Raw genomic sequence first — 115,343 nt, 5'->3', positions numbered from 1 at the left:
TGGGACCGCACCGGCTCGGTGCAGTCGGGGATGCCGGCGCTGGGCATCGACAACTGGGACGACCCGGTGCACCCGGTGTTCGCCGAGATCGCGCCACTGCCCGCCGGGATCGAACTGCTGACCAGCCTTTCGCTGGCAATCACGCGAAATCCCGAACGCGGCGGCTTCAGCTATGACCCGGCGGCCGACGCCGTGCGCCTGCACTGGTCGGCCTCGCAGGGGCGGCCGTCGGTCGAGGCGGCCAAGGCGCTCTTCGACCGGATCAACCGGGCCAACGGCACGGTCTACCGACACGACATGTTCGGCGACAGCCGGGCTTTCGAGGACCGGTTCACCTACCACCCGCTGGGCGGCTGCGTGCTGGGTGAGGCGACCGACGACTTCGGGCGGGTGCGGGGATACCGCAACCTCTACGTCACCGACGGCTCGCTGATCCCGGGATCGACCGGCGTGAACCCTTTCGTCACGATCACCGCGCTCGCCGAGCGCAACGTCGACCGGGTGCTGTCCGAGGACTTCTGAGCGCGGCGGGCGGGGCGGCACGAGATCCCCGCCCGCACGTTCCTACTCGCTGCGCAGCTTCTCGTAGTGGGCGAGGCATTCCTGGTAGTCGGGCAGCAGGCCGGACGCGGCGGCCTCGGCCAGGTTCGGGGCTTCGCGGTCCTTGGCGGACAGGATCGGCTCGCCGTCGAGGTCGCCCCACGGCAGGCCGAGGTCGGGGTCGAGCGGGTTGATGCCGTGCTCGGCGGACGGGTTGTACGGAGTCGAGCAGAAGTAGGCCACCGCCGTGTCGTCGGTGAGCGCCACGAACGCGTGGCCGAGACCTTCCGCCAGGTAGACGGCGCGGTACTCGGCGGAGTCCAGGCGCACGGCCTCCCAGCGGCCGAAGGTCGGGGACCCGACGCGGATGTCGATCACGAAGTCCAGCAGGGCGCCCTGCGCGCAGTAGATGTACTTCGCCTGGCCCGGTGGCACATCAGAGAAGTGCACACCGCGCACCACGTTGCGAGCCGAGACGCTGTGGTTGGTCTGGGCCACCCGCAGCGCGTGCCCGGTGGCCTCGACGAACGCGGCTTCCTGGTAGGGCGCGACGAACAGCCCGCGGTGGTCGGGGAAGGACCTCGGGCTGAACTCGAACGCGCCGGTGATCTCAAGTTGACGTGCCTGCACGGTCGAAAAGCCTATGGTCGGTGCTTCGGCGCGCGCGCAGGCGGGTTGGCGCGCGCACGACATGTCCGGGTGCAGGCCCGTGCCGGTGATCGCAGGTGAGGCTGGTCCACTCGGGTGACGGTGTCCCGCCGAGTTTTTCCGGCATTTCGGGCAACAGATCAAGAACTAGGCAAAAGATTTCTGTTTCCGTCAAGTTCTCTGGCGTGTTCTTGGAAAATCGCTGCGACAGGGCGAGAATTTTTCGGTATCACTAAAGGGCCGGTTCGGATGATCCCGACACCGCGCACGGGAATCGGTCCGGGTGCTCGCGGGTTGATCCGGCAAGGACGCCGGGGCATCTCGCGCGGGGCACCAGGCGCCACGCAGGCCCCGCAGCCCAATTGACAAAATGTTGAAGAGGCTGGTGGGGTGTGATCCCGATCGCTGACAGTGGCAGGGCCACCTGCCACACTGGCCCGACCGCAGCGTCCGCCGAGCCGCTGTCCGCACCAGGACGGCCGGAATCGGTAGTTCGAGACGCCCGCCCGCTCGGTACCGCCCGAGCCTGCCGGGTTCTTCGCCCGGGCGGCACTTCGCCGCCCATTCGCCAGGAACGGAGCCGGGACTCCGCGCCTCAGGCCATGGCAACAGGAGGGACGCCGTGACCACCGTGAACGACCGCACCGCGAGCAGCGGTACCGGGTCGGACCTGACCGACCAGGAGATCTTCCAGGCCCACGAGGGAGGCAAGCTCGGCGTCGGCGTCACCGCCCCGCTGACCAGCGCCCGCGACCTCTCGATCGCCTACACCCCCGGGGTGGCCAAGGTGAGCCGCGCCATCGCCGCCGACGCGTCGCTCGCCGACCGCTACACCTGGACCCAGCAACTGGTCGCGGTGGTCAGCGACGGCACCGCGGTGCTCGGCCTCGGCGACATCGGCCCCCGGGCCTCGCTGCCGGTCATGGAGGGCAAGTCCGCGCTGTTCAAGGAGTTCGGCGGGCTGAACTCGATCCCGCTGGTGCTCGACACCACCGACGTCGACGAGATCGTGGAGACCCTGGTCCGGCTGCGCCCGTCGTTCGGCGCGGTCAACCTGGAGGACGTCGCCGCGCCGCGCTGCTTCGAGCTGGAGCGGCGGCTGATCGAGGCGCTGGACTGCCCGGTCATGCACGACGACCAGCACGGCACCGCCGTGGTGACGCTCGCGGCGCTGACCAACGCCGCCAAGGTCGTCGGCCGCGAGCTCGGCTCGCTGCGGGTGGTCATCGCCGGTGCCGGCGCGGCCGGTGTGGCGTGCGCGAAGATCCTGCACACCGCCGGGGTCGGCGAGATCATCGTGACCGACTCGCGCGGGGTCATCCACGAGGGCCGCGACAACCTCACCCCGATCAAGCGGGAGCTGCTCGGCTACACCAACCCGCGCGGCGTGACCGGCGCGCTGGCCGACGCCATCAAGGGAGCCGACGTGCTGGTCGGGGTCTCCGGCGGCACGATCTCCGAGGAGGAGATCAGCACGATGGCCGAGGGCGCGATCGTGTTCGCGCTGTCCAACCCCGACCCCGAGATCCTGCCCGACGTGGCCGCCAGGCACGCCTCGGTCGTGGCCACCGGCCGCAGCGACTTCCCGAACCAGATCAACAACGTGCTGGCCTTCCCCGGCATCTTCCGGGGTGCGCTGGAGGCCGGCTCGCGGATGATCACCGACCGGATGAAGGTCGCGGCGGCGGAGGCGATCGCCGCGGTCGCCGCCGACGACCTCTCGGCCGACTACATCGTCCCGAGCCCGCTGGACCCGCGGGTCGCTCCCGAGGTCACCGCCGCGGTGGCGCGGGCGGCGCGGGAGGACGGCGTCGCTCCGAACTGACCGGTCGCTCGCGGAGGTCACCCGAGCTCCGCGTTGACCTGGATGGGCGATAGGCAGGGCCGAAGTGTTCACCCGAAGTGGTGAGACTTCGGCCCTGTCGCCTGCGTGACCGCGGTTGGAATCGGGTGACCTGGCAACCGTTTTTTCCTTTCGGCGTCATCATTGTGAGTGCGGTTAGTCACCCAATAGGGCACACCCGACCGCCGAAACGTGTCCGGAAGGTAGCCACACGTGAGTTGCGCTGCACCGTGGCATGGACCACTGGTCCATGCCGGTAAGGTCGGCTCCGGAGTTCGCTGTGGTTCCGGTCACTCGTTCGCGGCGTGCTGGCGCGAGCCGGTGGTGTGCCCGCGGAACGCGGCCGCTACGCAGGAGGGGTGCTGTTGACCGATCGGAGCGAAAGGATCCGACGTGCCTCCGGTGTGCTCGACGTCGACGGTGGACTCGAATGGGAGGCCGAGGCCCTGGTGATGCCCGTCGCCCCCGCGCTGCTCACCGATGCCGAGGGCGTCGTGGTGCGGGCGACCGGTCAGGCCGTGCGGCTGGCCGGCGAGACCACCCCGGCCGCGCTGATCGGCCGCAGGCTGACCGACCTGGTCGTCGGCGACGGCCCCGTCGCCAAGCTCAAGGGCCGCGACGGCGAGGTGTCGGTCCGCCCGGTGAGCTGGTCGCACGAGGAGGACGAACGGCTGCGCGTAACCGTGCTGGTCGACGTCTCGGATCTGGTGGCGGCCGATCCCGTCCCGCAGTCCGGTGCTCCGGCAGGCGACGAGCGCACCCGGCTGATCGACGCGCAGCGCATGGCCAAGGTCGGCAGCTGGATCTACTACCCAGGCACCGGTGAGTTCTACCGCAGCCCCGTGCTGGAGGAGCTGTTCGCCGCCTCCGGAGCCACCGACACCGGCAACCCCGCCGACCTGGTCGACGCCGTGCACCCGGAGGACCGGCAGAAGGCCAAGGACTTCGAGCGGCAGATCCGCCGGATCCCCGAGGGCAGCCTGATCGAGGTCGAGCTGCGCGACCGCGGCGGCAGCCGCGTCTACCTGTGCACCGCCCGCGCCGAGTACGGCACCGACGGCAGGCTGGAGCGGCTGCAGGGCACCGTCCAGGACGTCACCGAGCACCGCTACCTGGAGCGCAGGCTCCGCGACGAGCGCCGCAAGCTGCACGACGCGCAGCGCGTCGCCCGGCTGGGCACCTGGGAGTGGGATCCGGCAACCGACAACATCCGCCTCTCCGAGATGCTGCACGAGATCATCGGCAAGAGCTCGGAGACGGTGATCTCCTTCGAGTCCTACGTCGCCGCCGTCCACCCCGACGACCGGGTGTGGGTGCGCAACGCGTGGCGCCCGCTGGTCGAGGAGCACGACCCGATCGAGGTCGAGCACCGCTACCTGCGCGGGGACGGCGCGGTGCGCATCCTGCGCATGCACGGCACCGCCGTCCGCGACGCCGACGGCAGGACGCTGCTGGTCGGCACGGCGCAGGACGTCACCGAGCAGCGCACCGCGGTGACCCGCATGGAGCGGTCCAGCCAGCGCTTCACCGACCTGGTCGCGGTCACCCCGGTGGGCATCGGGCTGTTCGACCAGGCCGAGCGGCTGGTCGACGCCAACGACGCGCTGTGCGACCTGCTCGGCTACCGGCTCGACCAGCTGCGCGGCATGACCGCGCAGGACATGACCCACCCCGACGAAGACGGGATGCGGCTGCAGACCGCCTCGCACCAGGGCGGTCGCGGCAGCGGCCGCCGGAAGGTCCCGCAGCGGCTGCTGATCCGCTCCGACGGGGAGCCGGTGTACTGCGAGCTGCACGTCGCGCTGTCGGTGCAGGACGACGGGACCCGGTTCTGGCTGGTGGTGTTCCAGGACATCACCGAGCGCCGCCGCGCCGCGGAGGCGCTGCGCTACCAGGCCACCCACGACGACCTGACCGGGCTGCCGAACCGGGCAGCGGTCAAGGACCTGCTGGGCCACCTGCTCGGGCGCGCAGACTCCGCCGAGGGTGTCGCGGTGCTGTTCTGCGACATCGACAACTTCAAGCGGGTAAACGATTCGCTGGGCCACGACGCGGGCGACGAGCTGCTGGTCGCGCTGGCCAGGAGGCTGGAGGGCGGGCTGCCCGACGGCTGCACCGCTGCGCGGCTCTCCGGCGACGAGTTCGTGATCATCTGCCGCGACATCGCCACCGTCGGCGGGGTCGACCAGCTCGCCACGCGCGTGGCGGGACTGCTGCGCACCGCGGTGCCGGTGCACGGCCAGCTCATCCGGGTCTCGGCCTCCATCGGCGCCGCCGTGCCCAACGGCAGCGGCGCGGGCGGCGAGGACCTGCTGCGGTTCGCCGACGCGGCGATGTTCGAGGCCAAGCGGCGCGGTGCGGGCAAGGTGTCGCTGGCCAGTCCCGCGCTGATGGCCTCGGCGGACCGCCAGCTGCACCTGGAGGGCCAGCTGCGCGACGCGCTGAACAACGACGGGCTGACCCTGTACTACCAGCCGGTGGTGAGCTCGGACGGCTCGATCGTCACCGCCGAGGCGCTGGTGCGCTGGCCGCACCCCGACCGGGGACTGCTCAGCCCCGACGCGTTCCTGCCGGTCGCCGAGCAGGGCGACCTGCTGCGCGAGCTGGACCGCTGGGTCCTGCGCACCGCGTTGAAGGAGGCGGCGAGCTGGCCGAGCTCCAACGGCAGGCAGGTCGGCGTCGCGGTGAACCTGGCGGGCCTGGTCCCCGGCGGACCGGACTTCGTCGACACCGTGGCCGACGTGGTCGCCGATGTCGGCATCGACTGGCATCGGGTGATCCTGGAGCTGGTGGAGACCGCGCTGGTGGACCTGCCGTCGCGGACCCGGCACGCGATGGGCGAGCTGGTGCAGCGGGGCGTGCGATTCGCCGTCGACGACTTCGGAACCGGCTACTCCTCGCTGGCCCGCCTCAAGGACCTGCCCGCGCAGATCATCAAGGTCGACCGCCGCTTCGTCTCCGGCGTCGGCGGCGACGCGTCGGACTTCGCGGTCGCGCGGGCGGTCGTCGACATGGCGCGGGCGATGGGCAGGCAGTGCGTCGCCGAGGGCGTGGAGACCGCGACGCAGTTCCACGTGCTGTGCGGGGTCGGTGTCGACGCCTACCAGGGCTGGCTGTTCTCCCGGCCGATACCGGCGCGGGAGTTCCGCACCATCCTGTCGATGGGACCGCTGCACGTGCCGCGCAGCAGCTGAAACGTCAAAACTCCTCGCGTGAAGCCGCGACCGGGGCCACCGCGCGTCAGTCCACGACGCGCAGCAGGGTCCGCAACCGGTGGCGCGGCAGGTCGATCAGGCGCAGGTCCAGGTCGTCGGTCACCGGTGCGCGCTCGGCGACGAGCTCCCTGGCCTCCCGCTTCGTGAGGTCTTCGGAGACGCTGATCAGCGCCTCGCGCCAGGTGTTGCCGACCTTGCCGTGCGCGCGGCGCAGCAGGTAGCCGCGGGAGCTGGGCTCGTCCACCTCGGCGGCGACGACGATCGCGTGCTTGGGGTCGGGCGTGCTGCGGTGGAAGCGCAGCTCGTACTTCGGCGCGACGAGCTCGGTGAGCGCGCCCTGCGCGGCCTCGCTGGTGATGTCCGGGTGGTTGTTGTCGACCACCAGCCCCAGGCGTTCGGTGTTGCAGGCCATCAGCATCCGCAGCAGCCACGGACCGGGGTCGGCGCGCAGGTCGAACACCGGAGCGCTGACCTTGAGCTGCACCGGCCGGGTCCATCCCGGGTCGCGCAGCGTGCTGACCATGGCGCCGATCCGCTCGCCGATGGCGTGCAGGAACTCCTCCGGCGCCGAGGTCTCCCGCGCCTCCACCGACTGCGGGCCGTGGGTGTAGATGCCGACCGCCTGCCGCAGCGCGAGCTTGCGGGTGTGCGCGGTCGGCTGGCACACGTAGAGGTCGCTGGCGCTGCCGATGGCCTGCGCGCCGTGGTAGCGGTGGAAGTCCGGCAGGATCGCCTCGAAGACCATGCCCAGCCGCAGCAGCTCCTGCTGCACCTTGTGCCCGAGAGCGGGGCTGCGCGGGCTGAAGCCGTAGGCGATCAGGACCCGGCTCTGCGGCCCGGCGAGGCACTCCGCGGCGCGCGTGGCGAACAGGCCGATGCCTTCGGGCGTGTAAGGCGGGTCGGTGAAGACCAGGTCGGCTTCCAGCTGCGGAGGAAGCCCGAACCGCAGGTCGGTGTGCAGGGTGCGCACGGCGAAGCCGTGCTCGGCCGCGACCCGGTCGATGTGGGCGAGCACCCGCTCGTCGAGGTCGACGACGGTCACCGACGCCGACGGGCACACCAGACCCACCGCGAGCGAGGTCAGGTCGTGGTCGCCGACGAAAAGCACCCGGGCGCCGTCCAGGTCGTAGTGGTCGCGCATCCACTCGGCACGGCGCAGCACCGACTCGGCGGTAGCGGTCACGTGGTCGAGCGCGACGAGCGGAGCGGGACCCGACTCGATGAACTCGCGGACCTTCTCCAGCGCGCCCGGCGGTGTCGACGGGGGCTGCTCCAGCGCGTCGAGCGCGAAGCGCTCGCGGTAGCGCCGCGCCGCATCGGGCCGCAGCCGGTAGGTGCCCTCGCGGGACTCGACGTCGTCGCCTGCGGCGGAGATGACCTCCTCGACGCTGCGGCGGGGGACGGCGGTCAGCCGGATGAGGTCGTCGAGCGACCGGGGCGCGGCGGCGAGCAGGGCGAGGACCTCGCGAAGCGAGCGCGCGTGCATGCCGGTCTCGGCCAGCAGCGCCTGCATCGAGTCGGTGGGCGGCGAGTCGTGTTGGGCAGCGTTCATCGGAGGCTCAGCTTACGGCTTCGCCGGGGCGCACGCCGCCGCGCGGTGCCGCCTCCGCCGGTGTTCCGGCTGCCGGGAACGCGCTGGCAGGAGATGCCTTGTAGATCACACGTGAGTCTCGGTCGATCGCACGGTTGGGCTGATCGAGTTAGGGTCGGCCAGGACGTGACGCTCGGTGTCGCGGACGGTGCCCGGCGCCGGACGCGCTATCGGACCCGCGCAATCCGTCGGGACAAGCTCTGAGGGGGGCTCGGTTGATCGAGTTCCAGTCCGTGCGCAAGCAGTACGACAACGGCACCGTCGCCGTCCACGAACTCAGCCTGGTCGTGGAGACCGGCACCATCACGGTCTTCGTCGGGCCTTCGGGGTGCGGCAAGACCACGCTGATGCGGATGGTCAACCGGATGATCGACCCGTCGTCGGGCACCGTGCTCGTCGACGGCACCGACGTCCGCGAGTCCGACCCCGCGCGGTTGCGCCGCGGCATCGGCTACGTCATCCAGCAGGCCGGACTGTTCCCGCACCGCACCGTGCTCGACAACATCGCCACGGTCCCGATGCTGTTCGGCCAGCGCCGGCGCGAGGCCCGCAGCCGCGCGGGCGAGCTTCTGGAGCTGGTGGGCCTGCCTTCCGAGCTGGCCTACCGCTACCCGGCGCAGCTCTCCGGCGGTCAGCAGCAGCGGGTAGGGGTGGCCAGGGCGCTGGCGGCCGACCCGCCGGTGCTGCTGATGGACGAGCCGTTCAGCGCGGTCGACCCGGTGGTGCGCGAGGGGCTCCAGGACGAGCTGCTTCGGCTGCAGGCCGAGCTGGACAAGACGGTCCTGTTCGTCACCCACGACATCGACGAGGCCATCAAACTGGGAGAGAAGGTGGCGGTGCTGCGCCAGGGCGGCCACCTCGCCCAGTACGCCGAGCCCGACGACCTGCTCGCCGAACCCGCCGACGACTTCGTGACCTCCTTCGTCGGCCGCGACCGGGGCTACCGGCGGCTGTCCTTCGTGGACTCCGACGGCATCCGCACCGGTCAGGTCGACACCGTCCGGGTGGGCGAGACCGCGCAGCCGAGCGCCGAGTGGCAGCTCGCCCTCGACGCCGACGGCAGGCCGCGCGGCTGGCTCGAACCCGGCACCACCGTCTCCGGCCCGCTCGCCGAGGACCGGCTCGTCGCGGGCGGCTCCCTCTACACCGAGCACGCGCCCCTGCGCGGCGCGCTCGACGCCGCCCTGTCGGCGCCCTCCGGGCTCGGCGTGGTCGTCGACGCCGACGGCGGCTACGTCGGGGTGGTCACCGCCCGGCACGTGCTCGACCTCATCGAGCGCAGGCGGGACGCCACGGCATGATCGACGAGCTGATCCGTTTCTTCGCCAGTCCCAGCAACAGGGAACTGGTGGTCGGCCAGCTCGGGGAGCACATCTACCTCTCGCTGGTGCCGCTGGTCCTCGGCGTGCTGCTGGCACTGCCGCTGGGACGGCTCGCGCAGCGGGTGCGGTGGCTGCGCGGTCCTCTGCAGGGCACCGCGAACGCCTTCTACACGGTTCCGTCGCTGGCGCTGTTCGTGCTGATCCCGGGCATCGTGGGCACTCCGCTGCTGTCGCCGCTCAACGTCGTGATCGCGCTGAGCATCTACACCGCCGCTCTGCTCCTCGGCCCGGTGGCTGACGCGCTGGAGTCGGTGCCCGCGCACATCACCGCCGCGGCGACCGCGCTCGGCTACCGGCCGCGGCGGCTGTTCCTGTCGGTCGAGCTGCCGCTGTCGGTGCCGGTGCTCGCGGCGGCCGTGCGGGTGGCCTCGGTCAGCAACATCAGCCTGGTCAGCGTCGGCGCGCTCGTCGGCATCGGCGGGCTGGGGCGGCTGTTCACCGACGGGTTCCAGCGCGACTACCTGGTGGAGATCGTCGTGGGAATCGTGCTGACGCTGCTGCTGGCGCTGGTGGTCGACCTGCTGCTGGTGGCGCTGTGGCGGGTGCTGACGCCCTGGACGCGAGCGGAGCGGGCATGATCGGCGAACTCGTCGCGTGGCTGACGAACCCGGCCAACTGGACCGGGCAGGGCGGCATCCTCGTGCAGACGTTGCTGCACCTCTACTACTGCGTCGTCTCGGTCGCGGTCGCCGCGCTGGTCGGCGTGCCGCTGGGCGTCTACATCGGCCACACCGGGCGCGGCGCCGTGTTCGTCGTCGGCGCCAGCAACGCCATGCGCGCCCTGCCGACGCTGGGCGTGGTGACCCTGCTGGTGCTGTGCTTCGGGCTCGGTGAGGCGCCGGCGCTGGCGGGGCTGGTGATCCTGGCCGTCCCGGCGATCGTGTCCGGCACCTACGCCGGCATCACCAACGCCCCGCCCGACGCCGTCGACGCGGCCAGGGGCATGGGCATGACCTCGTGGCAGCGGCTGTGGCAGGTGGAGCTGCCAAACGCGCTGCCGCTGCTGTTCGGCGGGGTGCGCAGCGCGATGCTGCAGGTGGTGGCCACTGCGGCCGTCGCGGCCTACGTCGGGCTCGGCGGTCTGGGCCGCATCCTGCTGGACGGGCTCAAGATCAGCGACTACGCGCAGATGGCCGGGGCGGCGATCATGATCGCCCTGCTGGCCGTGCTGCTCGATCTCGTGCTGGCCGGAGTGTCCAGGCGCCTGATCCCGCGCGGACTGGTGCCGGCCACCCGAAATAGGAGGTAACGGACCATGAAGCGGTTGCTCGCCTTCGCCGCGGTGGCGGCATTGGCGCTCACCGGCTGCGCGTCGCAGGACCCGCTGGAGGCGAACAAGGCACAGGGCGGAACGGTCGTCGTCGGCTCCGCCGACTTCGCCGAGAGCGAGCTGCTGATGGAGATCTACGCCGAGGCGTTGCGCTCCACCGGCACCGACGTGCAGACGCGGCCTCGCATCGGAGCCCGCGAGTTCTACGTCAACGCGGTCAAGGGCGGCGAGCTGACGCTCGTGCCCGAGTACACCGGGAACCTGCTGGCGTACCTGGACAAGCAGGCTGGCAGCACCGAGTCCCAGGAGGTCTACAACCAGCTCAAGGGCAAGCTGCCGCCGGAGCTGGAACTGCTGGAGCAGTCGCCCGCCGAGGACTCCGACGTGCTGGCGGTGACCGCCGCGACGGCCGGGACCGGCGTGCGGTCGATGACCGACCTCGGGCCGCGCTGCGGGGAGTTCGTGCTCGGTGCTCCCGCGGAGTGGAAGTCGCGGTGGGAGGCCCGCATCGGCGAGGTCTACGGCTGCAAGTTCAAGGAGATCCGCAGCGTGGAGGCGGGCACCGTCACCGTCGGCGCGCTGACCGGCAACCAGGTGCAGGTGGCCAACCTGTTCACCACCTCGTCGCAGATCCAGCAGAACAACCTGGTCAAGCTCGACGACCCGGCGAACATGTTCCCGGCGCAGAACGTGGTGCCGCTGGTGCACAAGTCCACGCTCAAGCCCGAGCAGGTCGCGGTGCTGAACAAGGTCTCGGCGGCCCTGACCACCGAGAAGCTGACCGACCTCAACCGGCAGCTGGAGGTCGACAAGGCCAACCCCGCCGACGTGGCGAAGTCCTTCGTCGCCTCGGCCGGCATCTGAGGCCGCCGTCGACGACGACGCCCGTGGTCCCCTGGACCACGGGCGTCGCTGCTTTTCAGGAGGCGCTGTAGTCGGCGGTGCGTTCGGCGTCCCACTCGCCGCGGACCGCGACGGCGGCGTCGATGGCCGGCAAGTCGACCAGCTCGCGCCTCGCTACCCGTGGCCGCCGATGCGGGCCGTCAGTTCCCGTGCGGTGCGGCCCACCTGCTCGGCCACTTCCGGCCAGGTCTGCCCGCACTCGCCCGCGCCGTCGCAGAAGTGCCGGAAGGTCACGCTGATCGACGCCGTCGGCCGGCCGCCGTAGTCGAAGACCGGGCACGCCACCGACGCGAACCCCGCCGTGACGTAGCCGTCCTCCACCGCCCACCCGAGCCGCCGCTCGGCCGCCAGCACCCGCCGAAGCTCCGGGAGGTTGCGCGGCCCGCGGTCGGTGCGCAGCACGAAACCGGCGGCCGACGGGAACAGCGCCCGGACCTGCGCCGCGGGCAGGTGCGCCAGCATCGCGCGGCCGGACGCGGTGAGCTGCGCGGGCAGCCGCACCCCCACGTCGGTGACCAGCGTCTGCGGCTGCGACGGGCGCTCCTTGATCAGGTACAGCGACTCGCCGCCGTGCAGGACACCCAGGTGCGCGGTCCGCCCGACCTGGTCGACGAGCTTGCGCAGCAGCGGCCCGGCGAGGCGTTCCAGCGGGTCGTGGCGCAGGTAGGCCGAGCCCAGCTCGAAGGTGGCCACGCCGAGCCCGTAGCGCCGCTCCTCCGGCAGGTGCGTCACGAAGCCGGCCGCGACGAGCTCCGACAGCAGGTGGTAGGTCGTCGACCTGGGCAGCTCCAGCTCGCGGGCGATGACCCCGGCCGACACCGGTCCCGGCCGTCCCGCCAGCACGCCGAGGATGGCCAGCCCGCGCCGCAGCGCGGGCACGTCGCTGCTGCCGCCCACGCCCGCTTCCCTCCGTCTGGGATCTCAGACAGAGTCACTCTATCGAGCCGCCCGCGACGCCGCTAACCAGGTTGTATGGACTCATGCACGACAACGCGCACAGGATCGGCCCGGACTCGCTGACGCGCGAGCAGGTGGTCGAGGTCGCCCGTGGCCGAGCCCGGGTCGAGCTCACCCCGCTCGCCGAGCACGGCATCGCGACGACCCGCAAGCACATCGAGGCGCTCGCGGCGGACCCGCACCCGACCTACGGGGTCTCCACGGGTTTCGGCGCCCTCGCGGTCCGCCACATCCCGGGCGACCGCCGCGCCGCGTTGCAGCAGTCCTTCGTGCGATCGCACGCCGCGGGCGCCGGCCCCGAGGTCGAGGCCGAGGTGGTGCGCGCGCTGATGCTGCTGCGCCTGCGCACGGTGGCCACCGGGCGCACCGGCGTCCGCCTGGAGACCGCGCGGGCCCTGCTCGCGATGCTCAACGCGGGCATCGTGCCGGTGGTCCACGAGTTCGGCTCGCTCGGCTGCTCCGGAGACCTCGCGCCGCTGGCGTCGGTGGCGCTGGCGCTGACCGGGGAGGGCGAGGTCACCGACGCCGGGGGCGTACGCAGGCCGGCCGCCGAGGCGCTGGCCGATGCCGGGATCGAACCGGTCGTGCTGGCCGAGAAGGAAGGGCTGGCGCTGACCAACGGCACCGACGGCATGCTCGGCATGCTGGTGCTCGCCCAGCACGACCTCGCCGCGCTGCTCGACGTCGCCGACGTGACGGCGGCGATGAGCGTGGAGGCCCTGCTCGGCACCGACCGGGCCTTCGCCGCCGACCTGCAGCGGCTGCGCCCGCACCCCGGTCAGGCCCTGTCGGCCGCGCGGATGGCCGCGATGCTGGCGGACTCGCCGATCGTGGCCAGCCACCGCGGCCCGGACTGCAACCGGGTCCAGGACGCGTACTCGCTGCGCTGCGCACCGCAGGTGCACGGAGCGGCGCGGGACGCGGTCGGCTACTCCGAGACCGTCGCGGAGCGCGAGCTCGCCGCGGCCATCGACAACCCGGTCGTGCTCGACGACGGGCGCGTGGAGTCCAACGGCAACTTCCACGGCGCGCCGCTCGCGCACGCGCTGGACTTCCTGGCGATCCCGCTCACCGACGTCGCGAGCATGGCCGAGCGCCGCACCGACCGGATGCTCGACGTGGCGCGTTCGCACGGGTTGCCCGCGTTCCTGGCCGACGACCCCGGCGTGGACTCCGGCCACATGATCGCCCACTACACCCAGGCCGGTGTCGTCAGCGAGCTCAAGCGGCTGGCCGTCCCCGCGTCGGTCGACTCGATCCCGACCAGCGCGATGCAGGAGGACCACGTGTCGATGGGCTGGCACGCGGCCCGCAAGCTGCGCCGCGCCGTCGACGGTCTCACCACGGTCCTGGCCGTCGAGCTGCTGACCGCGGCGCGGGCGCTGGACCTGCGCGCTCCGCTGGAGCCCGCCCCGGCGACCGCGGCGGTCCGCGACCTGCTGCGCACCCGCGTCGGCGGGCCCGGGCCCGACCGCCACATCGCTCCCGAGATCGCCGCCACCGCGGAGCTGGTCCGCTCCGGCGCCGTGCGCGAGGCGGCCGCCAAGTACACCGCCGGTGCCCACTAGTGAGCCCGGCACCCGCCGCACGGGCGATGCCCGCAGAACCCAGGAGGTAGCAGTAATGAGCTCTGCTCGACCCGTGCGCGCACCGCGCGGGACCACGCTGACCGCGCGCAGCTGGAACACCGAGGCTCCGCTGCGGATGCTGCAGAACAACCTCGACCCCGAGGTGGCCGAGCGGCCCGACGACCTCGTCGTCTACGGCGGCACCGGCAAGGCCGCCCGCAACTGGGCCAGCTTCGACGCCATCGTCGGCGAGCTCACCACGCTGGCCGACGACGAGACGCTGCTGGTGCAGTCGGGCAAGCCCGTCGGCGTCCTGCGCACCCACGAGTGGGCGCCGCGGGTGCTGCTGGCCAACTCCAACCTGGTCGGCGACTGGGCGAACTGGCCGGAGTTCCGCCGCCTCGACGCGCTCGGCCTGATGATGTACGGGCAGATGACCGCGGGTTCGTGGATCTACATCGGTACCCAGGGCATCCTGCAGGGCACCTACGAGACCTTCGCCGCGGTCGCCGAGCGCCGCTTCGGCGGCACCCTCGCAGGCACGCTGACCGTCACCGCGGGACTGGGCGGGATGGGCGGTGCCCAGCCGCTCGCGGTGACCATGAACGAGGGCGTGGCGCTGGTCGTCGAGTGCGACCCCGAGCGCGCGCACCGGCGGGTCCGCCACGGCTACCTCGACGAGGTCGCCGACGGCATGGACCAGGCGATCGAGAAGGCCGAGGCCGCCAAGGCGCAGCGGCGCGCCTATTCAGTGGCGGTCATCGGCAACGCCGCCGAGGTGCTGCCGGAGCTGCTGCGCCGCGGGCTCCGGGCCGACATCGTCACCGACCAGACCTCCGCGCACGACCCGCTGTCCTACCTGCCGCTGGGCGTGGAGCTGGAGGACTGGGAGGACTACGCGAGCAAGAAGCCCGAGGAGTTCACCGACCGGGCCAGGGACTCGATGGCCAAGCACGTCGAGGCAATGGTCGGGTTCATGGACGCGGGCGCCGAGGTCTTCGACTACGGCAACTCGCTGCGCGGCGAGGCCCAGCTCGCCGGCTACGACCGTGCCTTCGACTACCCCGGCTTCGTCCCCGCCTACATCCGGCCGCTGTTCTGCGAGGGCAAGGGCCCGTTCCGGTGGGCGGCGCTGTCCGGCGATCCGGCCGACATCGCCGCGACCGACCGGGCGATCCTGGACCTGTTCGGCGACGACGACCACCTCACGCGCTGGATCCGGCTCGCGGGGGAGAAGGTCTCGTTCCAGGGCCTGCCGGCCCGCATCTGCTGGCTCGGATACGGCGAGCGCCACCTGGCCGGGCTGCGGTTCAACGAGATGGTCGCCTCCGGTGAGATCAAGGCGCCGCTGGTGCTCGGCCGCGACCACCTGGACTGCGGATCGGTGGCGTCCCCCTACCGCGAGACCGAGGGAATGGCCGACGGATCGGACGCGATCGCCGACTGGCCGCTGCTGAACGCGCTGGTCAACACGGCTTCCGGGGCCACGTGGGTGTCGCTGCACCACGGGGGCGGAGTCGGCATGGGGCGGTCGCTGCACGCCGGTCAGGTCACCGTCGCCGACGGCACCGCGCTGGCGGCGCAGAAGCTGGAGCGGGTGCTGACCAACGACCCTGGCATGGGCGTCATCCGGCACGTCGACGCCGGCTACGACCGCGCCCGCGAGGTGGCCACCGAGCGCGGCGTCCGGGTGCCCGGCCTGGCCTGACCTCCCGGGCGGTGCCTGGGCCCGGTTCGGTGCCGGAGCCCGGGCTGGCAGCCCGGTTCGGTGCCGGTGGCCGGTCCGGCCGGATCGCCATGGCCCCCGCCCGGAGCCACGATCACCCGATCGAGGGTGAATCACCGGCGGGGGTTCGCGCCTCTTTATTACGACACGTCTTCCGCGGACCGAGGAGCGCAAATGACCACGAGCGAGTTGCTGTCGGCAATCGACGGCGTGGGGGCCGACCGCAGGCGCGGCGGTTTCTCCCGCCACGCCTTCGACCCGGCCGAGATGGAGCTGCGCGAGTGGTTCGCGGAGCAGGCCGAGGCGAGGGACCTGCGGGTGACGACCGATCGCAACGCGAACCTGTGGGCTTGGTGGGGCGAGCCGGGCGACGACGCGGTGGTCACCGGCAGCCATCTCGACTCGGTCCCCGGTGGCGGCGCGTTCGACGGACCGCTCGGCGTGGTGAGTTCCCTCGCGGCGGTGGACTCGTTGCGCGCACGCGGGTTCGTCCCGCGCCGCCCGCTGGCGGTGGTCGTGTTCGCCGAGGAGGAGGGCGGCCGGTTCGGCGTGCCCTGCCTGGGCTCCCGGCTCCTGGCGGGCACGATCGACCCCGACAAGGCCCGCGGCCTGCGCGATCCCGACGGCGTCAGCTTCGCCGAGGCGATGGGGTCGGCGGGCATGCGCGCCGACCGCGTCGGCCGCGACGAGGAGGCGCTGCGCCGGATCGGGCAGTTCGTCGAGCTGCACGTGGAGCAGGGCAGGGGGCTGGTCGATCTGGAGCGGCCGGTCGCCGTCGCCTCGTCGATCCTGGCCCACGGCCGGTGGCGGTTCCGGTTCTCAGGGCAGGGCAACCACGCCGGGGCCACGCTCATCACCGACCGCCGCGACCCGATGCTGCCCGCGTCGCGGCTGGTGCTCGCCGCCCGCCGCGCGGCGGCCGCGGTGGAGGGAGCGCGGGCCACGGTCGGCAGGCTCGTCCCGAACCCGGGCGGCACCAACGTCATCCCTTCCACGGTGGACCTCTGGCTGGACGCCCGGTCGCCCACGGACGACGCCACGCGGTCCGTGGTCGACGAACTGGCCGAGCGGGCGCAGGAGTTCGCCGCCGAGGAGGGCTGCGAGGTCGTGGTGACCGAGGAGTCCTATGGCGACACGGTGCACTTCCAGCCCGCGCTGCGCGACGAGCTGAGCGGACTGCTGGAGGACGCGCCGCTGCTGCCGACCGGGGCGGGCCACGACGCCGGGATCCTTGCGGCCGAGGTGCCGACCGCGATGCTGTTCGTCCGCAATCCCACCGGGGTCAGCCACGCCCCGGAGGAACACGCGGAGTCCGCCGACTGCGAGGCCGGCGCGCAGGCGCTGGCCCGCGTCCTGGAACATCTGGCGAGGTGACGTGATGAGCGTGTCGACCGCGTACTGGTGCGAGTGGGCGTGGCTTCCCGGCGGTCCGGTGCCGGGGGTGCTCGTCGAGACCGAGGACGGCCGCATCACCTCGGTGTCCGAAGTGGACGGACCTGGTGATGCGCAACGGTTGGGCGGTTTGGTGCTGCCCGGCATGGCCAACGCGCACTCGCACGCCTTCCACCGGGCGCTGCGCGGACGCACCAGTGGGGGCAAGGGCACCTTCTGGACGTGGCGGGACCAGATGTACAAGGTCGCGGCCCGGCTCGACCCGGAGAGCTACCACCGGCTGGCGACGGCGGTCTTCGCCGAGATGGCGCTGTCCGGCATGACCTGCGTCGGGGAGTTCCACTACCTGCACCACGCGCCCGGCGGGCAGCGCTACTCCGACCCGAACGCGATGGGGGCGGCTCTCGCGCAGGCCGCCGCCGACGCCGGAATCCGGTTGACGCTGCTGGACACCTGCTACCTGGCGGGCGGGTTCGGCAAGCCCGTCGATGGGGTCCAGCTCCGCTACAGCGACGGCGACGTGTCGGGGTGGGCAGGCCGGGTCGACGAGTTCAAGCCGGGGGGCGACCACGTGCGCGCAGGCGCCGCGCTGCACTCGGTCCGCGCGGTCCCGGCCGAAGCGATCCCTGGCGTCGTGGAGTGGGCCGGTGGTGCCGGCGCCCCGCTGCACGTGCACCTGTCCGAACAGCGCGCGGAGAACGAGGCGTGCCTGGCCGCGCACGGCTGCACACCCACGCAACTGCTGGCATCGCACGGCGCGCTGGGGGAGTCCACCACCGCCGTGCACGCGACCCACCTGGCACCGGGCGACCTCCCGCTGCTGGGCGGTAGCGGCACCGGGGTTTGCCTGTGCCCCACGACGGAGGCCGACCTCGCCGACGGCATCGGTCCGGCGAGCGCGCTGGCCGTCGCGGGCAGCCCGCTGTCGGTCGGCAGCGACGGCCATTCGGTGATCGACCAGTTCGCCGAGGTGCAGTCGGTGGAGTCCTACACGCGGCTGAGCCAGGAGACACGGGGCAACTTCACGCCCGCGGACCTGGTGACGATGGCGACGGTCTCAGGTCATCGCGCCCTCGGCTGGAGCGACGCCGGTTGGATCGGCGCCGGAGCCCGCGCCGACTTCGTCGCTGTCGGGCTCGACAGCGCCCGGCTCGCGGGGGTGCCGCCGGAGGCCGTCGTGTCGGCGGCCAGTGCGGACGACGTGCGCGACGTCATCGTCGACGGCAGGCGGGTCGTGCGCGACGGCATCCACCAGTCGGTTCCGGATCTCGCCGAACGGATGCGGGCTTCGGTCGCCGCGCTGTTGTAGGGCCTGGCACCGCCGCGTGTCTGCCCCTGGGGCGCGGCGGGTGCCAGGGACCGCTGCCCACCTTCCAGCCACTGCCACGACCAGCGAGGATGACTCAGCGATGACAAGCACTGTTATCACCGGCATCGGCGAGCTCACGACCAACGACGACGAGCTGGGCAAACCCTCCGGCGCGGCCCTCGTCGTCGAGGACGGGCACATCGCGTGGATCGGGCCGTCGGACGCCGCGCCGGACGCCGACGAGCGGTACGACGCCGAGGGGCGGGCGGTGCTGCCCGGCTGGGTGGACAGCCACACCCACCTGGTCTTCGCGGGTGACCGCACGGCCGAGTTCGCCGCGCGCATGGACGGCAAGCCGTACGAGGCGGGCGGCATCGCGGTGACGGTCGAGGCCACCCGCGCCGCCACCGATGCCGAACTGGCCACGAACCTCCGGCGCCACATCGCCGAGGCCGCCGCCCAGGGCACCACCTTCGTCGAGACCAAGACCGGCTACGGGCTGACGGTCGCCGACGAACTGCGTGCCGCCATGGTCGCCGCCGCCGAGGCCGACGAGGTCACCTTCCTCGGCGCGCACCTCGTCCCGCCGGGGTCCGACGCCGACGAGTACGTGGACCTCGTCTGCGGCGAGATGCTCGACGCGGTGGCGCCGCACGTCGGCTGGTGCGACGTCTTCTGCGAGAAGGGCGCCTTCGACGCCGGCCAGTCCCGGCGGGTACTGACCGCGGCGGCCGATCGCGGCCTCGGCCTCCGCGTGCACGGCAACCAGCTCGGCACCGGTCCGGGAGTGGCGCTCGCAGTGGAGCTGGACGCCGCGAGCGTCGACCACTGCACCTATCTCTCTCAGTCCGACGTGGACGCACTCGCCGGGTCGAGCACCGTGGCCACGCTGCTGCCCGCGTGCGACCTGTCCACTCGCCAGCCGCTCCCCGACGCGCGGGCACTGCTCGACGCGGGTGCGACCGTCGCGCTGGCGTCGAACTGCAACCCCGGCTCGTCATACACCTCGTCGATGGGCTTCTGCGTGACCACGGCGGTTCTGCAGATGCGGATGACCGTCGACGAGGCGGTCCGCGCAGCGACCTGGGGCGGCGCGCGTGCCCTGCGCCGCGAATCGGGCGAGGGCGCCGTAGGCGTTCTGCGCCCGGGCGCACGAGCCGACGTCCAGGTCCTCGACGCCCCGAGCACCGCCTGGCTCGCCTACCGCCCCGGCGTCCCCCTCACCCACACGGTCTGGCGCAAGGGCGTGCGCGTCACCGGCCGTTGAGGCATCGCGGCCGGGCGGGCCACGGCTGAGATGGGGCGCAGGGGTGGAGTGGGGAGATCCGGGTAGGAGCGGACGGGATTCCAGGTAGCGGAGGACGAAATTCGGAGTAGGGGGACAGGGTTCCAGGTAGGGCGGACGAGATTCGGGGCAGGGGACGAGATTCGGATTGGGTGGGTCGGTGGGCGGCCCGTGATCGGCCGCACGGTGCTCAGGTGGTCGCCGATCGCGGTCCTGGGCGCCAGCGGAGAAGAGTCACGGGGCAACGCGGCATGCCGCCCTGCGGTACCTGACCTTCGGCCGGAGTGCACGGGCTTGCCCGGCCTGCCGCCTGACTCGACCCGGCTTCCGCTTCCAATCTGGTGCTAGCCCCCGGGAGGCGTGCGGGCCTGGCACGCGTCGGGCCGCGCGCCCGGCATCTTGTGGCCACCGGATCCAGCAGCGGCTCGACGCAGCGGTTAGTTCTGGTCCACGACGCAGCACCCCAGCGCTGATCCACGACGCACCAGGCCAGTGCTGGTCTGCAACGCAGCGGCGAGTGCTGATCCACGACGCAGCCTGCCAGCCGCGGCATGCTCCCTGTGCGTCTGGCCATCCTGCTCGTCTGGTCGTGCTCCCTGCGTGTCTGGCCATCCCCGTGTCTGGTCGTGCTCCCTGTGCGTCTGGCCGATCCGGGAGTCGAGATCATCGGGGTAGCGACACCTCTCCGATCGGGCCGTGAACGCGGGGGCCGCGTGCGGGAAAGAACGGGGTGTGTCGACGACAACTAGCCTCTCGGAACCCGAAGCGGGTGGAGCGATGGCACTCGACGAGGACCGCCCGTCCTTGACGACCGGCGATCCGGCGGCCACTTTCGGCCGGCTGTTCGACGAGTACGCCGCGCCGCTGCACCGCTACCTTGCCCGAAGAACCGACGAGTCGGTGGCCGACGACCTGGTCGCCGAGACATTCCTGGTGGCACTGCGCCATCGAGCGTCCTACGACCCGAAACGCGCCAACGTTCGGTCCTGGCTCTACGGCATCGCCACCAACCTGCTCCGCAAGCACATGCGCAAGGAACTGCGTGGGCTGCGGGCCACCGCGCGCATGGTGCACGCCAGCGAGGTGACCACGGCCAGCCACGAGTCCAGGGTCGCCGAAACAGTGGACGCGCACTCGAGCGTGAGCGATCTCGCCGCGGCGCTGGCCGAGCTGAGCCCCGCCGACCGGGACACCCTCCTGCTGACCGCCTGGGGCGGGCTCGACTCCACCGAAGTCGCCGATGTGCTGGGGATTCCGGTCGGCACGGTGCGGTCCCGAATCCACCGGGTGCGCAGGCAGCTGCGCAAGAACGCGCCCGGCGCGGCATCCCGAAAGACCACCGAGGACATCGACGAAGAGGCGAACCGCCATGCGTGACAACGACGGAAGCAACACCCGCACCATGTGGTCGGAGCGAGACCTCGACTCGGCCCTCGCCACCCTGCACAGTGACGTGGACACCGACCCCAACACTCTCGACAGGACCCGCGGCATGCTGATGCGGGCCGCCGAGAACCCGGGGGAAGCACCGAGCGTTCCCGACGCCGACGACGGCGTCATCCCGATCGCACGGCCGAAGCGCACGTGGCGTTCCTGGTTGACCGTCGCCGCTGCCGCCGCCGCGCTGGCCGTCGGTGTCACGGCGGTGCAGTCCGTTTCGTTCACCGGCGAGGCGCCGCGGATCTCCCAAGCGGTGGCAGGCACGCTGAGCGACGCCGCCCAGAAGGCCGACGCGATCCACTCCCAAGACCAGCGTCCGGGGCCCGGCCAGTTCCGCTACGTCTCCCACCACGGTTGGGAGATGGTGACCTTCCAAGGCGGCTACGGCACGTTCGGAGTGCTGGCCGAAAATGTCCGGGACCATTGGATTCCCGCCGACGAGAAGCAGGAGTGGCTGGAGCGGCGGGACACCACCGGCCGGGAGAAGTGGGTCAAGGGCACCAGGGAAGAGGCCGAAGCCGCGGGGATCGACGTCTACGCGAGCTGGTGGCCCGAGGGTGAGCACAAGGCACCCTGCGGGGACTTCTACCCCAGCCAGTCCGCTGATGGGGGCCCGCCGCCCTGCGCGGGTAAGCCGGGCTGGGGGAAACCGACCCAGGAGTGGATGGCCACGCTGCCCCGTGAGCCGGAGGCGCTCTACGCGACGCTGCGCAGCACCGCAGACAGCCCCTACGACGACCCGGTCATGGACAACTACCAGATGGTGTACAACGTCGGGGTCACGCTCCAGACCGGGCAGGTGCCCGCGGACCTGCGGGCGGCGCTCTACCGCACGCTGGCGATGATCCCGGGCGTCGAGATCACCGAGCAGGGCGTCAACCTCGACGGACGGCAAGGCGTCGCGATCGGCATCGCCGACAACGACCAGCGCTACGAGATGATCATCGACCCGGCCACCGGCGACTACATCGGTTACCGCAAGGTCGCCACCGAGCAGAACCCGGACTACGAAGCGGGAACCGTGCTCGCCGTCACCTCGGTCAAGACGGCCGTGGTCGACGCAATGGGTGCCTACCCGCACAACTGACGCGGACTCGTGGCCCGCACGCTCACGAAGCGTGCGGGCCACTTCTGCCTGCGCCGCAACGGCACACCCAGACCCGGGACGGGGCGGCGAGTTTCACCTCTCCCCGCTCCCATCGCTCGTCACTGGCTGACGTACTCGTCGTGGCGGCGCCACCAGACGCCGGTTTCGTTGCGCCCGAGTGGGGCCCGGTCGAGCCACTGGTACATGCCCCACAGGATGTCCAGGCCGCGCGAATAGGTGGAGTAGGTGTGGTAGACGACGCCGTCCTCCAGCGCGAACGCGCTCATGCCCGGCCTGTCGCGGTGGTAGGTGGCCGTGTCGGTGCCGCACATGGCCGCGAACTCGTCCTCAGCGTCCTCGCCGCCGCCTTCTTGACCTGAGCGCCACTCGAACACCGGCTCTCGCTGGTAGTTGTACTCGATGCCTCCCCCGCGTTGTTGTTCCTCGGTGAACCAGACGTTGAAGTCGCTGTTGAAGTCGCTGTGGAACGAGGACGCCCAGGGGAAGCTCCAGCCCATCCGGCGCTTGTACGCCCGGAGTTTCGCGAGCGGGGCCCGCGAAACCGCGGTGAGCCTGACGTCGTGGTTGGCCAGGTGGGTGACGAAGCCGTTGAAGCCGTCCGCGATCGCCGAGCAGGACGGGCACCCTGCCTCGTAGTCGGGACCGAACATGAAGTGGTAGACGAGCAACTGGGAGCAGCCGCGGAAGAGGTCGGTGAGGGACGCGGCGCCCTCGTCGGTGTCGAACCGGTACTCCTTCTCGATGCGGATCCACGGAAGTTCCCGCCGCCGTTGTGCCAGCTCGTCGCTGCGGCGCGTGAGTTCCTTCTCGGCATCGAGCAACTGCCTGCGGGCCGCGAGCCACTCGTCCCGCGTGCCGATCTTGTGGGTGCTCATTGTTCTCTCCTGCGGTTTCGTCGCAGCGGTTCGCGGTGATCGCGCTGTTGACGCAGCCGCGAGCCCGGTCGTCGCAGCGTGGCCGTCGTGCCTGGTGGTCGTCATGACTGCTCGCCGGAGTCGCCGCCGGAGCGTCCGGCGTTCAGCCGGGACCACTGGGCGGTGGGGCGTCCGCCGGTGCGGATCTGCTCGCCGTCGACTTCCCAGCGCTGCGGCCAGCCGGCGGGCGAGTTCTCCCAGGTCTCCTGCCTGCCGTAGGCGGTCCGGTCCAGCAGGCCGTACGTCTGGTCCATCACCTCGACGCCGCGGCCGGTGGTCCAGTAGGTCTCGAACACCCGGTCGCCTCGGCGCAGGTAGCACGCCAGCATGAACGGGCCGCGCCCCGCCATCAGCACGTCGATCGACTCCGCCGCGGAGTACCAGGGCACGTCCCAGCCCATGAAGTCGCGGTAGCGGACGCTCCCCTCGTACGGGCCCTGGCAGAACGTCGCGTAGGTGACGTCGCGGGAGTGGAGGTAGGACAGCTCCGGGACCTGCCCGTTGTAGAAGGTGCAGCCCTCGCACTGGGCTGCGGCGGGTTGGCCGGTGTGCCACATGTGGAAGTAGGCGATGAGCTGCCTGCGGCCCTCGAACGCGTCCAGCAACGTGACCGGACCGTTCGGGCCGATCAGTTCGGCGGTGGCGTCGACCTCCACCATCGGCAGCCGCCGCCGGGCCGCGGCGATCGCGTCGCCCTCGCGGGTGTGCGCCTTCTCCCGGACCCGCAGCGCGTCCAGTTCGGCCTGGTAGGCGGCCCGGTCGACGACCGCGGGCGCCGGTGTTGCCATGTCGGTGTGCACGAGAGTTCCCCTTGTCTCCGGTGGGCTGGACTTCGCCCTACCGACGACCGCGGCCGGCCCGTATCGACACGGCCGGAGGAAAATCTCAGAGGCCCTCTTTGGACTCACTTGCATAGCGGTTCCGGTGGCGGGGGTGGGCCAAGCGGCTGTGCCGCTTCAAAAACCAAAAACAGGCTCTCAGAGTTCTCCGAGCCGGCCCCTCAGGTAGCGGCGCTCCGGCTCGGTGGGTGCCAGCTCCAGGGCTTCCTCGTACGCCGACCTCGCCTCGGCCGCACGGCCGTCCCGGCGGAGCAGGTCCGCGCGTGTCGCGGGTAGCAGGTGGTACCCGTCGAGCAGGCCGGACGCCGTGAGCTCGTCGACCAGGGCCAGGCCGGCCGGGATGCCGTCGGTCATGGCGACCGCCACGGCGCGGTTGAGGTCCACGACCGGGGACGGAGCCAGCCGGGCCAGCTCGGCGTACAGGATCGCGATCTGCGGCCAGTCCGTCCCGGCCGCGTCGGGCGCGGTGGCGTGGCAGGCGGCGATCGCGGCCTGCACCTGGTAGGGCCCGACGCGCCGCATCGCCAGCGCCTGGTCGAGCACAGCCACACCCTCGTCGATCAGCGGCTGGTCCCACCGGGACCGGTCCTGGTCCTCCAGCGCGACGAGAACGCCGTCGTCGGTGCGCGTCGCCCGCCGGGCCTCGTGCAGCAACATCAGCGCGAGCAGGCCACGCGGCTCGGGTTCGCGCGGCATCAGCCGGACCAGGAGCCGGGCCAGGCGGATGGCCTCGGCCGTCAGAGCCCGGCGTGCGCTCCGCTCGGCGCACTCCTCGTCGTAACCCTCGTTGAAGATCAGGTAGAGCACCGCGAGCACGGCGGCCAGCCGTTGCGGGAGGTCCTCGACCGGCGGTACCCGGTATGGGATACCCGCCTCCTTGATCTTGCGCTTGGCGCGGACCAGGCGTTGCGCCATCGTGGGCTCGGTGGTCAGGAACGCCCGGGCGATCTCGGCGGTGCTCAGGCCGGCCAGCGTCCGGAGGGTGAGCGCGACCCGCGCCGGGAACGGCACCGCCGGATGACAGCAGGTGAAGATCAACCGCAGCTGTTCGTCCGGGATCTCCTGCACCACCGGCTCGTCCGGGACGCGGGCCAGCACGGTGAGCTCACGCAGCTTGGCCGCACCGGTGGTGTCCCGGCGCAGCCGGTCGGTCGCGCGGTTGCGGGCCGCCGTGGTGAGCCACGCGCCGGGACGGCGCGGGACGCCATCGCGCTGCCAGGACACCAGCGCGGCGGTGAACGCCTCCTGCGCGCATTCCTCGGCCAGGTCCCAGTCCCCCGTCAACCCGATCAGAGTCGCCACCACCTGGCCCCACTCGTCGCGGAACGCGGCCGCCACCGCCTCCCGCGCCCGATGGTCCGGTGCGGTCATTCCCAGACGGGGCGGACCTCGACGCCACCCCAGCGCGCGTAGGGATGGCCCGCGGCGATCTCGATCGCCTCGTCGAGGTCCGCGCACTCGATGATCACGAAGCCGCCGACGAAGTCCTTGGTCTCGGCGAACGGCCCGTCGGAGACCAGGGTCTCGCCGTCGCGGACCCGGACCGTGGTCGCGTCCACCACCGGACGCAACCGCGCGCCCACGAGCTTGGCGCCGCGCCGGTCCAGGTCCGCCGCCCAGGCCTGGTGCACCGGGTCCGCCGCCAGCTCCTCGTTGCTCGGCGAGACCGTCTCGTCATCACAGATGAGCAGCACGTACTTCACCCAGCCGATTCTGCCAAGGAACCTTCCCGGCGACCGAACATGAAGATGTTCTTCCGCATCCCGGCACCTCCGCCGGATGTCGCAGTGGGATGGCCTCGGGCGTATCGCCCTATCGGGTGAGAAAGCGGTGTTCCACCCGCCCTCTTATCAGCATGTGACAACGCGTCTTTGGCTTCTGGGCCGCGGTGGTCAGTCTGTGGGCAGTCCCAGCCGCCCGGCCGAAGGAGTCCGAGGTGAAGGCAGTACGAGTGCACGCATACGGCGAGCAGCCCAAGATCGAGTCGGTGCCGGACCCGGTGCCGAAGGGCCCGATGGACGTCCTCGTGGAAGTCGGGGCGGCGGGGGTCTGCCGCACCGACCTGCACATCATCGAAGGCCAGTGGGCCCAGAAGAGCGGCGTCGAGCTGCCGTACATCATCGGTCACGAGAACGCCGGCACGGTCCGCGAGGTCGGCCAGGCGGTCGGCAACGTCAAGCCCGGCGACAAGGTCATCCTGCACCCGCTGGTGACCTGCGGGCTGTGCCGGGCCTGCCGCTCCGGCGACGACGTGCACTGCGAGAACTCGCAGTTCCCGGGCATCAACACCGACGGCGGGATGGCCGAGCTGCTGCTGACCAACGCCCGGTCGGTGGTCCGGCTCGACGCCGGCCTCGAGCCCGTCGACGTCGCCGCCCTGGCCGACGCGGGGCTCACCGCCTACCACGCCGTCCGCAAGGCGGTTCCGCTGCTGTACCCCGGCACGCACGTGGTGCTCATCGGCGCCGGCGGACTCGGGCACATCGGCCTGCAGTCGCTCATCGCGCTGACCGCCGCCGAGATCACCGTCGTCGACCGTTCCGCCCAGGCGCTCGACCTGGCATCCGAGCTCGGCGCCCACCACACCGTCGAGGCCACCGGTGACCACGTCGAGGCGGTGCGCGACCTTACCGGCGGAAGGGGCGCGCACGTGGTGCTCGACTTCGTCGGCGAAGGCGGCACCGAGGCCGAAGGCGTGGCGATGACCAGGGACGCGGGGTCCTACTTCGTCATCGGCTACGGCGGCCGCGTCGACGTCCCCACCATCGACATCATCTCCCGCGAGATCAACGTGATCGGCAACCTCGTCGGCTCCTACAACGACCTCGACGAGCTGATGACGCTCACTGCGCAGGGCAAGGTCGCGCTGCGCACCCGAACCTACGCGCTCGACGACGCGCCGGCCGCGCTCGACGACCTCGACGCGGGTCGCATCCCGGGCGGCCGGGCCATTCTCGTGCCCTGACCCGGAAAGGCGGGACAACCCATGTACAGCAAGGACGGCGAGAACTACTTCATCGTCGACAGCCACATCCACTTCTGGGACGGCACGCCCGCGAACCAGGCCAACCGGTACGGCGAGGGGTTCCTGAACTGCTTCTACGACTACCACCGCAACCTCAGCCCGCAGAGCGAGGTGTGGTCGCTGGAGCACTTCCAGAAGCAGAGCGAGCAGGACCTCCTGCACGACCTGTTCGAGGCCGGATACGTCGACAAGGCGATCTTCCAGCCGACGTACCTGACCGACTTCTTCGTCAACGGCTTCAACACGACCGAGCAGGACGGCGCGCTCGCCGAGCGGCACCCGGACAAGTTCATCGTCAACGGCAGCTGGGACCCGCGCGACGGCGAGGCGGGGATGGCCGCGCTCGAACGCCTCGCCGAACGCTGGCAGCTCAAGGGGGTCAAGCTCTACACAGCGGAGTGGAAGGGCCGGTCCAAGGGCTGGAAGCTCACCGACGACTGGTCCTACCGGTACCTGGAGAAGTGCCAGGAGCTCGGCATCCGCAACATCCACATCCACAAGGGACCGACGATCTACCCGCTCAACCGAGACGCCTTCGACGTCGCCGACGTCGACGACGTGGCGACCGCGTTCCCGGACCTGCGCTTCGTCGTCGAACACGTCGGACTGCCGCGGCTGGAGGACTTCTGCTGGATCGCCACCCAGGAGCCCAACGTCTACGGCGGGCTGGCGGTGGCGATGCCGTTCATCCACTCCCGGCCGCGCTACTTCGCCCAGATCATCGGCGAGCTGCTGTACTGGCTGGACGAGAACCGGATCACCTTCGCCAGCGACTACGCGATCTGGACGCCGAAGTGGCTGGTCGAGAAGTTCGTCGACTTCCAGATCCCCGAGGACATGCAGGACGAGTACGGCGTGCTCACACCGGACGTGAAGCGCAAGATCCTCGGCCTCAACGCCGCCCGGCTCTACGACATCGAGGTGCCCGAGGGCATGGGCCTGCCCGCGCCGGACGTCCCGGCCTCGCGGACTCCGGTCGCCTCCGAGACCAACCGGGAGGCGATGACACCGTGAGCACGTCGACGAGCGGGGGAGCGGCGACCGCCGCCGTGGACGGGGACGGCGCGGAGAACCGAAGCGGTCGTCCGAATGCCCCTGCAAGCGGCACCGCAGGCGCGGCGGCGGGCCTTGAGGCCGCCGCGTGGCGGGCGCTGGGCGAGGTGCTGGACCCGGAGCTGGACCAGCCGGTCACCGACCTCGGTTTCGTCGCGGCCTGCGAGGTCGTGGACGGCGAGGTGCGGGTGGAGCTGCGGTTGCCGACGTACTTCTGCGCGCCGAACTTCGCCTACCTCATGGTCGCCGACGCCCGGGAGGCGCTGGCCGCCGTGGCTCCCGGACCGGTGCGGGTGCGGCTGCTCGACCACTTCGCATCCGAGGAGATCAACGCCGGTGTCGCCGTGGGCGACGGATTCGACGCGGCGTTCCCCGGCCTGGCCGCCGGAGAGCTCGACGACCTGCGGGCGACGTTCCTGCGCAAGGCGCACGCCGCCTACCAGCAGCAGATCGCGGCCCGCCTGCTCAAGGCCGGACGCACCCACGCCGAGCTGGTCCGGCTGCGCCTCGGCGAGCTGGCCGAGGACACCACCCGGCTGCGCAGGCGACGCAGGCAGCTCGGGCTGCCCTCGGACGACAGCGCCCCGCTGCTGGTCGACGACCAGGGCGGCCCGGTGGACGCCGAGTCGCTGCCGCTGCGGCTGCGCTTCGCGCGCACCACCCAGGTCAGCATCGAGGGGAACGCGGGCTGGTGCCGCGGACTGCTCGGCACCCGCTACGGGGACATACATTGAGAGGCGTGCAAGCCCCGCTGGACGGCGTCGCACGCCGCAACGGCAGCGCGGGCCCGCTGCAGTCGGTCGGGCGGGCCCTGCGCGTGCTGGAGGTGATCGCGAACTCGCCGGACGGGCTCACCGCCAAGCAGATCGCCGCCGAGCTCGACCTCGCCCTGCCCACCACCTACCACCTGCTGCACGCGCTGATCGACGCCGGGCACGTCGTGCACCTCAGCGACCAGCACGTCTACGGGCTCGGCTACATGGCCCGCTACCTCGGGCAGGCGCTGACCCGCCAGCTCGCGGTGCCGCCCGGAGTCGCAGGCGCCATCCGCGCGGTCCACCAGGACGCCGACGCCGCCGCGTACTACGCCGTCTACCGGGACACCGAGGTGGTGATCGCGCACGTCGAGGACTCCGACCGGAGGCCCCGCGCACAGCCGCTCGACGTCGGGTTCCACCAGGCAGCCCACGCCACCGCCTTCGGCAAGATCATGCTGTCGGCGATGGGGCCGCAACGGCTGGCCCGCTACCTCGACACCGCAGGGCTCGCCGTGCTGACCCCGGCCACCATCAGCGACCGCGGCGCGCTGGAGGACCAGCTCGCGCACGTCCGCCAGTCGCACCTGGCGCTGGAGATCGGCGAGTTCCAGCAGGGGATGTCGTGCATGGCGGTGCCGGTGCGCGAGCCGGCGGGCGGCGTCGTCGCCTCGGTCGCGATCTCGCTGCCCACCGACGAGTTCCTGTCCCGGCGCTGGGCGGTCGAGCGAGCGGTCCGGCAGGGCGCCACGCGCGTCACCCGCGCGCTGGCGGTGTTCCAGCGGACCGGCGATATCTGAGGAAGGTCGTCAGGCGGTTCGCGGTTCCAGCAACGGCGCGAAGGCTTCGCGGAGCTGGTGAGGCTGCCGGAAGTGCAACGCGGTCATGCCGACGTCCCGCGCGGCCTCCACGTTCGCGGCCGTGTCGTCGACGAAGAGGCAGCGCTCGACCGCCGCGCCGGCACGCGCCGCGGCCAGGCGGTAGATCCGCGGGTCGGGCTTGGCGCACCCCACCCGGGAGCTGTTGACGACGGCGTCCACCGCGTTGGTGAGTCCCAGCCGCTCCAGGTCGGCTTCGAGCCTGGTCGTCGCGTTGGTCACCAGGACGACGCACAGATGCGCACGGGCGCCGGCCAGCAACCCGGCCACCTCGGCGTCGACCTCCCCGGCGGGCCCGGACCACTCCGCGACGAGCGCGCGTGCCGCGTCGAGCGAGCCGCACGCGGCGGCCAGGCCGTCCGCGACGGCGGCCCGCCACGCCTCGTCGGTGCACGCGCCGGTGATCGCGGGGTGCAGGAGCTCCGGGGCGAAGGCGGTCGCGGCGATCGAGCCCGGCACGACCCCGTGGGCCAGCTCGAGGCGCTCTACGGCGCGCTGGTCCCAACGGCGCAACACACCGTCGAGATCGCAGAGGACGGAGTCGAACGGTCGCGGCGTCATGATCAGCAGCTTGCCACCCCGTGCGCCCACGGCCAGGCGGTTCAGCAACACCCGCGCAGGCAACAGGCCGCGAGCGCGCTCAGTCCTCGGGTTTCTGCTCCAGCACGGCGTCCAGGACGGTGCGAACCAGGGGGTGCTCCTCGCGACCGGACTGGACCGCGGCGAAGACCCGCCGGGTCGGCGGGCGGCCCGCGACCGGTCGCACGGTGCCCGGATGGTCGCCGATCGCGGTCCTGGGCACCAGCGCCACCCCGGTGCCCGCCGCGACGAGCGCGACGACGGCGTGGAAGTCGTCGGAGGTGTGCGTGATGCGCGGGACGAAGCCGGCGTTCTCGCAGAAGACCTGTGCGACCGCGCGGCACGGGTTGCCGGGCAGCGGCGCGATCCACTCCTCGTCGCGGAGGTCCTCGACGGCCACCGACGGCATCGACTCCAGCGGGTGCCGGGGCGGCAGCACGACGTCGAACGGTTCGGCGTAGAGCGGGTAGCGGGTCAGCCTGCGGTCGTCGGCCTGCAGCGTCGAGGTGTACTCCATCGAGATCGCCACGTCGATCTCCCCGGCCAGCAGCATCAGCAGGCTCTTGTGCGCCTCGGCGTCGCGCACCAGCACCGACACCCCCGGTGCCCGCGACCGCAGCTCCACGATCGCGGGCGCGACGACCTGCGTGATGGCCGAGGCGAACGAGGCGATCTCGACCTTGCCGACGGTGCCCGACGCGCAAGCCGCGAGGTTGGCCTCGGCCCGCTCCAGCTCCGCGAGCACCGCCTTGGCGTGCTCGACCAGCAGCTCTCCCGCCGCGGTCAGCCGGACCCGCCGCCCGTGCCGGGTCAGCAGCGGCTGCCCGACCTCGCTCTCCAGCGCGTTGAGCTGCTGCGAGACCGCCGACGGCGTCAGGTACAGCGCTTCGGCGGCCGCACGGACCGTGCCGTGGTCGGCCAAAGAGCGCAACACCTGCAGCCGCCTGGGGTCAATCACCCGCCGATGGTACCCAGCCGCCGAGGAGGCGGACGGTCGTCAGCGCTGTCCCTGAACCCGCGGCGGTGCCGGTGGGCCGAGCGGCTGCGCCGCTTCGAAGATCGAAGACGGGACCTCAGCCGCGCATCCGCTCGCGCGCCCGGACGAACGCCGTGACCGCCCGCTCGATGTCCTCGGCGCTGTGCGCCGCCGACATCTGGGTGCGGATCCGCGCCTTGCCCTTGGGCACCACCGGGTAGGAGAAGCCGATGACGTAGATGCCCTCCTCGAGCAGCAGGTCGGCCATCCGCGCCGCCTCGGCGGCGTCGCCGATCATCACCGGGATGATCGGGTGCTCGCCCGGCAGCAGGTCGAATCCCTCCTCGGCCATCCGCGACCGGAACAGCGCGCTGTTGTCGCTCAGCCGCTGCCGCAGCCGCGGGCTCGCCGAGACCAGGTCGAGCGCGGCCAGCGAGGCGGCCACGATCGACGGCGCGAGCGAGTTGGAGAACAGGTACGGCCGCGAGCGCTGGCGCAGCAGCTCGACGATCTCGCCGCGCGCCGACACGTAGCCGCCGCTCGCCCCGCCCAGCGCCTTGCCGAGGGTGCCGGTGACCACGTCGACCCGGTCGGTGACGCCGAACGCGTCCGGGGTGCCCGCCCCGGTCGGACCGGTGAAGCCCACGGCGTGCGAGTCGTCGACCATCACCATCGCCCGGTACCGGTCGGCGAGGTCGCAGATCTCGTCCAGCGGCGCGAGGTAGCCGTCCATCGAGAACACGCCGTCGGTGACGATCAGCCGGTGCCGGGCGTCGGCGGTGTCCTTGAGCTGCTGCTCCAGGTCGGCCATGTCACGGTTGCGGTAGCGGGCGCGGCGCGCCTTGCACAGCCGGACGCCGTCGATGATGCTCGCGTGGTTGAGCTCGTCGGAGATGACCGCGTCCTCCGGCCCGAGCAGCGTCTCGAACAGCCCGCCGTTGGCGTCGAAGCAGGAGCTGTAGAGGATGGTGTCCTCGGTGCCGAGGAACTCCGACAGCCGCTGTTCGAGCTCCTTGTGCGGGGCCTGCGTACCGCAGATGAACCGCACCGAGGCCATCCCGAAGCCCCAGCGCTCCAGCGCCTTCGACGCGGCGTCGACCAGCGCCGGGTGGTCGGCCAGCCCGAGGTAGTTGTTGGCGCAGAAGTTGAGCACCTCGGCGTCGCCGACGCCGACCCGCGCGCTCTGCGCGGAGTCCAGCACCCGCTCGTGCTTGTAGAGGCCCGCGGCGCGGATCTCCGCCAGCTCGGCCCGCACGTCCTGGCCAATGGTGTACATCTAGCGCACCGTCCAATCCAGAATGACCTTGCCGCAGCGCCCCGCGCGCGCGGTCTCGAACGCCTCGACGTGCCGCGTGCAGGGGAACCGGTGGGTGATGACCGGTGAGAGGTCCAGCCCGGACTGCAGCAGCACCGACATGGAGTACCAGGTTTCGAACATCTCCCGTCCGTAGATGCCCTTGACCGTCAGCATCTTGAGCACGACCGCGCTCCAGTCGATCCGGAAGTGCTCGGCGGGCAGCCCCAGCATCGCGATCCGGCCTCCGTGGGCCATGTTCTCGATCGTCTCCCGCAGCGCCGAAGGCTGCCCGGAGACCTCCATCGCGACGTCGAAGCCCTCGGACATGCCCAGCTTCGCCTGCGCGTCGGCGATGCCGGTCTCGGCGACGTTGACCGCGAGGTCCACGCCGACCCGGCGGGCCAGCTCGAGCCGGTGCTCGCTGACGTCGGTGATCACCACGTTGCGGGCTCCCGCGTGCCTGGCCACGCACGCTGCCATCAGTCCGATCGGGCCCGCGCCGGTGATCAGCACGTCCTCGCCGACGACCGGGAAGGTCAGCGCGGTGTGCACCGCGTTGCCGAACGGGTCGAAGATGGCCGCCACGTCGGGGTCGACGTGCTCCCGGTGGACCCACACGTTCTGCTCGGGCAGCACCGCGAACTCGGCGAAGGCGCCGTTGTGGTGCACGCCGAGCCCCCTGGTGTTGGCGCACAGGTGCCTGCGGCCCGCGCGGCAGTTCCGGCACGTCCCGCACACCAGGTGGCCCTCACCGCTGACGAAGTCGCCCACCTGGGCCTGGGTGACCGCAGAGCCGACCGCCACCACCTCGCCGGCGAACTCGTGGCCGATCACCAGCGGCGTCGGCACGGTCCGGGCGGCCCACTCGTCCCAGGAGTCGATGTGCAGGTCGGTCCCGCAGATGCCGGTGCGGAACACCTGGACCACGACGTCGTTGGCGCCGGGCGTCGGGTCGGGGAGCTCGGTCAGCTCCAGTCCGGGCGCGGGCGAGGTCTTCACCAGTGCGCGCACGTTGCCTCCAATGGTCTTGCGGCCGGCTGCTCCGACGGCCGTCACGGAGTTTGCTGCGCACGGCCGCAGCAGGTCCATCGCGACTTTCTGCACTGGCTGGTTAGCCGGACTGCACAGGACGCGCGGTGAGCGGCCGTCATCCGGCCGGTGTCGTCGATGCGGGTGGGCGGCGCCGGCGTTGGTGCGCATGGCGACGGACGCGTGGCCGCGAGGCGCGGACGGCCCGCGCCGAGGGCCGGGACGGGTGGAGTTCGACACCGGGACGGGCACGGCCGACAGGCGGGGCGACTCGGGCGCTACCGGGCCGTTCCGGCGCGGCGGGATTCGGACCCGGGCGCCTATCGAGCTGCTCCGGCACGGGCGTCCAAGCGCGTGGCGCTACCGGGCCGGGAGCCGGGCGCGACCGCCCGCCGGGGTGCCGGGCCGCGGGGCACCGGCGTCGGCGGACAGGAGCCGGATTGTCTTGCTGGGTAAGGGGGATGCGGCGCAACATCGGCGGGAGTCCTGTCCTACGCTGCACTCCGGCCTGCGGCAGCGCAGCAGGCGAACGAAACCGAGGAGGACCGGTGTACTTCACCGACCGTGGCATTGAGGAACTCGAAGAGCGTCGCGGTGATGATGCGGTGACCCTGGCGTGGGTCGCCGACCGGATGCGTGCCTTCGTCGACCTCAACCCCGAGTTCGAGGACGCCGCCGAGCGGCTGGCGACCTTCCTGGCCCGCGACGACGCCGACGACGACTGACCGGCAGCTGACGGGGCTGATGACGGCCGGCACGCCAAGCCCCGGCCCGTTCAGGTCACAGGCGCCGACCCGACCGGCTCGTGCCCATGCAGGCCCGCGCTGATCAGCCACCGTCCTCGTCGTGGCGGTCGGCGGCGCAGTCGTCGGGCGTCACCGCCTCGGCCCACAGGTGCAGGCGGTCGTTCTCGCGGGCGATGTCGACGTAGAGAGAGTCGCCCCGGCAGGCGACGTCGAGGTTCTGGTGCACGTCGTGCTCGATGTGGCCGTCGTCGCCGATGTGGCCGGTGCCGCCGCGCGGCCCGATGAGGCGGACGTGGCGGCGGTGGGCGTGCTCGCGCACCATCTCCGCGATCCAGTCGGTGACTTCCTCCGGTGTCAGCAGCACCGCCTGCGGGGCCTGCCGAAGCCGGTCGAGGCGCCTGCTGCCCGCCGACGTCGAGCTGCTGTCACGCGACTCGGAGTAGGCGTGCCAGTGCACGCCCTTGGCCCGCCACTCGTCGGGATCCTGCACGTCGCCTCCGTCCGCTGTGGAGCGGTGCCGACGTTCGCCGACGGCCGCCGCCGGAACGCGCCGGTGGGTGGGGCCGGCGCGTGGGCGCATCGCGACGCGCTCGCGCCGCGATGGGCCGGGAGGAACTGGCGAGCCGGCCTCGCGGCCGCCTCGAATGACCACCGTGCCGCTTCCTGATCACGACGACGTCCCCCATCCGATAACGGACGGGTTGTCGTGCCCGCGACCGCGAGCCGCGCCACGGCGAAACCGCCGCGCAAGCGGAAGGGCCGCCGGTCCCCGTGGGAACCGGCGGCCCTTCCAGCAGCGGTCAGCGATCAGGCGAAGGCGCCCTGCACGACCTCGGCCTGCTCGACCTCGTGCACCTTGGCCATACCGGTCGCCGGGGCGGCCATCGGCCGCCGCGACACGCGGCGCAGGCCCGCCAGGCGCTCCGGGAACAGCTCCGGCAGCGCCAGGCCCAGGAACGGCCAGGCACCCTGGTTCGCCGGCTCCTCCTGCACCCACCGGACGTCGGTGGCGTTGGAATAGCGCTCCAGCAGCCTGCCGAGCTTGCGGTGCGGCAGCGGGTAGAGCTGCTCCAGCCGGACCACCGCGGTGTCGTCGTGGCCCTGCTTGGCCTTCTCGGCGGCCAGCTCGTAGTAGAGCTTGCCGGTGCACAGCACCACGCGGCGCACCGAGGCCGGGTCCGGCTGCGTCGGGTCGTCGATCACCGAGGTGAACTTGCCCTCGGTGAAGTCCTCGACCGGGCTGGTGGCCGCCTTGAGCCGCAGCATCGACTTCGGGGTGAAGACGACCAGCGGCCGGTGGATGCCGTCCAGCGCGTGGCGGCGCAGCAGGTGGAAGTAGTTCGCGGGCGTCGACGGCATCGCCACGGTCATCGACCCCTCGGCGCACAGCTGCAGCCACCGCTCGATGCGGGCCGAGCTGTGGTCCGGGCCCTGGCCCTCGTGGCCGTGCGGCAGCAGCAGCACGACGTCGGAGCGCTGGCCCCACTTGGCCTCACCGGACGAGATGAACTCGTCGATGATCGACTGCGCGCCATTGAAGAAGTCGCCGAACTGCGCCTCCCACAGCACCAGGGCGTCGGGGTTGGCCACCGAGTAGCCGTACTCGAAGCCCATCGCCGCGAACTCCGACAGCGCCGAGTCGTAGACCAGGAACTTCGCCTGGTCCTCGCTCAGGTTCTGCAGCGGCGTGTGCTCGGCCCCGGTCTTGCGGTCGATGAGCACCGAGTGCCGCTGGCCGAACGTGCCGCGGCGGCTGTCCTGGCCGGTCAGGCGGACCGGGCGGCCCTCCATGGCCAGCGAGCCGAGCGCGAGCAGCTCGCCGAACGCCCAGTCGATGCCGCCCTCGGTGGCCATCTTCGCGCGGCGCTCCAGCACCGGCTTGACCCGCGAGTGCGGGGTGAAGCCCTCGGGCATGTTGACCTGCGCGTCGGCGATCCGCTTGAGCGTGCCGACCGGGATCGCGGTGGCCAGTCCCTGCGGGACCACCTGCTCGGACTCCACCGACGGGCTGGGCTCCGGCGGGTGCTTCTCCAGCTCGCGGACCTCGTTGAACACGTGCTCCAGCTGGCTGGCGTAGTCCTTGAGCGCCTTCTCCGCCTCGTCGACCGTGATGTCGCCGCGGCCGATGAGGGCCTCGGTGTAGGTCTTGCGGACGCTGCGCATCTTGTCGATCGCGTCGTACATCGACGGCTGCGTCATGGACGGGTCGTCGCCCTCGTTGTGGCCCCGGCGGCGGTAGCAGACCATGTCGATCACCACGTCCTTGCCGAACGCCTGGCGGTACTCCACGGCCAGCTTGGCGACCCAGACGCAGGCCTCGGGGTCGTCACCGTTGACGTGGAAGACCGGCGCGCCGATCATCTTCGCCACGTCGGTGGAGTACTTGCTCGAGCGCGAGTGCTCCGGGGCGGTGGTGTAGCCGACCTGGTTGTTGACGATCACGTGGACCGTGCCGCCGGTGCGGTAGCCGCGCAGCAGCGACAGGTTCAGCGTCTCGGCGACCACGCCCTGACCGGCGAACGCGGCGTCGCCGTGCAGCAGCACCGGCAGCACCGTGAAGCCCTCCTGGCCCTTGTCCAGGATGTCCTGCTTGGCGCGGACGATGCCCTCCAGCACCGGGTCCACGGCCTCCAGGTGCGAGGGGTTGGAGGTCAGCGACACCTTGGTCTCGCCGTCGCCGAACATCCGGAAGTACTTGCCCTCGGCGCCGAGGTGGTACTTCACGTCGCCGGAGCCGTGCGCCTGGCCCGGGTCGAGGTTGCCCTCGAACTCGCGGAAGATCTGCGAGATCGGCTTGCCGACGATGTTGGCCAGCACGTTGAGGCGGCCGCGGTGCGGCATGCCGATGACGACCTCGTCCAGCTCGGAGGCCGCGGCGGTGTCGAGCACCGCGTCCAGCAGCGGCACGACGGTCTCGGCGCCCTCCAGCGAGAAGCGCTTCTGGCCGACGTACTTGGTCTGCAGGAAGGTCTCGAACGCCTCGGCGGCGTTGAGCTTGGACAGGATGTACTTCTGCTCGGTCGAGTCCGGCTTGGTGTGCGGCTTCTCGACCCGGCCCTGCAGCCACTCGCGCTCGTCGGGCTCGAGGATGTGCATGTACTCGACGCCGACGGTGCGGCAGTACGAGTCGCGCAGCACGCCGAGCACGTCGCGCAGCTTCATCCGCTCCTTGCCGGCGAAGCCGCCGACGGCGAAGGTCCGGTCCAGGTCCCACAGGGTCAGGCTGTGGGAGAGGACGTCGAGGTCCTCGTGGCGGCGCTGGCGGTAGTTCAGCGGGTCGATGTCGGCCATCAGGTGGCCGCGGGTGCGGTAGGCGTCGATCAGCTCCAGCACCCGGGCGGTCTTGTCGACCGCGCCCTCGGGGATGTCGCGGGTCCAGCGGACCGGCTCGTAGGGGATCCGCAGCGACGTGAAGATGTCGTCGTAGAACCCGTTCTCGCCGAGCAGCAGCTGGTGCACGGTGCGCAGGAAGTCACCGGACTCCGCGCCCTGGATGACGCGGTGGTCGTAGGTGGAGGTCAGCGTCACGATCTTGCTGATCCCCATGTCGACCAGCGCCTGCTCGCTGGCGCCCTGGAACTCGGCGGGGTAGTCCATGGCGCCGACGCCGATGATCGCGCTCTGGCCCTTGGTCAGCCTCGGCACCGAGTGGTTGGTGCCGCTGGGGCCGGGGTTGGTCAGCGAGATGGTCGTGCCGGAGAAGTCGTCGGCGGTCAGCGCGCTGTTGCGGGCCTTGCGGATGATGTCCTCGTAGGCCTGCCAGAACTGCTGGAAGGTCATCTCCTCGCAGCCCTTGATGGAGGCGACCACCAGGCTGCGCGAGCCGTCCTTGGCCGGCATGTCGATCGCCAGGCCGAGGTTGACGTGCTCGGGGGTGACCACGGCGGGCTTGCCCTTGGCGTCCTCGCCGTAGTGGCGGTTCATGTCGGGGTGGCTTCTGAGCGCCCTGATCAGCGCGTAGCCGATCAGGTGCGTGAAGGAGACCTTCCCGCCCTTGTTCCGCTTGAGGTGGTTGTTGACGACGATGCGGTTGTCGAAGAGCAGCTTGGCCGGCACCGCGCGCACGCTGGTCGCGGTCGGCACGGTGAGCGACTGCTCCATGTTCTTGGCGATCGCGGCCGCGGCGCCGCGCAGCGGCTTGGCCTGCTCGCCCGCGGGGGCCTCCTTGACGGGAGCGGCCTTGGCGGCCTCCTGCGGGGAGGGCTTGGGCTCGGCGGGCTTGGGCTTGCTCGGTGCGGTGGCGGACGGGGGCGGGGTCTGCCCGTTGGTCTCGACCACGCGTGCCGCGGTGGCCGTCGCCTTCGGGGCCGCTGCAGAACCGGTCGCGGCTGCGGTGGTTTCAGTGGCCTGGCCCGGCTTGTAGTCGGCGAAGAATTCGTGCCACGCCGAGTCTACGGAGGTGGGATCGTGCAGGAACTGCTCGTACATTTCCTCGATCAACCACTCATTGGGGCCGAACTGTGACGCAGGGCTGCTGCTGGACACGGCTGGCGTTCGCCTCGATCCATCTGCTCGTGATTTACACACACTCGGGTACCAGGCTAGCGGTCCGTTTCGCGTGGTTGGCACACAGTGCGGTCGTTCTGCTAGCGAAGATGGTCACAGAATCGTTAAGGAAACGCCTCGTGGCGTCGAACACGCCCGCCCGGCTCCTGAGCACGATCACTGCCCTCGCGTACGATGCGCCGCCCCGGGCCTGCCGCCCGGCTGCCGCTGCCTGGCACTACTCCATACGAGTTGTCGTCCTGCTCCAGTATGACGTTTCTCCTCGGCCGGTTGTTCCTGGATCCCGGACCGATTCGTCCCGTTATCCGGACGGTTGGTGACTCTCCGGAGCCGCGCCTGCGTGTTCGGTGTCGGTGTCGCTCCACAGCCGCCGGTAGCGGCCGCCGAGCGCCAGCAGCTCCTCGTGGGTGCCCTCCTCGGTGATGCGGCCGCCGTCGACCACCAGGATCCGGTCGGCGCGGGCCGCGGTGGCCAGCCGGTGCGCCACGACGAACGTGGTCCGCTTGGCCGCCAGCTGGTCGCTGGCGGTCACCACCATCGACTCGGTCGCCGGGTCCAGGGCGGCGGTGGCCTCGTCGAGCAGCAGCAGGTCGGGGGAGACCAGTTCGGCGCGGGCGAGCGCGACGAGCTGGCGCTGCCCCGCCGACAGCCCCCGCCCGCGCTCGCCGACCTGCTGGCGGAACCCGTCGGGCAGCATCGCGATCCCGGGCAGCGCGCCGACCGAGCGCGCGGCGGCCTCGATCTCCTCCGGCTCGGCGCCGGGCCGCCCGTAGGCGATGTTGGCGGCGATGTCCCCGGTGAACAGGTGGCCCTCCTGCGGGACCACCGCCAGCCGGTGGTGGAAGCCGGTCAGGTCGTAGGAGCGCACGTCGACCCCGTCGACCAGCACCGCGCCCTCGGTGACGTCGTAGAACCGGGCGAGGAGCTTGACCAGCGTCGACTTGCCCGCTCCGGTGGCGCCGACCAGCGCGACGGTCTCGCCGGGGGCGACCCGCAGCGACACGTCGTGCAGCGCGGGCCGCTCGGTGCCGGGGTAGCGGAAGGTCACCGAGCGCAGCTCGACCTCGCCGGTCAGCCGCTCGGGCACCGCGGCGGGCTCTGCCGCCTGCGGCACCGACGTCGGCGTGCGCAGCAGGTCGCCGATGCGGCGCAGGCCGACCCGCGCCTGCTGGTAGCTGTCGAAGACGCCGGAGAGCTGCTGGACCGGGGAGAAGAACAGCCCCAGGTAGAGCAGGAACGCGACCAGCACGCCTGCCGAGAGGCCGCCCGCGGCGACCCGGGACGCGCCCACGCCCAGCACCATGGCCTGCGCGACCTCCGACAGCAGCGCGACGAACGGGAAGTAGGTCGCGATGTAGCGCTGGGCGCGCAGCCGCGAGCGCCGGTAGGCGTCGCTGCGGCGCGCGAAGACCTTCGCCGAGTGCCGCTCCCGGCGGTGGGCCTGGGCGACCCGCAGGCCGGAGACGTTCTCCTGCATGTCGGCGTTGACCGTGCTGACCCGCTCGCGGGCCTCGGCGTAGGCCACCGAGGAGACCCGCCGGAAGATCACCGTGGCCACCACCAGCACCGGCAGCACCGACAACGCCACCAGCGCCAGCGAGAAGTCGGTGACCAGCAGGGTGACGGCGATGCCGACGATGGTGAGCACGCTGACCACCGCGGTGGCCAGTCCGGTCTGCAGGAACGTCGACAGGGCGTCGACGTCGGTGGTCATCCGGGTCATGATCCGGCCGCCCAGCTCGCGCTCGTAGTAGTCGAGCCCGAGCCGTTGCAGGTGGGCGAAGCTGCGCAGCCGCAGCAGGTAGAGCAGGGTCTCGCCGGTCCGCGCGGTCACCACGGTCTGCACCTTCACGACCAGCCAGCCCGCCGCGACCACGGCCGCCGCCACCGCGGTCGCCGTCCACAGCGCCCCCAGGTCGCCTGCGACCACGCCGCCGTCGACGCCTTGGCGGACCAGCGTCGGCAGCGCGATCAGCGCCGCCGCGTCGGCGGCGACCAGCAGCACGGTCAGCAGCAGGCCCCAGCGGATCGGCCGGAACAACCGGGCCAGCCGGAACTCCGGGTCCGGCGCGGTCGGGTCCACGCCGGTCAGCCGGGGCCGGGCGGTGGCCGCGGGCAGCTTGCGCAGCCCTTCGACCAGCTCCGGGGTGGGTGGTGTGCCGCCGGGGGCGTCCGCGGCGAGCTCGTCGCGCTCGACCTGCGGCCACAGCTCCGGGGTGATGCCCTCGCCGCGGTCCGCGCGGTCGCAGCGGTTGTCGATCGAATCGCCGGGCCCGGCCAGCAGCGAGCGGAACAGCTCGCAGCGCTCCTCCAGCTCCTCCTGGGTGCCGATGTCGACGACCCGGCCCTCGTCGAGCACCGCGATCCGGTCGGCCAGCGCCAGCGTCGAGCGGCGGTGCGCGACCAGCAGCGTCGTGCGCTGGGCGGTCACCGAGCGCAGCGTGTCGTGGATGGCGGCCTCGGTGGTCGGGTCCACGGCTGAGGTCGCGTCGTCGAGCACCAGGACGCGCGGGTCCGACAGCAGCGCCCTGGCCAGCGCCACCCGCTGCCGCTGGCCGCCGGAAAGCGTCAGCCCGCGCTCGCCGACCAGCGTGTCGTAGCCGTCGGGCAGCGCGGTGATGAAGTCGTGCGCCTCGGCCGCCCGCGCGGCTGCGAGCACCGCCTCGTCGGACGCGTCGGGCATGCCGTAGGCGATGTTGCCGCGGATGGTGTCGGAGAACAGGAACGCCTCCTCGAAAACCACCCCCACCGCCGAGCGCAGCGAGTCCAGCCGCAGGTCGCGGATGTCCAGCGGCTCCTTGCCCACCTGGCCGATCCGCACCGCGCCCTCGTGCACGTCGTAGAAGCGTGGCAGCAGCATCGACACCGTCGACTTGCCCGAACCGGCCGGGCCGACCAGCGCGACCGTCTCGCCCGGCCGCACGCGCAGCGTCGCCTCGCGCAGCACCGGCTGGTTGCGGGTGTAGCCGAACGAGACGCCTTCGAGCTCCACCTCGAGCGGACCCTCCGGCAGAGCCACCGCGTCCGGCTTGTCCTGCACCTCCGGCTGCGAGTCGATCAGCTCGTTGATCCGTTCGGCGCCCGCACGCACGAGCTGCCCCTGGATGACCGTGCTCGCGATCATCCGCGCGGGCCCGGCCAGCATCGTCACGTACCCGGCGAAGGCCACGAAGGTGCCGATGCTCACCTGGCCCTGCATCACCATCCATCCGCCGAGGCCGAGCACCCCGACCTGCCCGGAGACCGGCAGCGCGGTCAGCGTCGCCTGCGGCAGGGAGGTCAGGCGGGCGCTGCGCAGCCGTTCGGCGAAAAGCTTGCGCGCGCCGCTCTCCAGCCGCGCCACCTCGCGGGCCTCCTGGCCGAAGCCCTTCACCACCCGGACGCCGGTGACGGACTCCTCGACGTGCTGGGCGATGTCGGCGGCGCGCTGCTGGGCCGACCACGTCGCCGGGTATAGCCGCTTCTTGCTGCGCGCCGACACCACCGCGATCAGCGGCGTGATGACCAGCGCCACCACCGTCAGCAGCGGCGACAGCCACAGCATCGCCGCGATCGCGAACAGCGCGAGCACCACGGTGCCCGCGGCGAGCGGGAACATCGACAGCAGCCCGTTGACCAGTTGCAGGTCGGTGATCGAGCGCGACACCACCTGGCCGGTGCGCAGCGCGTCCTGCTTGCCGCCGTCGAGCCGCTGCACGGACGCGAACACCGCGCGGCGCAGGTCGTGCTGCACGTCCAGGGCGAGGCGCCCCGCGCTGTAGCGGCGCACGAAGGCGGCGGCGAAGCGGAACAGCCCCAGCCCGAGCAGCCCCGCCACGACCCACCACAGCCGCGCCGTCGTGCCCGCGACCGCGTCGTCCACCGCGACCTTGGTCAGCAGCGGTACCAGCGCTTCCAGGCCGACGGCGGTGACCGACGCGGTGATGGCCAGCGTCGCCGAGACGGGGTGGCGCCAGCAGGCGGAGGCAAGCCGGCGGATCCAACCGCCGTTGGCGGATCGGGGGGAGTCGCTCACCACGCCAGGTTAGGTCGAACCACTGACGCCGCACCGGTTTCCGGTCCTGCGGAGTGACTGCGGGCACAGGGTTCAGTGCCCGTTTTCGGCTCACTTCGGGTAGCGGTTCCAAGCGGCTGCGCCGCTTGGAAGATCAAGACAGGGCCCTCAGGTTTGCGCCACGGTGTCCCGCGGCAGTCGTGCGACCAGGCACGCGCCGCTCTCGGAGTCTTCGGCTTCCAGCGTCCCGCCGTGGGCCGCGGCGATCTCGCGCGAGATCGGCAGTCCCAGCCCGCTGCCGCCGTCGTCGCGGCCTCGCGCGTCGTCGAGCCGCGTGAAGCGCTGGAACACCTTCTCGCGGTCGGCGGGCGGGATTCCCGGTCCGTCGTCGGCCACCTCCAGCACGGCCCACCGGCCCCGCGGCCGCACGGCCACGCGGACCGCGTCCACGGCGTGCCGCTCGGCGTTGTCGAGCAGATTGGTGAGCAGGCGGGTGAGCTGGGCGCGGTTGCCGCGCACCCGCACCGGCTCAGCGGTGTCCAGCACGACCGGCCCGGATCGCCTGCCGACCTCGGCGCGGACCAGGTCGGCCAGGTCGAGCAGGACAGACCGTGCGGGCGATCCGGCGTCCAGGCGTGCGAGCAGCAGGAGGTCGGAGGTCAATGCCTGCAAGCGGTCGAGATCGCCCAGCGCGTCGGCTGTCACCGAGGGCCAGTTCGCGCGTTCGGGGCGCCGCGCGGCCACCTCCAGCGGTGTTCGCACGGTCGCGAGGGGACTGCGCAGCTCGTGCGAGGCGTCGGCGATGAACTGCCGCTGCATCGCGACCGAGCGGTCGAGCCGGTCCAGCGTGCCGTTCATCGTGCGAGCCAGTTCAGCGACCTCGTCGCGGGTGTCGGGCACCGGCACCCTGCGGTGCAGGTCGTGCGTGGTGATCTCGGCGAACTCGCGGCGGATCGACTCCACCGGACGCAGCGCCCGGCCGGTGGCGAACCAGGTGATCACGGCGACCAGCAGCAGCAGCGCGGGCATCGCCAGCAGCAGTCCGCGCACCGCCGCGCCGGTGGCCTCGCGCACCGAGTCCAGGGTCGAGGAGGCGCTGACCACCCGGGGACCTTCCGGGGTGTCGACGGTCGTGCTCACCGTCCTGGCCGCGATGGGCACGCCTTCCGGCGGTGCGGCGGGCGTCCCGGCGGCGGATTCGGGAGGGATGGCCGGCACGGCCTCGGGTGCGGGAGGTGTGCCGGGCACCGCGGGCAACGCGACCTGCGCCGGTGTGGCGGCCAGCAGTTCGCCGTCGGGCGACTGCACCCGCAGCGTCGTCGCCTGCAACGGCTGCACCAGCACGCCCGGCCGGGCCTCCCGGAGCTGGGTGGCGACCTGGGTGACCTGCTGGTGCAGCACTCGTTCGGCCTCGTCGGTGAGGTGGCGCTGCAACTGGTCGACGAGCAGCAGCGAGGTCGCCAGCAGCGCCAGGGCGACCACCGCGGTGGCGGTGGCGGTCGCCCGCGCCCGGACCGACAGCCGCGACCACCGCCCCGGGCCGCGGGTGCGCCGCTCAGCCACGACCGCGCTCCGATGTCAGGCGGTAGCCCATGCCGCGCACGGTGCGGATGCTCCGCCGGTCGAAGGGGGCGTCGATCTTGCGTCGTAGCGCGCTGATGTGGACCTCGACCACGTTGGGGTCGCCCTCGTAGGCGAAGTCCCAGCAGCCCGCCAGGATCTCGCGCTTGGACACCACTTGGCCGTGCCTGCGGGCGAGCAGCTCGAGCACGGTGAACTCCTTGGCGGTCAGCGCGATCTCCTGGCCGCCGCGGCGGCAGATCCCGGTGGCCGGGTCGAGGTGGAGGTCGTCGACCCGCAGCGCGGCCGGACGCGGCTTGCCGCCTCGCCGCACCAGCGCGCGCAGCCGGGCCACCAGCACGACGAAGGAGAACGGCTTGCTCACGTAGTCGTCGGCGCCGACGTCGAGGGCGTCGGCCTCGTCGTACTCGCCGTCCTTGGCGGTCAGCATCAGAATCGGCGTCCAGACGCCGCGCTCCCGCAACCGGGAGCAGACCTGGTAGCCGTTGATCCCCGGCAGCAGGATGTCCAGCACGATCACGTCGTAGTCCCGGGCCGTGGCCTGCCGCAGACCCTCCGTGCCGTCGTGCACGGCGTCGACGACGAACCCCTCGGCGTCCAGCCCGGACCTGATCGCCGCCGCCAGGCGGACCTCGTCCTCGACCACCAGCACGCGCATGAGGCCGGAGTGTGCCAGGCGAACCTGAAGGAGCCTTCAGGTTCGTTCAGGGTCCCTTCAGGTCCCCGGCGGCAGGGTCGTGATCAGCCGGGGAATCGCCCCGGCGGCGAGAAAGGAAGCAGCATGCGAGTTCGCCGCATCGCCATCGTCGGGTGCGCCGTGGCCGCGCTGGGCCTCTCGGGAGGCGCCGCCGCGTTCGCCGAGGGGGAGCAGCTCCCGCTGATCCCGCTGGACCCCGGCAACGACCACGCGATCACTGTCCCGGCGCCGCCCGGCGTGCCCCACGTCCCGGGCCACCCCGTCGATCCCCCTGTTCCGGCGCTTCCCGGGGTGCCCGCGCTCCCGGGCCTCCCGGCGCTTCCCGTGGTGCCGGCGCTCCCGGCGCAGCCCGCGCAGCCGGGAGACCCGGCGGACGTCGTGGTGCCGCGCGACCCCGCCCAGCCGGGCGCTCCGGTCGAGCAGGCCCCGGTCGCCGACGACGTCGCGGTGCCCGCCCGCTGACGGCGGTGCGGCCCGCATCTGACGGCCTGGGCTGACGTCGGGGTACGTCCAGGCCGGCGTGGGGATGCGGAGGCCGGGGCCACCGAGGCGGCCCCGGCCTCCGTCCGCTCAGCCGGCGGTCACGTGATGTCCCGCCTGCGGCTGACCAGCCATCCGGCGACGCAGAACACCGCGGTGTAGCCGCAGAAGGTGAGCAGGCTGGCCCACCACGGGTGGTCGTAGGTGCCGCCGAAGATGAAGTGCAGCACCTGGAAGACCTCCTTCGGCGTCTCCGCCTCGTGCGGTCCGGCCGCCGCGGCGATGAAGATCGGCACCGCGAGGTTGCCGACGATGCCGTTGCCCGCCGCGCCCGGCAGGTAGGGCCCGATGTCGAAGGTGGCGCCGACCATCGCGGTGGAGACGATGAACTCGAAGACGAACTTGTAGACCAGCAGCGTGATGATGACGACCACCGGACTGGACACCAGCGCGCCGAACCCGACGCCGAGCAGCGTCCACAGGACCATCGCCAGCAGCCCGGCGCCGCCGACGGTGAACCAGTCCCCGGGGTCGCCGAAGCCGTCGAGGCCCGCCCCGACGAGCCCGCCCGCGCTGGAAAACAGCACGTTGACCAGACCGAAGAGCACCCCCATCGCGGCGTAGGTGACGAGCTTGGCGCCCAGCACCGCGCCGCGCGGGTTCGCCGTCAGGTAGGTGGTGGTGATGCTGCGGGTCCGATACTCCCCGGATACCGCCAGGCCGCCGAACAGCGCCGCGAACACGGTGCTGAAGTTGGTCGACATCGAGACGGTGAGCAGGCCCAGCGGCAGCGGGCCCCCGATCTCCTGCTCCAGCGAGGCGACGGTGCCGAACGCGGTGCCCAGCCAGCCCGCGCCGAAGCTCAGCACCGCGACCGGCAGCAGCAACGCCCACCACAGGTTCACGGAGAAGATCTTGCGCAGCTCCGCCCTGATCAGCGCGGCCATCAGCGACCACCCCCGAAGCCACCGTGGTGCTGGTGGCCGACGGCCGGTGGCGCCCAGTTCCCGGGCGGCGCCTGCGCCCCGGCGTACTGGCCGCTGGTGAGCTGGAAGAAGAGCTGCTCGAGATCGACCTGCTCGTCCTGCATGCCGTAGAGCGCGACGCCGGCCTCCAGCGCCAGGTCCGCGACCGCCCTGGAGTCGGCGCCGGTGATGGCGAGCCTGCCGTCCTGCAGGTACTCGGCAGACAGTCCGTGCTGTTCCAGCGCGGGCACCAGGGACGCCGGATCGGCGGCCTGCACCAGCACCCGGGAGCGCTGCGCCGCGCGCAGCTCGTCGAGGTGGCCGTTGTAGACGCACTGGCCGCGGCTGACGATCACGACGTGGTCGACGGTGTGCTCCATCTCCCGCAGCAGGTGGCTGGAGACCAGCACGGTGCGCCCGGTCGCGGCGAACGAGCGCAGGAAGCCGCGCAGCCACGCGATGCCCTCGGGGTCCAGGCCGTTGGACGGCTCGTCGAGAACCAGGATCTGAGGGTCTCCCAGCAGCGCGGTCGCCAGCGCCAGGCGCTGGCGCATGCCGAGCGAGAACCCGCCCGCACCGCGCCGGGCCGCGCTGGAGAGGCCGACCAGCTCCAACGCCTGGTCGGCCTGCCGGTCGGGCAGTCCCATCGCCGCCGCGTAGCAGCGCAGGTGGTCGCGGGCGCTGCGGCCGGGGTGGAAGCTCTGCGCCTCCAGCACGGCACCGACCACGGTGCCCGGGCGCGGGAGCCGGTGGAACGGCACCCCGTTGATCGTCGCGGTGCCGCTCGTGGGTGTGACCAGGCCGAGGATCATGCGCAGGGTGGTCGTCTTGCCGGACCCGTTCGGACCGAGGAACCCGGTCACCGCGCCCGGGTGCACGGTGAAGCCGAGGTCCTGGACCGCGTGGATCGGTCCGAAGCTCTTGCTGAGGTCCTGCGCGATGATCCGGCCACTGCCGTCGTGCACACGCTCCTCCATCGTCGCGGTTGGCGGTCGGCCGTCACCCATCCTGCCGCAGACAGGTGGGTGGGATGGGAGGAGTTGTGCGGAACACCGGCGATCCACCGCCCGTCCCGCGGTGCGGGGGGCCTACGTGGTGTGGGTGGTGGGCCAGCGGATCGGCCGCTCGCTGACCGAGGCCCGGTAGATCCTGGAGTGGTCGGTTTCCAGATGCCCGCCCGCCGGAGGGTGCCCCCGGAGCTCTCCGGCAGCGGCCTCGTCCAGCGCGAACTCCTCGGTGTCCCAGTCGCCCGGCCCTCGGCCGGAGTCGGAGGTGATCACGGTGGCGGAAACGGCCACCTCGCCCACCTCGCCCACCTCGGCCGGCTCGGCCGGCGGACGGCCGCGCAGCTTCCAGTGCAGCACGGCCGGGGCCAGGTCGGTCTGGTCGCCGAGCAGGCAGCGGTGCGCGGTCAGCCACACCGCGCACGGCCACTGCCTTCCGCGCAGCAGACCGGGGCAGGTCGGGCACCTGCCGTCGTGGTCGGGCCGGTGCGCCTTGAGCAGCGCCCGCAGGGCTTCCGAGAGCCGGTGCAGCTCGTTGCGCGCCACCGGCAGCAGCGCCGCCGGGTCGCCGTTGGCGGCTACCCGGTCCAGCGCGTCGAGCCGGTCCAGGACCGCGTGCCGGATTGCGATGTCCATCGCTGGTCTCCCACCGTCGTAATCCACGTTGGTGATGCCTCATCACCGGGCCGGACCAGTCGGCCCCACCTGATCGGTGGGAACCGACCCGCCGGACCCGCGGGATTTACTCCGAAGGGGGACATCGGCAGTCGGCGAGGACGCCTGCACGGGTGACGTGCGACCTTCATCCCATCGGGTGGTTATCGATTCCGGGTGAAATCGCCGGAATGACATTGCTCCAGTCGTCGGCAAACAGCCGATCGTGTCCTACACTGTGAGTGGCGGCCTGCTCCCGGTGACCCCCAGGCTGGTTGAGCGGGCCGCCCCAACATGCGTTGGTCTGCTCGGCCCCCGATCCACTCCGGCTCACGGCCCACCACGTGCCCGCATGCGGTCGTGTTCGGTCCTTTTCACCCGGGATTCGCCGGGTGTGCTGGCGAGAGGTTCCGGCGACCGGCGCGGTAGCGCTGAGTGATCGCCGTCGACGTTCTCCGGACGCGCGACCGCGCGTGGTTCCGGACGGGGCGCGGAACCACGCGCGGTCGGGGTCGGAATCGGCCCGGAGTCAGCTCAGGACGTCGTCCAGCGAGGCGGAGGACAGGCCGTGGGCCTCGGCGACCGGCTGGTTGACCAGCTTGCCGTCGTGGGTGTTGACGCCCAGCGCCAGCGCCTGGTCCGCGCGGCAGGCGTTCTGCCACCCGTTGTCGGCGATGCGCAGCGCGTACGGCAGCGTCACGTTGGTCAGCGCGTGCGTCGAGGTGTTCGGGACCGCGCCCGGCATGTTCGCCACGCAGTAGAAGACCGAGTCGTGCACGCGGTAGGTCGGGTCGTCGTGCGTCGTGGGACGCGAGTCGGCGAAGCAGCCGCCCTGGTCGATGGCGATGTCCACCAGCACGCTGCCCGGCTTCATCTCCGAGACCAGGTGGTTGGAGACCAGCTTCGGGGCCTTCGCACCCGGGATCAGCACCGCGCCGATCACCAGATCGGCGGCGCGGACGGCCTGCTCGACCGTGTAGCGGTTGGACGCCACGGTGCGGATCTGGCCGCGGAAGTCGCGGTCGATCTCGCGCAGCTTGTCGACGTTGGTGTCGAGCAGCTCCACGTCGGCACCCATGCCCAGCGCGACGCTGGCCGCGTTCAGGCCGGCGACACCGCCGCCGATCACCACGACGCGGGCCGGGTGCACACCCGGCACACCGCCCGGCAGGACGCCGCGGCCGCCGCTCGGGCGCATCAGCGCGTAGGCGCCCATCTGCGGCGCCAGCCGCCCGGCGACCTCGCTCATCGGCGCCAGCAGCGGCAGGCTGCCGTTGCCGCTCTGCACGGTCTCGTAGGCGATGCCGGTGACGCCGGAGGCGAGCATGGCCTCGGTCAGCTCCGAGGAAGCCGCCAGGTGCAGGTAGGTGAACAGCACCTGGTCGCGGCGCAGCCGCGGGTACTCCTCGGCGATGGGCTCCTTGACCTTGAGGACGAGCTGGCCCTCGGCCCACACCTCGTCGGCGGTCGGCAGGACCTTCGCGCCTGCGGCGAGGTAGTCCTCGTCGGGGATGGACGACCCGGCACCCGCCTGCGCCTCGACGAAGACCTCGTGGCCGCGGCTGGTGAATTCGTGCACGCCGGCCGGCGTGATCGCGACCCGGTACTCGTTGTTCTTGATCTCGCGCGGAACTGCGATCTTCACGGCGCAATCCTTTCTCGGTCTGTTGCGCATCACGATCCGCCGCCGTCGCCGGGCTCGCATCATTCCGCGCAGATGAGATTGCCCAGGTGGGTTTGTGCCGCGGGCACAACGGTGCTCCGCAGCGCCCTGCCGCCGATCACGGTTCGTGCGGGATGCGCGGTCCGTGCTCGCACCGCGAGTGCGCGGTGCTCCTTCGCCGATGGAGGGCGGGTTCGGGACGACGTCGCCCCGGTTTCACCCGTGCGGGTGGCTAGCGCTGGCGGGCCCACCGCGCGGCGAGGAGCTGCACGAGCAGGGCGGACCGGACGTCGGGGTCGTCGAGGTCGACGTCGACGAGCTGGGTGATCCGCTTCATCCGGTACCGGAAGGTGTTCGGGTGCACGCGCAGGTCGTGGCTGGCCGTGCGCGGGTCGCCGGGGTGGCGCAGCCAGGCGTGCAGCGTGTTCAGGTACTCGGTGCCCTGCGAGCGGTCGTGCTCCCGCAACAACGGCAGCGGCCCCAGCGAGCCGACCCCGGCGTCGGTGGCGGTGCCCGCCATCCGGTTGAGCACCAGCAGGTGCCAGAGGTCCTCGTACACCGCGAGCCGGTCGGGCACCTGCCCCGCGCGCAGCAGGGCGAGCAGCTCGTCGGCCTCCGACCGCGACCGGTGCAGGTCCGCGACGCCGACCGCCGTACCCACCGCCACCAGCGGTTTCGCCTGGCCTTCGGCCGCGGTCAGCGCGTCGCGCAGCACCGGCCAGCCGCCAGCCCCCGGCCGGTCGGGCACGAGCGCGTAGAGGACGTTGCCGACCTCGGTCACCAGCGGCCTGCGACCGACGCCGCGGGTGATCCACTCCCACATCGCCAGCCGGTGCCCCTCAGCCTCCTCGGCCGACGTGCTGACCTCGATCGCGGCCACCCGGTGCGGGTCGTGCGAGACCCCCAGCTCGCTCGCGGCGACCCGCCAGCGGTCGCCGCCCTCCAGCAGCTGGCGCACCTGGTCGGCCGAGCGCTGCCGCTCCGCGTCGGCGACGGCCCGCCAGCGCAGCAGTTGCAGCGCGACCAGCGGGGCGGTGTCGGCGAAGGCCGTCGAGCGCTCCACGGAGACCTCGCCGGGCACCACCGCCCACATCGACCCCAGCAGCTCGCCGCCCATCCGGATCGGCACCACCAGCCTGGGCAGCGTGCCGTCCTGCTGACCGGGCACGAAGATCGCCGAACTGCCCTTGCTGAGCTGCCGGAACGTGCCGCGCGCGCGGAACTTGGCGAGCACGTCGTCGGGCTGCTTGCGGCCCATGATCGTCGACACCCGGGCCGGGTCGGTCAGGTCCTGGCGCGCCGAGTACGCCAGCACCTGGGAGTGCGCGTCCTCGATGGTCACCGGGGCGTCGACCACGTCGGCCACGGCGTCGGCCAGCTTGAACAGGTCGCCCAGACCGGGGCTTCGGGTGTCGGTGTCCTCCACCGCCGTGCCCGCCAGCGCGGCCCGGATCAGCCACACCAGCTGCGCCCACGCCGTGCCCGGCCGCACCTCCACCAGCGCGAGCCCGGTGTCCTCCGCGGTGGTGAGGACGGCCGGGTCCCCGCAAAGAGGCGGCTTGAGCAGGACCGCGGCCGCACCCTGCGCGCCGCACTCGCGCGTCAGGCGCACGGCCGCGTCGCGGTCGCCCACGGCCACGCCGAGCACCAGGTCTCCTTCGGCGACCGTCAGCGGCTGGTCGGGTTCGGCGATCACGACGTCGCCGACGCAGTCGGTGGAACCGGGCAGGATCACGGTTCGCAACAGCGTCGGCCCGACCCGCTCGATCACCGCCCGGATGTCCAGCATCACCAGCCTCCTCGTTGGGGCCCCAGCGTCTTCCCAGCCTAAACACGCTCGCCGGCGGGTGGTCGGCCGCGCACGCGGGGCGCCCGGCCGTGGGGGAGCCATTGACAGCTCGGCAGCTCCGTTTATGGTTCGTGTCGGTACACCCACAACCGCATACCGGCCGCAGACCCCGGGCGGGAGAGCCCCTGCGCTGCCGCGCGAGCAGCAGAACAGGGCGCCGAAGGAGCAAGACTCCCCGCAAACTCTCAGGCACCCATGACCGTCCGGGCGAGGCGACTCTGGAAAGCGTGCGTTCCGACGCCGCACCCACGGTGCAAGCCGCGACGGCGCGGTGAAGCTCTCAGGTTCCGCAACAGAGGGGGAGGCACACCATCCCGGGCATCGCCATGCCCTCGACAGCGACGGAGCCTCCCGCATGTCCCTTCCCGCCAACCTGCGCTACACCCGCGAGCACGAGTGGATCGAGGACCGCGACGACGTGGTCCGCATCGGCATCACCCCCTACGCCGCCGAGGCGCTCGGCGACATCGTCTACGTGCAGCTTCCCGCGGTCGGCGAGCAGATCGAGGCCGGCCAGACGTGCGGTGAGCTGGAGTCGACCAAGTCGGTCAGCGACCTCTACGCGCCGGTCACCGGCGAGGTCGTGGCGATCAACGAGTCCGTGGTGGACGATCCTGCCCAGGTCAACGCCGAGCCGTTCGGCGCGGGCTGGCTGCTGGAGGTGCGCGCCACAGGCACCGGCGAGGTGCTCAGCGCCGAGCAGTACGCCGAACTGACCGGGGAGTAGCCGGACGACGGCGCTAGGAGGACGGATCAATGGCGATCAGCGTCTTCGACCTTTTCTCGGTGGGGATCGGACCGTCGAGCTCGCACACGGTGGGACCGATGCGTGCGGCGGCGATGTTCGTTGCGCGGTTGGCTGCCGCGGGACGGTTGTCCGAGGTGTGCCGGGTCAAGGCCGAGTTGTTCGGGTCGTTGGGTGCCACGGGGCATGGTCATGGCAGTCCGAAGGCGGTGCTGCTGGGGCTGGAGGGCCATGCGCCGGAGTCGGTGGACCCGGCGGCGGTGGCGCCGCGGGTGGCCGAGATCGGTGAGACGGGCCGGTTGCGGTTGGACGGGGCGCGCGAGATCGCGTTCTCGGTGGATCGTGATCTGGTGATGCATCGCCGCCGCTCGTTGCCGGTGCATCCGAACGGGATGCGGTTCACCGCGTGGGACGGCTCGGGTGCCGAGCTGGTGTCGTCGGTGTTCTATTCGGTCGGTGGCGGGTTCGTGGTGGACGACGAGGCCACGGGCGCGGACCGGATCAAGCCGGATGCCACCGAGGTCGCGTGGCCGTTCACCACGGGTGAGCGGTTGCTGGCGCGCACCGCGGAGTCGGGGCTGTCGATCAGCGGGGTCATGCTGGCCAACGAGCTGGCGTGGCGCGGTGAGGACGCGGTGCGCAAGGAGTTGCTGCACATCTGGGCCGTGATGGCCGAGTGCGTGGCCAACGGGTGCGCCAACACCGGTGAGCTGCCGGGTGGGTTGCGGGTGCGTCGCCGGGCGGCGGCGTTGGCGTCGAGCCTGACGGCGGCCGACGATCCGATGGAGTGGGTCACGCTGTTCGCACTGGCGGTCAACGAGGAGAACGCCGCGGGTGGCCGGGTGGTCACGGCGCCGACCAACGGCGCGGCGGGGATCGTGCCCGCGGTGCTGCACTACTACACGCGGTTCGTGCCGGGTGCCGATGAGGACGGTGTGGTGCGGTTCTTGCTGGCGGCGGGCGCGATCGGGGTGCTGTTCAAGGAGAACGCGTCGATTTCGGGCGCCGAGGTGGGCTGCCAGGGCGAGGTCGGGTCGGCGTGTTCGATGGCTGCGGCGGGCCTGGCCGAGGTGCTGGGCGGTACGCCCGCGCAGGTGGAGAACGCGGCGGAGATCGCGATGGAGCACAACCTGGGTCTGACGTGTGACCCGATCGGCGGGTTGGTGCAGATTCCGTGCATCGAGCGCAATGCGGTGGCGTCGGTGAAGGCGATCACGGCGGCGCGGATGGCGCTGCGGGGTGATGGTGCGCATTTCGTGTCGTTGGACAAGGTGATCAAGACGATGCGGGAGACCGGCCGGGACATGAAGGTCAAGTACAAGGAGACCGCCCGGGGCGGCCTGGCCGTCAACGTCATCGAATGCTGAGCGCGGTGTTCGTCTGACAGGGCTCCGGAGGTGCTGCACCTCCGGAGCCCTTGTCCACTGTGGACGACTCAGGTCGTGAGCACGTACACCAGGCCCGTGCAGCCGCCGAGGACGGCCAGCACCGCCACCGCCGCGGGCAGGATGCCGTCCGGCAGCGGGGCCTCCGCGCGCAGGCTGCGTTCGGTCCGGCGGTGCCGGCGCCAGGTGACCAGGGCGATGCCGGCGCAGAGCGGCAGCGTGAACACGGCGCACGCGGTGGCGGCGGCGAGGCTGTTGTGGGCGATGAGCCGCAGCAGCACAAGCAGCCCGACGGCGAACGACAGGATCGTGCGCAGCCAGGCCAGCGTCGTGCGCTCGTTCTGGAGGCCGGGGTCCCAGGGGCCGCGAGGTTCCTCCGGCCCTTCACCGGACATGGTGCTCGGCTCCCCGCGGCATCGTCAGATCCCCGTGGCGAAGAGCAGGACGCACGCCATGACGCCGATCGCGGTGAGCCCGAAGCCCAGCAGCGGGGCCAGTTTCGGCGCGGGGAGCGCGTCGCCCGCGCGCATCGCCCGCTCGGTCGCGACCCAGCGGCCGAAAGCCGTTGCGCTGCAAGCCACACCGCCGAGCAGGAGCAGCACGGCAAGCGCTGTCCTCAGTGGACCTCCCGCTTCGTGCGCCACCGCGTTGAGCGCCTCCACGCCGACGCCCGCGGCCATCAGCGCCAGCGAGGTCCGGATCCACGCCAGGAAGGTGCGTTCGTTGGCGAGGGTGAACCGGGGGTCGGGCTCGTCGCCCACCTCGTAGAGCCGCCGCGGCCAGCGGCGGCCGCCGGTGCCGTCTGCTGCCATGGGTCCACAGTAACGCGTCCGAATGCCGGGACGGCGGTGCTGACCAGCGCAATGCGCCGGGAGGGCATTCGGGCGAGTCGCGGAGGCCCGACGGGGTCGCGGAAAGCCCCCGCCCGGTGGCCGGCTCGTCGGATGCCGGCCCGGGCGGGGGCCTCTGGGCGCCGCCTGCGGTCCGCCCGGTGGAGCCGGGTCGGACGCGGGGCGTCCGGTCCGGTGGCCGGATGACCGGCCACCGGTGGTCCGGCGCTCGAAGGCCGCCGACTGACGGCCGGGCCGGCGGCGGACCGGGGATCTTTCACGCGTGGTTCGCGTAGCGGCGCGGGCTGGTCCCGCGCCGCGAGCGGCGGACGCCGCTCGCGGAACGCCGGGCTAGAACGAGAACACCTCGCCGGTGTGCGACTTGGCCACGCAGACGTTGGCGAACTCGCGCTCGAAGTTCACCGACTTGCCCCGCCAGGTGCCGGTCGCGCGGAGCGTGACCTTCTTGAGGTCCAGCGTGCACATCGCGGGCGCCGGCTCCTTGGTCAGCTCCTGGAAGTCACCGTTGACGCCGGTGAGGTTGTCGCAGGCGGCGGGTGCGTTCGGGTGCGTGCCGCCGGTCGGCTCGCAGGTGAGCACGGCGGAGCGGAACTGCGCGGTACCGGGCTGCCCGGTGACCGTGAGGTTGAGGCTGCTGGCGGCCACCACCGGCATCGTGGCGGCACCCGCCGCCACCGGGACGAGAGCGGCTGCGGTGGTCACCAGAGCCGCCGACGCGATGTGGCCGATCAGCCGGGTTGCGGTCATCTCGTGTTCCTCCTGTGGGTTGCGGAGAAGACTCGATCCCCTTTATCGCCGGAATTCCGCTGGATGCGGCAACAGCCGTCGGGTGTCCACCTGAACGAGGTTCACCCATCCCGGTTTTCATCACTCTGCGTCGGGATTCGTGGTCAAGAGTCGGGATCAGGCTTCGCCCGGAAGGGGCAGTGTGGAAAATTCGATGTGGACGACCGCGCCCGCACTCGACATCGTTGTGGGCGCAGCCGAGTGGCGGACGAGGCCGGGAGGGCCGGATGGCAGTCGAACCGAGGAGCGCCCCGTCGGGCGCCGAGGTGCGCAGGGCGGCGTTCGCCAGCGCGGTCGGCAACACGATCGAGCTGTACGACTTCCTCATCTACGGCACGGCCGCCGCCGTGGTGTTCAACAAGCTGTTCTTCGCGGCGAGCGATCCCTGGGTCGGCGTGCTGCTGGCGTTCGCGACCTTCGGCGCGGGGTTCCTGGCCCGCCCGCTGGGAGCCGCGGTCATCGGCCACTACGGCGACCGGCTCGGCCGCAAGCTGATGCTGGTGATCACGCTCAGCGTCACCGGGGTGTGCACCGCGGCGATCGGCCTGCTGCCGACCTACGAGCAGGTCGGTGTGTGGGCTCCGCTGGCGCTGGTGGTGCTGCGCGTGGTCCAGGGGTTCTTCCTCGGCGGCGAGCAGGGCGGCGCGGTGCTGATGGCCGTCGAGCACGCTCCGCCGAACCGGCACGGCTGGTACGGCGGCTGGACCTTCATCGGCTCCCCGACCGGGCTGTTCCTGGCGACCGGGGCGTTCTCGGCGGCCACCGCCATCTCCGGCGACCAGTTCCTCACCTGGGGCTGGCGGGTGCCGTTCCTGCTGAGCCTGGTGCTGGTCGGGGTCGGGCTGTACGTGCGGCTGCGGCTGGCGGAGTCGCCGGAGTTCGCCCGCATCCGCGAGCACGGGCAGCGCGCGCGGCTGCCGATCACCGACGCGTTCGCGACCTCCTGGCGCCAGATCCTGCTCTCGGCGGGGGTGAACCTCGGGTTCAACACCTTCATCTTCATCCTGGCGACCTTCCTGCTGTCCTACGGCATCGAGGCCCTGGGGGTGTCCAGGGAGCTGATGCTGACGGGCAGCCTCGCCGGTTCGGCCGCGCAGATCATCGGGATCCTGGTCTTCGCCCACCTCTCCGACGTCCTGGGCCGCACCAGGGTGATGCTGGGCGGCGGCATCTTCCTGGCCCTCTACGCGTTCCCGATGTTCTGGCTGCTCGACACCCGTTCACCCGCGCTGATCGTGCTGGCGATGGTGCTCGGCTACGCGGGTTCGGCGGCGGTTTTCGGCCCCATGGCGGCGTTCTGCGCGGAGCTGTTCGACACCAGGGTCCGGTACACGGGGGTGTCGCTGGGCTACCAGAGCGGTTCGGTGCTCGGCGGCGGCCTCTCGCCGTTCGTGGCCACCGCGCTGCTGGGCGCGGCGGGCGGTGCCTCGTGGCCGATCGCGGCGTACCTGGTGGTCGGCTCGCTGGTCACCGTGGTCTGCCTGGCGCTGACCGGTGATCCGCGGCGGTTCGCCCGCGAGTCCGGTTCCGCCGAGCGGAGCGCGGAACAGGGCGGCCGGCCTGGCTGAGCCGGGTCAGTCCGGGCGGGCCCGGTGGGTCACCACAAGGAAACCGTCCTCGTCGAGGCTGCCCGCGTCGCCGGTGCGCAGCCAGCCGTCGGCGTCGGTCACCGGCTTGATCACGCCGTCGGGCTGGAGGTGTCCGGGGCAGACGACCGGGCCCCGCACCAGGATTTCGCCGTCGTCGGCGATGCGCACCTCCACGCCGGGCATGCCTCGGCCCGCCGTGCCGGGCCGCGAGGCGCCCGCGTGGTTGGCGGTGGCGAAGCCGCTGGTCTCGGCGGTGCCCCAGCTCTGGCGGATGTCGACGCCCAGCGACGCGAACAGCTCCAGCACCCGGGCCTCCAGCGGGGCCGAGCCGCTGGAGGCCCAGACGACCTCGCCGAGGCCGAGGCGGGCGCGGAGCCGTCGCCGCGCCTGGGCGGTGGACATCCGGTGCGGCGCGACCGACTCCGCATCCGCCGCCAGTTCCTCCCACACCCGCGGGGCGCCGAAGAACGCCGCGGGCCGCAGTTCCGGCAGGGCGGCGGCGGCCCGCGCGGCGTCGGCGCACAGGTGAACGTGCGCGGCGCTGTGGATGGCCGAGTACATGCCGAGCATCCGGTCGGCGGCATCGGTCAGCGGCCGGTAGCAGATCGTGTTGGCATGCCTGGGAATTCCGGTGATGCGCTCCAGTGCCGCGGCGGCGTAGCCGATGTTGCGATGGGTCAGCACCACGCACTTGTCCTCGCGGGCGCGCTCGGTCGTGTAGAGGATCGTGGCGGGCCGGTCCGGGGTGAGTGACTCCCGCTGCCGGGCCACGGTCCCGGGATCGTCGGCCAGCAGCCGCCGTCCCAGCGACAGCAGCGCTTCCCAGGTGAGGAACCGTGGTTCGCCGGCGGGAACCGCCTCGCGGTCCATGACCACGACGTGCTCGATCGCCGTCGGCTCGCGCAGCGCCGACGACCAGCGCCCCACCTGGTCGGCGCCCTCCACGACGACCACCCTGGCCCTGCTGTGCCTGGCCAGGTACAGCACGTGGTCGCTGGCGTGGCTGCCGTGGACGGTGGCGGGCACCGCGCCGAGGTGCGTCGCGGCCACGTCGGCGAGCCAGTGCTCGGCGCGGTTGGACATCATGGTCAGCATGGTCTGACCGCGTTGCAGGCCCAGCGAGCGGAGTCCGGCCGCGATGGTGTCGACCTCGGCGCCGGCCTGGCCCCAGGTCCAGGTGCGCCTACTCCCGCCGCGGTGTTCGGTCAGCGCGGGATGTTCCGGATGTTCTTTGGTATTCCGGGAGAAAAGGGACGGGATCGTCGTTTCGAGAGCGGTGGCGGCCCAGGACTGCGAAACGCCCATCGCTGCGGTCTCCCCTCGACGCGCGTGACGATCGTCACCAATGGCGATGAAACCGCATCGGCCCGGGCTTTGGCCAGGAATCGGCGGAACCCGCCGCGAATGGCCGTGTCGGTTGCGAGGGCGGGCCAAGCGGTTGCGCCGCTTCGAAGACCACCGACAGGCACGAAAATCAGGTGCGGGCGCTCAGACGTGGTCGCGGATGACGTCGTTGACCGCGCGCTGGAAGCCGTTGACCAGAACCTGGATCGTCAGCGGCCGCAACTGGTCGGTCGCGGCGCGGACCCGGTCGCGTTCCTGCTCGGGACGTCCGCGCTCGACGTAGGGCCGCAGCACGTTGGCGGCGAACAGCTCCCGCAGCTCGACGGCGATCTGCGCGGTGTGCTGCTCGACGATCCCCTTGGCCTGCACCAGCATCTCCAGCGGCAGGGCGAGGTCGAGGATCTGCAGGCCGACGCCGAGCATGGCGGTGCTGGGCAGCCGCAGCCGGTCCGGCTCGTCGGGGAGGCGCTCGAGGACGCCGAGCGCGACGAGCTGCTCGATCAGCTCGTCGTCGAGGTGCCGTCCGGCGCGCTGGTTGAGCTCGTGGCGGTCGAGGTCCTCGCTCTGGTCGCTGGTCCACGGCGCGAGCAGCGCCCGTTGCAGGGCGAGGTCCTCGGGAGTGGCGTCGGCGGGGATGCGCTCCAGGTGCCGTTCGATCGCCGACAGGGTGAACCCCAGCGCCTGCAGGTCGCGGATCAGGTCGAGGCGGGCCAGGTGGTCGCCGCCGTAGAGGCCGAGCCTGCCTCGCAGGCGCGGTGGCGGGAGCAGACCGCGGGAGGAGTAGAACCGCACGGTGCGCACGGTGACGCCGGCCCGTGCGGCCAGCTCGTCGATGGTGAGCTCTTCGTCGGCGGTTCGGAGCATGCCGGGGACGATACTCCTTGACCGCTGTAACACCAGCGATGTAACACTAACTGCGTCGCGTTTGGTGTGGCCGGTGACACAGGACGGAAGGTGCGGGTGTGGCAGGCACAGGCAACAGCGGGCCGCTGGCGGGCGTGCGGGTCGTGGAGCTGGCCGGGCTGGGGCCCGCGCCGTTCTGCGCGATGCTGCTCGCCGACCTCGGGGCCGACGTCGTGCTCGTGGACCGCCCGGGGGCGGGCGCGCGGGTCGACCGCCCGGAGGGCTCGGACCAGACCGACCTGCTCAACCGGGGCAAGCGGTCGATCGCGGTGGACCTCAAGCACGAGCGCGGCGCCGCGGCGGTGCTCGCCCTCGCCGAACGCGCCGACGTCCTGCTGGAGGGACTGCGGCCCGGTGTCGCCGAACGGCTCGGCGTCGGTCCGCGGCAGTGCTGGGAGGTCAACCCGCGGCTGGTCTACGGCCGGATGACCGGCTGGGGCCAGGACGGGCCGCTCGCGCCGACGGCCGGGCACGACATCGGCTACATCGCGCTGACCGGCATGCTGCACGCCATCGGCAGGGCGGGCGGACCGCCGCAGGTCCCGCTCAACCTGCTCGGCGACTTCGGCGGCGGCTCGATGTACCTGGCGGTCGGGGTGCTCGCGGCCCTGCTGGAAGCGCGCGGCAGCGGGCGCGGGCAGGTCGTCGACGCATCCATTGTGGACGGCGCCGCGCACCTCGCTACGATGATCCACGGGATGCGCGCCGCGGGTGGCTGGAGCGCCGAGCGCGGTACGAACCTGCTGGACACCGGGGCCCCGTTCTACGACGTCTACGAAACCGCCGACGGCGAGCACATGGCCGTCGGCGCGCTGGAACCGAAGTTCTACGCCGAACTGGTCGAACGGCTCGGCGCGGAGGACCTGCCCGACCGCGGCGACCCGGCGAACTGGCCGGAGCTGCGCAGGCGGTTCGCCGAGATCTTCGCCCGGCGCACCCGTGCGGAGTGGACCGAGGTCTTCGACGGCTCCGACGCCTGCGTCGCGCCGGTGCTGTCGATGACCGAGGCGCCGCGGCACCCGCACGTCGCCGCCCGCGGGACGCTCGTCGAGCGCGAAGGCGTGCTCCAGCCCGCACCGGCGCCGCGCTTCTCCCGAACCCCGAACCCGGCGCCCCGCGCGGTGCCCGCCACCGGGGCGGACGCCGCCGCGGTCCTGGACCAGTGGCAGGTGTCCGGGGCCGCCGAACTGCTCGACTCAGGTGCGATCGCCCGAAAGGAAGCGTGACCGATGCGCAGGGAACTGTTCGAGGACGAACACGAGGCGTTCCGCGAGACCGTGCGGGCGTTCATCGCCAAGGAGCTCACCCCGCACGTGGCCGCGTGGGAGGAAGCCGGCGTCGTCAGCCGCGACGCGTGGCTGGCCGCCGGTGAGCAGGGACTGCTCGGCTTCTCCATCGACGAGGAGTACGGCGGTGGCGGCACCGAGGACTTCCGGTTCAACGTCGTCTTCGACGAGGAGCTGGTCGGCGCGGGCATCTCCGGCTTCGGCTCGCCGCTGCACGTCGACATCATCGCCCCGTACCTGACCAAGCTCGCCACCGACGAGCAGAAGCGGCGCTGGCTGCCCGGGTTCTGCGGCGGCGAGCTGATCACCGCCATCGCGATGACCGAGCCCGGCGCGGGCAGCGACCTGCAGGGCATCCGCACCACCGCCGTCCGCGATGGCGACGAGTACGTCCTCAACGGCCAGAAGACCTTCATCTCCAACGGCATCCTCGCCGACCTGGTGATCGTCGTGGCCCGCACCGACGCCGACGCCGGGCACGAGGGCATCAGCCTGCTGGTGGTCGAGCGCGGGATGGCGGGCTTCGAGCGGGGCCGCAACCTGGAGAAGATCGGCCAGAAGTCGCAGGACACCGCCGAGCTGTTCTTCAACGACGTCAGGGTGCCCGCCGCGAACCTCCTCGGCGAGGAGGGCAAGGGCTTCATCTACCTGATGCAGAACCTCCCGCAGGAGCGGCTGTCGATCGCGGTCGCGGCGGCGGCCTCGGCGGAGAAGGTCCTGGACGTCACCAAGGAGTACTGCCGCACCAGGACCGCGTTCGGGCGGCCGATCGGCAAGTTCCAGAACACCCGGTTCGAGCTGGCGGAGATGGCCACCGAGGTCCAGATCGGCCGGGTGTTCACCGACCGTTGCGTCAGCGACCACCTTCGCGGTGAACTTGGTGTCGAGCACGCCGCCATGGCCAAGTGGTGGCTCAGCGAGATGAACAAGCGCGTGGTGGACCGTTGCCTCCAGCTCCACGGCGGCTACGGATACATGCTGGAGTACCCGGTGGCCAAGGCGTTCCTGGACACCAGGATCCAGACCATCTACGGCGGCACGACCGAGATCATGAAGGAGATCGTGGGCAGGTCGATGGGGTTCTAGCCGGCCCCGCGGCCCCCGCGGCGGGCAGTGGAGGTGCTCCCGTGGACTGGATCGTCGCTCCCGACCACGACGGTCGCGCTCTCCCCGACGTCCTGCCGTCGCTGCTCGCCGCGATGGGCACTCCCGGGTTCACCGACACCGTCGGTTTCCCGGCGTGCCGCAACGCGGCGGTGCTCCTGGTCGACGGGCTCGGGTGGGACCTGCTGCGAACCCACGCCGCCGACGCGCCGTTCCTGGCGTCGCTGGCGACCGGGGCCCCGGTCAAGGTCGGCTTCCCGACGACGACCGCCACCAGCATCACCTCGCTGGGCACCGGCAGCGCGGCCGGCGAGCACGGCGTCGTCGGCTACACCTTCGCCGAGCCGTCGGGCGGGTTGCTGCACCCGCTGTCCTGGGGCACCCACAGCAGCCCGAACGCCTCGGCGTCCCGGCGCAGCCTGCTGCACGACTGGCCGCCGGAGAGCGCCCAGCCGCGCGCGACCGTGCTGGAGCGGGCGGTCGAGGCCGGGGTGGACGTGCGGATCGCGGTGCCCAGGGAGTTCAAGGGCACCGGGCTGACGCGCGCCGCGCTGCGCGGCGGCGAGTTCCGCGGCGTGGGCGCCATGGGCGATCTGGCCGCCGAGCTGCTGACCGCGCTCGCCGCCCCGGGGCCCGCGCTCTGCTACGGCTACCACGGCCACCTCGACGGCCTCGGGCACGGCCACGGCCCCGGTTCGCTGCCGTGGCGCATGCAGCTCAGCCAGATCGACGCGCTGGTGGCGAACCTGGCCTCCAAGCTGCCGGACTCGGCGGTTTTGGCGGTCGTCGCCGACCACGGCATGGTCGCGGTGGACCCCGCGGACACGCTCGACGCCGACACCGAACCGGCGCTCCAGCACGGCGTTCGGCTGATCGGCGGTGAGGGCCGGGCGCGGCACGTCTACGCCGAGCCCGGCGCGGGCGACGACGTGCTCGCGGCGTGGCGGGAGGCGATCGGCCGCCGGGGCGTGGTCGTCACCGGCGAGCAGGCCATCGACGACGGCTGGTTCGGCCCGGTGATCAGCGGCCCGGTTCGTCCCCGGATCGGCGACGTGATCGCGGTGATGCGGGAGTCGGCGGTGGTGCGCTCCGCGGTCGAGCCGGCGGAGTCGTCACTGCGCGGCCAGCACGGCTCGCTGACGGCGGCCGAGCAGTACGTCCCGCTGCTGGTAGCCCAGGGGTGAGCCGTGGCGGAGGGGCTGTTCGGTCCGGACACGGTGACCTGGCACCTGCACGCTGATCCGGCGATGTGGGTCGCCGGGGTGTGCGGCCTCTACCTGCAGTCCCTGCATCCGAAGGCGGTCGCGGCCGTGGTGCAGAACTCCCGGTTCCGCGAGGACCCGCTCGGCAGGCTCCGGCGCACCGGCGACTTCGTCGGCGTCACGACCTACGGCACGCTCGAGGCCGCCGAGACCGCCGCCCGCCGGGTGCGGCAGGTGCACCGCAGGCTCAGCGCCGTCGACCCGCGCACTGGTGAGGACATCCGTCTCGACGACCCCGACCTGCTGCTGTGGGTGCACTGCGCGGAGGTGCACTCGTTCGCCGACGTGGTCGGCAGGGCCGGCCTGCCGCTGACCGGCGCCCAGGTCGACCGCTACTTCGACGAGCAGCGCAGGGTCGCGGCGCTGGTCGGGCTCGATCCCGAGGCGGTGCCCGGGTCCCGCCGCGAGATGGCCGACTACTTCGCCCGCGTGCGTCCCGAACTGTCGCGCACCGAGGACTCCGAGGTCGTGTACCGGTTCCTGCACCTGCCGTTCGACCAGTGGTGGCTGCTCGGCGTCGATCTCGGCTACCTGCCGCTGGGTCACCTGGCGTACTCGACGCAACCGCGATGGGCGCACGAGGTGCACGGCCATCCCGCCTACCCCCGGCTGGTCACCGCGGCGGGGTTGTTCTCGTTCCGCACCGCGGCGCTGGCGCTGCCACCGGCGGTGCGCTGGCGGTATCCGACCGGGCACGTCTACCGGGCCGTCGAGCGGCTCGGCGCCGGCGCCTTCCCGTCCCCGGCGGCCCTCGCGCGGCTCTAGGCTCCGGAATTCGTCAGTTTCGCGGCGCCAGAAGGTGGCTGAGGTTCCGCCAGGCGACCCACTGCGCAATCCACATCTGGAATGCGTCCGAGTGCCCGCCCTCGGTGACGGCTCTACTGCCGCAGCAGGAGCGTCGAGCCGTCGGCGAAGTCGACCCGGGCGAACGCGGCGCCGGCGAAGGTGCGCCCGAGCAGTTCGTCCCGGACCCCGCGCACCGCGTCGGGAGGGCACTGCCACCAGGTGATCAGGGAGGTGCCGAGCCCCGGCAGCGGTGCGGGCGGCGGGAGCTGCTCGGGCGGCAGGTCGGTGAACCGCGCCGGGATCACCACCGCGGTCCGGTGCGTGGTGGCGACCAGCCAGGCGTAGCCGTTGCCCGCCGCGAGCACGTCGGCGGCCCGCACGGCGAGCTGGTCGCCGGAGGAGGCGGTGGCCCAACCGCGGACTCCGCGGTCGTGCACCCACTCGTCACCGGCGAACTCCCCGCGCTGGAGGAGTTCGGACGGCTTGAGGTAGTCCTCCTGGACTTCCCGGACGCACTTCGGCACCGGGTTCAGCGGCTCGTGCGGAACCGCGTCGCGACCGGCGACCGTCGACGCCAGGTAGCCGGGTCGGCGCTCGAAGATGCGGTGGAACCGCTCGCCGGGCTGCAGCCAGCCGTACTCGGCGACCTTCGCGACGTCGTGGGGCAGCGCTACCAACGGTTGCTCCTCGGTGTGTCGCGCACCAGGCCGAGCACGCGTTCGCCCGCGACGTTGCCCGGTACTTCCAGATCCAGGTGCGACTGGTCGGTGAACGTGATCCGCAGGTAGTTCGCGCCGCGGTTGTCCTCGTCGTAGCCGGCTCCGCGGAAGTCGCGCCGAACGATGTCGTAGCCGGTGATCTGCTCGGGGCCGACCGACGCCCGCTCGACGACGCGCGGTGTCCGGGTCTGGCCCTGCTGGTCCAGGTACCGGCCCCGGTTGTTGATGGTGGACATCATGGTGCCCGCGAAGTCCTCGACCAGCCTGCCGACCGGCCCGGCGGCGGTCCTGACCTTCTCGAACCCCTTGTCCCACCAGTCCTTGGAGCTCTCCGGGATCTCGGCGAGCTCCAGCAGCGCCAGCCTGCCCGGCGTCGCGACCAGGATCCCCGGGTGGTCGCCGGCGGGACTTTCACCGGTGGTGCCGGAGAGCCGGACCGCGACGGCATCGGTGCGCCGCGCCGTCACCACGGCCGACGGCCGGTAGCGCTCGTCGGCCTGCTCCTCGTAGGAGTTGATGAGCGCGCCGACGCGCATCGGCAGCGCACCGACCTGGAAGGCGGCGCGGGTCAGCAGACCTCTTGTCGGTCTGCCGTGTTCGTCCAGCCCGGCCACCTCGAAGAGCGGGATGTGGAACGGATCCGGGCAGGCCCACGAGATGGGCTCACCCGGTGCGCACCACTGCTCGCGGGCGCTGAGGAGAAGCTGTTCCATGTCCTGGGCCGCCTGCCCTTTCCACGCCGGGAACGTCCGGAGCCCGACTCTACTGGTGCCCGGTTCGGCCGGACGCCCTGATCAGGAGAACCCCTTTTCCTGGGCAGATTGGCGCTGTTCCGGCGTGAGCTCACCGTTGAGCTGCTGGTCCGCCTGGTCGTACATCTCCTTGGGGATCCTCTTGACCGCCTGTCCCTCGGCGGTATCCAAGGCACCAGCGGCTATGGCACCGCCGGTGCTGGGACTGCCGCCGAGGACCGTACCGAGGCCCTTGCCCGCGAGATTCGCCGCGAGGGCTTCCTCGCCCGTCTTGTGCAGGCCCTGGCCCTTCATGAACACGTTGCTGGTCTTGGAGGTGGCGAAACTCAGCGGGTTGCCCGCCGCGTCCAGAACGGGGTTGCCGTCGGGGTCGACCACCCTCTCGGTCTTGCTCTTGGAGATGCCGCGGGTGAGCAGCTTGCCGAGCATGCCGCTCTCCCGGATCTTGTTCAGCAGTTCTTCCAGCTTCTTGAGCCACTTGTAGAGCTGTGCCTGGATCTTGGCGACCTGGGCGGCGATGCGGCCACCGGTGATCCCGACCGAGGCGGTCGTGGTCGCGCCGGCGGCGCCGACCGAGGCGCCCGCGGTGATCCAGGAGGCCGCGAGCGCCGCGAGCCACTGGATGATCAGGCTGAGGATCAGCTCGGTCAGGATGTTGATGACCAGCTCCACGAACATGTCGAACATCTCCGCGATGCCGTCCAGGGTGTCCTTGAGCCCCCGGACGTCGTCGGCCAGCGCTTTCACGCCGTCGCCGAACTCGGTCATCTGCTTGCGGAAGGCGTCGCCGTCCTTGCCGACCCAGGTGGAGGCGGTGGCCTCGGCGCGCTTGGGCTCCTGCTCCCCGACCTCGTCGAGCCACTTCGCGACCTGCTCCCAGCCCTTGCCCGTGGCGCGCATCTGCTCGGGGTCGCCGACGGCCTGCTCGGCGATCTCGATGAGCGGGGTCATCACGATCGAGACCAGGAATCCCAGCCCGTTGTCGAGCAGCGCCTGACCCGGGTTCTGCAGCAGGTCCATCTGCTCCTGGCGGGCCGAGATCAGCGCGGAAGTCCACTCGGGCGCGGCGGAGCCGTCGGCGAGGCTGCCCCCGTCGGTGCCCGCCGCCGCGTCGCGCACACCGTAGGCGGCGTTGGCGGGGCCCACCCCGCGGGAGACGGTCTGCTCCGCCCAGTTCTTGCGGGTGCTGTCGCCCTGGTTGAGCTCGGTGAAGGTGCCTGGCCCAGTCGGGGTGCTCATCCGCCGAGCTCCTTTCCGATCTTGGCGAGCGCCTCGCCGATCTGCCGGTCGTTCTCGTCGTGGTCCTTGGCGGTCTCGTCGAGAGCCTGCTTGACGCCGGTCAGGAACTCCTTGGCCTTGCCCACCATCTCCTGTGCCGCCTGCAGCGACTCGAAGTACTTGTCGCTGATGCCCACGGCGTTGCCGATCGGACCGAAGCACTGGTCGTCGGTCCTGGCCTGCTCCAGCAGCTGGGCGAGTTGCCCGAACTTGTCGGCGAGGCTCCGGCTGCCCGCGCCGTGCGCGGAGAGCGTCTCGGAGTTCACCTGCATGTTGCCGCCCATGTTCGCCTCCGGTCAGCGCAGGAACGACTCGTTGCCGAAGTCGTCGTCATCGTCGGTGTCAGTGGCGCGGCCGTGGCCGTTGCCCTGCGGGGCCGCGCCGGGGCTCACCGCGTCGGGCCCCAGGGGGCGCGCGGCGTTGGCGTTGAACGCCTCCTGGAACTGGTCGAACTGCTCGCCAAGCACCGGGGCGACGGTCTCGTTGAGCTGGTCGGCGGCGTTCTGGGTGGCTTCGCGGATCGCGGCCAAGATCGCCTGCTGGAGGTCGGTGTGCGACTGGCGGACGGCGTTGGGGGAAAGCCGGAGGTCCAGGACCGCTCCGGAGGGGGCGACCGTGACCGTCACCGCACCGTCCGGGCTCGCGGCTGTGCCGTGCATGTCCTGGATCGCGGACTTCAGCTGCGCGGCCTTCTGGACCTGTTCCTCGAACTGCCGCAGCGTCTGCTGGATGCGTTCGGATGCGTCAGTCATGCACTTCCTCTGGTGTTTCCGGCACGGCGCCCGGGATTCGGCGGCGAACGGGATGAACCTGACTTACGGACCAATCGACGCGGGGCGGGACCGACTGGATCCGCAGTGTGACGGGGGACACAATTGATGGCCGGGGGTGGATGGTCGCCAGCCGGGGCGGGCCTGCCTTCTCGGTCGCGTCTTGTCGACCCCTTGTATCTATGTTGCCGACAACCTAGGGTCGGCTCTAGTGGAACGGTGATTCCGCGAAGCGGAATGTCATTTCGGCAAGGAGGCCGGAACATGCAGTCGACCGCCACCGGAGTTCTCGACTCGGCCCTGCGCCGGTTTCGCGAGGTGCTCCCGCCGAACGGCGTCATCACCGATCCGCAGCGCCTGCGGACCTACGAGTGCGACGGCCTGGCCAGCTACCGTGCCGTGCCCGCCGTGGTCGTGCTCCCGGAGAACCAGGAGCAGATCCAGCAGGTGGTGCGGATCTGCGCCGAGCACCGGATCCCCTTCGTCGCCCGCGGATCGGGCACCGGCCTGTCCGGCGGTGCTCTCCCGCACTCCGACGGCGTGCTGATCGTGACCGCGAAGATGCGCCGGATCCTGGAGATCGACGTCGACAACGAACGCGCCGTGGTCGAGCCGGGCGTGATCAACCTCGACGTCACCAAGGCCGCCGCGCCGCACGGCTACTACTTCGCTCCCGACCCCTCGAGCCAGCAGGTGTGCTCGGTGGGCGGCAACGTCGCGGAGAACTCCGGCGGCGCGCACTGCCTGAAGTACGGGTTCACCACGCACCACATCCTCGGGCTGGAGGTCATCACGCCCGACGGCGAGATCGTCCAGCTCGGCGGCGCGCGCGAGGCGCCCGGCTACGACCTGCTCGGCGCGTTCATCGGCAGCGAGGGCACGCTCGGCATCGTCACCAAGATCACCGTGCGGTTGCTGCGCAAACCCGAGGCGGTGCAGACCCTGCTCGCCGGCTTCCCCTCCACCGACGAGGCGGGGGCGGCGGTCTCGGCGATCATCGCCGCCGGGGTCACGCCCGCCGCGATCGAGATGATGGACGCGCTGGCCATCGAGGCGGCCGAGCAGGCCGTGCAGTGCGGCTATCCGGAAGGGGCTGGCGCGGTGCTGGTGGTCGAGCTCGACGGCCCGGCCGCCGAGGTCGAGTACACCTTCGCCGAGGTCGAGCGCTACTGCGGCGAGCACTGCGCCTTCGAGATCCGGGTCGCCGCCGACGACGCCGAGCGGGCGATGATCTGGAAGGGGCGCAAGTCCGCCTTCGCCGCCGTGGGCCGGATCAGCCCCGACTACATCGTGCAGGACGGCGTGATCCCCAGGACCGCGCTGCCCGAGGTGCTGGGCCGCATCGCCCGCCTGTCGGCCGAGTCCGGAGTGCGGGTGGCCAACGTCTTCCACGCCGGCGACGGCAACCTGCACCCGCTGGTGCTGTTCGACGACTCCGAGCCCGGCGCGGCCGAACGCGCCGAGGAGGTCTCCGGCGCGATCCTCGACCTGTGCATCGAGTACGGCGGCTCGATCACCGGCGAGCACGGCGTCGGCGCGGACAAGGTCAAGTACATGGGCCGGATGTTCAACCCCGACGACCTGGACACCATGCAGCGCGTGCGCTGCGCCTTCGACCCGGTGGGCATCTGCAACCCGGGCAAGGTCTTCCCGACTCCCAGGCTGTGCGGCGAGGTCCCCGGACCGCGCCGCGGCGTACATCCACTGACCGAGGCCGGATTGGCGGACCAGTTCTGATGGCCATGAGCGAGGCGCGGCGAGCGCTCGAGGAAGCGGTGCGCGACGTCCGCGACGCCGGGGAGCACGACGCGGTCGACGGCGTCCGTCCACAGTGGGTGGCCGCTGTGGACGGTACGGAGTCGGCCGCGGCGGCGATGCGGGTCGCGGCCGAGCACGGTCTGCACGTGGTGCCCAGGGGTTCGGGCAGCAAGCTCGACTGGGGCGGACCGCCCCACGAGGTGGACCTCGTGCTGGACCTCTCCGGCGCGAACGAGGTCGTCGAGCACGCCGCGGGCGACCTGGTGGTGCACGCCATGGCGGGAACACCGCTGGCCGACGTGCAGCGGGTGGTCGGCTCGGCGGGGCAGAAGCTGCCCATCGACCAGCCGCTGCCGACGGCGACCGTCGGCGGGGTCATCGCGACCGCGACGTCCGGTCCGTGCCGCCACCTCTTCGGCGGGGTGCGCGACCTGCTGATCGGCATCACCGTCGTGCGCCCGGACGGCGTGGTGGCCATCTCCGGCGGCAAGGTCGTCAAGAACGTCGCGGGCTACGACCTCGGCAAGCTCTACACCGGTTCGTTCGGAAGCCTGGGCGTGATCACCGAAGCGGTGTTCCGGCTGCACCCGCTGGCCGCCGAGCACCGGTGGATCCAGGTCGAGACCGACGACCCGCGGTCCGCGGCCGAGGCGGTCGACCGCATCCGGCACTCGCAGGCGATGCCCACCGCCATCGAGGTCGACCGTGCCGCACCCGGCGGCCGGATCGAGGTGGTGGCCGAGATCGAGGGGCGCCCGAAGGCGACGCACGAGCGCGCCCTGGAACTGGCCGATGCCGTCGGTGGCAGCGTGCTGGAGCACGCGCCGTCGTGGTGGGGCCGCTACCCGTTCGACCCGGCCGACGGCATCGGCATCCGCGTCGGCGTCGAGCCGAAGGCACTGGGCGCTCTGCTGTCGGTGCGGCCGGACATCGACGTGGCCGTACGCGGCGCGGCAGGCATCGGCGTGCTGCACGCAGGTCTGCCCGGCGACGCCGACCCCGCCGCGGTCGCCGACCTCGTCGGCCTGCTGCGTGAACGCTGCGACTACGCGGTGCTGACGCGGTCGCCGCGCGCGGTCCGGGAGAAGGTCGACCCGTGGGGTCAGGTCGCTCCCGGCGTCATGGCGCTGATGCGCCGCACCAAGGACCAGTTCGACCCGGAGCACCGGCTCGCCCCCGGCCGGTTCGTTGGAGGGATCTGATGACCGACAGCGCGTTCGACGCACTGCACCCGCCGCAGCGCGAGCTCATCGACGACTGCGTGCACTGCGGTTTCTGCCTGCCGTCGTGCCCGACCTACGAGCTGTGGGGCGAGGAGATGGACTCGCCGCGCGGCCGCATCTACCTGATGAAGGAAGGGCTCGAGGGCGAGCCGATGAGCGACAGCATGGTCGGGCACTTCGACGCCTGCCTGGGCTGCATGGCGTGCGTGACCTCCTGCCCGTCCGGTGTCCAGTACGGCACCCTGATCACCGAGACCAGGGCGCAGGTCGAGCGCAGGCACGAGCGCGGGCGCTGGGAGAAGCTGCTGCGCGCCGGGATCTTCGCGCTGTTCCCGTACCCGCGGCGCCTGCGCGCGATGCGCGGTCCGCTCGCGCTGTACCAGAAGACGGGTTTGAGCAAGCTGGTCAAGCGCTCCGGGCTGCTGGAGAAGATGCCGGCGTCGTTGCGGGTGATGGAGTCGCTGGCGCCGCCGATCAGCCGCGCGCCCAAGCTCGGCCACCGCGTCCCGGCGAAGGGGAAGCGGCGGGCGACGGTCGGGATGATCACCGGATGCGTGCAGAGCGCGTTCTTCCCCGACGTCAACGCCGCGACGGCGCGGGTGCTCTCCGCCGAGGGCTGCGACGTCGTGATTCCGCGCTCGCAGGGCTGCTGCGGCGCGCTGAGCGAGCACAGCGGCCGTGAGGAGGAGGCGATCCGGTTCGCCCGGAACCTGCTGGACACCTTCGAGGACGCCGGCGTCGAGTACGTCGTGATCAACTCGGCGGGCTGCGGCTCGACGCTCAAGGAGTACCCGCGGCTGCTGCGGGACGACCCCGAGTACGCCGAGAAGGCCGAGCGGTTCTCGGCGCGGGTGCGCGACATCGCGGAGCTGCTCGTCGAGCTGGGGCCGGTGGCCGAGCGCCACCCGCTGCCCGTGCGCGCCGCCTACCACGACGCCTGCCACCTGGCCCACGGCCAGGGCATCCGCTCGCAGCCGAGGGAGCTGCTGCACGGCATCCCGGGCATGGAGGTCGGCGAGATCAACCGCGGCGAGCTGTGCTGCGGCTCGGCCGGGGTCTACAACATCCTCCAGCCAGAGGCGGCGATGGATCTCGGCGACCGCAAGGCCGAGAACGTGCTCGACACCGGTGCCGACCTCCTGGTCAGCGCGAACCCGGGCTGCGCCATGCAGATCCGCACCGCCCTGGAGCGCCGGGGCTCGAAGCTGGCGATGGCCCACACCGTGGAGGTCCTCGACGCGTCGATCCGCGGTCTCGGCGCCGAGGCCCTGCTGGGCGACGCGGAGCGGAAGCCGACGGGCTGACCACGACGTGCGGCCTCGGCGGGCGGATGCGCCGCATCCGCCCGCCGAGGTGTTTTTTTGGGCCGCGGAGACCGGGCTTACCGGGACGGGAGGAACGACCGTTCTGAACGCAGCTGCGCCGCCAAGTCGCTGGCGCGGACTTCTTGAGCCCACCTGGGGTGCAGAAGGTCTAGCTCCTCTCGGATGAGGCCGAGCAGTCGCCACCTCCCGGATGGCAAAACGTGATGTCGCCGTGGATGCAGCCGCCGACCTGTACGACGTTTCCTCCCCGTACGACGTGATTTTGCGTACCTGGTCGTTGGCTGGGGCACCCTCGCCCGTCACGAACGACGTGGCCTGCGTCCATCTGTTGGTGGTCACACCCGCAACCCGGGCGAGCAACCACAGAACCGGGTCTGTGGCGGAGCCTGTCGACGACGAGAGCTGCGGCGGCCGAACCCAGTTTGACAAAGAAGGCAATCAGCCCGGCCACCAGAGCTAACGCTGCCCCATAGAGGAGAATTCTGCCCGTATTTTGGGCAGCCTCAGCCGCGTGCCCTTCCGCAGAAAGGATGCATGCGGCTCAATTCATACGGGGTCAATTCGCGCTTCGCCTATTCTTCCGCCAATTCAGTTGCCTTCGTCGAGAGCTTCGATCTTACCGCGCTCCGCGTGCGTTGCGCGCGGCTTGGTGGACACCCGCGTCGTCCCGGTGGTGCCGGCCGTCGTCCCGCTGGCGCTGGCCGTCGAGCCGGGGGAGTTCGTGGGTGGCCGCTCGGACCGGCCACGCCGCCAACCGCGCGAAACGCCCGAAGCGACCTCTCCATTGACTGTGACAGTAACGGTGTCACACTCTGGGTGGAGTACCTGCCGCAACGAGGAGGCACGCCGCCCATGTCCGAGGCGTTCGTCTACGACGCGATCCGCACGCCACGCGGTCGCGGCAAGAAAACCGGTTCGCTGCACGGCACCAAGCCGATCAGCCTGGTCACAGGGCTGATCGACGCGCTGCGCGAGCGCCATCCCGGCCTCGACCCCGCGCTGATCGACGACGTCGTGCTCGGCGTCGTCTCGCCGATCGGCGACCAGGGCGGGGACATCGCCAAGACCGCAGCGCTGGCCGCCGGACTGCCGGAGACGGTCAGCGGCGTGCAGCTCAACCGGTTCTGCGCCTCCGGTCTGGAGGCGGTCAACATCGCCGCCCAGAAGGTCCGCTCCGGCTGGGAGGACGCCGTGCTCGCCGGCGGCGTCGAGTCGATGTCGCGGGTGCCGATCGGCTCCGACGGCGGCGCGTGGGCGATGGACCCCGAGACCAACCTCGACACGTCCTTCGTCCCGCAGGGCATCGGCGCCGACCTCATCGCCACCCTGGAGGGCTTCGACCGCGGCACCGTCGACGCCTACGCCGCCGAGTCCCAGGACCGCGCCGCCAAGGCGTGGGCCGACAACCGCTTCGGCCGCTCCGTGGTCCCGGTCGTCGACCGCAACGGCCAGCCGGTCCTCGACCGCGACGAGCACATCCGGCCCGGCACCACCGCCGAGAGCCTCGGCGGGCTCCAGCCGTCCTTCGCGATGATGGGCGAGCACGGCGGCTTCGACGCCGTCGCGCAGCAGAAGTACCACTGGGTCGAGCGCATCGACCACGTGCACACCGCGGGCAACTCGTCGGGCATCGTCGACGGCGCGGCGCTGGCCCTGATCGGCAGCGAGGCCCTCGGCGAGCGCACCGGGCTGCGCCCGCGCGCCCGCATCGTGTCCGCCGCGCTCAGCGGCGCGGACCCGACGATCATGCTCACCGGCCCCGGCCCGGCCGTCCGCAAGGCGCTGGCCAAGGCGGACATGGCCATCGGCCAGATCGACCTGGTCGAGATCAACGAGGCGTTCGCCGCGGTCCCGCTGAAGTTCATGAAGGACTTCGGCGTGCCGCACGAGAAGGTCAACGTCAACGGCGGCGCGATCGCGATGGGTCACCCGCTGGGCGCCACCGGGGCGATGATCCTGGGCACCCTCATCGACGAACTGGAACGCCGCGGCGAGCGCTTCGGGCTCGCCACGCTGTGCATCGGCGGCGGCATGGGAATCGCGACCATCGTGGAACGGATCGGCTGAGGCAGACATGAGCGAGCAGAGCACCATCCGCTGGACCGAGGAAGACGGCGTCGTCGTGCTGACCCTGGACGACCCGCAGCAGCAGGCCAACACGATGAACGAGCGCTACGTGCGTTCGATGGAGGAGACCCTCCAGCGACTGGAGGACGAGCGGGACCGCATCACCGGGGTCGTGCTCACCTCGGCCAAGAGCACCTTCTTCGCCGGCGGCGACCTGCGCGACCTGATCCGCGCCAGGCCCGGCAACGTCGAGCAGATCACCGAGACGAGCCGGGCGGTCAAGCGCCAGCTGCGCAGGCTGGAGACACTCGGCGTCCCGGTCGTGGCCGCCCTCAACGGCACCGCGCTCGGCGGCGGCCTGGAGATCGCGCTGGGCTGCCACCACCGCATCGCGCTCGACGACGCCAAGTCGCGGTTCGGCTTCCCCGAGGTCACTCTCGGCCTGCTGCCCGGCGCGGGCGGCGTGGTCCGCACGGTCCGGCTGATCGGCATCGCCGACGCGCTGGTGCACGTGCTGACCCAGGGTCAGCGGCTGCGCCCGGAGCGGGCCAAGGAGCTCGGCCTGGTCGACGAGCTGGTCGACACCCCCGAGGAGCTGCTGACCGCGGCCAAGGAGTGGATCAAGGCCAACCCGGGGGCGGACCAGCCCTGGGACCGCAAGGGCTACAAGATCCCGGGCGGGACGCCGTCGACGCCGAGCTTCGCGGCGAACCTGCCCGCGTTCCCGGCGAACCTGCGCAAGCAGCTCAAGGGCGCGCCCTACCCGGCGCCGCGCAACATCCTCTGCGCGGCGGTCGAGGGAGCCCAGGTCGACGTGGACACCGCGTTCGAGATCGAGGGCCGCTACTTCGTCGAGCTGGTCTGCGGCCAGACCGCCAAGAACATGAGCAAGGCGTTCTTCTTCGACCTCCAGCACGTCAACTCCGGCGGCAGCCGCCCGGACGGCGTCGAGCAGTGGCAGGCGAAGAAGGTCGCGGTGCTCGGCGGCGGCATGATGGGCGCGGGCATCGCCCACGTCTGCGCCAAGGCCGGGATGCAGGTCGTCATCAAGGACGTCTCGGTGGAGGCCGCCGAGAAGGGCAAGTCGTACTCGAAGGCGGTGCTGGACAAGGCCATCGCGAAGGGCCGTTCCACCGAGGGCAAGCGTGACGAGGTCCTGGCGCGGATCACCGCGACCGACAAGGCCGCGGACCTGGCGGGTGCCGACCTGGTGATCGAGGCGGTATTCGAAAACACCAAGCTCAAGCACCAGGTCTACGCCGAGATCGAGGACGTCATCGACCCGGATGCGCTGATCTGCTCCAACACGTCCACGCTGCCGATCACCACGCTGGCCGAGGGGGTGCGCCGCCGCGAGGACTTCATCGGACTGCACTTCTTCTCACCGGTCGAAAAGATGCCGCTGGTGGAGATCATCCGCGGGGAGCAGACCAGCGACCGCGCGCTGGCGCGTGCCTTCGACGTCGTGCGCCAGATCAGCAAGACGCCGATCGTGGTCAACGACAGCCGCGGTTTCTTCACCAGCCGCGTCATCGGCACTTTCCTCAACGAGGGCGTGGCGATGCTCGCCGAGGGCGTGCACCCGGCCTCGGTCGAGCAGGCCTCCGCGCAGGCCGGCTTCCCGGCGCCGGTGCTCCAGCTCTTCGACGAGCTGACCCTGACGCTGCCGCGCCGGATCAGGGACGAGACCAAGCGCGCGGTCGAGGCCCAGGGCGGCACCTGGACCCCGCACCCCGCCGACGCGGTGCTGGACCGGATGGTCGAGGAGTTCGACCGCAAGGGCCGCTCCGGCGGAGCCGGCTTCTACGAGTACGCCGACGGCAAGCGCACCCGGCTGTGGCCGGGGCTGCTCGAGCACTTCGGCACCGGCGCCGATCCGTCCGGTGTGGACCTCGTCGACCTCCGGGAGCGGATGCTGTTCATCGAGGCGCTGGAGACGGTGCGCTGCCTCGACGAGGGCGTGCTGCTGTCGGTGCCCGACGCCAACATCGGTTCGATCATGGGCATCGGTTTCCCGGCCTGGACCGGCGGCGTCGTGCAGTACATGAACGGCTATCCGGGCGGCTTGGCCGGTTTCGTCGCGCGGTCGCGGGAGCTGGCCGCCCGCTACGGCGAGCGCTTCGAGCCCCCGGCGTCGCTGGCGCGTCGCGCGGAGGCCGGTGAGCCGTTCGAGCTGGGCGAGCCCGACGCCGGCATCGTGGCCGCCGCGGCGGCCACCTGACGCGGTCGGCCGGTGCCGGAGCGGCCTTGTGGTGGAGCCGCACCGGCACCGCCGAACGGCTGAAGGGCGCCGGACCTCGGTCCGGCGCCCTTCGGTTCTGCCGTTGAACCCCCCGCGCGCTACCGCGCGGGGGCGGCCAGGCCGGTGACCTGGGACGGGCTCTGCGGGAGTCCGGTGGCGACGTTGTGCGCCGAGCCCACCACCGCCTCCTCCAGCGTGCTGTCGAGCGAGGGCAGCGCGGGAGTCTGCCGCGGCGACGCTGGTGCGGCGGACGGAGGCACCGCGGGCGCGGGCGCTTGCGGCGCGGGCGCGATGCGCTGGTACGTCTTCGCCAAGGCGTTGCCGCGGCTGTCCACCTCGGTCAGCAGCGGGTCTACCGCCGGGGCCTTCCTGGCCAGGGACACCACGTCGCCGACCGGGATGGCCGGCGGGCGCAGGCCGTAGCCGTGCGCGGCGTCGAGCCGGGTGACGGTGTCGAGGGCGGAGACGCCTTCGTGGTCCGGCGGGCGGGGTGCGAGCTCGGCGTCGAACAGGACGCCGTCCGCGGTCTGCTTGTGGACCGGGCCGACGTTGTCCGGCCACAGCCCGAGCTGTGTCGTCGGACGGGTCCGGCCCAGGTCCTGGGCGCGGTGACTCGTGTTCTGCACGGCGTCGAGCGCGCGCTGGGCCTTGCCGAAGCTGACCAGCGGCCGCTCGACCCGCAGCGCGGGGGCGAGCTCGGAGCGGGTCTGCGCGAGATCGGCACCCGCCTGGTGGACCACGGTCGGGGCGACCACGCGGCCGACCGCGTCGAGGCACGTCTTCGTCGAGACGTCCTGCGGCTTGCAGCCGTCGATCGGGGCGGCGAGCTCCACCTGTTCGGGGATTCGCGTCAGCTCGGGGCCGGACGGCGGCACCGCCTGGCCGCCTTCGGCGACGGCGACTGCACCGCCGCCGACGGCCGTGACGCCGGCGGCCACGACGGCTGCCTGCAAGGTGCGCGTGCCCCAGGGGGACCGCGTGCTCCAAGGGGGCAAAGGACTTCTCCCTGGTTCGAGCGTTCGGGGGACGTGCCGGGGGGCACCGGGGCAGTGCACGACCGACACGCCCGCTATCGGAAGCCGCGTGGAGGCCCTTGACCTCGCCGCCCCCAGACCGCTCGAAGGGGTGACCTACGCCGCGGGCGGCCGCAGGCTCGGCAGCAGCAGCGTCATCAGGTGCCGCGTGGCGTCCTGCGGCGTGATCTCGGGGCGCCGCTCCCGCCACAGCGCCAGGCGTTCGCAGGCGCCGATGATCGCCTCGGCGAATGCCTCGAGCTGCAACGGCTCCAGGTCCGGCCGGGCGACCCGCATCAGGCTCGCTGTCAGCTCGGTCTGCTGGAGGCGGATCGACTCCAGCTCGGTGTGCACCGAGGAGCTGGGGACCGCCGACTCGTTGCGCAGCAACGCCCACGCCTGGGCGTGGTCCTCGCCGAACCGGAAGAAGGCGAGCAGGCAGTCGTGCAGCAGCTGCTCGGGCCCGACGGCCTTCTCGGCAGCCCGCATGGTCGACTCCAGCAGCTCGCGCTTTGCCTTCTCCAGGCACGCGAGCAGCAGGCCCTCCTTCGAGCCGAAGTACTCGTAGAGCATCGGTTTGGACAGCCCGACGCGCTGGGCGATGTCGTCCATCGACGTGTCCTGGTAGCCGTCGCCCGCGAACACCTCCTCGGCCACGGCGAGGATCTGCCGCTCGCGCTCGGCCCGGGGAAGGCGCTTGCGCCCGGCCGGGCGCGCGGATGAACCGACTGCCTGCTGCGTCTCCACGAATCCACCCTACCGGAGGTAACTTACTCGTAGTAGGCTACCGGTCGGTAGGCAGCGTGGCGGCGGCACGAACGAGGAGGCCCGCATGGCGAGGCGCAGGTCCAAGCCCCAGAGCACTTCGAACCCGGTGCACGACACCTCCGTCGTGATCGTCGGCACCGGGTTCTCCGGGCTCGGCACGGCGATCAAGCTCAAGCAGGCGGGCATCCACGACTTCGTCGTGCTGGAGAAGTCCGACGACCTCGGCGGGACGTGGCGCGACAACACCTACCCGGGGTGTGCCTGCGACGTGCCGTCGCTGATGTACTCCTTCTCCTTCGAGCAGAACCCCGACTGGTCCCGGTTCTTCGCCGGGCAGCAGGAGATCTCCGACTACCTCCAGCACTGCGCCGACAAGTACGGCGTGCGGGAGCACATCCACTACGGCGTCGAGTTCACCGGAGCCGAGTACGACGAGACGACCCGGACCTGGCGGGTCTCGACCAAGGCCGGCACCGAGTACGTGGGGCGGGCGCTGGTCTCCGGCGTCGGCGCGCTGCACATCCCGAGCTACCCGGACCTGCCCGGCGTGGAGGGCTTCGAGGGCGAGGTTTTCCACTCGGCGCAGTGGAACCACGACTACGACCTGGAGGGCAAGCGGGTCGCGGTGGTCGGCACCGGCGCCAGCGCCATCCAGTTCGTGCCCCAGATCGCGAAGGAGGTCGCGCAGCTTCACCTGTTCCAGCGCACGCCGCCGTGGATCCAGCCCAAGCCGGACCGGCCCATCTCCGAAGGCGTGCGCAAGTGGTTCCGGCGGTTACCGCTGGCCCAGCGCGTCGCGCGCGCGGCGGTCTACTGGCTGCTGGAAGCCCGGTCGCTGGTGGTCTTCAGTCCCCGGTTCGGACGGATCTCGGAGATGCTGTCCAAGCGCTACATCCGCCGGACCATCAAGGACCCCGAGCTGCGCAAGGTCGTCACCCCGGACTACTCCATCGGCTGCAAGCGGATCCTGCTCTCCAGCGACTACTACCCGGCGCTCAACCGGTCCAACGTGGACGTGCGGACCAGCGGGATCAAGGAGGTCCGCAAGCGCTCGGTGGTCACCGGCGACGGCGAGGAGCACGCGGTGGACGCCATCATCTACGGCACCGGGTTCCACGTGACCGACGCGTTCGACCACCTCGACATCGTCGGCCGGGAAGGCCGCAAGCTCCAGGACGCGTGGAAGGACGGGATGGAGGCCCACCTCGGCATCACCGTCTCCGGCTTCCCGAACCTGTTCTTCCTGCTCGGCCCGAACACCGGGCTCGGGCACAACTCGGTCGTGTTCATGATCGAGTCGCAGATCAACTACGTGCTGAGCTGCCTGCGGCCGATCTGCCGCGGGGACATCGGGCACATCGACGTCCGCCAGTCCGTCCAGGACGAGTTCAACCGCGAGATCCAGTCGAAGCTCTCGGGCGCGGTCTGGTCCGAGGGCGGCTGCCAGAGCTGGTACCTCGACGCCAACGGCATCAACCGCACCATCTGGCCCGGACCGACCTGGAAGTACTGGCTGCGCACCAGGAAGGCGGATCCGGCGGACTACGAGATCCAGGCCGCGGGGCGCCGTTGAGGCTTCGCACGGGCGTTCGATATAGTGCCGGTGTCACTGTCGAATCCGTCCCGGCCGGTGCGCGTCGCGCGGCACCCGGGCAAGACCGGGACATCCCGTTGAGCTAGGGGCACCGATGTCTCAGGCCCGTGCGCTGTCGTCCGACGAGGTCCGCGGTCTGCGGGAGCAGCTCGCCGCGGGCGAGACCCCCACGGTGTGGTTCACCCCGGCCGCGGTGGGCGTCCAGGAGGGGCGTTCCGGCAAGGTCGTCGCACTCGACGAGCCTGCCGAAGGCGACTTCATCCAGGTCCGTCCGGCAGGATCGAAGGACGTGCTGTCCTTCTCCGTCGGTGAGGTGACGATGGTCAAGCCACCGCGCAAGCGCTCGGACGACTCCACCGGGTCCCGGGGCCGGTCGCGCAGCGGCTCGGGTTCGGCTTCCGGCGCCGGGGCGGCGTCGGGTTCCGGCTCCGGGAAGGGTTCCGGTGCGGGTTCCGCTTCTGGCTCGGGTTCGGCGAAGGCTTCTGGCTCGGCGCCGGGCTCTGCTTCGGGCTCGACCGGCGCCGTGGCGAGCACCCCGGCGGCGTCCTCGCCGTCGGGCGGTGCTGCGTCCGGGCGGTCGTCGGCGGGTCAGGGCACCGCGGGTTCCGGCGCTTCGCGCACTTCCGGGGCAGGTTCCGGCGGCTCCGGTGGGGCTGGTTCGTCCGGCACCGCCGCGAAGCCGTCTTCGTCCGGCACCTCGAGCACCGGTGCGCGGCGCAAGCAGCGCCAGCCCACCGAGGCCACCGTGACGCTGACGGCCGACCAGGCGGGGCAGTGGAGCGTCGAGGTCAGCACCGGCAAGAAGCGGGTGCTGCGGCCGATGGCGGTGCCGGCCTCCGCCGTGGCGCAGGCGGCGAAGGCCCTGCACGACGAGGTCGCCGACGCGGTCGAGCCGCTGATCGACGCCGCGCGCGAACAGCAGCGTGCCCGCGTCGAACAGCTCCAGCAGGAGTTGGCCGACGCGCAGCGCATGCTCGACGAGCTGACCGATTAGGACGTGTTTCTGATGTGGCTTGCGTGAGTGGGCGCTTGGCGGAACCTCAGCCGCCTTCTCACTTCGGGATCTCCGACTGACGTATGTCCGAACGCGGCGTCGAAGCTGTCCTCGCGAGAAGACGGCTGAGAACCCGCGGGTGGTCGCGCTGAGTCCCACACCGCAAGCGGCTCCGCCGCTTTGTGAAACAGAGCCAAGGGCCGTCCAGCCCCGGGGTGGCCCGGCTGCCCCGGCGGGTGAGTGCGCCAGCAGGTGATCATCGGAAGCAGTCGCGCGGGAAGCGGAGCGGCCGCGAGCCTGCCGGTCGCGGCCGTCCGGCGGTCAGTCCTCGATCTCGGTGATCGTGCCCCGCGTCTGGTCGCGGTCGGTCGGCGGGATCCGGTCGTAGGCGGCCGGGTCGAGGTTGTGCACCTGCCCGCTGGACACCGAGGCCAGGATGCCGTCGAGGCCGATCTCCACCGTCCTGGTCAGCATCTCCCGGTGGCGTTCACCGAGCGTCTGCGTCTGCCCGCGCACCTCGAACAGCACGGCGCCGCTGCCGTTGAGCTGGAAGGTGCCGAGCCCGGTGCCGGGCAGGTCGATGTCCTGCGGGTAGAGCGTGATGTCACCGAAGGCCGGGTTCTGGTTCGCCGCCGCCTGCAAGGCGTTGTAGGCGGCGACGTTGAGCTGCTTGGAGTAGTCGAGCCGGAAACCGTCGGCGTAGGCGGCGTAGGGCGAACCGGGCGCCGCCGGGTCGGCCACGAACTTGCCGGACAGGCTCATCGTCACGAACCGGCCGGTGCCCGGGACGGTGTAGCAGGCGCCCTGGTGGTGCAGGTCGATGTAGCTGTCCACGCCGCCGAACTCGCGTTGCAGCCCGCGGTAGACGTCGCGCACGGTGCTGGTCTCCGGGCTCAGGAACCAGCCGGGCCGGTCGCTGGCGCCCGGGAAGTCCTGGGGGTGCGGCCGGTAGTCCAGATCCGGGTTGTAGTCGCGGTTGACGTCGAAGCCGGGCTGCTGCGAGTAGTCGTCGCCCTGGGACGAACCGGTGTAGTAGTTCCACGGCGACGGGGCGCTCGCGAGCTGCGGGTGGCGGAGCTTGGCCTCCTCCCACGTCATGTCGTTGCCGCGCCGGTCGAGCGCGCCCGCGTCGGGGTTGATCTTGGGCATCGCCACGACGGTCAGCTCGGAGCGGATCTGCCGCGCCTTCGGGGACTCGGAGGTGCCGAGGAAGTCCAGCAGGTGCAGGACGGCGTCCGGGCCGGTCTTCTCGTTGCCGTGGATCTCGGCGGTGATCAGCACGACCTCGGGGCCGTCGCCGACGCGAGCGGTCACCAGGTCGCGACCCCGGTTGGACTCGCCCGCGGTCTCGACTGCGACCCTGCCGCGGCTGACCCGCTCGATGCGGCCGAGCTCGACCAGCATCTCGTCGTAGCTGGTGAACTCGGTGACCGGGTTCTCGCGCGGCTCCTCGCTGCACGGCTCGGCGGGCGGGGCGGTCGCCGCGGCGGGGGCGGTGAAGGCGGTGCCCGCGACGATGGTCGCCAACGTCAGCGCTCGTAGTCGACGCATTCGGTTCTCCCTCGGCTCCGGGTGGTGATCACCGCCAGCCAAACCGACCCGGCACCGTTCCACAATCGTCCGGCCGTGGCGTTTTCACGGGCATCGGACCTGCCGGAACGCATCCGCTCGGCCGGACTGGTACGACCGTTCGACAACGGACGTCCTCCGCACGTATGAAGTAGCCGTGCGAGTCGTATCCGACCGCCGCGCCGCGAACCCGTTGCGCGGGCGGTCGTTCCTGCTGATGCTGCTGGCGGTGCTGGGCGGTTTCGCCGGTTACGTGCTGCTGCTGCCGGTGGTGCCGCTGTGGGCCGTCGTCGGTGGCGCGGGCGAGATCGCCGCCGGCGCGACCAACGCGGTGTTCATGCTGGTCACCGTGCTGACCCAGCTCGCGATGCCGTGGCTGCTGCGGCGGGTCGGGCACCGCGTCGCGCTGGGCGCGGGCACGCTGCTGATCGGCCTGCCGACCCCGCTGTTCGCGGTCTCGAAGGAGATGTGGGCGCTGCTGGCGGTCTCCGGCCTGCGCGGGATCGGCTTCGGGCTGCTCACGGTCGCGGGCAGCGCGCTGGTCGCCGAGCTGGTGCCGGTGGCGGTGCGGGGGCGCGCGGCCGGGCTCTACGGCCTGTCGGTCGGGCTGCCGAACGTGGTCTTCCTGCCCGCCGGGGTGTGGCTGGCCCAGAACATCGGCTTCGTACCGCTGTTCTGGATCGCCGCGGCGCTGCCGGTCGCCATGACCGCGGCGGTCTTCTGGATCGCGCCCGTGCGCAGACCCGAGGCCGGCCCTGCCGCCGCGCGCACCTTCCCGGTCACGCTGCTCTCGCCGTGGCTGGTCATGTGCGTGGTCGCGACGGCGGCAGGCGGCCTGGTGGCGTTCCTGCCGCTGGCGATCACGGCGTGGGCGGTGACGCCCGCCCTGCTGGCGTTCGGTCTCGCGACCGTGGCCGGGCGCTGGCTCGCCGGTCAGGTCGGCGACCGGTTCGGAGGCAGGCTGGTGGTCGTGCCGAGCGTGGTGCTGGCCGGAGTCGGCACGGCCGCGATCGCGCTGGCGTCGGCCGGTGCGACGGCCGTCGCCGTCGCCGGGGCCTTCGCGCTCGGCGCCGGCTTCGGCGCGGTCCAGAACGTCACGCTGGTGATGATGTTCGAGCGGGCGGATTCGGGCGCGGCCAGCACGGCGTGGAACATCGCCTACGACGCGGGCAACGGCATCGGCGCGGTCGGTTTCGGGGTGCTGGTGACGGCCACCGACTACCCGACGACCTTCGGCACCATGGCGGCGGTGGTGCTGGTGTTCACCTCCCTCGCGATCGTCGACCAGCGGGGTAAAGCCCGTTCGCGGTGATCCCGCGTCGGCGCTCGATGCCGAAGCGTCGCCGCACCGCAACCTGGTGCACGCCCGCGCGACGGCCGGAGCTGGCAGCCTGCCGCCCATGAGATCGAAGTCGCTGCGCGCGGTGAGTTCCCTGCTGGTGTCGGTCGCGCTGTCGGCGGGCATCGTCGCGCCCGCGGCCGCCGGACCTCCCGGGCACGCGCCGGGCTTCGACCTCCAGGCGCATCGCGGCGGCATCGCCCACTACCCGGAGGGCACGCTCCCTGCGTTCGCCAACGCCATGCGGATCGGTGTCACGACGCTCGAGCTGGACGTGCAGATCACCGCCGATGGACGCGAGGTGGTCACCCACGACCGGCAGATCAAGCCCGGGAAGTGCCTGGACACCGCCCCCGCGTTCCCGGGTGACCCGCAGTTCCCGTACGCGGGCTCCTACGTCAAGGACCTCACCTTCGCGCAGGTCCGCACGCTGGACTGCGGTTCTCGGACCCACCCGGACTACCCGGAGCAGCAGCCCGCGCCCGGGGCGCGCATGCCGACGCTGCGCGAGGTCTTCGCCCTCGTCCGCGCCTGCCGCGCCCACGACGTCCGCTTCAACATCGAGACGAAGGTGGAGGCCGCCGCCCCGCACGAGACGGCCCCGCGCGAGCAGTTCGTGCGGGTCGTCGCCGAGCAGGTCCGCCGGGCCGGGATGCTCGGACGCGTCACGGTCCAGAGCTTCGACTGGGGTGCGCTGCGGCTGATGCGGCAGGTCGAGCCGCGGCTGCCCGTGGTCGCGCTCACCGAGCCGAAGTTCCTGGAGGTCGGCCGGCCAGGGGCGTCGCCGTGGCTGGGCGGCCTGGACATCGACGACTTCGGCGGCAGCCCGGTGCGCGCGGTGCGGACCTTCGGAGCAGCCGCCCTGTCACCGCTGCACGGTGAACCGCAGGGCGGTGCGGTCGGCGACCCCGGCTACGTGCCGTTCACCACGCCGGAGCTCGTCGAGGAGGCGCACCGCGCGGGCCTGGCCGTCGTGCCGTGGACGGTGAACGACGAAGCCACGATGAACGCGCTGATCGACATGGGCGTAGACGGATTGATCACCGACTACCCGGCGCGCCTGCGCCGGCTGCTGGAGGCCAGGGGACTGCCCGTGGCGGAACCGGTGCGGGACTGCGGGCAGCCTGCGAACGGCGCCTAGTACCTCGGCCTGACGGGCCGCCCGCCGGGGCCGTGCCCGAGCACCTGGCCGCCGCACCCGCTTCGGAGCACCTAGAATCCTGGGTGTGAACCGCAGCCTGTTGACACCGCGATGGCTGCTGCTGCACCTGCTGTTCCTCGCGGCCGCCATCGCCACCGGCTTCCTCGCCCGGTGGCAGTGGGACCGTGCGCACGAGGCGGGCGGAAGCGCGCAGAACCTCGGTTACGCGCTGATGTGGCCGCTGTTCGGGGCGTTCACGATCTTCCTGTGGGTCCGCGTGGCGCGCATGTACAAGGTGGCCGAAGCCGCGCCCGCCCTCCCGGACGCCGGAACGGCACCTGGAGCGGCGTCCAGTATCTCGGGTGCCGCGGCTGCGAGCGCGGAGCAGGCCGCCGGGAAGCGCCGGCGGCGTCCCCTCGTCCCGCCCCCGGCGCCGCCGGTCGACGACGACGAGGATCCGGTGATGGCCGAGTACAACAGGTACCTCGCCGAGCTGGACGAGGCCGACCGCCGAGCGGGCTGAACCCGCCCGGCGTGTCCGATGTCACGCCGGGCCCGCGCCGGTGCGCGGGCCCGGCATCGGCCGAAGCGGCCCGGCCTCACCGAAGCGGCCCGGCCTCAGTTGAACGTGATCCCGCCGTGGATCTCGCGGCTCTGGATGAGCTTGTCCACGTTGCCGTGGTTGACGTTCACCACGCTGTTCTCGCTCGCGGTGATGTCGTTGTGGATGGGCGCGCCTTCGGCGCGCAGCTCCTCGCCGAAGTCCGGGTCCTCCTGGGAGACCCGGTCCAGCCGCTCGGCGAGCGCCTTGATCTGCGGCGCGCCGGCGTCCGGGCCCTCGGCCGCCTCGAGCGCGGCCACCGTCTCGGGGTCCCGGTCCGACCGCCGCCGCAGGAGTTCGCGGACCTTCGCCAGCGCCTTGGTGCCGGCGGCGCCGAGCGCGGTCACCGCCTGACCCGCGAGGGCGGTCGCGAGCGCGTCCATGAACGGGTCGGTCATAGGTCCTCCAGCGTGCGGTCAAGCGGATCCGGACTCGGTGACCAAGTGTAGTGATCCGGTTTCGCACGCGATGCGGAATCGGAACCAGGAGACGGGCAACCTCGTCGCCGGTGGCGCGTCGGAGAAAGAGGAGCCCGCGGATCCCGCCCGGGCGGCCGGCGAACCGTTCGGCGCGGGAAGGCGTCTTCCACCGGTGTGATATCAACGCATTGAACCGACTACTGGAGAAGCGAATGCCGACGATCCCGCCGGGGCGGGCGTCGCGGGTGTTTTCCCTGCGGATTCGGTGTGCGATCGGCGAGGTGGGCATCGGTGGCCGCCCGCGGACCGCGTTCGGCGATCAAGTCGCGTGACACTTGATGATTGGGGCTGGCGTGCGCAGCGGCGTACTACTGAAGATGTTCGGCCTGTGCGTGCTCGCGGGGGTCCTGGTGGCGAGCCTGATGATGCCGCTGGCCACCGGCGCGGGCGCGGTGGTGAACCAGGCCACGGATGCCATGTCCAGGATGTCGAGTTCGCTCGCGCAGCGCGACATGCCGCAGGTGTCGACCGTCACCGACAAGGACGGCGACCCGATCGCCTACTTCTTCAAGGACTACCGGGTCGAGACGCCCCCGGAACAGGTCCCCGACACCATGAAGGCGGCCATCACCGCCGTAGAGGACAAGCGGTTCTGGGACCACGGCGGGGTCGACTGGCAGGGCACCATGCGCGCGCTGGCGACCAACGTCAGCAGCGGTGAGACCGCGCAGGGCGCGTCCACGATCACCCAGCAGTACGTCAAGAACTACCTGGTGCACGTCGTCGCGCAGACCGAGATGGACGCCGAGAAGGCCAAGGAGACCACCATCGCGCGCAAGCTGCGCGAGGCCAAGATCGCCGTCGAGCTGGAACGCACCATGACCAAGGAGGAGATCCTCACCGGATACCTCAACGTGGTGCCGTTCGGCAACCAGACCTTCGGCGTCGGCGCCGCCGCCCAGACCTACTTCGGCACCAGCCCGGACAAGCTGACGATCGCCCAGTCCGCGCTGCTCGCCGCCATCGTCAACCAGCCCGGTTCGCTGAACCCCAACAGCAACCCGGCCGACGCGATGGCCCGCCGCAACCTGGTGATCGACCTGATGGCCGACCCGAACAACAACATCCGCATCACCCCGCAGGACGCCGAGCGCGCCAAGAAGGAGCCGCTCGGTGTGATGTCCCCGCTCGGCCGCCCGCCGAACGGCTGCGTCGGCCTCGGCGACGGCACCACCGACGGCTTCTTCTGCAGCTACGTCAAGGACTACCTGGATCGGCTCGGGATCGAGTCCGAGGACCTCAAGACCGGCGGTTACACGGTCCGCACCACGCTCGACCGCAAGTCCAGCGACGCGGCCAAGCAAGCGGCCCAGAAGCAGGTCCCGACCCAGACCGAGGGCATCGCGAACGTGATGTCGGTCGTGGAGCCGGGCAAGGACAAGCACAAGGTGCGGGCGCTGGTCGCCAACCGCGACTTCGGCAACGACCTGAGCAAGGGCCAGAGCGCCTACGACATCGTCAGCCGGGTCCAGCCGTTCGGTGCGGGCTCGATCTACAAGGTGTTCACGGCGGCGTCGGCCATGGAGCAGGGTATGAGCCCGTACGACGTCATCGACGTCCCGCCGTCCTACACCTCGCGCGTCTACAAGAACGGCACCGCGCCCTACACCGTCGGCAACGCCGACGGCGTGCAGCCCGGACCGCGGACGCTCCAGATGGCGCTGGCGACGTCGCCGAACACCGCGTTCGTCGCGCTGCAGGAACGGGCGGGGCTCAGCAACGTCGTCGACATGGCCGCTCGCCTCGGTCTGCGGCACGGCATGACGGGCGTGAACTCCAGCGGCCAGACCCTCAAGGACGACGGCTCGAACGGCCCGTCGCAGGCAGAGGTGATCAAGAAGGGCAACCGGGGCGCGTTCACCCTGGGCTACACCCCGACCAGCGTGCTGGAGCTCTCCAACGTCGCGGCGACGATCATGAGCGACGGCGTCTACTGCCCGCCGACGCCGCTGGAAGAGGTCAAGGACCGCAACGGCAACATCGTGCCGCTCAACGAAGGCGCCTGCGAGCAGGCGATCGCACCGCACGTCGCCAACCAGCTGGCGCAGGGCATGAGCAAGGACGACACCGACGGCACCTCCCGCCAGGCCGCCCAGGCGGTCGGCTGGAACCGGCCGATGATCGGCAAGACCGGTACGACGCAGGAGCACAAGTCGGCGGGCTTCCTGGCGGCCACCCCGCAGATGGCCGGCGCGGTGCTGACCTACGCCGACGGCAACAGCCCGGAGGGCATCTGCGACGGCGGCGGTGACGCACCGCCGTACCTGTGCGGCAAGCACGGCGGCAACATCTACGGCGGCAAGGTGCCTGCCCGCACCTGGTTCGACGCCATGACGAGGATCCACGAGGGCTTGCCGCCCGCGCCGCTGCCGGGTTCCCCGGCGCCGCCGCCGGCGGCTCCCCCGAGGTAAGGGGCGTTCCCGGGAGTTCGCGGGGGTCTTTCCGCCAGAGGCGGGAAGACCCCCGCTTCGCGTTCGGAGCGGAGATTTCGGGGTGGCCGCCACCATCGCGACCGATCTGCGCGTCACGCACTACCCGACCTACGCGGACCTGCGGCGCTACGTCGACGCCGTGTGCGGGCAGAACGGTTGCGGGGCAAACGCACTGCGGAGTTCGCCGCCGAATACGCGGGAGCTGCGACAAGGCGCATCCACGCACGGCACGGAGCTGCGCGGTTCACGCGAGGGCCGGGCTCCAGCTCACCGACTACCTGCGTGATCTGCGCGAAGACATCGAGGAGTCATCGGCGGCTGCGGCGCTGGACGCCTCGGGTGATGCCCTCCTCCTTCGGCTGCTGGAGGTGGACGGGCAGCTTGTCGAACATCACCAGGGTCAGGATGAGCAGAGCCAGGACGAGCCAGCCGGTCCAGCCGAGCAGGCCCGTGGAGACGTTGTCGACCGGGTGTCCCGCCGCGCTGAAGACCAGCGCGAGACCGGCAGAGGCGTTGAGGAAGCCGTGCGCGATGGCCGCAGGCCACACGCTGCCGCTGGCGAGCCGGAGCCAGCTCAGCAGCACGCCCACCAGCACGCAGAAGCAGGTCATCATGATGAACGACACGACCACCGGCACGGTCGGGTAGTTGTAGCCGAGCACGAGCACCGGCGCGTGCCACAGGCCCCAGAGCACGCCGCTGGTGAGCAGCGCCCCCGGCTGCCCGAGCGGCAGCAGCGCAGGCACCAGGTAGCCGCGCCAGCCGAGCTCCTCGCCGAGGGCCGGGATCACGTTGAGCCAGCCGAGCAGGAAGACCTGCGCGATCTGGCCGAGCGCCAGGGTGCCCGCCGCCTGGGGCGCGGAGCCGACGACGCCGCCCTGGAGTTGCTCGGCGAGGCCGGAGAAGCCGGTCCAGTCCGCCTCGTAGAAACCGAGCATGTAGCCGACGACCAGCGCCACGAACATGGTGACGGGCGGGGCGAGCCACGCCAGCAGCGCGTAGCGCCACCACTTCCTGATCCCCCCCGGGTTCGTGAGTCCGGTGGCGCGCAGCGGTTTCGGACGCGGGCTGATCCACCTGTTCACCACGAGGGCCGCCACGGCGGGCATGAACATCATGGCGACGAGCACCAGCGGCGACCACGCCCAGGTCAGGCCCTGGCCGGTCAGCCACAGGGGGAGCGTCATCAGCCATGCCGGGAGGTAGGCGATGGCGACGAAGCCGACCACGCCGCGGACGTCCACTCGATCGCGCTCTGCGTTCACGCGCCCATCTTGCCAAGGTTTTCTGAGGCCCGGCTGAGCACGTCGCCGGTGGGTACCTCGCGCGGATCAGGCCAGGTCGGCGCGCACGCGGGCCGCCGCATCGACCATGCTCCGCAACGCGGGCTCCACCTCGGTGTAGCCGCGGGTCTTCAGCCCGCAGTCGGGGTTGACCCACAGGCGTTCGGCGGGCACCGACCGGAGGGCGGCGGCGAGCAGCCCCTCGATCTCCTCCGTGCTCGGCACGCGCGGGGAGTGGATGTCGTAGACGCCGGGACCGACGCCCCGCCCGAACCCGACGGCGTTGAGGTCGTCGAGGACCTCCATGCGCGAGCGCGCGGCCTCGATGCTGGTGACGTCGGCGTCGAGTGCGACGATCGCGTCGATCACCTCGCCGAACTCCGAGTAGCACAGGTGGGTGTGGATCTGGGTGCGGTCGGCGACGCCCGAGGTGGCTAGCCGGAACGAGTTCACCGCCCAGTCGAGGTAGTCCTCGTGCTGTTCGGCGCGCAGCGGCAGCAGTTCCCGCAGCGCGGGTTCGTCCACCTGGATCACGCGGATGCCGGCGGCCTCCAGGTCGCGCACCTCGTCGCGGATGGCCAGCGCGACCTGCTCGGCGGTCTCGCAGAGCGGCTGGTCGTCGCGCACGAAGGACCAGGCGAGGATGGTGACCGGACCGGTGAGCATGCCCTTCACCGGCTTCTCGGTCAGCCGTTGCGCCTGCTCGGCCCACCGCGTCGTGATCGGCTCCGGGCGCGACACGTCGCCGAAGAGGATCGGGGGCCGCACGCAGCGCGATCCGTAGGACTGCACCCAGCCGTTCTGGGTGCTGACGAAGCCGTCCATGTGCTCGGCGAAGTACTGCACCATGTCGTTGCGCTCGGGCTCGCCGTGTACGAGCACGTCCAGGCCGAGCGCTTCCTGGAGGGCGACGACCCGGCTGATCTCCTCCAGCATCCGCTGGTCGTAGGCGGCCTGGTCGATGGAGCCGGTGCGCAGGGCGGCGCGTGCCTTGCGCACGTCAGGGGTCTGCGGGAAGGACCCGATGGTCGTGGTCGGCAGCGGAGGCAGGCCCAGCGCCCGCCGCTGGGCGGTGCGGCGCGCCTCGTACGGGCTTCGGCGGTAGCTGCCCGCGCTGAGCGCTTCCAGCCGTCCGCGCACCCGGTCGTCGCGCAGCCGCTCGGAGGTCCTGCGGTCCTGGACGGCGTTGCGCGCGGCGGTCAGCTCGTCGGCGACCGAGTCGTGCCCCTCGCGCAGCGCGCGGCCGAGGGTGACGACCTCGGCGGCCTTCTGCTTCGCGAACGCCAGCCAGGGCCGGACCTTCGGGTCGAGGTCCGCTTCGGAGGCGACGTCGTAGGGCACGTGCAGCAGGGAGCACGAGGTGCTGACCGCCACCTCGCCCGCGACGCCCAGCAGGGTGGCCGCCGTGCCGAGTGCGGCGTCCAGGTCGGTGCGCCAAACGTTGCGGCCGTCGACCAGACCCGCCACCAAGGTCTTGGAGCGCAACTCGTCCACCTGGGCCAGCTTGTCCACAATGGATGGATGGCTGACCAGGTCGACGGCGATTCCCTCGACGTCGGTGGAAGCCAGCGTCGCCAGCGCGTCCCCCGGGTCGCCGAAGTAGGTCGCCACCAGGATCTTCGGGCGCCGATCGAGCCGCGAGAGCGTCCGGTAGGCGCCGCGCAGCAGCTCCAGCTCCTCGGGAGCGCGGTCGGCGGCGAACGCCGGTTCGTCGAGCTGGACCCATCCGGCTCCGGCGTCGTGCAGCTCGGCGAGCAGCTCGGCGTAGCACTGGACGAGCTCGTCGAGCTTGTCCAGCGGGCGGAACGACTTCGGCGCGTCCTCAGCGGACTTGGACAGCAGGAGGAACGTCAGCGGGCCCACGACGACGGGTCGCGTGCCGACCCCGTCCGCCGCCGCTTCGCGGTAGTCCTCGACGGCGGTCCGGTCGGCGAGCGCGAAGGCCGTGCCGGGCCCGATCTCCGGCACCAGGTAGTGGTAGTTGGTGTCGAACCACTTGGTCATCTCCAGTGGCGGCGTGGACTCCACCCCGCGTGCCATGGCGAAGTAGGTGTCCAGCCGCCCGAGACCCAGCTCGGCGAACCGGCGGGGGACCGCACCGAACGTCACGGCGGTGTCGAGCACCTGGTCGTAGTAGGAGAAGGTGTTGCCCGGCACCGAGTCCAGCCCGGCGCCGGCCAGTTCCCGCCACGTGCCGGCGCGCAGCGAACGCGCGACTTCCCTGAGCTCCGCCTCGGTGCTCCGCGACGCCCAGTAGCTCTCCAGCGCGCGCTTGAGTTCCCGGCGCGGGCCGATTCGCGGGTGGCCGAGCACGGTTGATCCGATCCTGCTGGTCAAAGCACACTCCTCGCGGGCGCGAGAACCCAGCGCTGATCGGACGGCGATGCACGTCCGGTCCTCCCGCAAGACCTCGGACCATGCGCACGCGTCGCGTGGACTTCGGTGGCAGGCCTCACCGCTGCGGGGCGGCCCCGGGCTCGCACCGGGTTCCCTCCTGCCTCATCACACCCGGGACCTCTCGGAGGTGATGAACCATCGGCAGTTCAGAGGCTACGCGGCGTCCCCCGGATGGCAAGGCTGTCGATCGAGGACGCCGTCCACATCGTGAAAGCATGGCGGCATGTTGACGAGCTTGCTCCCTACGACCGAGCGCGCGCTGCTGCGGCGCCTGGCAGTGGAACAGCGCGAAGGGCGCGTTCCTTCGCTGATCGCGGGACTGGTCCGCGACGGCCGGACGATCTGGGTGGGAACCAGGGGGCGGATCGGTGACGCCGCCCCCACCTCGGACACGCAGTACCGCGTCGGCTCGATCACCAAGACCTTCATCGCGGTGCTGGTGATGCGGCTGCGCGACGAGGGCAGGCTGGACCTCGCCGACAAGCTCGACGACCACGTGCCCGGCACCTCGATCGGCAACCGCAGCATCACCGAGCTGCTCACCCACTCCAGCGGCCTGACCGCCGAGCCCGCGGGCCCGTGGTGGGAGCGCACCCCCGGCGGCAGCGCGGAGGACCTGCTGTCGACGATCGACGACGACGCGCTCCGGCCGGCTCCCCGGCACACCTTCCACTACTCCAACGTCGGCTTCGGCGTGCTGGGCGAACTGGTGGCGAGGTCGCGCGGCACGAGCTGGGCGGAGGCAATGCGGGCGGAGATCCTGGAGCCGCTGGGCATGAACCGCACGACCCTCGCTCCGGAGGCACCGCACGCGGAGGGCTGGGCCGTGCACCCGTGGGCGGACGTGCTCATGCCCGAACCGGCGGAGGACGCCGGCGCCATGGCCCCGGCAGGCCAGCTCTGGTCCACCGTCGACGACATGGCGCGCTGGCTGCGCTTCGTCAACGGCGACACCGCCGAGGTGCTGCACCCGGACACGGTCGCCGAGATGCGCGCCCCGGGAGCGGTGGACGACGGCAACGAGTGGCGCGGCGGATTCGGTCTCGGGCTCCAGCTCTTCCGGCACGGCGGCCGCCGCCTGGCCGGGCACACCGGCTCCATGCCCGGGTTCCTCGCCACCATGCTGATGGACCCGGCCGACAACACCGGCGTGGTGTTCATGGCGAACACGACGGCGGGCGTCGGCTCGGCCCTGGCGCTCGACCTGCTGGACATCCTCGGCCACCACGAGCCGCGCATCCCCGAACCCTGGGAACCCCGGACCGACATCGACGTCGACCTGCTCGAACTGACCGGGCAGTGGTACTGGGGACCCTCGCCCCACGTGCTCCGCGTCCTGCCGGACGGACTGCTCGACCTGGCGCCCTGGCAGGGCAAGGGCCGCGCCTCCCGCTTCCGCCCGAACGGCGACGGAACGTGGACCGGCCTGGACGGCTACTACGCGGGCGAGCCTCTGCGCATCGGCTGCGACGAGAACGGCACACCCACCCACCTCGACCTGAACACCTTCATCTTCACCCGCACGCCCTACTCCCACGACGCCCCCGTTCCCGGCGGGGTCGAAGGGTGGCGGCCGGCGGAGTAGGGCGAGGAGGGACGGTGGGGTGGGGGTTTCGGGGCAACGGCTAATGCTGGCGGGTCACCTTTAGGGCGGGGGCGCGTGGGTTTTCGACGCATCCAGCAGGGCTGGCGGCTCACTTTGAGGGTGGGGGCGCGTGGGTTTTCGACGCATCCAGCAGGGCTGGCGGCTCACCTTCAGAGCGGGGGCGCGGGAGTTTTCGACGTACTCACCCTGGCTTTGCGGGTCGCTTTGGGTGGGTGGTTTCTGGGGCGCTCGCCGCCCCCAAGCCCCCGGCAGGTCTCCGGGATGAGTGGGTTTTCGAGGCATCTTGCGGTGGGGCGGTTGGCGGTTCTCATCCCGTCGACCTCCACGAGGGCTATCAGACCGCGTCAAGGGGGCCGGTTTTCGAGGCAGCCTGCGGTTGGCATCAGGGGTGCCCCCCTTGACCCGGTCTGATCGGGCTGGCGCCAGGTCGACGGGATGAGAACCGGGCACCGCCTGATCAACGGTGCACCGCTCGGTCCCACGCGCCGGGTTGAAGTTAGGTTAGGCTAACTTCTCGGTCGTCGCCTCTGGAGAGGGGAACCGATGGGTGCCGATCGGGGTGGCAGGGGGCGCGTGGTGCACGGGAAGAACGGGACCGGGGGATCGTTGCGGGTCGCGGTGGACGCGGTGCTCGCGGCGGCGGCCCCGCACGCGTTCGCCGCGGTGGGCGAGCAGGGCTCGGTCGACCTGGTCCGGAGCTCCGGCAACCCCGATGTGCACGTCGTCCTGCGTGGCGGTGCGGATGGGCCGAACCACGGGCCGGAGTCCGTCGCGCGGTTGTCGGCTCTGCTCGGCGCCGCCGAGCTGCCGAGCCGCGTGGTGATCGACGCCAAGCAGGTGGCTGCCGACATCGGTGCCCGGGTCGCCGCTGGCGAGACCGCGATCCGGGGCGTAATGCTGGAGAGCTTCCTCGTCGCGGGACGGCAGGATGTCGTCGCGGGCCGTTGTCCGACGTACGGCCAGAGCATCACCGACGCGTGCATGAGCTGGGACGACACCGCCGAAACGCTGCGGCTGCTGGCGTCGTCGGTGCGTGCGCGGCGGCGTGCGCGCGCACTCGCCGACTGGCTGTCCCCGGCGCCGGTGCCCGTGTGACCCGCGGGAAGCCCCTGCCATCTCTCCCCACCGGCCTCTGCCGACCCTCCCGTGGGGCATGCTTGGGGTATGGCCGACGACCTGCCCGTCACTCGGCGGTTGGCGATCCCGGCCGCCGAGCTGTTCGAACGCTTCTCCCGGTCCTCCGGACCCGGTGGTCAGGGCGTGAACACCACCGACTCCCGCGTGGAGCTGTCCTTCGACCTCGCCCGCACGCCCTCGCTGCCCGACGACCTGCGCCACAGGGCGGTGGAGCGGCTCGGCCACCGGCTGGTCGACGGCGTCGTCACCATCGCCGCATCCGAACACCGCTCACAACTGGCCAACCGGCAGGCCGCGCGTGAGCGCCTGGCTGCGCTGCTCGCCGAGGCCGTCGCGCCCCCGCCGCGCAAGCGGCGGCCGACCAAGCCCACGCGTGCCTCGCAGCACCGCAGACTCGCGGGCAAGAAGCACCGGGGCGAGGTGAAACGCGGGCGCCGTCGAGGTGACCCGGGCGACGCCTGACCACCGGAACCGCGGAGCGCGGCTAGCCTCGGTGGGGAGGACGAGCAGAGAGGACCGTGCGGATGCGGACGGCGTGGGTTCTGCCGGGCGGCTCCACCTTCGGGGCGATTCAGGCCGGCCTTGTGACGTCACTGTTCGAAGCGGGGGAGGCGCCTGACGCGGTCCTCGGCACGTCGGTCGGTTCCCTGAACGCGGCGTGGCTGGCGGGCGACCCCACTGCCCGCGGCGCGGAGAAGCTGCGCGAGGTGTGGCTGTCGATGCGGCGCTCTGACGTGTTCGCCATCCAGCCGCTGCGCATCCTCGCCGGCAAGCTCGGCCTCACCAACCACCTGATCAGCAACCGCGGGCTCGCCCGCTGGCTGTACCAGACCCTGCCGTACCGGAGGCTGGAGGACGCCCGGATCCCGCTGACGGTCACGGCGACCGACGTCGACAGCGGCGAGGCCGTCTACTTCGAGCGCGGTCCGGCGCTGCCCGCGCTCGTGGCGTCCTGCTCGATCCCCGGGATGTTCCCGCCGATCAAGGTGGGCGGCCGGTGGCTGGTGGACGGTGGTCCCGCCGCGTTCATGCCCATCAGCCGGGCCGTCGAACAGGGTGCCGAGCGGGTCTACGTCCTGCCGTGCGGCGGCAGCGAGCCGTTCGAGTTCGACCGGCGCAGGCGCGGTGTCGGCACGGTGGCCACGTGGCCGCCGCCGCAGACCCCGCCGAAGTCGATCACCGGTGTCAACGGCGCCGCTCTGGGTGCCGCCATGGTCGCGGCGGCGCGACTGGACATGCAGGTCAACGCGTCGAAGTGCGAGCTGTACGTCATGCCCGCGCCGTCGGTGATCGGCTTGTCCCCCTACTCGTTCGAACACGTCGGCGCCCTGATGGACGCGGCGATTGCCATCGGGAGGCGGTGGTTCCCGACCGCCCGCCCGGTATCCGCCGAGGGGCCGGTCGACATCGGCGGGAACGCCGTGCTCGAACGCTCCGACGCCGAAGAGGCCGCCCCCACCTGGGGCTGACCCACCCACGGCGGCCTCACACCCGAACCGAGGCCGCTTCGCGGGGTTCGGGGACCGCGAGGCGGTCGGCCGGGGTGTCGGCGGGCCGGGCCAGGCTCACCGCCACGTTCACCGCGAAGTTGACCACCAGGCCGAGCAGCCCGGCGTTGATCCCGAGCAGGGGATCGTTGCCGCTCACCACCAGCACCGCCACCACGGCCACCCCCGCGGCCAGGCCCGACGCCGCGCCCGCCGTGGACATCCGCCGCCACAGCAGCCCCACCAGCACGACGGGCAGCAGTTGCGCGAGGCCCTGGTAGGAAAGCACCGAAAGCTGCACCAAGGTCGTCGGCGAGGCGAAGGTGAAGACCAGCGCGAGGAGCCCGACCAGGAACGTGACCAGCTGCGACAGCCGCTTCTGGTGCGGTGCCGTGCGTGGGTGGGCGCCGAGGATCGACCGGCCCCACATCGTCCCGATGACCAGCATGAACACCGCCATCGGCACGATCGACGACAGCGCTCCGGCCACCCCGACCAGGCCGACCAGCCAGGCGGGCATCGAGTCGACGACCAGCTCGAACATCGCCAGGTTCGAGTCGCCGAGCCCGGGCACGACGAAGACCGCGGCCAGGCCGAGCAGGATCGGGACGAACAGCAGCACCTGGTAGAAGGGCATGATGATCGCGTTGCGCCGCAGTACGGCGGGGCTCTTGGCGCCCAGGTAACCGGCCACGGTCGTCGGGAAGATCGTGTAGACCACGCCGTTGAGCAGGCCGGTGGTGGCGAACCACAGCATGCCCAGCGACTCCTTGCCCTGCCCCGGCAGCACCAGCCACCGCGGACGTTCTTCCACCAGCCGGTCGAGCAGCGGGCCGAACCCGCCGAAGTAGTGCAGCGGCACGTACACGAAGACGATCACCAGCGTGATGATCACCAGGCCGTCCTTGAGGATCGAGACCCAGGCGCTGCCGCGCAGACCGGACGCGATGATGAACGCCTCGGCCACCACGAACGCGACCACGTAGCCGACGCCGAGGCTGATCGTGCCGTAGCTGATCGTCGAGACGACCACGCCCATGCCCGTGATCTGGAGCTGGATGTAGGGGAGCAGGAACACCGTCGTCAGCACCGCGACGGCCCCGCCGAGCCACGGGGAGTCGAAGCGGTGCGCGGTGATGTCGGTGATGTTGTGCAGGTGGTGGCGGTGCGCGTAGTGCCAGAGGATCGGGCCGACCACGTAACCCACGGCGAAGCCGATCGCCAGGTAGGCGACGAGGTAGAACACCGGCATGCCGTAGTCGTAGGCCCAGCCCGCCGCACCCAGGTAGCTGAAGCTCGTGTAGGTCTCGCCCGCCATGAGCACGAAGATCAGGACGACACCGAGGCTGCGGCCTCCCACCGACCACTCGGCCAGGTTCGCCTTGTCCCGCCCGCGCAGCGACAGCAGCCCCAGCACGACGGCGGCGACGATGAACAGCGCGAAGATCCCGACCGAGACGGTGGCGTTGCCGTTCACCGGACATCACCTTCCGAGTCGGCCGGAGCATCCGAGCCGTCCCCCGCGTCGTCCGCTCCGCGCGCCCGGTCGCGGTCGGCTGCCCACAGTGGATCGCTGCGCGCGGCGAGCCAGATGCACACCGGCGTGAGCACGGTCGCCATCAGCGTCCAGAACATGAAGAAGGGCAGTCCGAGCAACACGGGATCGACCCTGTTGTAAAGCGGCAGGGCCAGCAGGTAGAGCACCACCGGCCCCAGCAGCCACCACAGCGATCTCCGGCCTTCGAACATCGTTACCTCCTGCTCACCGTGGACTGCCCTGCGTTCCTCGCTCGTCGTGGTTGCGGGCCTGCGGTTTCCGGCATCCGGGCTCAGCTCGGGTCGTCCTGTCGCCACACGGGTCGTCCGCCGACCCAGGTCTGGAGCACCTCGACTCCCGGGAGCCGGTGCGTGTCCGCTTCCAGCGGGTCTTCGGACAGCACCGCGAAGTCCGCAAGGTAGCCGGGCAGCAGCCGCCCCTTGTGCTCCGCCTCGCCCGACGCGTGCGCGGACCCGGTCGTGTAGAGCGCCAGCGCCTCCAGCGGCGTGATGCGTTGCGAGCCGCCGAGCACCCGGCCCGACGTCCGGCCTGCCGTGGACCGCCGGGTGACGCAGCTGGCCAGCGCGACCAGCGGTTCGTACGGCCCGCAGGGGAAGTCGCTGGAGCCGGCCACCGCCACGCCCGCGTCGAGCAGGCCGCGGTGCGCGAACATCCGTTCCAGCCGGTCGGCGCCGTAGTAGTCGAGCAGCTTGTCGCCGTGGAAGGCGACGTAGCTGCCGAAGGGCACCGCGATGGCGTCGAGCGCCTTCATGCGCGCCACGATGTCGTCGTCGATGATCGAGCAGTGCTCGATCCGGTGTCTCAGGCCGGGGCGCGGTGTCCGTTCCCGAGCACGCTCCAGGGCGGTGAGCACGAGCCGGATCGCGCGGTCGCCGTTGGCGTGGATCGCCAGCCTGCTGCCCGCGCCGTGGACGCGCAGCGCCAGCTCCTCCAGCTCGTCCTGGCTCAGCGTCTGGATGCCGTGGTCCTCGGTGCCCTCGAACGGCTGCTCGACCAGGCAGGTCCCACCGGCCACGGCACCGTCGGCGAACGCCTTGACGCCGCCGACGCGCAGCCAGTGGTCACCGAAGCCGGTGCGCAGCCCGGCGGCGTGGAAGGTGTCGACGTGCGGGTAGGTCAGCAGGGCGTTGACCCGGGCGGTCAGCCGTCCGCGCACGCGCGCCTCCTGGAGCAGGGCGAGTTCGTCCGGGCCGACCATGGCGTCGCCGACGCTGGTGATGCCTGCCGCGTTCAGCGCCCGGAACGTCTGCTCGAGGTGCCGCAGTCCGGACTCGGTGTCCTGCCGCGGCAGGACCGTGGGACGCCGCGCCAGCGACGGGTAGGCCAGGTCGAACAACGCCTGCTCGTGGACCACACCGGTCAGCCGCCCCGCGGCGTCGCGGACGAGCTCGCCGCCGACGGGGTCCTCGCTGTCGTCGGACAGCCCCGCCGCACGCAGGCCCGCCGAGTTCAGCACACCCCAGTGCGCGCCGACGTTGATCAGCAGCACCGGGTGCGACGTGCCGAGCTCGTCGAGGTCCCAGCGGGTCAGCGGGGTGCCGCCGGTGGCGCGCCCGTGGTCGTAGCGGGTGCCGAGAACCCATTCGCCCGGGTCGGCCGAGCGGGCACGCTCGCGGAGCGCGCCGAGGATGCCGTCGGCGGAGTCCGCAGTGGACAGGTCCACGCCGCGCAGGTTGGCCGCCGTCATCGTCGGGTGCTGGTGGGCGTCGTTGAACCCCGGGACGACCGTGGCGGCGCCGAGGTCGACGAGCTCCGCTTCCGGGGCACGTTCCCGCAGTGCATCGAGGCCCCCGGTGGCGACGACGCGTTCGTCGAGCAACAGCAGTGCGGGGCGCGGCCCGGACGCGTAGGGGGAGGCCCGGCCGTCGGCCGCCGTCACGATCCGCTCGGCGGTGACAAGCACCTGCCGCTGCGCGTTGCCGACCACGACACCTCCTACCGGGCCGTCGATGCCTGGCATGTTGCCTGCCGGTCGCCGCGAATTCCACCCCCGTTCTTCAACAGGCCGGAACGCTCCGGCTTCCCGGCCGTCACGAGCGCGCGGTGTCGTCCGGTGGCGGTAGCATCCTGCGCAACGCCCGTCCACGCTGGTGGGTGACGTGGCGGGGCCTTACCCGGCGGCGGGGACCGGCGGCGGTCCGGTCCGGAGAAGGGGCTGAGCATGGGCGTGCTGGTCTACTCGGCGATCACCTCGCTCGACGGCTACATCGCCGACGAGAAGGGGAACTTCGACTGGGCCGTGCCGGACGCGCAGGTGCACGCCTTCATCAACGACCTGGAGCGCTCGGCGGGCACCTACCTCTACGGGCGCCGGATGTACGAGACGATGGCGGGCTGGGACGACCCGGAGGCGCTGCCCGATCAGTCGCCGCTCTCGGAGGAGTTCTCCGAGATCTGGCGGTCGGCCGACAAGGTCGTGTACTCCACGACGCTGGAGTCGGTGTCCACCGCCCGCACCCGGATGGAGCGCGAGTTCGACCCCGACGCGGTCCACCGCATGAAGGCGGCGGCGAAGCAGGACCTCCTCGTGGGCGGACCGGGTCTCGCCGAGCACGCTTTCCGGGCCCGGCTGGTCGACGAATGCCACCTGTTCGTCACGCCCGTCGTGGTCGGCGGCGGCACGCGCGCGCTGCCCGACGGCCTCCGCCTGGAGCTGGAGCTGCTGGCGGAGCGCCGCTTCGACGCTGGCACGGTCTACCTCCGCTACCGCGTCAAGAACTGAGACGCCGCCGGAGCGGACCGCAACCTGTGAGAATCCGGCAGCACCACGCCGAGTTGGGGTGGGATTCGACAGGGAATCCATAGCTTGTTCTCAGCATCGGCGGGCACTGTCAGCCGCATGAGACCAGACGAGACCCCAGCTCCCCACAACGCCGACGCCGCCCAGCACGGACCTGGCGCCACGCCCGCGGGGCCGGCCTTCCAGCACACCGCACCGGCGCCGCCACCACCCAAGAGCAGACGCGTGAGCAGCGGGATAGTGGCGGCCGCGCTGATAGCCGGTCTCGTCGGCGGCGCGGCGGGAACAGGCGGCGGGTACCTGCTCGCGCAGGGGACGGGCGGCACCTCGCCGCTCAGCCAGCAGGACCCCGTCCAGGGCCAGCAGGTCAGCTCGCAGACCGGCACCGCGCAGTTCGCCGCGGAGAAGGTCTCGGCCAGCACGGTGGACATCTCCGTGAAGTCCCGCACCGGCGGCTCCGAGGGCACCGGGGTGGTGCTCACCGCGGACGGCTACGTGCTGACCAACAACCACGTCGTCGCGGACCAGGGCGAGATCACCGTGACGCTCTCGGACGGCCGCAAGACCTCGGCGAAGGTTGTCGGCACGGCGCCGTCCTACGACCTCGCCGTGATCAAGCTCGACCAGGTGGACGGCCTGGTGCCCGCCCAGCTCGGCAAGTCCTCCGCGCTGAAGGTCGGCCAGCCGGTGGTGGCGATCGGTTCGCCGCTGGGGCTGGAGGGCACCGTCACCTCCGGGATCGTCAGCGCGATGGACCGGACCGTCGAGGTCTCCGGCGACAACGGCGAAGCCGTCGTCTACAACGGCATCCAGACCGACGCCTCGATCAACCCGGGCAACTCCGGTGGTCCGCTGGTCAACCTCGACGGCCAGGTGATCGGCATCAACTCCAGCATCCTGTCCGGCCAGGGCGGTGGGCGCGGCTCGTCGGCGGGCAACATCGGACTCGGCTTCGCCATCCCGGTCGACACTGCGGCCAGGGTGGCCGACGAGATCATCGCCAAGGGAGTGGCGACCAAGCCGCAGCTCGGCGTCACGGGAACCGACGGCGTCGAGGGGCACGCCACGGTCAGCCAGGTCGTCGCGGGCGGCGCGGCGGACAAGGCCGGGATCAAGGAAGGCGAGACGATCCTGAAGGTCGGGGACAAGTCCGTCACCGCGTTCACGGACCTGATGGCGCAGATCGGCGCGCACGCCCCGGGTTCGAAGGTCACGCTCACGGTGGGCGACTCCCGCGGCGAGAACCCCCGTCAGGTCGAGGTGACGCTCGGCAGCGTCGAGGACAGGGCACCCCAGACCACGTCCGGCGAAACGCCGCAACAGCAGAGCCCCAATCCGCAGCAGCAGAGCCCGTACCCCCAGCAGCAGAGCCCGTACTGGCCGGAGGGCGAACTCCCGTACGGCGGGTGAGCTGGAGGAAGGGAGGTGATTTCCCCGTCGCAGCGCCGGTGTTCGGTCATCGGCACCGCGCCGCGGTGGCGGCAGGACCGGACGGCGCTGCCGGATTCCTCGGACAGCAAGGGAACTTTCTCGTCACCCCTGGCGGAAAGTTCCCTTGCGCTCGCCTGTGCGATGAAGCGGGGACTGTCGCCGCGGCGGCGCGCATTCCGGCGTGGCGACCACGAACCTCGGTCTGGAGACCACGAACCCCGCCAGGAGACTACGAACCGCGGTGCATCCACCACCGCATGGCGTACTCGACGAGCACGATCAGCGCCTGCTTGGTCGACTCGCGGTTGCGCGCGTCGCAGGTGACGATCGGGACGTGCGAGCCGACGGCGATCGCCTCGCGGACGTCGTCGATCCGGTGGTACATCTGCGCGTTGAAGCAGTTCAGCCCGACCACGTAGGGCAGCCCGCGGTCCTCGAAGAAGTCGATCGCCGAGAAGCAGTCCGCGAGGCGGCGGGTGTCGACCAGCACCACCGCGCCGATGGCGCCGCGCACCAGGTCGTCCCACATGAACCAGAACCGGTGCTGACCCGGCGTGCCGAACAGGTAGAGGATGAGGTCGGAGTCCAGCGACAGCCTGCCGAAGTCCATGGCGACGGTCGTGGTCCGCTTGTTCGGCGTGGCGTGCAGGTCGTCGATGCCGCGGCTCGCCTCGGTCATCACTGCTTCGGTGGTCAGCGGCACGATTTCCGACACGGAACCGACGAATGTCGTCTTGCCGACTCCGAAGCCGCCGGCCACGACGATCTTCGCCGAGGTCGTCGTCGCGGTTCTGCGCGCCTGCGCGGGGCGTGAACGCGTTTCAGATGTCATGGTCAGGCCACCTCAGGTTTGTCGGATCAGGTGATCTCAGGGGTCGAGTGCTATGCCACGTGGTACGGAGCCATGCGGATCACAGTCGGCGAAGTCCCTTCAGCACCCGCTCCATCAGGTCCAGGTGCGAGGTGCTCCCGTTCTCACTGACCGTCCGGTGCACCGTGATCAGCCCGAGGTCCGCCATGTCGCCGATCAGCACCCGGACGACGCCCAGCGGCACGCCCAGCAGCGCGCCGATCTCGGCCACCGACCGCGGGTGCTGGCAGAGCCCGGCTATCGAGTGGTGCTCCAACCGCTGCAGCACCGCGGGCCGGCACATCTCGCTGGTGGACACCAGGGTCTCCAACTCGAGCCGGTGGTTCGACCGCGTTCGCCCGCCGGTCCAGGCGTAGGGCCGGATGTAGGTGGCCGCCGCCGACTCCGCACCGCCTTCGGCCTGGTCGTGCGGCCGCGCTTCCGCCGCTTCGGCGGCCTCCTCGTCCTCCAGCGGTTCCTCCGCGGGCCAAGGGGTCTCGTGGGCGGGCTGGTCGGACTCGCGCGCGGCGGCCACGTGGTGCTCGGCGTCCCCGCGGGAATGGACGGCACCGCGGGAATGGACGGCACCGCGGGGCTGGGTGCCCTCGTCGGCGGCGCGGTGCCGTCTGCGGCCGCGACCGCTGTCCAGGGTGAACCGGCTGAAGACCTCGGCCATCGCGTCGGCGTCGGACGAATGCCGCCCTGGTGAGTCCGAACCAGTGGTCATGGCGCCCTCACACCGACTGACCGGTCATCACTCGATTCGAGCCCTGCAGCTGGGAACGCAGTTCGGGGGTGAGGATCTGACCGACGCGTTCCACGAGCATGGCCATCTCGTAGGCGATCAGCCCCATGTCGCAGTGCGGTGCGGCCAGCACCGTCAGGCACGAGCCGTCGCTGATCGCCATCTGGAGCATGAGGCCGCGCTCCATCTCCACCACCGTCTCGGTGACCGCACCCGCCTCGAAACACCGCGCGGCGCCCTGGGTCAGGCTCAGCAGGCCCGAGGCGACCGCGGCGAGCTGGTCGGCCCGGTCGGTCGGCAGCTTCGCAGACGCGGTGAGCAGCAGCCCGTCCGCGGACACCACCACCGCGTGCGCCACCCCGGGCACCCTTTCGGTGAAGTCGGTGACCAGCCAGCCGAACTGGCTCGGCTGGAGTTGATGGGGGTTCATACCGCCTCCTGTCCTGTTCACTGGTTGTGCTCCCCGCCGCCTGCGCTACTCGGCCGCGCCGTCGGCGTGCTCGCGCAGGGTGTGCTTGCCCTCGCGGACACCGCGCTGGAAGCTGGTGAGCCTGCCGCGCATCAGGTCGGCGTCGCGCCGCGGCGCCGCGGCCGGCTGGCCCGCCGCACTCCCGCTGGGCAGCAGTTGCGCGCGCGGGTTCCTGCGGGGCAGACCGGCGGAGGTGTAGTCGACCTCTTCGTCGGGGGGAGCGGGCGCGTTCTCGATCTCGACCGGGTGCACCAGCTCCGTCGGTTCGTCGCTGCCGTCGGGCACCGGTGCTGGTGCGGGCAGGGCGATCGGCGTGGCCTGTTCCGGTACGGCCGGCGCGGCCTCCGCGGTGGGCTCTTGCCGGTGCCGGCCGCGGCGCAGGCCGTTCTGGAAGCTGGACAGCCTGCCCCGCGCGACGTCGGGATCGCGTTGCAGGAGCGCCGGATCGCCGTTCTGGGAGCCGGCGGCGCTGCCCGCGATCAGGTTCGCCCGCGGGACGCGGAGGGGCAGGCCGACAGAGGTGTAGTCCTCCGGCTCGGCGGCCGAGACCTCCTCGGCGTGGCGGCGGGCCTGGTCGTTGGGGAACGCCCAGTTGGTGCCGGCACCGTCCGCCGCATCGTCGGCGGTCCCGAACACGTCGGCCGATGCACCCGGGGGCAGCTCGGAATCCGGGCGCGCGGCCGGGAACTTCTCCGTGTGCGTCGCGATTTCCGGGTCGTACACGGCGTCGTCGGCGGGACGCGCGGGCCACCGGACGCTGCCGCCCGCACCGTCCACGCCGTCCGGGTCCGGTGGTTGCGAGACCTGGAACCAGGCGGACGCGAGGTCGTCGAAGATGGGCGTCGGGAGGTCGTAGCCGTTCTGCACCGGCGCCGCGTGCTGTTGGGGTGCGCCGTTCGCGCCGCCGTGGAAACGCGCGCCGTTCGCTCCGGCCTGCGCCCCGCCGGTGCGGTGCTGGAACCGCGTTCCGTTGGCGCCGCGGTGGAAAGCCGCACCGTTCGGACCGCCGTGGGCAACCCCACCGTTCGCGCCGCCGTGGGCAACCGCACCGTTCGCGCCGCCCTGGAAAGCCGCACCGTTGGCACCGCCGTGGAAGGCGGCACCGTTGGCGCCGGGCTGGAACGCGGTGGTGCCCGGGTTCGCGTGCTGAGGTGGTCCACCCGCGCTCTCGTGCTGCGGTGAGCCGTTCGCGGCGCGCTGCGGTGTGCCGTTGACGCCCTCGTGCCGCGGCGTCCCGTTGTTGCCGTGACCGCCAGGACTCCGCTGCGGGAGCGGGGACGGCTGGGCCGGGATGACCGGTTCGCGGACCTCGGTCTCGGGCTCCGGGTTGAGCAGGTGGAAGCCGTTGCGCACCGGGGGCGCCTGCCCGGCGGTGTCGTGTCCCGTGGTGTCCGCCGCGGCGTCGTGCTCGGCGGCCTCCCAGTCGAACTCCTCGACCAGGGTGTCCTCGCTCCTGACCTGCGGCACCGGCGTCTCGTGGTGGACGACCCCGTTGATCCTGGCCGCCGCCGGCGAAGGCGGTACCTCGACCAGCAGCTCCGCGCGCACCTCGACGCTGGCCCGCAGCCCGGTGCCCTCCGGGCCGGGGTGCAGCTCGACGTCGATGTCGTGGCGGGCGGCGAGCCTGCCGACGACGAACAGCCCCATCCGGCGCGACGTGGACAGCTCGATCTCGCCGTCGGTCAGGAGCCGCTCGTTGGCCGCGTCCAGCTCGTCGGGGGCCATGCCGATGCCCCGGTCGACGATGTCGATCACCAGCGCCCCGTCGCCGCGCCGGTGCCCGGTGACCATCACGTTGGTCTGCGGCGCGGAGAAGTTCGCGGCGTTGTCCAGCAGCTCGGCGAGCAGGCGCACCAGGTCGCTGGCCGCGTAGCCGAGGATCCTGGCTTCCGGCAGCGGCTGCACGATGACCCGCGGGTAGTGCTCGATCTCGGAGACCGCCGCGCGCACCAGGTCGGCGGGCGGGACCGGCCGGGTGAACCGGCGGGCGAGGTCGGACCCGGAGAGCACCATCAGGTTCTCGTTGTTGCGCCGCATCCGGGTGGCCAGGTGGTCGAGCTGGAACAGCGTCGCGAGCTGGTCGGGGTCCTCCTCGTCGCGTTCGAGCTGCTCGAAGAGCCGGAGCTGGCGTTCGAGCAGGCTCTGGCTGCGGCGCGAGACGTTGATGAACGAGTCGCTGTAGCTGCGGCGCAGACCGGCCTGCTCGGCGGCCAGGGCCACCGCCTGGGAGTGCACGGTGTCGAAGGCCCTGGCGACCTCGCCGACCTCCTCGGTGGTGCGCACCGGCACCTGTTCGATCTCGTCCGGGTCGTACCCGGCCAGGATGTCCGACACCGCCAGCGGGAGCTGGGTGCTGGCCGTGTCCAGCGCGCTGCGTCGCAGCAGCGCCAGCGACACCAGCAGCTGCCGGGCGACCAGGACCGCGACCGCACCTGCCAGCATCAGCGCGGTCAGCAGGATCACCGACTCCAGACCGGCGAGGTTGCTGGAGTTGTCCTGCAACGTGAACGCCGTGTCGTGCAACCGCTGCTCCAGCCCGGACTGGATTCCCCCGAGCGCGCTGAGCGCCGCCCGCGACTGGTGGTCCCACATCGCCGGGGCGACCTGCATCGCCGACAGCTCGGACTCGCCGGGCCTGCGTTCGGTCATCGCCATCTGCAGCGTGGTCTCGCGGCTGGAGACCTCCGGCCTGGTGTACATCCGGTCGTAGGCCATCCGCTCCTGCGGGGCGGCGGTGGCGCGGAACTCGCGCAGCGCAGCGGACCGGCGCGCCTCGCTGGAGCCGAGCAGCGCGATGTCCCTGGCGTTGAGGCGGTCCCTGGTCAGTCCCATGAGGACCACGGCCTGCTGGAGCCGCACCTCTTCGCCGATCTTGGCCAGCTCGTGCACGCTGATCGCGGTGGCGGTCAGCTCGGCGGAGGAGATCTGGCTGATCAGCGCCCGGTCCAGCGCCAGCAGCGCGCCGATGATCTCGGTGTAGGAGTTGACCGCCACCCCGGGGTCGAGGTGGGTGCCGAGGATCTGCTTGCGCAGCTGAGGGATCTCGGCGGTCTTGCGGTCGGCGTCCTGGCGCGCGAGCCGCACCACGACGTTGTCGCCGACGTGGGTGCGCAGAACCTGGAGGTGGTGCTCCAGCGCGCGGTCGGTGGTGGTGAAGTGGTCCTGCAGCGCCTGGGGCTGCACGGGGCCGCCCGCGAGGAACTCCGCGGAACGGGTCCGCTCGTCCTGCAGGTGGCCGACGGTGGTGCGTACCGAACCGGCCGCGGTTACCACGCGGCCCATGCCCGCGTAGCCCGAGGCGTGCTCGATCTGGTCCTGGATCTGCAGCACGCCGAGGCCGAGCGCGAAGACCGCCGGGACGAGAACGACCGCGGTCAGCTTGGACGCCAGCCTCCAGTTGCGCCACTGCGTGATCCGCCAGGCGGCGCGCGACCACGCGGACGCCCGGATCGGGGCCGCGGGTGCGTTGTCGGATCCGCTGCTCACGACGCAGTCCCTTCCCGCGCGGTCGAATCGATTTCGCCAACAGCGCGTTCGTCTGTGGGCAAGGTGCAGCCCATCGTTCGTTGTTGCGTGGCGGTTCTCCCGGTGCGGCAGAGTGCCGTTCCGGGATGCTTTCGGGCCGGCCGGTACGGTTTTTGCACCCGAATGTGTGAGGTCGCGATTGCCGGGGCGTATGCATCCGCCCGCTGGTCGCTTTTGATCTCCGGTTGTCAGTTGCAGAAGACTACAGGACACTAACGATCGTCCAACGTTCTTCGTTTCACCTTGCTGACCAGCGACATTTCGTGCGAAGAAGATCGTTCGCGCCAGGTCGGCACCGAGGCGGCGAACCGGCGGACACCGATTGTGAACGGGGTCGCCGGAGCGGGGAGCACTTTTTCACCTGATAGGTTGGAATTGCGCATCACTCGGTTAGAACAACGGTTCCGGCTCGTTCCTCGCGCGCCGACGAACGGCCGCCCGCTGCCGGAAGAACGCTCTTGACCTGGGACGACCTGATCACGCCGCCGATTCGCCGAGTGGCCGTGAAAGCGGCTTCCGGGCGGGTGTCCGACCAGCTCCGACCATGATCCGGAACTGTCCGTGACCGGCGAATTCATCAAAGCGTGTGCTGTGTCGCTGCGGCATCTTCCGCTGCGCGAATCTGTCGCTAAACTTCCGGCGCTGTTGGCGTCGCTGGGGACATCCAGCTCGCGGTTGTCGGCGCCAAGGGATTCGCGAAGCCGTACGAAAACGTGGAACGCGCGAAACGCGGCGGCAGGCGGTGCCGTCCGGTGGTCCCGCGCGCGACGACCGACCGCTTGGAAGGACGCATGCCCCATCCACCCCAGTCCCCGCCGCCGACGAGATCCGCGGGCGGGAGACGACCTGCCACCTTCGGTGCGATCGAACAGACCTCGGTGGCGCCTGGCCCGGCGGCCCCGCCGGACTTCGTCGACATCGCCGAGAGCCCGGACTTCCTCGAACTGCGTTACCGGCTGCGCGCGTTCGTCTTCCCGATGAGCGTGCTGTTCTTGGTCTGGTACCTCGGTTACGTCGTGCTGGCCGCCTACTTCCCGGGCTTCATGTCGATCCGGCTGGCAGGCGTGATCAACGTGGGGCTGGTCATGGGCATCGGCCAGTTCGCCTCGACGCTGCTGATCACCGCGCTCTACGTGCGCTTCGCGGTCCGCGAGCTCGATCCGCGGATCGCCGAGCTGCGCGACCGCCACCTCGGAGGTGATCCGCTGTGATCGCGGCCAACCCGGTGCTCAACATCAGCATCTTCGGCGTGTTCGTGCTGATCACCCTGTTCGTGGTCTACCGGGCCAGCAGCATGGGCACCACGTCGGACTACTACGCCGCGGGCGGCGGTTTCAACGGCGCGCAGAACGGCATCGCGCTCTCCGGCGACTTCCTGTCGGCGGCGTCCTTCCTGGGCATCGCGGGGGCGATCGCGGTGTACGGCTACGACGGGTTCCTGTACTCCATCGGGTTCCTCGTCGGCTGGCTGGTGAACCTGCTGCTGGTGGCCGAGCTCACGCGCAACACCGGCCGGTTCACCATGGGCGACGTGCTCAGCTTCCGGATGCGGCAGCGTCCGGTGCGGGCCGCCTCCGCGGTGTCGACCATCGTGATCTCGCTGGCGTACATGATCGCGCAGATGGCGGGCGCGGGCGGGCTGGTGGCGCTGCTGCTCGACGTGCACAGCAGCGGTGGCCAGGCCGTCGTGATCACCGTCGTCGGCTTCGTCATGGTCGCCTACGTGCTGGTCGGCGGCATGAAGGGCACGACGTGGGTGCAGATCATCAAGGCCGCGATGCTGATGCTGTGCGTCCTGCTGATCACGCTGTTCCTGCTCGGCAAGTTCGGGTTCAGCCTGACCTCGCTGCTCCAGCAGGCCGCGGAGAAGAACCCGCTGGGTGAGCGGATCTTCGATCCGGGGGCGCAGTACGGCGAGAACGCCATGACGAAGCTGGACTTCGTCTCGCTGTCCCTGGCGCTCGTGCTCGGCGTCGCCGGGCTGCCGCACGTGCTGATGCGCTTCTACACCGTGCCCGACGCCAGGCAGGCCCGGCGTTCGGTGGTGTGGGCGACCTGCACGATGGCGTTGTTCTACATCTGCACGCTCGTCATCGGCTACGGCGCGGGTGCGATCAGCGGTACCGAGGCGATCCTCGCCGCACCTGGCGGGCAGAACTCGGCGGCACCGCTGCTGGCCTACCGGGTGGGCGGCACGGTGCTGCTCGGCGTCATCGCCGCGGTCGCCTTCGCCACGATCCTGGCGGTGGTCGCCGGCCTGACGCTGACGGCGTCGGCTTCGTTCGCCCACGACGTCTACGCCAACATCCTGCGCGGCGGGAGGGCCGACCCCGACTCGGAGGTGCGGGTCGCGCGGGTGACCGCGGTCGTGATCGGTGCGGCCGCGATCGGGGGCGGCATCATGGTCAACGGGCAGAACATCGCGTTCCTGGTGGCGCTGGCGTTCGCGTTCGCGGCCTCGGCGAACCTCTCGACGCTGCTGTTCTCGCTGTTCTGGCGGCGGTTCAACACCCGGGGCACGCTCTGGGGCATCTACGGCGGTCTTGGTTCGTGCCTGCTGCTGGTGATCTTCTCGCCGGTGGTGTCGGGCTCGCCGGACTCGATCGCGCCCGGGGTGGACTTCGCGTGGTTCCCGCTCAGCAACCCGGGAATCGTCTCCATCCCGGTCTCGTTCCTGTGCGGCTACGTCGGCACCCTGCTCGGTGGCGGGCAGGTGAGCAGGCGCCGGTCGGCGGAGATGGAGGTCCGGTCGATCACCGGAATCGGCGCCGGCTGACGGGTGGGAGAAGGAGGGGCCCTTCCCGCCGCGGCAGCGGGAAGGGCCCCTTCGCGTGGGCCGCGCCGACTCGCGCGCGACCCGGGATCAGCCGAACATGCCGACGAACCGCTCCCACAGGCTCGGCGACTGCGCGGCCGGGGCGGGCGCCGGGGCAGCGGGCGCGGGCTGGTGCCCCGCGTGCGATCCGTGCGACTCGTGCGATCCGCCCGTCGCGTGCGACCCGTGGTCGTGGGCGGCCGCGGGGGTGGCGTCGGCGGGCTTCGCGGCTTCGAGCTGTTCGGTCCGCGCGGTGCCCTGCTGCCCGAAGACGACGTCCGAGCAGGAGTAGAACGCCTCCGGGCTGTCGGTGCGCTGCCAGATCGTGTAGATCACGTGCTGGCCCGTCTTGCCTTCCGGCACCTTGCCCGCCAGGGAGTAGCCCTCCGCGGTGTCCGGCGGGTTCTCGACGTGCATGAAGGGCTGGGCTTCGAGGTCGTCCCAGCCGAGCGGCTGCGACGGGTCCCAGCCGTCCTTGGTGATGTAGAGGTCGAAGTAGCCCTTGTGCTTGGCCGTCGCCTTGAAGTCGAAGGTGACGTCACCGGTCTTGAGCTGGGTGGTCGGCCACGCGGTCGCGGGCTTGTCGAAGCCCGAGTACTGCGGGTTGTTGGCGCTGCACAGCTTGCCGTTGGGGATCAGCTCCTGGTGCCTGCCGTTCGCGTCGCCGATCCGGTTGCTCATCCAGTCGTAGATCGGCGCGGTGCCGTTCTCGGCGACGACGCCCTTGCAGCCCTCGGACTGCGGGGTTTCGGCACCTTCGAGGAAGCAGGTGTAGGCCCGCCCGGCGGGGGCCTGCATGTCCCCGTGGGCGAACGCCGCCTGCGGGGCGAGCAACGTGGCGACGACGGACAGTCCACCGAGGGTGGCGGCGGCAGCAGCCTTGCGGCGCAGGTTCACGTCGAAACTCCTCATGTTCCTGCCGGATCGCGGTGTCGGGGCACCGGTTTCCGGAGCACTCGTTCGGGGCGCACGGATCATGGCCCACGGGCACGGCCGTGCTCCAGGCCGCGGATTTCCCGCATTATGCGGACATCACTGCTGGTCAGGGTTCAGATCAGACCCTTGTGGCGGCCGCCGCCGCACCTCGGTAATAGCCTTCCTTTAAGGCTGCGCTATGGCTCGGAGGTCACCCCGCGACCTGCGGTAGCCCGCCGCCGGCGCACTCGACGTCCTCGCGCGGCAGCCGTCCGCTCACGAGGTAGGCCGCGGCGGCGTCGTCGACGCAGGCGTTGCGCTGGCTGGCGAACACGCCGTGGGAGTAGCTGTCGTCCAGCGTGACCATCCGCGAACCGGGCAGCACCCGCTGCATCCGTCGAGCACCGGCCGGCGGTGTGGTGGGGTCGTGCGCGGCCTGGGTGAGCATGACCGGGGGCATCGCGGGGCTGCCGAGGCGGGCGGTTTCCCTTGGCGCGGGCCAGAATGCGCACGTCGTCGCTTCGAGTCCGGTGAGGACGGGCTGGGGGTCTGCCGCGCGCAGCGCGCGGACGTCGCGGACGACCTCGTCCGCGCTCGTCCGGACGCTGTCGGCGCATTTGACGGTCCGCAGCGCCGCTTCGTAGTTGCGGGACTCCGGATCGCCTTCCGGCTCGGCGGGTTCGAACCCGGACGCGTCGCCGGAGGCGAGGAAAGCGCTCAACGCTCGGGCGAACGGTTCCCACCGCTCGGTGCGGGAGAGCGTCCGGTACACGAACCGGTCGAACTCGGCGGGCCCGACGCCGCCCGCCGCCGGATGCGCGCCGAGACGGGCTCGCGCCTCGGTGTAGCCGGCCCGCACCTCTTCCGGTGTGGCACCCAGCCCGAGCGACGGGTTCGCGGCGATCCAGCGGAACAGCACGTCGCGCTGCTCGATCATCGCGAAACCCTGCTGGACGTCGAAGTCGTGCCAGGCGTCGGGGCTCACGACGCTGTCGAGCACCATCCGGCCGGTCCGTTCGGGGAACTGCGCCGCGTAGGCGGCGCCCAGGTACGTGCCGTAGGAAACGCCGAGGAAGTTCAGCTCCCGCTGCCCCAGCGCGCCGCGGATGACGTCCATGTCCCGTGCGGTGTTCGCGGTGCCGATGTGCGGCAGGACTTCACCGACGTTGCGCGCGCAGTCGCCGGCGAGGTGCCGCAACTGCCCGAGGTAGGCGTGCTCGCTCGCCGGGTCGGTGGGCACCGGATCGGGCGCGGGGTGCTGGAAAAGCCCGCCCGCGGGACCGCAGTCGACGGGTGCGCTTCGACCCACTCCGCGCGGGTCGAAGCCGATGACGTCGAAGGAGCGCTGGACCGGCTCGGGTAACTTGGCCCGCTTTTCCGCCGCGTAGCCGAGTCCGGAACCGCCCGGCCCGCCCGGGTTCACCAGCAGAGCGCCCCTGTACTCCTGCGGCGTGCCGGTGGCGCGGATGCGGGAGATCGCCACCGGCAGTGTTCGCCCGTCCGGGGCGCCGTAGTCGAGCGGGACGTCGACGGTCGCGCATTCGACCGGAGCTTCGGCGGGGTTGTCATCGCTGCTTGCGACGCCTGGTGGACAGGGGCCGAAGTGCGGTTGCGCGGCGGCCGGCGGGCCGGCGGCGAGCAGGGACGTCGCGAGTGCGGTGGTGAGGCAGAGGCGCAGAGCGGTCACGGTTAGTCACTTCCAGTGCTACACGATCGAAGGTTGTGGACCTTATTGACAACGATTATCATCGCCGATCGTCGTGAACAACCATGAACGAGGGAGCTCCGTGGGCCACCTGCTGATGGTCGAGAGCTGGGTAGGCGCGATGAGCGCACTGCTTCCCCGGGGCATCCGGGAATCCGGGCACCGGTTCAGCTTCATCACCCGAGACATGCACCACTACCTGCGATCCAGTCCGGTGCCGGGGGCGCACCCGCTGCTGGGGGCGGAGAACCTGCTCACCACCGAGACCAACGACATCGCGGCGCTGGCCGAGCACGTCGCGCGGTTGCAGCCGGTGCTCGGGTTCGACGGGGTGCTGACCTCGTGCGACTACTACCTCCCCGCGGTCGCGCACATCGCGGCCCGGCTGGGGCTGCCCGGCGCGCCGCCGGAGGCGGTGGAACGCGCGTGCAGCAAGGACCTCACCCGGCGCGCGCTGCGCGAAGCGGGTGTGCCCGGTCCGGCGTTCGCGCTGGCCGACAGCGCCGGCGGACTGGAGGAGGCCGCCGCCGCGCTGGGCTACCCGCTCGTGCTCAAGCCCGTCGACCTGTGCGCGGGGATGTTCGTGCGCAAGGTCACCGACGACGTGGAGCTGCGCGACGCCTACGCCGCCCTCCGGCAGTTCCCGGTCAATGCCCGCGGGCAGCGGCGCAATCCGCTGGTGCTGCTGGAAGAACTGCTCACCGGCCCGGAGGTGAGCGTCGAGACGGTGACCTTCCGGGGCCGGACGTCGGTCATCGGCGTGACGGACAAGAGCATCGCCGGGGCGCCGTGGTTCGTCGAGACCGGGCACATGTTCCCGGCGGCGCTGGACCTCGACACCGAGCACGCGGTCGTGGAGACCGCCGTCGCGGCGGTCGAGGCGCTCGGCCTGGACAACGTCGTCGGGCACACGGAGCTCAAGCTCACCCCGGACGGCCCGCGAATCGTCGAGGTCAACCCGAGGCCGGCGGGCAACCAGATCACCGAGCTGGTCCGGCGGGTGACCGGGGTCGACCTGGCCGCCGCCTACGCGCAGGTGGCGCTCGGTGAGGAGCCCGCGCTGGAACGAGCGGAGACCGGGGCGGGCAGCGCGGCGATCTCGTTCCTGCTGCCGCCGAAGGAAGGCGTGATCGGCGAGGTCGCCGGCATCCAGGAGCTCGCCGGGGCCGACGGCGTCGTGGACTGGAAGTTCAAGTCCTCCGGTCACCGCTCGGGTCCCGCGACCAGCAACAACAACTACCTGGGCCACGTGATGGTGACCGCGCCGGACCCGGGGCGTGCCAGGGAGCGGGCGGAGGCGCTGGTCGGCGGCCTGGACGTGCGCTACGCCGAGGAAGTGCCCACGTGAACACCGCACTCGGAGGAAATGCCGTCGCGAACGCCGAATCCGGAACCGGACCGGGCGAACCTGGAGCTCCGCGCGTCGAATCGCTCGACGACCTCGTCCGCCTGGTCCTGGATGGACGGATCTCGCCCGCGATCGCCGACGCCACCACCAGCCTCGGGTTCCTCACCCAGCAAGGGGTCCGGCACGCCTCACGCGAGTGCTCGTACCGCAACCACGTACTTAGCCTGCGCGTCGAGGACGCGGTGGGATCGTGCGCGGTGGAGCCGGGCGAGCTGGCCGAAGAGGTCGTGCTCGACTGCGTCGGCACCCCGGTCCGGGAACTGCTGCACCACCCGAGCGCTGCGGTGCGCACGGCGGCGCTCGACGCGTTCCTGATGTGGACCGGGCCGCACGCGCGCCGGGCCGAAGAGGTCGTGATCGGGCGCGGGAACTCCCTGCACAAGTCCGTGCAGCGGGCCAGGTCCGTCGTCGGGCTCATCCCCGGCAAACCGGAGCGCGTGCTCGTCGTCGGCGTGGTCAACTCCCTGCTCCAGCAGTTGCGGGAGCGCGGCTGCGGGTACGTGCCGTGCGACCGCAAGGGCGGCGTGACCGAATGGGGCGAGCCGATCGCCACCGACGCCAACGCCGCGCTCGACGGCTGCGACGCGGTGCTCGCCTCGGGCATGGTCGTCGGAAACGGGACCTTCCAGCCGCTGCTGGAGCACGCGCGGGCGACGGGCAAGCCGTTCGTGCTGTTCGCGCAGACGGCCAGCGCCGTGCTGCCGTGGTTCATCGGCTCCGGCGTCACCGCGGTCTCCGCCGAGCCCTACCCGTTCTTCTGGCTCGACGGCGGGCCGACCTCGATCTACCGCTACTCGGTGTAGAGAGCACTTTCCGCCGGTGCCTCTGCGCACTCGCGCGCCTGCCTCGGCGCAGCCGCGCGCAACCACCTCGAGAGGGAAGGACACCTGTTGACTGTTCGGATCGAGGAGCGGGTGCCGACCGGCAACCCCGACCTCCTCGCGCTGCTGCCGGACACCCCGCTGGCCCGCATCACCACGCCGCTCCCGCAGCCGCACCCCGGTTTCTGGGCGAAGCTGGAGTGCGTCAGCGTCGGCGGGATGAAGGCGCGTGCCGCGCTGTCGATGCTGGCCGGTGCACGCGACCGGGCGGAGCTGCGGCCGGGCGCGCCGGTGGTGGAGTCGACCAGCGGAACGCTCGGGCTCGGGCTCGCCTTCGCCGGGCAGGCACTGGGCCATCCGGTGGTTCTGGTCGTCGACCGGGAGCTGGAAGCGGGCATGCGGGCGCTGCTGCGGGCCCACGGCGCCCGCATCGAGGTCGTCGACCGTCCGCACCCGGTGGGCGGCTGGCAGCAGGCGCGGCTGGACCGGGTGCGGGAGCTGTGCCGCGAGCTGCCCGGCGCTTACTGGCCGGACCAGTACAACAACCCCGACAACCCGGCCGGCTACGCCGCGCTGGGCGAGGAGATCGTCCACCAGCTCGGCGCGGCCGACGTGCTGGTGTGCAGCGTCGGCTCCGGCGGGCACAGCGCCGGCACGATCCGGGCGCTGCGCAGGCACTGGCCGT

At 71.6% G+C, this 115,343-nt stretch carries 95 protein-coding genes and 1 riboswitch (2 of these 96 running past the window's edge); of the genes, 49 read left to right on the top strand and 46 right to left on the bottom strand.

Annotation, left to right across the window (positions count from 1 at the left end):
• Positions 1-522, top strand: the final stretch of a protein-coding gene (locus HUO13_RS32165) for a GMC oxidoreductase (protein ID WP_211898675.1). Its footprint begins 1,083 nt before the window's first position; only the last 522 of its 1,605 coding nucleotides appear in the window; the start codon falls outside the window, past its left edge; the stop codon is at positions 520-522.
• A 42-nt stretch (positions 523-564) separates the two neighbouring features.
• Here the strand turns inward: HUO13_RS32165 and HUO13_RS32160 are convergent, their stop codons facing one another.
• Positions 565-1,170, bottom strand: a complete 606-nt coding sequence (locus tag HUO13_RS32160) for a dTDP-4-dehydrorhamnose 3,5-epimerase family protein (protein ID WP_211898674.1) — start codon at positions 1,168-1,170, stop codon at positions 565-567.
• A 640-nt stretch (positions 1,171-1,810) separates the two neighbouring features.
• Between HUO13_RS32160 and HUO13_RS32155 the strand changes: the two genes are divergently transcribed.
• A complete protein-coding gene (locus HUO13_RS32155) occupies positions 1,811-3,013 on the top strand; it encodes an NAD(P)-dependent malic enzyme (protein WP_211898673.1) in 1,203 nt (400 codons plus the stop codon).
• A gap of 422 nt (positions 3,014-3,435) precedes the next feature.
• A complete protein-coding gene (locus HUO13_RS32150) occupies positions 3,436-6,225 on the top strand; it encodes a sensor domain-containing protein (protein WP_211903306.1) in 2,790 nt (929 codons plus the stop codon).
• A 46-nt stretch (positions 6,226-6,271) separates the two neighbouring features.
• Here HUO13_RS32150 and HUO13_RS32145 read toward each other — a convergent pair whose 3' ends face one another.
• Positions 6,272-7,798 (bottom strand): bis-aminopropyl spermidine synthase family protein, encoded by a 1,527-nt coding sequence (locus tag HUO13_RS32145; RefSeq protein ID WP_211898672.1) that lies wholly within the window; start codon positions 7,796-7,798, stop codon positions 6,272-6,274.
• Between the two features lie 254 nt (positions 7,799-8,052).
• On the opposite strand from HUO13_RS32145, the gene HUO13_RS32140 reads away from it, so the two are divergent.
• The 4 genes from HUO13_RS32140 to HUO13_RS32125 are packed head-to-tail and all read left to right on the top strand — an operon-like array spanning position 8,053 to position 11,353.
• Complete coding sequence (locus HUO13_RS32140; RefSeq protein ID WP_211898671.1) at positions 8,053-9,138, top strand: ABC transporter ATP-binding protein; 1,086 nt, start codon at positions 8,053-8,055, stop codon at positions 9,136-9,138.
• Positions 9,135-9,797 (top strand): ABC transporter permease, encoded by a 663-nt coding sequence (locus tag HUO13_RS32135; protein WP_249124229.1) that lies wholly within the window; start codon positions 9,135-9,137, stop codon positions 9,795-9,797. Before HUO13_RS32140 ends, HUO13_RS32135 begins: the two co-directional genes overlap by 4 nt.
• A complete protein-coding gene (locus HUO13_RS32130) occupies positions 9,794-10,468 on the top strand; it encodes an ABC transporter permease (RefSeq protein ID WP_211898670.1) in 675 nt (224 codons plus the stop codon). Before HUO13_RS32135 ends, HUO13_RS32130 begins: the two co-directional genes overlap by 4 nt.
• Positions 10,469-10,474: 6 nt before the next feature.
• Complete coding sequence (locus HUO13_RS32125) at positions 10,475-11,353, top strand: ABC transporter substrate-binding protein (RefSeq protein WP_211898669.1); 879 nt, start codon at positions 10,475-10,477, stop codon at positions 11,351-11,353.
• A gap of 153 nt (positions 11,354-11,506) precedes the next feature.
• On the opposite strand, the gene HUO13_RS32120 is transcribed toward HUO13_RS32125, so the two are convergent.
• A complete protein-coding gene (locus HUO13_RS32120; RefSeq protein WP_211898668.1) occupies positions 11,507-12,289 on the bottom strand; it encodes an IclR family transcriptional regulator in 783 nt (260 codons plus the stop codon).
• 83 nt (positions 12,290-12,372) lie between these two features.
• On the opposite strand from HUO13_RS32120, the gene hutH reads away from it, so the two are divergent.
• From hutH to HUO13_RS32085, 7 genes are all read left to right on the top strand, one after another.
• Complete coding sequence (gene hutH / locus HUO13_RS32115; RefSeq protein ID WP_211898667.1) at positions 12,373-13,917, top strand: histidine ammonia-lyase; 1,545 nt, start codon at positions 12,373-12,375, stop codon at positions 13,915-13,917.
• 55 nt (positions 13,918-13,972) lie between these two features.
• On the top strand, positions 13,973-15,625 hold the full coding sequence (hutU, locus tag HUO13_RS32110; protein ID WP_211898666.1) for a urocanate hydratase: 1,653 nt from the start codon (positions 13,973-13,975) through the stop codon (positions 15,623-15,625).
• Positions 15,626-15,817: 192 nt separating this feature from the next.
• Positions 15,818-17,017, top strand: a complete 1,200-nt coding sequence (locus HUO13_RS32105) for an allantoate amidohydrolase (protein ID WP_211898665.1) — start codon at positions 15,818-15,820, stop codon at positions 17,015-17,017.
• A gap of 4 nt (positions 17,018-17,021) precedes the next feature.
• Positions 17,022-18,344 (top strand): formimidoylglutamate deiminase, encoded by a 1,323-nt coding sequence (locus HUO13_RS32100; protein ID WP_211898664.1) that lies wholly within the window; start codon positions 17,022-17,024, stop codon positions 18,342-18,344.
• 100 nt (positions 18,345-18,444) lie between these two features.
• Entirely contained in the window at positions 18,445-19,611 is a 1,167-nt protein-coding gene (hutI, locus tag HUO13_RS32095; RefSeq protein WP_211898663.1) for an imidazolonepropionase, read from the top strand.
• Positions 19,612-20,406: 795 nt separating this feature from the next.
• Positions 20,407-21,006, top strand: a complete 600-nt coding sequence (locus HUO13_RS32090; RefSeq protein ID WP_211898662.1) for an RNA polymerase sigma factor — start codon at positions 20,407-20,409, stop codon at positions 21,004-21,006.
• Complete coding sequence (locus HUO13_RS32085; protein WP_211898661.1) at positions 20,999-22,156, top strand: CU044_5270 family protein; 1,158 nt, start codon at positions 20,999-21,001, stop codon at positions 22,154-22,156. Before HUO13_RS32090 ends, HUO13_RS32085 begins: the two co-directional genes overlap by 8 nt.
• A gap of 119 nt (positions 22,157-22,275) precedes the next feature.
• On the opposite strand, the gene HUO13_RS32080 is transcribed toward HUO13_RS32085, so the two are convergent.
• From HUO13_RS32080 to HUO13_RS32065, 4 genes are all read right to left on the bottom strand, one after another.
• A complete protein-coding gene (locus HUO13_RS32080; RefSeq protein WP_211898660.1) occupies positions 22,276-23,052 on the bottom strand; it encodes a DUF899 domain-containing protein in 777 nt (258 codons plus the stop codon).
• A 101-nt stretch (positions 23,053-23,153) separates the two neighbouring features.
• Complete coding sequence (locus tag HUO13_RS32075) at positions 23,154-23,891, bottom strand: DUF899 family protein (protein WP_211898659.1); 738 nt, start codon at positions 23,889-23,891, stop codon at positions 23,154-23,156.
• A 177-nt stretch (positions 23,892-24,068) separates the two neighbouring features.
• Positions 24,069-25,301 carry an RNA polymerase sigma factor gene (locus HUO13_RS32070; RefSeq protein WP_211898658.1) on the bottom strand — a complete coding sequence of 411 codons (1,233 nt, stop codon included), beginning with the start codon at positions 25,299-25,301 and terminating at the stop codon, positions 24,069-24,071.
• The gene (locus HUO13_RS32065) at positions 25,298-25,633 is read right to left on the bottom strand and encodes a YciI family protein (RefSeq protein ID WP_211898657.1); all 336 of its coding nucleotides are present in this window, start codon (positions 25,631-25,633) and stop codon (positions 25,298-25,300) included. Before HUO13_RS32065 ends, HUO13_RS32070 begins: the two co-directional genes overlap by 4 nt.
• Positions 25,634-25,866: 233 nt before the next feature.
• Here HUO13_RS32065 and HUO13_RS32060 point away from each other — a divergent pair, with 233 nt between their 5' ends.
• From HUO13_RS32060 to HUO13_RS32045, 4 genes are read left to right on the top strand one after another with little or no spacing between them, the layout of a single operon-like run.
• Positions 25,867-26,895, top strand: a complete 1,029-nt coding sequence (locus HUO13_RS32060; protein WP_211898656.1) for an NAD(P)-dependent alcohol dehydrogenase — start codon at positions 25,867-25,869, stop codon at positions 26,893-26,895.
• A gap of 21 nt (positions 26,896-26,916) precedes the next feature.
• Positions 26,917-27,969, top strand: a complete 1,053-nt coding sequence (locus HUO13_RS32055; RefSeq protein ID WP_211898655.1) for an amidohydrolase family protein — start codon at positions 26,917-26,919, stop codon at positions 27,967-27,969.
• Complete coding sequence (locus HUO13_RS32050; RefSeq protein ID WP_211898654.1) at positions 27,966-28,742, top strand: iron-sulfur cluster assembly protein; 777 nt, start codon at positions 27,966-27,968, stop codon at positions 28,740-28,742. Before HUO13_RS32055 ends, HUO13_RS32050 begins: the two co-directional genes overlap by 4 nt.
• Positions 28,743-28,747: 5 nt before the next feature.
• Entirely contained in the window at positions 28,748-29,563 is an 816-nt protein-coding gene (locus HUO13_RS32045; protein WP_211898653.1) for an IclR family transcriptional regulator, read from the top strand.
• A gap of 9 nt (positions 29,564-29,572) precedes the next feature.
• Here the strand turns inward: HUO13_RS32045 and HUO13_RS37885 are convergent, their stop codons facing one another.
• From HUO13_RS37885 to tdh, 4 genes are all read right to left on the bottom strand, one after another.
• Positions 29,573-30,253, bottom strand: coding sequence for an HAD family hydrolase (locus HUO13_RS37885; RefSeq protein WP_249124228.1), 681 nt, complete (start codon positions 30,251-30,253; stop codon positions 29,573-29,575).
• Between the two features lie 28 nt (positions 30,254-30,281).
• A complete protein-coding gene (locus HUO13_RS32035; protein WP_211898652.1) occupies positions 30,282-31,178 on the bottom strand; it encodes a LysR family transcriptional regulator in 897 nt (298 codons plus the stop codon).
• 115 nt (positions 31,179-31,293) lie between these two features.
• On the bottom strand, positions 31,294-32,472 hold the full coding sequence (locus tag HUO13_RS32030; protein ID WP_211898651.1) for a glycine C-acetyltransferase: 1,179 nt from the start codon (positions 32,470-32,472) through the stop codon (positions 31,294-31,296).
• The gene (tdh, locus tag HUO13_RS32025; RefSeq protein WP_211898650.1) at positions 32,473-33,504 is read right to left on the bottom strand and encodes an L-threonine 3-dehydrogenase; all 1,032 of its coding nucleotides are present in this window, start codon (positions 33,502-33,504) and stop codon (positions 32,473-32,475) included.
• Between the two features lie 566 nt (positions 33,505-34,070).
• Here tdh and HUO13_RS32020 point away from each other — a divergent pair.
• Complete coding sequence (locus HUO13_RS32020; protein WP_211898649.1) at positions 34,071-34,247, top strand: DUF6104 family protein; 177 nt, start codon at positions 34,071-34,073, stop codon at positions 34,245-34,247.
• A gap of 103 nt (positions 34,248-34,350) precedes the next feature.
• Here HUO13_RS32020 and HUO13_RS32015 read toward each other — a convergent pair whose 3' ends face one another.
• The 5 genes from HUO13_RS32015 to HUO13_RS31995 all read right to left on the bottom strand — a co-directional run bounded on the left by HUO13_RS32015 (position 34,351) and on the right by HUO13_RS31995 (position 45,007).
• Positions 34,351-34,758 (bottom strand): hypothetical protein, encoded by a 408-nt coding sequence (locus HUO13_RS32015; RefSeq protein ID WP_211898648.1) that lies wholly within the window; start codon positions 34,756-34,758, stop codon positions 34,351-34,353.
• 317 nt (positions 34,759-35,075) lie between these two features.
• A complete protein-coding gene (locus HUO13_RS32010; RefSeq protein WP_211898647.1) occupies positions 35,076-38,753 on the bottom strand; it encodes a multifunctional oxoglutarate decarboxylase/oxoglutarate dehydrogenase thiamine pyrophosphate-binding subunit/dihydrolipoyllysine-residue succinyltransferase subunit in 3,678 nt (1,225 codons plus the stop codon).
• Between the two features lie 322 nt (positions 38,754-39,075).
• Complete coding sequence (locus HUO13_RS32005; protein WP_211898646.1) at positions 39,076-42,792, bottom strand: ABC transporter ATP-binding protein; 3,717 nt, start codon at positions 42,790-42,792, stop codon at positions 39,076-39,078.
• A 144-nt stretch (positions 42,793-42,936) separates the two neighbouring features.
• Positions 42,937-44,331, bottom strand: coding sequence for a sensor histidine kinase (locus HUO13_RS37880; RefSeq protein WP_249124227.1), 1,395 nt, complete (start codon positions 44,329-44,331; stop codon positions 42,937-42,939).
• Positions 44,324-45,007 (bottom strand): response regulator transcription factor, encoded by a 684-nt coding sequence (locus HUO13_RS31995; RefSeq protein WP_211898645.1) that lies wholly within the window; start codon positions 45,005-45,007, stop codon positions 44,324-44,326. The genes HUO13_RS37880 and HUO13_RS31995 overlap by 8 nt, the downstream gene beginning before the upstream one ends.
• Positions 45,008-45,130: 123 nt before the next feature.
• Between HUO13_RS31995 and HUO13_RS31990 the strand changes: the two genes are divergently transcribed.
• The gene (locus HUO13_RS31990) at positions 45,131-45,508 is read left to right on the top strand and encodes a hypothetical protein (RefSeq protein ID WP_211898644.1); all 378 of its coding nucleotides are present in this window, start codon (positions 45,131-45,133) and stop codon (positions 45,506-45,508) included.
• A 119-nt stretch (positions 45,509-45,627) separates the two neighbouring features.
• Here the strand turns inward: HUO13_RS31990 and HUO13_RS31985 are convergent, their stop codons facing one another.
• The 5 genes from HUO13_RS31985 to HUO13_RS31965 form a co-directional block, all read right to left on the bottom strand.
• Positions 45,628-46,473, bottom strand: coding sequence for an ABC transporter permease (locus tag HUO13_RS31985; protein ID WP_211898643.1), 846 nt, complete (start codon positions 46,471-46,473; stop codon positions 45,628-45,630).
• Positions 46,473-47,456: an ABC transporter ATP-binding protein gene (locus HUO13_RS31980; protein ID WP_211898642.1), complete on the bottom strand. Its 984-nt coding sequence runs from the start codon at positions 47,454-47,456 to the stop codon at positions 46,473-46,475. The genes HUO13_RS31985 and HUO13_RS31980 overlap by 1 nt, the downstream gene beginning before the upstream one ends.
• Before the next feature lie 123 nt (positions 47,457-47,579).
• Positions 47,580-48,131 (bottom strand): hypothetical protein, encoded by a 552-nt coding sequence (locus tag HUO13_RS31975; RefSeq protein WP_211898641.1) that lies wholly within the window; start codon positions 48,129-48,131, stop codon positions 47,580-47,582.
• A gap of 547 nt (positions 48,132-48,678) precedes the next feature.
• The gene (ald, locus tag HUO13_RS31970; protein WP_211898640.1) at positions 48,679-49,794 is read right to left on the bottom strand and encodes an alanine dehydrogenase; all 1,116 of its coding nucleotides are present in this window, start codon (positions 49,792-49,794) and stop codon (positions 48,679-48,681) included.
• 250 nt (positions 49,795-50,044) lie between these two features.
• On the bottom strand, positions 50,045-51,601 hold the full coding sequence (locus tag HUO13_RS31965; RefSeq protein ID WP_211898639.1) for a PucR family transcriptional regulator: 1,557 nt from the start codon (positions 51,599-51,601) through the stop codon (positions 50,045-50,047).
• Positions 51,602-51,765: 164 nt separating this feature from the next.
• Positions 51,766-51,873: riboswitch (glycine riboswitch) on the top strand.
• 143 nt (positions 51,874-52,016) lie between these two features.
• Here HUO13_RS31965 and gcvH point away from each other — a divergent pair.
• Positions 52,017-52,388, top strand: a complete 372-nt coding sequence (gcvH, locus tag HUO13_RS31960; protein ID WP_211898638.1) for a glycine cleavage system protein GcvH — start codon at positions 52,017-52,019, stop codon at positions 52,386-52,388.
• Positions 52,389-52,417: 29 nt separating this feature from the next.
• Positions 52,418-53,773 (top strand): L-serine ammonia-lyase, encoded by a 1,356-nt coding sequence (locus HUO13_RS31955; protein ID WP_211898637.1) that lies wholly within the window; start codon positions 52,418-52,420, stop codon positions 53,771-53,773.
• Between the two features lie 68 nt (positions 53,774-53,841).
• On the opposite strand, the gene HUO13_RS31950 is transcribed toward HUO13_RS31955, so the two are convergent.
• The 3 genes from HUO13_RS31950 to HUO13_RS31940 form a co-directional block, all read right to left on the bottom strand.
• A complete protein-coding gene (locus tag HUO13_RS31950) occupies positions 53,842-54,186 on the bottom strand; it encodes a YidH family protein (protein WP_211898636.1) in 345 nt (114 codons plus the stop codon).
• 24 nt (positions 54,187-54,210) lie between these two features.
• Positions 54,211-54,603, bottom strand: a complete 393-nt coding sequence (locus HUO13_RS31945; RefSeq protein WP_211898635.1) for a YidH family protein — start codon at positions 54,601-54,603, stop codon at positions 54,211-54,213.
• Positions 54,604-54,972: 369 nt separating this feature from the next.
• Positions 54,973-55,389 (bottom strand): subtilase-type protease inhibitor, encoded by a 417-nt coding sequence (locus HUO13_RS31940; RefSeq protein WP_211898634.1) that lies wholly within the window; start codon positions 55,387-55,389, stop codon positions 54,973-54,975.
• A 266-nt stretch (positions 55,390-55,655) separates the two neighbouring features.
• Between HUO13_RS31940 and HUO13_RS31935 the strand changes: the two genes are divergently transcribed.
• A complete protein-coding gene (locus HUO13_RS31935) occupies positions 55,656-56,996 on the top strand; it encodes an MFS transporter (RefSeq protein ID WP_211898633.1) in 1,341 nt (446 codons plus the stop codon).
• Between the two features lie 6 nt (positions 56,997-57,002).
• On the opposite strand, the gene HUO13_RS31930 is transcribed toward HUO13_RS31935, so the two are convergent.
• Both HUO13_RS31930 and HUO13_RS31925 read right to left on the bottom strand, forming a co-directional pair.
• Entirely contained in the window at positions 57,003-58,322 is a 1,320-nt protein-coding gene (locus tag HUO13_RS31930) for an AMP-binding protein (protein WP_211898632.1), read from the bottom strand.
• Positions 58,323-58,505: 183 nt separating this feature from the next.
• Positions 58,506-59,225, bottom strand: coding sequence for a MerR family transcriptional regulator (locus HUO13_RS31925; RefSeq protein WP_211898631.1), 720 nt, complete (start codon positions 59,223-59,225; stop codon positions 58,506-58,508).
• 98 nt (positions 59,226-59,323) lie between these two features.
• Between HUO13_RS31925 and HUO13_RS31920 the strand changes: the two genes are divergently transcribed.
• The 4 genes from HUO13_RS31920 to HUO13_RS31905 are packed head-to-tail and all read left to right on the top strand — an operon-like array spanning position 59,324 to position 63,681.
• Positions 59,324-60,490 carry a CaiB/BaiF CoA transferase family protein gene (locus HUO13_RS31920; RefSeq protein ID WP_211898630.1) on the top strand — a complete coding sequence of 389 codons (1,167 nt, stop codon included), beginning with the start codon at positions 59,324-59,326 and terminating at the stop codon, positions 60,488-60,490.
• A gap of 3 nt (positions 60,491-60,493) precedes the next feature.
• The gene (locus HUO13_RS31915) at positions 60,494-61,636 is read left to right on the top strand and encodes an acyl-CoA dehydrogenase family protein (protein WP_211898629.1); all 1,143 of its coding nucleotides are present in this window, start codon (positions 60,494-60,496) and stop codon (positions 61,634-61,636) included.
• A 41-nt stretch (positions 61,637-61,677) separates the two neighbouring features.
• Positions 61,678-62,838 (top strand): alkaline phosphatase family protein, encoded by a 1,161-nt coding sequence (locus HUO13_RS31910; RefSeq protein WP_211898628.1) that lies wholly within the window; start codon positions 61,678-61,680, stop codon positions 62,836-62,838.
• 3 nt (positions 62,839-62,841) lie between these two features.
• A complete protein-coding gene (locus HUO13_RS31905; protein ID WP_211898627.1) occupies positions 62,842-63,681 on the top strand; it encodes an oxygenase MpaB family protein in 840 nt (279 codons plus the stop codon).
• A gap of 113 nt (positions 63,682-63,794) precedes the next feature.
• Here the strand turns inward: HUO13_RS31905 and HUO13_RS31900 are convergent, their stop codons facing one another.
• From HUO13_RS31900 to HUO13_RS31880, 5 genes are all read right to left on the bottom strand, one after another.
• Positions 63,795-64,379 (bottom strand): hypothetical protein, encoded by a 585-nt coding sequence (locus HUO13_RS31900; RefSeq protein WP_211898626.1) that lies wholly within the window; start codon positions 64,377-64,379, stop codon positions 63,795-63,797.
• Positions 64,373-65,134, bottom strand: coding sequence for a hypothetical protein (locus tag HUO13_RS31895; RefSeq protein ID WP_211898625.1), 762 nt, complete (start codon positions 65,132-65,134; stop codon positions 64,373-64,375). The genes HUO13_RS31900 and HUO13_RS31895 overlap by 7 nt, the downstream gene beginning before the upstream one ends.
• Before the next feature lie 81 nt (positions 65,135-65,215).
• Positions 65,216-66,412 carry a WXG100 family type VII secretion target gene (locus HUO13_RS31890; RefSeq protein WP_211898624.1) on the bottom strand — a complete coding sequence of 399 codons (1,197 nt, stop codon included), beginning with the start codon at positions 66,410-66,412 and terminating at the stop codon, positions 65,216-65,218.
• Positions 66,409-66,735, bottom strand: a complete 327-nt coding sequence (locus tag HUO13_RS31885) for a hypothetical protein (RefSeq protein ID WP_211898623.1) — start codon at positions 66,733-66,735, stop codon at positions 66,409-66,411. Before HUO13_RS31885 ends, HUO13_RS31890 begins: the two co-directional genes overlap by 4 nt.
• Before the next feature lie 12 nt (positions 66,736-66,747).
• Entirely contained in the window at positions 66,748-67,203 is a 456-nt protein-coding gene (locus HUO13_RS31880) for a YbaB/EbfC family nucleoid-associated protein (RefSeq protein ID WP_211898622.1), read from the bottom strand.
• Between the two features lie 282 nt (positions 67,204-67,485).
• Here HUO13_RS31880 and HUO13_RS31875 point away from each other — a divergent pair, with 282 nt between their 5' ends.
• The 5 genes from HUO13_RS31875 to HUO13_RS31855 all read left to right on the top strand — a co-directional run bounded on the left by HUO13_RS31875 (position 67,486) and on the right by HUO13_RS31855 (position 75,815).
• Complete coding sequence (locus tag HUO13_RS31875; protein WP_211898621.1) at positions 67,486-68,958, top strand: FAD-linked oxidase C-terminal domain-containing protein; 1,473 nt, start codon at positions 67,486-67,488, stop codon at positions 68,956-68,958.
• Positions 68,958-70,181, top strand: coding sequence for an FAD-binding oxidoreductase (locus HUO13_RS31870; protein ID WP_211898620.1), 1,224 nt, complete (start codon positions 68,958-68,960; stop codon positions 70,179-70,181). Before HUO13_RS31875 ends, HUO13_RS31870 begins: the two co-directional genes overlap by 1 nt.
• Positions 70,181-71,506 (top strand): (Fe-S)-binding protein, encoded by a 1,326-nt coding sequence (locus tag HUO13_RS31865; RefSeq protein WP_211898619.1) that lies wholly within the window; start codon positions 70,181-70,183, stop codon positions 71,504-71,506. The genes HUO13_RS31870 and HUO13_RS31865 overlap by 1 nt, the downstream gene beginning before the upstream one ends.
• 873 nt (positions 71,507-72,379) lie before the next feature.
• Positions 72,380-73,594, top strand: coding sequence for an acetyl-CoA C-acetyltransferase (locus HUO13_RS31860; RefSeq protein ID WP_211898618.1), 1,215 nt, complete (start codon positions 72,380-72,382; stop codon positions 73,592-73,594).
• 7 nt (positions 73,595-73,601) lie between these two features.
• Entirely contained in the window at positions 73,602-75,815 is a 2,214-nt protein-coding gene (locus HUO13_RS31855) for a 3-hydroxyacyl-CoA dehydrogenase NAD-binding domain-containing protein (protein ID WP_211898617.1), read from the top strand.
• 119 nt (positions 75,816-75,934) lie between these two features.
• Here the strand turns inward: HUO13_RS31855 and HUO13_RS31850 are convergent, their stop codons facing one another.
• Together HUO13_RS31850 and HUO13_RS31845 are read right to left on the bottom strand one after the other, a co-directional pair.
• On the bottom strand, positions 75,935-76,774 hold the full coding sequence (locus tag HUO13_RS31850; protein ID WP_249124226.1) for a hypothetical protein: 840 nt from the start codon (positions 76,772-76,774) through the stop codon (positions 75,935-75,937).
• 192 nt (positions 76,775-76,966) lie between these two features.
• Positions 76,967-77,596, bottom strand: coding sequence for a TetR/AcrR family transcriptional regulator (locus HUO13_RS31845; RefSeq protein WP_211898616.1), 630 nt, complete (start codon positions 77,594-77,596; stop codon positions 76,967-76,969).
• Positions 77,597-77,681: 85 nt separating this feature from the next.
• Between HUO13_RS31845 and HUO13_RS31840 the strand changes: the two genes are divergently transcribed.
• Positions 77,682-79,190 carry a flavin-containing monooxygenase gene (locus HUO13_RS31840; RefSeq protein WP_211898615.1) on the top strand — a complete coding sequence of 503 codons (1,509 nt, stop codon included), beginning with the start codon at positions 77,682-77,684 and terminating at the stop codon, positions 79,188-79,190.
• Positions 79,191-79,305: 115 nt separating this feature from the next.
• Positions 79,306-80,205 (top strand): DUF6319 family protein, encoded by a 900-nt coding sequence (locus tag HUO13_RS31835; protein WP_211898614.1) that lies wholly within the window; start codon positions 79,306-79,308, stop codon positions 80,203-80,205.
• A gap of 321 nt (positions 80,206-80,526) precedes the next feature.
• Here HUO13_RS31835 and HUO13_RS31830 read toward each other — a convergent pair whose 3' ends face one another.
• A complete protein-coding gene (locus HUO13_RS31830; RefSeq protein WP_211898613.1) occupies positions 80,527-81,756 on the bottom strand; it encodes a M14 family zinc carboxypeptidase in 1,230 nt (409 codons plus the stop codon).
• 175 nt (positions 81,757-81,931) lie between these two features.
• On the opposite strand from HUO13_RS31830, the gene HUO13_RS31825 reads away from it, so the two are divergent.
• The 3 genes from HUO13_RS31825 (at position 81,932) to HUO13_RS31815 (ending at position 84,777) form a co-directional block, all read left to right on the top strand.
• The gene (locus tag HUO13_RS31825) at positions 81,932-83,086 is read left to right on the top strand and encodes an MFS transporter (RefSeq protein WP_211898612.1); all 1,155 of its coding nucleotides are present in this window, start codon (positions 81,932-81,934) and stop codon (positions 83,084-83,086) included.
• Between the two features lie 88 nt (positions 83,087-83,174).
• Positions 83,175-84,254 carry a glycerophosphodiester phosphodiesterase gene (locus HUO13_RS31820; RefSeq protein WP_211898611.1) on the top strand — a complete coding sequence of 360 codons (1,080 nt, stop codon included), beginning with the start codon at positions 83,175-83,177 and terminating at the stop codon, positions 84,252-84,254.
• Between the two features lie 85 nt (positions 84,255-84,339).
• Positions 84,340-84,777 carry a hypothetical protein gene (locus HUO13_RS31815; protein ID WP_211898610.1) on the top strand — a complete coding sequence of 146 codons (438 nt, stop codon included), beginning with the start codon at positions 84,340-84,342 and terminating at the stop codon, positions 84,775-84,777.
• A gap of 95 nt (positions 84,778-84,872) precedes the next feature.
• On the opposite strand, the gene HUO13_RS31810 is transcribed toward HUO13_RS31815, so the two are convergent.
• Entirely contained in the window at positions 84,873-85,253 is a 381-nt protein-coding gene (locus HUO13_RS31810) for a hypothetical protein (RefSeq protein WP_211898609.1), read from the bottom strand.
• Positions 85,254-85,612: 359 nt separating this feature from the next.
• Here HUO13_RS31810 and HUO13_RS31805 point away from each other — a divergent pair, with 359 nt between their 5' ends.
• Positions 85,613-87,745, top strand: a complete 2,133-nt coding sequence (locus tag HUO13_RS31805; protein ID WP_249124225.1) for a transglycosylase domain-containing protein — start codon at positions 85,613-85,615, stop codon at positions 87,743-87,745.
• A gap of 329 nt (positions 87,746-88,074) precedes the next feature.
• Here HUO13_RS31805 and HUO13_RS31800 read toward each other — a convergent pair whose 3' ends face one another.
• Together HUO13_RS31800 and metE are read right to left on the bottom strand one after the other, a co-directional pair.
• Positions 88,075-89,031 (bottom strand): CPBP family intramembrane glutamic endopeptidase, encoded by a 957-nt coding sequence (locus HUO13_RS31800; RefSeq protein ID WP_249124224.1) that lies wholly within the window; start codon positions 89,029-89,031, stop codon positions 88,075-88,077.
• A gap of 66 nt (positions 89,032-89,097) precedes the next feature.
• A complete protein-coding gene (metE, locus tag HUO13_RS31795; protein ID WP_211898608.1) occupies positions 89,098-91,386 on the bottom strand; it encodes a 5-methyltetrahydropteroyltriglutamate--homocysteine S-methyltransferase in 2,289 nt (762 codons plus the stop codon).
• A 283-nt stretch (positions 91,387-91,669) separates the two neighbouring features.
• Here metE and HUO13_RS31790 point away from each other — a divergent pair, with 283 nt between their 5' ends.
• The 4 genes from HUO13_RS31790 to HUO13_RS31775 all read left to right on the top strand — a co-directional run bounded on the left by HUO13_RS31790 (position 91,670) and on the right by HUO13_RS31775 (position 95,658).
• Entirely contained in the window at positions 91,670-93,031 is a 1,362-nt protein-coding gene (locus tag HUO13_RS31790) for a serine hydrolase domain-containing protein (protein WP_211898607.1), read from the top strand.
• 564 nt (positions 93,032-93,595) lie between these two features.
• Positions 93,596-94,147 (top strand): 3-deoxy-7-phosphoheptulonate synthase, encoded by a 552-nt coding sequence (locus tag HUO13_RS31785; protein ID WP_249124223.1) that lies wholly within the window; start codon positions 93,596-93,598, stop codon positions 94,145-94,147.
• 69 nt (positions 94,148-94,216) lie between these two features.
• Complete coding sequence (arfB, locus tag HUO13_RS31780; RefSeq protein ID WP_211898606.1) at positions 94,217-94,651, top strand: alternative ribosome rescue aminoacyl-tRNA hydrolase ArfB; 435 nt, start codon at positions 94,217-94,219, stop codon at positions 94,649-94,651.
• 62 nt (positions 94,652-94,713) lie between these two features.
• Positions 94,714-95,658, top strand: a complete 945-nt coding sequence (locus HUO13_RS31775) for a patatin-like phospholipase family protein (RefSeq protein WP_211898605.1) — start codon at positions 94,714-94,716, stop codon at positions 95,656-95,658.
• Between the two features lie 16 nt (positions 95,659-95,674).
• Here HUO13_RS31775 and HUO13_RS31770 read toward each other — a convergent pair whose 3' ends face one another.
• The 3 genes from HUO13_RS31770 to HUO13_RS31760 form a co-directional block, all read right to left on the bottom strand.
• A complete protein-coding gene (locus tag HUO13_RS31770) occupies positions 95,675-97,153 on the bottom strand; it encodes a sodium:solute symporter family protein (RefSeq protein WP_211898604.1) in 1,479 nt (492 codons plus the stop codon).
• Positions 97,150-97,425 (bottom strand): DUF3311 domain-containing protein, encoded by a 276-nt coding sequence (locus HUO13_RS31765; RefSeq protein WP_211898603.1) that lies wholly within the window; start codon positions 97,423-97,425, stop codon positions 97,150-97,152. The genes HUO13_RS31770 and HUO13_RS31765 overlap by 4 nt, the downstream gene beginning before the upstream one ends.
• A gap of 80 nt (positions 97,426-97,505) precedes the next feature.
• The gene (locus HUO13_RS31760) at positions 97,506-99,194 is read right to left on the bottom strand and encodes an amidohydrolase (protein ID WP_249124221.1); all 1,689 of its coding nucleotides are present in this window, start codon (positions 99,192-99,194) and stop codon (positions 97,506-97,508) included.
• A 201-nt stretch (positions 99,195-99,395) separates the two neighbouring features.
• Here HUO13_RS31760 and HUO13_RS31755 point away from each other — a divergent pair, with 201 nt between their 5' ends.
• The gene (locus HUO13_RS31755; RefSeq protein WP_211898602.1) at positions 99,396-99,956 is read left to right on the top strand and encodes a dihydrofolate reductase family protein; all 561 of its coding nucleotides are present in this window, start codon (positions 99,396-99,398) and stop codon (positions 99,954-99,956) included.
• Positions 99,957-100,073: 117 nt separating this feature from the next.
• Complete coding sequence (locus tag HUO13_RS31750) at positions 100,074-101,384, top strand: S1C family serine protease (protein ID WP_211898601.1); 1,311 nt, start codon at positions 100,074-100,076, stop codon at positions 101,382-101,384.
• Positions 101,385-101,634: 250 nt separating this feature from the next.
• Here HUO13_RS31750 and HUO13_RS31745 read toward each other — a convergent pair whose 3' ends face one another.
• The 4 genes from HUO13_RS31745 to HUO13_RS31730 form a co-directional block, all read right to left on the bottom strand.
• Complete coding sequence (locus HUO13_RS31745) at positions 101,635-102,237, bottom strand: GTP-binding protein (RefSeq protein ID WP_211898600.1); 603 nt, start codon at positions 102,235-102,237, stop codon at positions 101,635-101,637.
• Between the two features lie 79 nt (positions 102,238-102,316).
• Positions 102,317-102,982: a DUF742 domain-containing protein gene (locus HUO13_RS31740; RefSeq protein ID WP_211898599.1), complete on the bottom strand. Its 666-nt coding sequence runs from the start codon at positions 102,980-102,982 to the stop codon at positions 102,317-102,319.
• A gap of 7 nt (positions 102,983-102,989) precedes the next feature.
• Complete coding sequence (locus HUO13_RS31735) at positions 102,990-103,430, bottom strand: roadblock/LC7 domain-containing protein (protein WP_211898598.1); 441 nt, start codon at positions 103,428-103,430, stop codon at positions 102,990-102,992.
• A gap of 45 nt (positions 103,431-103,475) precedes the next feature.
• On the bottom strand, positions 103,476-106,955 hold the full coding sequence (locus HUO13_RS31730) for a nitrate- and nitrite sensing domain-containing protein (RefSeq protein WP_211898597.1): 3,480 nt from the start codon (positions 106,953-106,955) through the stop codon (positions 103,476-103,478).
• An 830-nt stretch (positions 106,956-107,785) separates the two neighbouring features.
• Here HUO13_RS31730 and HUO13_RS31725 point away from each other — a divergent pair.
• Complete coding sequence (locus HUO13_RS31725) at positions 107,786-108,205, top strand: DUF485 domain-containing protein (protein ID WP_211898596.1); 420 nt, start codon at positions 107,786-107,788, stop codon at positions 108,203-108,205.
• Entirely contained in the window at positions 108,202-109,770 is a 1,569-nt protein-coding gene (locus HUO13_RS31720; protein ID WP_211898595.1) for a solute symporter family protein, read from the top strand. Before HUO13_RS31725 ends, HUO13_RS31720 begins: the two co-directional genes overlap by 4 nt.
• A gap of 87 nt (positions 109,771-109,857) precedes the next feature.
• Here HUO13_RS31720 and HUO13_RS31715 read toward each other — a convergent pair whose 3' ends face one another.
• On the bottom strand, positions 109,858-110,706 hold the full coding sequence (locus HUO13_RS31715) for a lytic polysaccharide monooxygenase (protein WP_211898594.1): 849 nt from the start codon (positions 110,704-110,706) through the stop codon (positions 109,858-109,860).
• Positions 110,707-110,935: 229 nt separating this feature from the next.
• A complete protein-coding gene (locus tag HUO13_RS31710; RefSeq protein WP_249124220.1) occupies positions 110,936-112,411 on the bottom strand; it encodes an alpha/beta hydrolase in 1,476 nt (491 codons plus the stop codon).
• Positions 112,412-112,511: 100 nt separating this feature from the next.
• Here HUO13_RS31710 and HUO13_RS31705 point away from each other — a divergent pair, with 100 nt between their 5' ends.
• From HUO13_RS31705 to HUO13_RS31695, 3 genes are all read left to right on the top strand, one after another.
• The gene (locus tag HUO13_RS31705; protein ID WP_211898593.1) at positions 112,512-113,777 is read left to right on the top strand and encodes an ATP-grasp domain-containing protein; all 1,266 of its coding nucleotides are present in this window, start codon (positions 112,512-112,514) and stop codon (positions 113,775-113,777) included.
• Entirely contained in the window at positions 113,774-114,640 is an 867-nt protein-coding gene (locus tag HUO13_RS31700) for a Rossmann-like domain-containing protein (RefSeq protein WP_211898592.1), read from the top strand. The genes HUO13_RS31705 and HUO13_RS31700 overlap by 4 nt, the downstream gene beginning before the upstream one ends.
• An 87-nt stretch (positions 114,641-114,727) precedes the next feature.
• A protein-coding gene (locus HUO13_RS31695) for a PLP-dependent cysteine synthase family protein (protein ID WP_211898591.1) crosses the window boundary here: on the top strand, positions 114,728-115,343 show its 5' portion. The gene runs 470 nt beyond the window's last position; only the first 616 of its 1,086 coding nucleotides appear in the window; it begins with the start codon at positions 114,728-114,730; its stop codon lies off the right edge, out of view.

It is taken from the genome of Saccharopolyspora erythraea, from assembly GCF_018141105.1.
GTDB lineage: Bacteria > Actinomycetota > Actinomycetes > Mycobacteriales > Pseudonocardiaceae > Saccharopolyspora_D > Saccharopolyspora_D erythraea_A.
This window is presented reverse-complemented; position numbering and strand designations above follow the sequence as displayed.

Bases quoted from the DNA above. Each gene is read 5' to 3' on its own strand.
- HUO13_RS32145 (WP_211898672.1), bottom strand. From the start codon at position 7,798: ATGAACGCTGCCCAACACGACTCGCCGCCCACCGACTCGATGCAGGCG.
- HUO13_RS32135 (WP_249124229.1), top strand. From the start codon at position 9,135: ATGATCGACGAGCTGATCCGTTTCTTCGCCAGTCCCAGCAACAGGGAA.
- HUO13_RS32130 (WP_211898670.1), top strand. From the start codon at position 9,794: ATGATCGGCGAACTCGTCGCGTGGCTGACGAACCCGGCCAACTGGACC.
- HUO13_RS32125 (WP_211898669.1), top strand. From the start codon at position 10,475: ATGAAGCGGTTGCTCGCCTTCGCCGCGGTGGCGGCATTGGCGCTCACC.
- hutH (WP_211898667.1), top strand. From the start codon at position 12,373: ATGCACGACAACGCGCACAGGATCGGCCCGGACTCGCTGACGCGCGAG.
- hutU (WP_211898666.1), top strand. From the start codon at position 13,973: ATGAGCTCTGCTCGACCCGTGCGCGCACCGCGCGGGACCACGCTGACC.
- HUO13_RS32105 (WP_211898665.1), top strand. From the start codon at position 15,818: ATGACCACGAGCGAGTTGCTGTCGGCAATCGACGGCGTGGGGGCCGAC.
- HUO13_RS32100 (WP_211898664.1), top strand. From the start codon at position 17,022: ATGAGCGTGTCGACCGCGTACTGGTGCGAGTGGGCGTGGCTTCCCGGC.
- hutI (WP_211898663.1), top strand. From the start codon at position 18,445: ATGACAAGCACTGTTATCACCGGCATCGGCGAGCTCACGACCAACGAC.
- HUO13_RS32090 (WP_211898662.1), top strand. From the start codon at position 20,407: ATGGCACTCGACGAGGACCGCCCGTCCTTGACGACCGGCGATCCGGCG.
- HUO13_RS32085 (WP_211898661.1), top strand. From the start codon at position 20,999: ATGCGTGACAACGACGGAAGCAACACCCGCACCATGTGGTCGGAGCGA.
- HUO13_RS32080 (WP_211898660.1), bottom strand. From the start codon at position 23,052: ATGAGCACCCACAAGATCGGCACGCGGGACGAGTGGCTCGCGGCCCGC.
- HUO13_RS32070 (WP_211898658.1), bottom strand. From the start codon at position 25,301: ATGACCGCACCGGACCATCGGGCGCGGGAGGCGGTGGCGGCCGCGTTC.
- HUO13_RS32055 (WP_211898655.1), top strand. From the start codon at position 26,917: ATGTACAGCAAGGACGGCGAGAACTACTTCATCGTCGACAGCCACATC.
- HUO13_RS32030 (WP_211898651.1), bottom strand. From the start codon at position 32,472: ATGTACACCATTGGCCAGGACGTGCGGGCCGAGCTGGCGGAGATCCGC.
- HUO13_RS31995 (WP_211898645.1), bottom strand. From the start codon at position 45,007: ATGCGCGTGCTGGTGGTCGAGGACGAGGTCCGCCTGGCGGCGGCGATC.
- HUO13_RS31990 (WP_211898644.1), top strand. From the start codon at position 45,131: ATGCGAGTTCGCCGCATCGCCATCGTCGGGTGCGCCGTGGCCGCGCTG.
- HUO13_RS31985 (WP_211898643.1), bottom strand. From the start codon at position 46,473: ATGGCCGCGCTGATCAGGGCGGAGCTGCGCAAGATCTTCTCCGTGAAC.
- HUO13_RS31975 (WP_211898641.1), bottom strand. From the start codon at position 48,131: ATGGACATCGCAATCCGGCACGCGGTCCTGGACCGGCTCGACGCGCTG.
- HUO13_RS31965 (WP_211898639.1), bottom strand. From the start codon at position 51,601: ATGCTGGACATCCGGGCGGTGATCGAGCGGGTCGGGCCGACGCTGTTG.
- gcvH (WP_211898638.1), top strand. From the start codon at position 52,017: ATGTCCCTTCCCGCCAACCTGCGCTACACCCGCGAGCACGAGTGGATC.
- HUO13_RS31955 (WP_211898637.1), top strand. From the start codon at position 52,418: ATGGCGATCAGCGTCTTCGACCTTTTCTCGGTGGGGATCGGACCGTCG.
- HUO13_RS31950 (WP_211898636.1), bottom strand. From the start codon at position 54,186: ATGTCCGGTGAAGGGCCGGAGGAACCTCGCGGCCCCTGGGACCCCGGC.
- HUO13_RS31945 (WP_211898635.1), bottom strand. From the start codon at position 54,603: ATGGCAGCAGACGGCACCGGCGGCCGCCGCTGGCCGCGGCGGCTCTAC.
- HUO13_RS31940 (WP_211898634.1), bottom strand. From the start codon at position 55,389: ATGACCGCAACCCGGCTGATCGGCCACATCGCGTCGGCGGCTCTGGTG.
- HUO13_RS31935 (WP_211898633.1), top strand. From the start codon at position 55,656: ATGGCAGTCGAACCGAGGAGCGCCCCGTCGGGCGCCGAGGTGCGCAGG.
- HUO13_RS31930 (WP_211898632.1), bottom strand. From the start codon at position 58,322: ATGGGCGTTTCGCAGTCCTGGGCCGCCACCGCTCTCGAAACGACGATC.
- HUO13_RS31925 (WP_211898631.1), bottom strand. From the start codon at position 59,225: ATGCTCCGAACCGCCGACGAAGAGCTCACCATCGACGAGCTGGCCGCA.
- HUO13_RS31915 (WP_211898629.1), top strand. From the start codon at position 60,494: ATGCGCAGGGAACTGTTCGAGGACGAACACGAGGCGTTCCGCGAGACC.
- HUO13_RS31895 (WP_211898625.1), bottom strand. From the start codon at position 65,134: ATGGAACAGCTTCTCCTCAGCGCCCGCGAGCAGTGGTGCGCACCGGGT.
- HUO13_RS31890 (WP_211898624.1), bottom strand. From the start codon at position 66,412: ATGAGCACCCCGACTGGGCCAGGCACCTTCACCGAGCTCAACCAGGGC.
- HUO13_RS31885 (WP_211898623.1), bottom strand. From the start codon at position 66,735: ATGGGCGGCAACATGCAGGTGAACTCCGAGACGCTCTCCGCGCACGGC.
- HUO13_RS31880 (WP_211898622.1), bottom strand. From the start codon at position 67,203: ATGACTGACGCATCCGAACGCATCCAGCAGACGCTGCGGCAGTTCGAG.
- HUO13_RS31875 (WP_211898621.1), top strand. From the start codon at position 67,486: ATGCAGTCGACCGCCACCGGAGTTCTCGACTCGGCCCTGCGCCGGTTT.
- HUO13_RS31870 (WP_211898620.1), top strand. From the start codon at position 68,958: ATGGCCATGAGCGAGGCGCGGCGAGCGCTCGAGGAAGCGGTGCGCGAC.
- HUO13_RS31865 (WP_211898619.1), top strand. From the start codon at position 70,181: ATGACCGACAGCGCGTTCGACGCACTGCACCCGCCGCAGCGCGAGCTC.
- HUO13_RS31860 (WP_211898618.1), top strand. From the start codon at position 72,380: ATGTCCGAGGCGTTCGTCTACGACGCGATCCGCACGCCACGCGGTCGC.
- HUO13_RS31855 (WP_211898617.1), top strand. From the start codon at position 73,602: ATGAGCGAGCAGAGCACCATCCGCTGGACCGAGGAAGACGGCGTCGTC.
- HUO13_RS31840 (WP_211898615.1), top strand. From the start codon at position 77,682: ATGGCGAGGCGCAGGTCCAAGCCCCAGAGCACTTCGAACCCGGTGCAC.
- HUO13_RS31835 (WP_211898614.1), top strand. From the start codon at position 79,306: ATGTCTCAGGCCCGTGCGCTGTCGTCCGACGAGGTCCGCGGTCTGCGG.
- HUO13_RS31830 (WP_211898613.1), bottom strand. From the start codon at position 81,756: ATGCGTCGACTACGAGCGCTGACGTTGGCGACCATCGTCGCGGGCACC.
- HUO13_RS31820 (WP_211898611.1), top strand. From the start codon at position 83,175: ATGAGATCGAAGTCGCTGCGCGCGGTGAGTTCCCTGCTGGTGTCGGTC.
- HUO13_RS31810 (WP_211898609.1), bottom strand. From the start codon at position 85,253: ATGACCGACCCGTTCATGGACGCGCTCGCGACCGCCCTCGCGGGTCAG.
- HUO13_RS31805 (WP_249124225.1), top strand. From the start codon at position 85,613: ATGATTGGGGCTGGCGTGCGCAGCGGCGTACTACTGAAGATGTTCGGC.
- HUO13_RS31790 (WP_211898607.1), top strand. From the start codon at position 91,670: ATGTTGACGAGCTTGCTCCCTACGACCGAGCGCGCGCTGCTGCGGCGC.
- HUO13_RS31785 (WP_249124223.1), top strand. From the start codon at position 93,596: ATGGGTGCCGATCGGGGTGGCAGGGGGCGCGTGGTGCACGGGAAGAAC.
- arfB (WP_211898606.1), top strand. From the start codon at position 94,217: ATGGCCGACGACCTGCCCGTCACTCGGCGGTTGGCGATCCCGGCCGCC.
- HUO13_RS31775 (WP_211898605.1), top strand. From the start codon at position 94,714: ATGCGGACGGCGTGGGTTCTGCCGGGCGGCTCCACCTTCGGGGCGATT.
- HUO13_RS31765 (WP_211898603.1), bottom strand. From the start codon at position 97,425: ATGTTCGAAGGCCGGAGATCGCTGTGGTGGCTGCTGGGGCCGGTGGTG.
- HUO13_RS31760 (WP_249124221.1), bottom strand. From the start codon at position 99,194: ATGCCAGGCATCGACGGCCCGGTAGGAGGTGTCGTGGTCGGCAACGCG.
- HUO13_RS31755 (WP_211898602.1), top strand. From the start codon at position 99,396: ATGGGCGTGCTGGTCTACTCGGCGATCACCTCGCTCGACGGCTACATC.
- HUO13_RS31750 (WP_211898601.1), top strand. From the start codon at position 100,074: ATGAGACCAGACGAGACCCCAGCTCCCCACAACGCCGACGCCGCCCAG.
- HUO13_RS31745 (WP_211898600.1), bottom strand. From the start codon at position 102,237: ATGACATCTGAAACGCGTTCACGCCCCGCGCAGGCGCGCAGAACCGCG.
- HUO13_RS31740 (WP_211898599.1), bottom strand. From the start codon at position 102,982: ATGACCACTGGTTCGGACTCACCAGGGCGGCATTCGTCCGACGCCGAC.
- HUO13_RS31735 (WP_211898598.1), bottom strand. From the start codon at position 103,430: ATGAACCCCCATCAACTCCAGCCGAGCCAGTTCGGCTGGCTGGTCACC.
- HUO13_RS31725 (WP_211898596.1), top strand. From the start codon at position 107,786: ATGCCCCATCCACCCCAGTCCCCGCCGCCGACGAGATCCGCGGGCGGG.